This window comes from Candidatus Binatia bacterium (assembly GCA_029248525.1).
In the GTDB taxonomy this organism is placed as follows: Bacteria; Desulfobacterota; Binatia; order UBA12015; family UBA12015; genus UBA12015.
In genome coordinates this window covers 55,546-136,530 of record JAQWJE010000027.1, presented here as the reverse complement: position 1 = coordinate 136,530, position 80,985 = coordinate 55,546, and the positions used below count along the sequence as shown (strand labels likewise).

Sequence of the window (80,985 nt, the reverse complement as noted above, 5' to 3'; positions counted from 1 at the left end):
CACTCTTTGCCTGCACTACCGAGCGTTTGCCTGGAGGCTCGAGGAGTTCCTTGCCGGAAACGCAGATGATGTGATTACAGGGACGATGGTTGTCCTCGGGTCAACGATGGCGATCTCCGACTCGCCTTCCCGCCGGTTGCGAAGCCCTTTAGCGGGCTGAGATGGATCCGTACCGGGGATCGCCGTTTTGATTATAATCTCGAGCGGGGATCAATCTTCTGCCGCGGGGAGTGGTTTCGGGCTCGAGATTCTCGGGGATCGACCGCCCCGGATGGGGAGTGATAACGCAAGCCGGCAAGTCTGATGCTGATCGCGCAATCGTGTTAGGCGTAATCGGTATATGCAGAAATTCAGCCTTGAATATGCCCAACTATCGAACAAGATGGCCGAGCTGGCCGACCGTGACGGTGATGTCTTTCTTGCCAACGTCGAGCCGCAGGAACCGGTAGACCACGTCCTGGTTGCGATGGAGCCATCGTTGGGCCGCTGGGCAAAGACAGCCGAGGACGCAAAAGCGAAGGTCGCCAATGGTTTCCGGAACTTCGTGGACTCTGTGGATGCCCAACTCGTACACTATGCCGTCCGGCGCTACCTATGTCGTCCCGGGGAGTCCTACTTTGTTACGGATATCAGCAAGGGCGCCATGCTGGTGGAGAAGGCAGGGCAGGACCGCGCTGCTCGGTATGATCGCTGGTTCCCGCTACTTGTCGAGGAACTCGAATTGGTTGGCAAAGAGGACTGTCTAGTTTTTGCTCTGGGGCGAAAGGTCCAGGAGCAGCTCCGCAAGCGGTCACTCGGCCGGAAGTGGCATCCCTTGATTCACTACTCTCCGCTAGCGGCCAGTGCTCGGAATGATGCGGTAAGCGACAAGGAGGACATTCTCGAGCGGTTTACCGCAGATTTCGATCCGAACGATTTCTACGATGTCGTCAATGCAGTAATTGACGAGTCCGGCGTTCCAGACGACTATGTTCGCGGTACTCGCGCCGCGGCGAACAGACCACTCAGCGCATCACAGATGAAGCTGCTTTTATCCTACAAACTCGAGTTCGATCGTGTCCGGGGGTGAACGACTTGCAGGGGCTGCAAGGGCCGCATTTGAGGAGAATTTCGAACGGCTGTAAACTTTTCGCTCGAGCGATTCGGACAATGATCGTTCTTCCTTTCTTTGGCGGCAGGCAAGTTTGCGTGGTCGAGTGATCGCTGAAATAGCTCGATGTTCGAGGATTTTCGAGGAATTTCATGATGGGCGAAGAAGTGAAGACATTGCGGGCGCGCGCTGAATCGGGAGATCCGGACGCACAGAACCGCCTTGCCAATCGTTACTTCAAAGGCGAAGCCGTGAAGATAGACTACGATCTCGCCTTTCAGTGGTATCGAAAGGCAGCTGACCAAGGCTTGCTGAAGGCCATTTACAATCTGGGAATTCTCCATAAAGACGGTTTTGGAGACCCAAACCATGAAATTGCCAACCGCTACTTTCTACAAGCTGCACGTAAGGGCTACTCCCTGGCGCAATATAGTCTCGGGCGCAGTTATCAACAGGGAAGAGGCTTTGCCGTAGATCTGGCCGCCCAGCGGCTCCGCCACGGGCGGGAAGGCGAGTCGGAGACTGCCAGTGGCAGGAATAGGCTGGACGAGTAGAGCGCCGCTGGGGCAAAAAGGGCCTTCATGTTTCCTACTGAGTGGTGGGACTCCGCCTCGGGCGAAAAGGGGAGCGGGAGTCTGCCCGGTGGCAGGGTTCGGTTTGACCCATACGGGGCCGTTGAGGCAGAAAGGGCCCTTGATATCGTCTACCGTCCGAACCGCATCGTGCGGCCTTGGAGGCTCGATCGAGTGTGCCCATGATTGAGCGACTCTATCAACACCCACATCTTCCCTTTCTTGTCGGGTTCCTCGGGCGTCTTGGCGTCATCCTGCTCGTCGGACATTACCGTGGACCGACTCTGTGGGAGAATGGCGAGATTGCGACCTCGGTTGTCGAAGGCCGTGGTTTCGTGATGGGCATCACGGGGCGGTTGGAGCCGACCTCGTGGCAAGCCCCGGGTTATCCTTACCTGCTGGTTGGGGTTTGGAAGCTTTTGGGCAACGGCTGGCCGTCCTACTTGCTGATCTCGATTCTCCAGGCTCTGGCTGTGAGTTCGGTTGTCTACCCGCTGGGTTGGCTTGCCGAGCGTTGGTTCGGTCGGCAAGCGGGCGTGGTCGCAAAATGGATGGTTTGCGGGTTGCCACTTTTTGCCTGGTACCCGACGCGTATCAGCCAGGTCGCCCTTGCCATGAGCTTTTTCCCCTGGGTGGTCGCCGGATGGATTCGCCTTCGCGCCGAGTCGCCGCGGGGGCTGGTCCTGGCGGTGGGTCTGTTGACGGGTTTGGCCGGGCTCTTTCAGCCGATGATTCTGGCCGCGCTCGGGATCCTTGTCGGAATCCTCTGGGTTGTTGCTCTGGTTCGGGGCAATCGGATGGCTGCGGGCCGGATGCTGATGGCCGGATTCGCCACGGTTCTGGTGCTGCTCCCCTGGACTCTGCGCAACTTCGACATCCATGGAACAATTGTCCCTGTGAAAAACAGTTTTGGTAAGGAGTTCTGGATGGGGAATAACCCCAACGCCACGGGGTCCTCGTGGGCTCCGGGCGGGCGCGAAGAAATCACTTCGGCCTTTCCGCCCAAGTGTTTTGCCTATCGCGAGCAACTTTCCGAAATGGAACTCTTCGGGGCGATGCAGGCAGAGGGCATGGAGTTCATTCGGTCGGACCCGTCGGCTTTCTTCGTCAGGACGGGGCAGAAGATTGTGTGGTTCTGGACGATCGCGCCAGCCAACCTGGTGCGCCACAGCCTGGGGGGAGAGGCGGTTCAGTTCAGAATTCTGCATGCCGGGTATTGGTCGCTCCTTGTGCTTCTGGCAGCGGCAGGCCTTGTGGGTGCCGGGCTGCCCCGAGAATACGGAGCCGTTCTCGCGAGCTTCTTTGTCGTCTACTCGGTGGTCTACGGGCTGACCCACGTGGGACAGGCGCGTTATCGCGGCGAGATGGAATTTGTCCTGGTGCCGCTGGCCGCGGCCGGCATCGTCGCCGTGGCCTCGCGGCTTTGGCGGGCATTCAGGGCGCCGCCCAGCGACTCCCCGACCGGCGTGAAGGGGAGTGGGCGACTGCCCGATGGGACAGGATCCGGGCAAGATTCGGATTGACCGAGCGAGGGCGTTTGAGGCAAAAGGGCCTTCATGTTTCCTACTGTCCATTCGAGCCGGCCACGAGGCTCTGGGGCAGCATCTGGACTCGGCCATTCGCACGGGGACCTATTGCAGCTATCAGCCGGACCCCCGGGTCCCGACCCAGTGGGACGTCTCCGGCTAAGGTTCCAATCGTAGTGAAATCGCTGGCGAGTTTCCCATGCGGCGATTGGATGTTGTACTATCGCCGCCATGAGGAAAAATTTGAATTTGCCGGCTGTGGTCTGCGGTCTGTTCTTCGCGGCTTGCAGCGGGAGTTCTTCGGGGGATGCGGACGGATTTGATCCTTCCCCGCGCTATATTACCGATGAGCAGGGGCGAGCCCTGATTCTGCATGGGGTAAACGTCTCCAACGAGGCAAAGGTGGATCCTCTTCGCCTGCCTGCGATCGACGAAAGCGACGCCGAGAGAATCGCAATTCGTTACGGGTTCAATCTGGTTCGCTATCTGATCTTTTGGGATGCGATCGAACCTCAGCCCGGAGAATTCAATTTGGAGTATCTTGAATCTGTATCCGAGCATCTGGATTTCTTTGCCGCTCAGGGCGTGTACGTGGTCCTCGACATGCATCAGGATGTATATGCAGCGAGGTTCTGTTGTGATGGGGCCCCGGAATGGGCGATTCGAGACGATGGACAGCCGTTCTCGCTGCAGCCATCTTGGTTTCTGAACTACTTCCAACCAGCGGTCATCGCCGCCTTTGACAACTTCTGGGATACGGATGGGCCGCATGCGGATCTGCAGCAGCACTACGCGATGTCGTGGCAAGAAGTTGCGCGCTCGCTGGGCGATCACCCCGCAGTTCTGGGCTACGATCTGATGAATGAGCCGTATCCGGGCTCGGATGTCTCCACGCTGGAACTTCTGGGTGGCGTGGATCCGGAGTCGCGCGCGCCCGACTTCGATCGGGGCAAGTTGCAGCCATTTTATGAGGGCCTCATCGAGGCGATCCGGGAGGTCGATCGCGGAGGTTGGATTTTCCTCGAGCCGCGGTTTGGCGGGCCGGGCAATGGTGGGCCGTCCTATCTGGAGCGGTTCGAGGACCCACGTCAGGGTCCATCGCGGATTGCGTATTTTCCACACCTGTACTCGACGAACTTCGAGCTGAGTCAGAATTACGATGCAGAAACGGACCCGTTTTTGGAGAACTGGGCACGCGAGCGCGCGCGAGAGATGGAAATTCTGGGCGGACCTCTGCTGATCGGCGAGTGGGGCCTATCACCGCATGCGGGCGGGGCAGACCAGCTCTACCGTGAATCGGTGGAGCTGGCCGATCGCATGACCAGCGGCTGGGCGTATTGGAGTTATGATGCCGGTGGCTGGGGTCCGTGGAATCCGGACGGTAGCGATCAGGCCCATGCCGATATTTTGGTGCGCGCCTATCCACGACGGGTTGCCGGCGAGCCGACAAGTTACGGATATGACCAGGACACACGATGCCTTTCCGTGGACTATGAGGATCGGCGCGGGGTTCAGGGGCCCACCGAGATCTATATTCCCGAGGCACGACATTACGGGAACTCGGGCTGGCAACTCCACGTGCAGGCGGAGCAATGGACGAGCCGCTGGGATGACTCCCGCGAGGTCCTGGAAGTTGATATTCCCCCGGGCGGCGGACTCAAGCGGATTTTTGTCACACCGCCTCTGGCGTGCGGGGATCTTTTCTCGCCGCAGTGCTCAGGCGATCCTCAGGTCCAGGCTTGGCTTGCCGAAGGCTGTTTGCCTTAGCTGCAGGACGACGTATCGTCGGGCAAGGTTCGCGCGCAAGCCGGGTGTAAATTCTGGACAATTATCTCACGAGTCCCCCGATGACCGTTTCTCGCGATCCGTCGGCTGATCGAGTTTTCCCGCGACCTGGATAGACTGCTCTGCGAAGAGCGACGTGCGCGGACCCTAGCCTCCGACAGGCGGGCAGCTGGGCTGTGTGATGGCTGCGATCGCGTCCGGCGTGAGGGTTGTATCGTAGGTGTTGTCGGCCATACAGTTGCGCTCACCCGCCCCGAGAACGATCACGTCGCTGGCGAGTCCGGAAAAGGGGTGTTCCGGCGGGAAGTAGGACGTGCCCAAGCTCGGGGGGAAGCTCGACAGCGCTCTGCCAATCCCCTGAAGCCTGACCGCCGCCCAGCGGCTCTGCCACGGGCGGGAAGGCGAGTCGGAGACTGCCAGTGGCAGGATTAGGCTTGACGAATAGAGCGATGCTTGGGCAAAAAGGCCCTTCATGTTTCCTACCGTCTGGTGTTTCATCCGGGGTTAGGTCTTTGCGACAAGCGATTACGAATTATCTGTTTCAGGCACCGGCTAGTTGCGCTCGAGATTCAGACTTTGCGAGTGACCTGTCGCCCGCAAGCAACAATCAAGGCAAAGAACGTCAGGCCTGCGATCCACGCGCCGGTATGAAAACCTGGCGAGACAAATCTGATCTCGACATATTGCGAACCCTGCTCGAGGTGAATTCCGACCACGAGCCCATAGACTCGGTCCACAGGCACTCGGACCCCGTTCCGCCAGGCGCGCCAACCTCTGGCCCACCGCTCCGAGGCCACGAGGAACCCCGGCCCGTCGGGACAATCTGCCTCGAGCCTGAATCTCCCCGCGGCCATTTCCACGTTTCTCAAGGCGCAGTTTTTCACAATAGCGCGGGCAGGAGCACCCTCGAGAATTGCCGTCGTCGAAGTCAACTCTCCTGATTTACGCGTTGCAGAAAGTGCCGCCGCGCGATCCGGCTCAAACTGAATCGCTGTAATGCTGCGGATTCTCGGCGCAGCGCGCGGGTTTTCAATCACGACAGAAGTGGCTCCGTGCGACTTTGATCTGGCCGAATCTCGAATCCGAGGTCCATTTTGCAGCTGAGAGGGAGATTCCTTAGACCGGGTGCCTGTTGCAACCCCCATCTGGTCTCTGGCAACGATGACCCGCCGAATGCTCAGGACGTCCGGGACTCCATTAGTTTCGCTGAGGAAGCGGGCTGGACGGAACCCCCAGGGGACTCCACCAGCCACTACGCGGACTGCCCGTGAATAAAACGGCTCCAGAAGTCCGCTATACCCGCTCGCCATCGGAACTTGCCAAAACGCACCGAGGGCCATGCCGAGATCCCACGGTGCTTTCTGATGGCTATCGCGTTGCTCAGGGGTCCAGTTGCGCTCCATTGCCACCAGTGTCCGGCCCGCGACCACATCAAAAAACTCCGGTGGTGGTGCGGCCGCAAGCGTCATGAACTTGGCACCGTTGGCCGTCGATTTCCCCTCCCCCCGCAAAGTGGTGATCGGACCCAAAACCGTCAATACGACCAGCACGGTCGTCAAGGCAGAGCGACGTTTCGTCTCACTGGCAGGAACCAGAACCGCGAGCAGCCCAAGCAAGCCTCCACCCAAAATCAATGCGAACGGCGGGTCGCGAAGCGGTACCCCCGCGATCCAGCCGATGAAAATCAAATTTGCTAACCAGGCGCCCAACAACCACCTGATGGAGCGAAGTGGTCGATCCAGGAGTTGGGTTAAACCGAGACCGCCCAGAAGCGAAAGCGCAAACCCGGTCAGAAGCAACCATCGTTCGACAGCTCGGAGCATCGAAAAGAAGGGCAAGCTGGCCAGGAATTTGGACAGACTGACTTCGCTTGTGTTGGTCAGCAGCAGACCGAGCAAAGCCACGGCGGCAAGACCCAGGCGAATCCGGTCGGGACGAATCAGTGCCACGAAGCTCAAAAATACCGTCACCGCTCCGAAATGAAGCAGAATCGAGGGCGAAACCAGCCGACCAACGCTGGCCGACGATGGCAGGCCGAGAAAGATCAGCTTCGATAGCGGGAATACCGAGCTTGCGTATCCAAATTCAGCGGCGGCAACTGCACGGTGGGACGCACTCAAGAGTTCCAGGAAAGGAATCACCTGGTAGGCGGACAACAAGAGGCCCGTGAGCACAAGGCATGGAGCGGCCCAAAGACGCCGATAGACCGAGCGAGACGGCGCAATCAGGCCGAGCAGACCGAGCACAATGGCGCTCTGGACGTAAGTCTGGGGATGCCCTCCCATCCACGCCAGAGCCGCAAAGCACGATCCGAAGAAAAATGGGATGACCCAGTTCCGTGCTTGCAGAACTCTGGCCAGGAAGAGACCGCACCACGGCAGCCACGAGACCGCGGCCGCCATGTTTCCGAAAGCGAGAACGTATCGAATGAAATATGGTGCTGACGCGAAACTCGCGCCAGCCGCCATCGCACCGGGCAGACTTGCCCCGAGAGAGCGCGCGAGCAGCGACATCCCGAAGGACGCGACGGTGATATGCATCGCCCCGGCGATTCTGGGCACCATCCAGGTCGATTCCCCCGCCAGTAGAAACGAGAGCATCTGCAGCGGATAGAAGGCCTGCGCTTGAGGATCGTCCAGAAGCGGCGATCCACTCCAGAGCCAGGGGTTCCAGAACGGCAAAGCCCCATGCGACCATTGACGAAAGCTTTCGGAGGTCAGAGGAAGGTTGTGTGCCCCGTTATCCAGAACAAGCGCACGACCATCACCAAGCAGCGCGAGAAATAGGCTTCCGAGAAAGGTTGACCAGGCAAAAAGGAAAAGGATATCCCTGCTTGAGGGCTTTTGCTCCCCGCTGCGTTCCGCCCCGACAGATTGGGCCCTCCCGTCCATGAGCCCCACTTTTCGTTTTCCCGTTTAAAAGTCAACCGACTACCGAGCGGAAGATATGGGTCCTTACTTTGCAAAGCGAGAACTGAAATGACTCGGCGTGTATATTGGTCTGGGGAAATCCACACCGACTGGAGTGAACGGATCATCAACGGCGCGGCGGCGCGCGATCTGACGGTGGAATTCACATTCGCGGTGACGAACCATGAAGCCAGTGATGCAGCCGGTGATCGCCAGGGGGCCGGTAGGCTCCCTGCACGAGGTCGGGGAGTAACGGCCAGGGCTGGTGCGAAGTGGTTTGCGGGTCGCCCTCAGTCGCTCTATGATCTTGGATTGACTTCCCTTGTGAGGGAAGAGCTATAATCAGCTTTTGGCTTTGCTCTACACCAGCCCCTATCCTTGCATTTCAATCAGCCCATCCCCTTGATCCCGCCGGAGGTTACCCCCGATGAATTACCGCAAAACCGCTCGATTTCTGCCGTTTGTTGCCTTTTTCGGGTTATCCGTCGGATCCATCCTCTCCGCACCGGCCTCGGTCGTGGCCCAGAGCCTTCAGGCCACGCTGGAGAACTCGAATCTCCAGCGATTCGCCGGCAAGGCCACGCGCGCGGGTGACATGCAGCGCGACGGCAGTGTGAAGTTCGAGATGCGCCTGGACGCCTCGTCCCTGAGCGGGCTCGACCTCACTCGACTCCCGTTTCTCCACTTCGCAGATCTCCTCCTCGATACAGACGGTACATCATTGGTCTCGACCGACGGCCTGGACATGACACTCCATCCGATGGAGGCGCGCCGCGGCGCGCGGGCGACACTCTCCCGCTACCAGCTCCCCGGCCGCGACCGCTCGGGGGCGCGCGCCGAGGTGCAGATCCGAAACGGCGTCGCCAAGGTAAAGGTGAAGATCTCACGCGCCCGAATCACCCCGCCGGAGTCCTGCCGACTGGGTGCAGAGACCGCCGATCTACGCTCGCGCCTTCGCCTCAGCGGCTCGGACTCCACCAATGTCGAGATCGACGTCACCCATGCATGGCATTGCAAGACGTCCCACTGCTCGGACGCCGGCGCGGGTTGTTTCGATCTGCGCGCACTTAGTCGGTCGAGCTCGGGGTCCAGCGGAAACCGCAAGCCCACCGCTAAACTCGATGTAAAGAACCTGACGCGGAGCGAGACCGAACAAAACTGGATCCGCTTGGATTCGACCCGCTCGGAAGACAGGGATGGACGCATCGTGTCGCACCGCCTGGATCTCTTCCGCAAGCAGGGGCGCGAACTCGTGCAACTCGCCGCTCCTTCGACTTCGACCGCCAAGCTGGCGCATGCGCGCCTGGGGCCAGGCGATTACACGGCGCGCCTGGTGGTCACCGACGACCAGGGACTGCACGACACGGACGAACGACGCTTCTCCGTGCGCGGGAAATCGATCACCATTCCCGCAGCCCTCGGTACGCCCTGGGCCATGGGAGAGAACTGGCAACCGGGAGGAGAATACACGATCCTGACCCGAGGGGGCGGCCCGATCGATTTCGGCGAGATCGTGAGCATCTTTGCCGAGGCCACCAACCCCGGCCTCCAGACGAGTGCAAGGAGCGGCGCCTTCGGACTCGGTGCGACTGCTGCGCAAAATACCTGCGGCAGCGCCGGGAGCAAGACCGGACTTGCTCTCAACATCGTGGGCGGCATCGTTCTGGGCGCTGCGTCGATCGCGACGATGGGCGGCGCCGATGTGGCAGCGGGCGCGTTGGCGTTGGGAGGCACGGCCCTCCAAATGGGCAGTACGTCAGCCTCGACTGCGGGAGGCAATCAGGCGAGTTCGTGTGTTCAGGAAGAGATCGACAACCTCTCCGACGAGGTCGAGCTTCAAGCTATACAGATCCAGGCGATCCAGAACCAACTCAACCTGACCGACGAGGCCTTCTACAACGATTGGATGGCAACGCTGAATACGGGGAACGATCTCTACCGCAGTAACTACTACACTCAACTGAACGCCTTCTCCCCGACGGACGGCGACCCGACGGCCGCCTGCGCCTCTGACGACGGCACGTGTGGCGCCTGCCAGGCTCCCAACGGATCCAGCCAAGTCAGCCTGAACGGTCCCTCGCCGTCCTGCGCGTTGAGTTCCGGTGGAATCGTGGGGGATTTCTTCTACAATGCTGGTCTGTGGACATCTCAGACGGGCGGCGCGATCCCGAACCTCTGCAACCAGCAGCTTCAATTCGATGGTGCCGCATCGTGTGAGCCGGAACAGACCTTGCAGAGCGGAGCCAACTTCAACAAGCTCAGTGCGTACATTAATGGCGCAGTCGAGGCCAACTTTCTCGGGGATCTCGCGAGTCTGACCGGCACCGACGTGACCGGAATCGGAACCTGCACGGCGGACTGCTGGCAGAACGTTGGTAAGGCGGGTCCGGATGAGCTCTGGCCCGAGGTCGTCGAAAGCCTCTACCAGACAACACTGGGTAGCTCGGGCAAGGCCTACACAATGCTCAAGACCCCAGCGCTCGCCGCGCAAGCGCAGAACTCGAACGTGATCGCGGTGATCGATGCCTACAACCGGTCCCTCGTCCAGTACGTCCAGCTCGCCGCCACTGCGATCGTCCAGGGCTTCCAGATGGAATGGATGATCAACAACTTCAACTACTACGCCACGACGGGTGGCGGCTCTGTTTCGACGATGGGCCCGTCCATCGCCAACGCGCAAAACGTGCCGTCGCTTGTCGGTAGCGATGGGTGGGCCGGCTGGTACCCGGGTTCGATTCAGGCGACGAATCTTGCCAAGAGCTGCACGGATTGGTCGGAGGGCGGGGGCTGCGCTGTTACGTCCGACAACGTCGTTGGCGGCGACTCCACCTCTTTCTATGCTGGCGCCTGGGTCTGCAAGAATACCAAAACATATTGCGCACCCGAAGACTGGGGCTTCGTCGAGAAAGGAGGAAGCACCAATTGCCAAAAAGGCTCAGGCTGCAAATATGCCTATTGCAATGGACAGAAGAGCTCTTGCGCTTACGGGGGCAAAGGGATCAAGAGCAGCAGCGGGACATCGTATCCGCCAGCTGAGGCCGATATCGCGGCTTACAATCAGGCCCAGTACACACTCGCACTCGTCTACGCCGAACGCCTGAATGTCCTCTACCAACTCTTCCTGGCGTACCTCGTCACCGACACTCCGACCCAGTCCCAGTCTTGGCCCACGACCTCGGAGGGTGTATGCACGTCTGGTGCGGCTACCACCGCCTGCGGTCGTTCCCTCTGCAAGGTCAAGTGCTCCGCTGACTCCGATTGCGGGACCGGGGGCACCTGCGCCACGGGAGACATTGGCTACGACAGTATCACCACGAGCGCGGGTTGGATGGTGCCAGCCACGCAGGCTTCGCGGTCTCCCGAGTACATTTCGAGGCCCCTCGGGCTCCTGTCCCGCAACACCCCCACCTCCGCGGGCGCGTTCAATAAATACTTCGACACCCCGTCCCAGCATCCTTCGGACCCCTACGACCCCTCGGGTATGGATTGCGCTGCCGACTATAAGACGTCGACCGGTGAGCTGGTCTCCAGCGGCCAACCGGGCTGGATCGACAGCCTGGAATACGTATGTCCGGAGGAGTATCCGTACTGCACGGGCTACTACTACGGCGTCCAGTGGGGCCAATGCTCGAGTCGCAAGCCCTGGACGGCAGACTCGGTCCTCTACCAGTATCCGCTCCTCGACCTGGGGACCTGTCAGGCGAACCGGAAAGCGTACAACGCGACTCAGGGCACGCAGTCCTGCAGCGGAGGAAGCACGCCCGGTGCCGCCTGCACGGTGGACTCGGACTGCGGAACCGGCGCCTGCGAAACTCGGCCGACCATCGGCGGCGCTTGGGGCGCACCGGGGCAGTGCCCGTCGGTGTTCGCCACCGCCGACGGGGGCGCACCCCGTTACGGCTACTACGACGGCCGCACGGTGCAGCCGTACTCCTTCCTGGTCGGCGACGCGGCGCGCGACGCCCAGACCGCCAATCTCCGGGTTGCCTGCGGGCGTCTCGACGGGACTTGGGACGATACCACTGCCGTATGCAGCGATTTGACCAGCGCCTACGCCGAGAACGCCTGTGCGAACTACGGCGGGACGTGGGACGGCACCACCGATACCTGTAGTCCGCCGTCGGCCTGCCCCTCGAGCTGCTCGGAAGCATCGTGCGCCGCCCCTCCGGCGGGCTGGACACCCTCGGAGCTTCCCGGTTGCGGGACCTATGAGGCTCCGTACCAATCGTCCTCTACGAGTCCGTATAACCATGCGACTTTCGTGACGACCGACCCCACGACGGGAAGCCAGTGCTCGCAGCTTCTCTTCCCGACCGATGGCGGACCGTGTACCGGCTTCTGCACGACCGACACGATCGAAGGAGTAACTCCCGAGCTCACCGGCGCCTGCGTGGATGCGAGTTACGCGATGGCAAACGGAATCTTGAGTGCCCCCGCCTCTCTGACCGACTGCCAGGGCTGCGCCGATCAGGCGGTCCTCGCGCTGCTGGCTCCCATGCGAGGCAATCTGGGCGAATCGGGCACGGGTTGTGCGGGCAGCAGCTTTACCGAAGGCCCCCAACTCACCCTGTACCGACCGGACGACGTGCGGACCGACCTCGGAATCAACACCGACGGCGAGAATCCCGCGATGCTCTGCAAGGGCTGCGTCTACCTCGCCTGTGGCAACTACTCGGGTCTCGACATGAACACGAGCCAGAAGTTCGGAGTCTGGCCCCTGTTCCCGGCAACAGGTCTGGGTAGCGTCTTTCCGGGCGGTAGCACCGACGGTTTCTGCCAGAACAACACCGCCAATAAGCCGTCCGACCAGCCCTGCGCCGTCGGAAGCCTTCTGTGGAAGTCCGCCAATGCCGACTCAGCCATTTCGATCGTCGATTACCGGGCTCAAACCGGGTGGGCATCCGGCTTCGACCAGGCGGATTTGAAGTTCGAGAACCAGAACGGGCCTTACGATTTTCACTACGGCCAATGGTTCAATTCCACGGGGCCCGGTGAGAACAACTGGGGCGCCGGGGTTCTGCAGATGGGGAGCCTGGGCAAGAACTCGGGCTCGGACGCCGGCACCAACGTGATGAACCTCAGCTATCGCCTCCAGAACCCGGCGATGCCCGTCGCAACCGACGATCCTGGATCTGAGACTTACGGGCTCTTCGCCTGGCAGGGCCAGGATATCGGCTTCCAGATCATCGGCCAGAATCTCACCGGCTCCTCCTGCCCGAACAACACCGACCAGATCTCGGTGAAGGACAATATTGGCTACTGCCTGTCCTTGGCGACCGCGGTGACGAGCATCGACATGGACACCTACGGCTACGGGTGCGAGTCGGCCGCGCCGGAGAATAGCGGCTGGGGCACGCCGACCTACGGCACGAAGTACACCAACTACCCATCTGACAAACCACTGGGCAGCCCGCAGGACAATGGGCTGAAGTGCATCACCAACGATGGCCGCAGTTTCGACGTTCAAGCGCTTATGACGCCGGGAGGAACGCTCAACCAGGTCCAGAACGAGCGCTACTATTATAGCAACGTAAACCAGAACTACATGAGCGGCACGCTCTACTTCACCGACAGCCAACAAAAGGATTGGGCCAACAACCCCCCGAGCGACACGAATGTCCCCCCCGCCTCGATCTGCCCCGCCGGCTGTCTCAATGCTCTCTACTCGGCAGACGGAACCAATGGCGCGATGCCGCTCCTGGAGACCTCCGGCGCCTGCACCGGTTTTGTCTCCGGGTGGGGCTATTGCGGAGGTTACTGCTACGCCCAGCCGGATGGCGACTATGGGAGCGGTGTCGCACCGCTCGATTGCCGTGGATGTCTCGACGCGTACTACGAAGAATTCACGCAATGCCCCTCGGACTACCCCTTTGCCTACCAGGGGGGCGGTGAACTCGGGTCCTATTGCTGCGAGTATATTCCGTACAGCTCCGGGAGCTACGCCGACCCCTCGATAATGGACCATTGTCCGGAGAACAGCTACACCCCATGCCCGGACACTTCCAAGAAGTGCGTCAGCTACTCGGCGCCGAAGGCCCAATACGTGCTCCCGGCAACCAACGTGAGTGGCGAGAGCGGCGGCGATGGATCCTGCTTCCCCTCCGGCAATGGAGCGCTTATCTCTCCCTTCCCCTGGCCGTACTGACTGACCGGGGATCGCGGGTTTTGGTGCGGCACCTGCTTTTTTTTCAGCGACATACGTGGATTCTGCCTCTTTTCAATTAGAGACAACCCCGGAACACTACGGGTCCACGGAACGGAGAGAGAGGGATTCGAACCCTCGAAACGGCTATAAACCGAAGCTGGCACCCGCTCTGAGTCTGCTGATCTTTCTCAGTGATTTTGCACTCAATCGGTCTTCGGATGTGCAGGTCGACGTCGCTCCACAACTCGATGGAGAAAGCGGCAGGAGCTTAGCAGCATAGGGTAAGGAGTGAACAGAGTCTCGGCCGAAGCGAATGTTCGGCATGTCCAGCTCTCGTCGGAGGCGGGTGGGGCCGATCTTCTCCTCACCTCCGAGCCAGATACAGGGCGCGCAAGGGCCGGGAGGTGCTTCGCCTTGCCGCAGGACGAAAACGAAGACTCGCTCGCCTGTCTGGTTCGAGAATTTCAGGAGGGTCTGCGCCGTCCGACTCAGCTGAATGAGCCCCTTTTCTCATGCACGAAACATCACGTCGCAACCGTCAAACATCGAAAAAGCCCCATATTGACAGAGGTTATTCGCCGCCCTAGAATTGACCTCTAACACGGTGAGTCCCACCAAACTGGAGCAGATCCTATGAAAACCTCAATCCTCACGCTGGCGATCGTGCTGGCACTCTCGCTTTCCGTGCCCGCAGCGGCAAAAGTGACCGCGCAGCAGAAATGCGATTCCCTCAAGCTCACTGCCTCGGCCAAGCTGGCGCAGTGCCGCCTGGTAGCTCTCGCCAAGCATGAAAAGAAGCCCGATGAGACGCGCAGGGACGAGGCCTTCGCGAAATGCGAGAGCAAGTTTCAAACGGTCTATGGCAAGGCGGAGCTGAAGGCGCCGGAGGACGCGACGGCGGCGGACGAAGACCAATGCTCCACGTACGGCGACGCCGCAAGCCTCCTTACGTACGCGAGTGCCCTAGGCGGCGGTTTTCAGCGGTTGATCTCGATCCCCTCCGCGGACTCTTCGCGACTGGTTCCGGGAATGCAACACGCGTGTTGGCTCAGCGACGAGGGCGGTGTCTGGTGTGCGGGGGAGGCTGCCGATGGAGAACTCGGGGATGGGACGTTCGCGGACACCTTTGACGTTCCCGTCCAGCCGGTTGGTCTGGATACCGGTGTGGCGGCCATTGCAGCTGGCAATGAGCATCTCTGTGCTCTGCTGGATGACGGCTCGGTTCGTTGTTGGGGGGACAATGATGAAGGCCAGATAGGGAATGGCCAGACAGACGATGTGGGTTTCCCGGTCGAGGTGCTCTCCTCGGAGTACGGTATCCAGCAGATCGGACTCGGTGGAGACTTTTCCTGCGCCGTCGACAAGGACCGTCGCGTTCTGTGCTGGGGCGATAATTTATACGGCCAGTGTGGTGTGGGTTCGTCCAGTAAAGAAGTGCTTGAGCCGACCTATGTGGCGAGCCTCGACACACCGGTCCAGTCGGTGCACGGCGGCGATGACCACGCATGTGCCTTGACCATAGCTGGGGATGTGGCGTGTTGGGGTCAGGGCCAGAGTCTCGGGGATGGGTCGGGTGAAGACAGCGATGCTCCGGTGTGGGTAGTAGGCCTCAGCGAGGGAAATGCGGCGCAGCTGGCTTCAGGCACTGATTTCAGTTGCGCCACGGATCAAGATCGTTCGCTTCTTTGTTGGGGCCGCAATGACTACGGCCAGCTCGGCGATGGGACGAATGAGGACTCGACGGTTCCAGTGGCCGTCGCGGACCTCGGCGCAGGGGTTCAAATGTTTAGCGGTGGGGACCGATTCGCGTGCGCGGTTTCGGAGAGCGGGAAGCTCTTTTGCTGGGGCCGGGGGAGTGTCGGCAACCTCGGCAACGGATCCGAGGACGACTCTTCGACGCCTGTTCAGGTTGGCGGGGTTCTCGAGTTTGCGGGCGATGCCGGATTTGCGAGAATCACGGACCTCGAAGCCAGTATTGGCTATCAAACCGCTTGCGCGGTGACGAGCACCGATGGTCGATATTGCTGGGGCAGGCTTCGTTGGGGCGACGAAGCTGCATCTGGTGAGGTTACCTATGTCGACGTTTCCAGCCCGGAGCTTGCCCAGGTGTTCTATGGAGTTGATCCGTAGCGGCTCGTTGGTCCGCGGCGTTTCTGCGTGCAAGCCGACGGTGGAGGTCAGCCGACCCAGAACTTGCGCGTGCCGCGGCTGAAGTCTGCGCGGTCGAGAATGCGATCCCAATGCCTGCGCTGATCAGCCCATTCCTGCGAGCGTCGGCGCCATGCTCGATGCTCGGCGTTCGGCTCTTCGTGCTGCGGTGCTTTTCCGAACAGATAAAACTCTTCGGCCTGGTCCTTCATTTGCGTCCCTTTCGACGTTGAGTGACTAGTTTGTAGGCTCTGGCAATCGCGGCTTGGAAATCGATCTGTGAACAGGTCGGGCATTCGGCGCCGATCTCACTGTTCGGATTCTCCCGCTCGGACTTGGATCGCTCCTTGAGCAGGGCGACCTTTGCAGCCTCCGAGCCATCGACGATCAGCTCCATTTCGGCGCGCTTGTAGGAGACATCCTGCGCAGCTTTGAGCGCGAGCAGGGCTTTCCCGAGGTCCGAGACCTTGCGCCCAGCGTTGTGCGCTTCACGAGCCTTCGCGCCAGCAGCGATGATGCTGCCAGAACGAAGACCGCTCATGATCTCGGCAAAATGAACGTCAGAACCGGAGGCGATTAGCTCGATGGCTTTTCGCTCCTTCTCCTTCAGCACTAGGCCGGACGGAATGATATCGATGGAGGAATCCACACCTCTATTTTAGCCTGCGGCTAAGCCGAACAGGGTTGTGGACCTGAGATGGGGCTTGTGCAAGAAGAGCCTACAAACGTAGCGAAGTTCGACCCGTTGTCTCGAATAAACCGAAGCTGGCACCCGCTCTGAGTCTGCTGGGTTTTGCAAACGCAGAAACACCGCGCCAGCCCGCTTGGTCATCGGGGCAGCGCGGCGTTTGGAGGCACCGAGTTGTTTTCGTCGTCGTTTTTCTACCAGCTTGCAGGTGGCGGGACGGGCGACGCGAGCGGAAGACGCTAGCGTCGGCCGTTCCGCACCGCTATCAAGCTCCAATACACGTTGACGAATTGGAGGGGGCTGACGATGGGACTTGCTCCCGCTGGAAAACCAGGAAAGACGCAATTATGGATCGCCGCCCTCGTCGCGATCCTCGCGCTCGGCTGCGGCGACAGACCGGAAAGGCCGGACGGTTCGTCGGGTCGGCTCTTCCAGGTAGGGACTCTCCAGAGTTTTCTGGATGGGGACTATCAGGGATACTGGAGCTTCGCCGAAATCGAACCCGAGGGTGACGTTGGCCTTGGCACGTTCGAAGGGATCAACGGCGAACTCGTCGTCGCGGACGGCGCCTATTGGCACGTCTATCCGGATGGCTCCGTCGCGGAGGTCGATCCGAACGAACGAACACCTTTTGCACAGGTGACGAACTTCCTACCCGACCGTTTCGGTTCCATTCGCGGCCCACTGGACTGTGGCAGTACTCTCGACGACTCTCTCACCACGCAGTCGGGCTTCGACGAAGACGTGTTGTACGTCGCCACGATCCGCGGACGCTTTTCCTCGATCACGACCCGCGCGATCGACAAACAGGAGCCGCCGTACCACCCCCTGGCAGATCTGACCCCAATGCAGCACGAATTCCCGATGACCGACGTCACGGGAACGATGGTACTGGTACACACGCCGGGGACGCTCGAAACCGTGAGCCCCGCTGGCTTCCACTACCACTTCATCACCGCGGATCATGAGCGTGGCGGTCACGTCGTTTCCTGCTCGGTCGTGGAAGCACGGGCCGCTTTTCAGGAGATGACCGGGATCGACATCGAATTCCCTCCCGAGTCGTGACGTCGCACCGTCGAGGCGCACAGTGCTGCTGCAATTCCGCCATGGATCGCGCGTCAATGGAGCGGGAGAACACATAAACCACCCCCGCCGGTGAAGAACCCGTGTAGCGGCATGTCGCAGGCCGGTCACCCAGGGCTCGGAATCGGCCGCTAACGTCCCCTAAGCGCCTCCATCTTCACCAGCAGCGCCTTCTCCATCTCGGCATCCTCTGGGGTCGTCCGGAGCGCCGCACTCTTTGCCACCATGTCGGCGAGGTTCTCGTAGATCTTGAGCTTCGTGCCGGGGATGCTCATGAGCGACAGCCGGTTCGCCTTGAGCTTGGCGAGCCCCTTCTTCGGGTTCTGGTCGAGCAGCGCGAGCCAGATGGCGAGCTGACGTATCGGGAGCAGGTCATGATCGCTTTCCCCCGACCCGGGCGTGTAAGCCTTCAAGACCGAGAGCGCACCCTCCGCCGTCGTGGCGCCCGTCAGCGTCCGCCCGAATTCGCTATCCAGCGTGCCCGCGCGGCGCGCGCTCTCCAGCATCGCGAGCATCGCGGATGAACAGCAGACCGGGGGGACGATGATCTGGTTCAAGTTGAGCTGGGTGTCCGAAGCGAAGATGTCGACGTTGGTGTTGTCGTTGAAGGGGCCCGGGCTCGCGCAGTGGACCACGGCCACGCCCACCTCCGATCGCATCTGGAGGGGCGGCTGATCGTCGTCGAATGAGACCTCAGCCGCGCCGACTGATCCTTCAATCTTGGTCACGCGCCCACGGCGCACGATATCCTTCACCTGACGCGCGAGCGTAAGCTCGTCTCGGCCGATGATAGATAAGCGGAGCTTGCTGGGGCGGTGGTGGACGGGGTCGAGCCCGACCACGATCCCGTCTGCGAGAAGCGCGTCGAGGGCCTGCGCGCGATCACCGTCTGCGTCGAGCAGGGCTTGAGTGAACTGCGTCCAGCCGAGCGCCTTCTCGCGGGCGAGCATCCACACATCATTGGAGACGACCCAGCTCACGTCGTCGGGCGAGATTTTCAGGTCATGGAGGAGGTATACGATCGCGTCGCTGCCTGTCTTGCCCGCACCGAGCACGAGGAATTTTGTCCCCTGGGCCTCACGCCGGCCGTACGCAACGAGGTCGTTCGGCGTCATCACCTGTACATCGGAGACGGGAAAGGGGAGGGGGCACTGGCTGGGTACCTTGCACTCGCCGAGGATACCGTTCACGAGCTTCACGCCGACCTCTACGGTGAAGGCTTGGCTGCCGTCCAGTTGAGTAAAGCGGTGAACCCTATCGCCTCCGACCTCACGCGTGAAATCGTACTCGCAGTCGAAGAAGAACTGGACGCGATCTTTGGGCCAGCCCGCGCAGACCCGAGCGTAGTAGTCGAGGAGTTCCTCCCGTGAGGCCCGGTGCTTCCACGGAAGCTTACCTCGCAGCAGGAGAGAGGGCCACCAGCCCTCCAGCTGCTTCGACTGCACCCCGTAGAGCACGGAGGGCTGGTGTAAGTGAACGAAGTCGTACGCGTCTACCCACTGCCCACCGGGCACGGCGTGCTTGTCGACGACGACGACCCTGCACGCCGGCTGCTCGATCAGGAGGGTGTCCACGAAGGCAAGGCTTGCTGCGCCCGCCCCGATGACGAGGTAGTCGCAGCTGCCAAGATCCACTGAGGCGGGGTTGTCGATCTCCGGGGCGATTGGCGTATCGTTGTCCTGGTGGTCGGTAGTGTTCTGCATTTTACCTTTACTTCTGAGTGAGCGGAGGTCTGATCGGGATCCACAAAAGAGCGTGGAGGTGATGAAGTTGGAGTATTACACGAATCGAGCGCCTTCTGGGCAAAAAGGGCCTTCATGTTTCCTGCCGTCCGGCCGCGACTTCCAGCACGGTCATGCCTTGTCGCTTCGTGGCCAGAATCTTGAGGCCGGCCTCGATGAGCTGTGCGCGATGACCGGTGCCAGTGGCATTGATTAACCTGCCGGAGCCGTGTGGTCGCTGCGGACCGGTTGCGGCCCCGGCGTTCTCGTACGAGATCGTTGTTGGGGAGAGAATCTGATAAATTTATTTCGATGCCGAAATATTTGATATCGTAGTATATCGCGGCTAAGACAGAAATAGGTGGACGAACGGAGCCGAATCGACGAGGGAATGGAGAGCTGGGCGCGCCTTGTGCCTGATCTCGATCTGGAGACGATGCGGACAGGCTTGCTGCTCGCCAGGGTCACGGCCCTGGGGCACAAGCACGTCGAGGCGGCCTTCGCCGCAGTGGGGTTGTCGGCAGGCGAGTTCGATGTGCTGGCCTCGCTGCTGCACGCTCCGGACCGTACGAGCAAGCCATCGGTGTTGGCTCGCAGCGGCATGTTGTCGCCGGCCGGGATGACGCATCGTCTCGATCGGCTCGAGAGGGCGGGGTTCGTCGAGCGACGGCCCGACCCGGATGATCGGCGTTCGATGCTGGTGTTGTTGACCGAGGCCGGCGAGGCGAAAGCCATCGAGGCCGCACGCGTCCATGTGGCCGCGGAGGCTGAACTCCTCGGTCTGCTTGGTGCGAGAGTCCAAGCGGACCTGCGTCGACTGCTCGATACCATGCTGGATACCTATGCAGCGGTTGCCGCCAGACCTCCGACAGCACTCGCCCGGAGTGCAGAATAAACTCAATCGTGAAAGGAAGAAGGCCAATGCCAAATTCACCCTCGCCTCGGCTTTCGCTGAGCCATACGACGGTCGCGGTGCGCGACCTCGAAGTGATGCTCGAATTCTATTGCGGCGTACTCGGCTTTGTGGTGACCAACCGCGGCTTGGTCGGAGAAGGGGAGCTGGCGTTTCTCTCCCAGGACCCCACCGAGCACCATCAAATGGTCTTTGTGACGGGCCTTCCGGAGGCCGAGCATCAGTTCGTCCTGGCCGATCATTTGGCGTTTCGTACCGGGAGTCTCGACGACCTGCGGGCCATCGGTGCTCGCCTGGACGAAGCGGGCGTCGAGGGAGCGCTTCCGATCTCGCACGGTAATGCTTGGTCATTGTACTTCAACGACCCCGAGGGCAATGGCCTGGAATGTTTTGTCGACACCCCCTTTCATGTCGCGCAACCCCGCGCCGATGGATTGGATCTGTCGGCAGACGATGCGGCGATCGAGGCCGACACGCTGGCGAAAATTCAGGACGGCGAAGAGTTCCAGCCGCTTCTCGACTGGCAGGCTCAGTTTCGGGCCCGGCTGAATGGCCAGAACGGAGATTCCTAGGCAATGGATCTCGGAATCGCAGGTCGTCGGGCGATTCTGTTAGGATCAAGCCGTGGGCTGGGGCGGGCTTGCGCAGAGAGCGTTGCTCGCGAAGGTGTGCACGTGGTGATCAACGGTCGCAATGCGGCCGATGTGGAGGCGGCGGTCGACGAACTCCGGGTGTCGCATGACGTCGAGGTTACCGGTGTGGTCGGTGACTCGTCGACTCCCGAGGTGCATGATGCACTGCTTGAGGCATGCTCCGAGCCTGATATCTTGCTGCTCAACGGGGAGGGCCCACCGCCAGCGCCGTTTGCCGACCTCGGCCCGGACGCCCTCGCCGCGGCCTTCCGGCAAGCCGTAGTTGGCCCGGTTGGCATCCTTCAGCGGGTTGTCTCCGGGATGGTCGAGCGTCGATTCGGGCGCGTGGTTGCCGTCAGTTCGGCGATGGTCAAGACGCCGAACTCAGTTATGAGCCTCTCGCACGGCACCCGGCTTGGGCTCGCGGGCATTCTCAAGGGCCTCTCCAAGGACGTGGTGGCCCATAACGTGACGGTCAATCAGCTTCTGCCGGAACGGTTCGACACCGGTCGCCAAGAGCAGATGGCCCAACTGGTAATGCAGTTCAAGGGCGTCTCCTACGAAGACGCCCGTGCCGAACAGATCGCATCGATCAAGGCCGGTCGACTCGGCCGCCCCGAGGAGTTCGGGGATGCGTTCGCATATCTGTGTTCCGCCCAGGCCGGTTTCATGTCCGGGCAGAGTCTGCAGCTCGATGGTGGAAGCTACGAAGGGATTTTCTGATGGCCGAGAGCCCCGGCGTCGACGTTGATGTGTTGATCGTGGGGGCGGGGCCGGTGGGGATGCTGGGCGGGATCCTTGCCTCGCGCCTGGGGCTGAGTGCGTTGGTGGTCGAGCGCCGTGATGGGCCTCAGAAAGCGCCTGCGGCCCACGTGGTCAACGCTCGGACCTACGAGATCTGCCGCCAGGCCGGGCTCGATATGGAACGCATCTTCGCTGCCGGCAAGAGTGAATCCGATGCCGGCCACGTCAACTTTGTCACCCGACTGCGTGGCGAACTGATCGGCCGGCTCCCCTTCGAGCGTCAGGGGGAAGCCTGCCTCGAATTCACCCCGACGCCGCTGCGCAACCTGTCTCAGCATCGCTTCGAGCCGATCCTCGCCGATGAGCTGCGCGCCTCACCGGATGCCGACCTCCGCTACCGGCACCAGTGGGAGCATTCCGAGGAACTCGATGATGGCGTCGTCTCTGACCTCGTGGACCTCGACTCCGGCGATACGACCCGGGTGCGTAGTCGCTATGTTATTGGGTGTGACGGAGCGGGCAGCCGTGTTCGCGAGATGCTCGGCATCGAGATGGTCGGCCCGCCGCTGATCCAGGGTTATCTGATGATTCATTTTGCGGCGAACCTCCGCGGCCTCACGGCAGAGCGGCCCGCGGTATTGCACTTTACGTTCGACCCGCAAGCCTCTGGCGCGTTCATTGCACATGATGTCGAGTCCGATTGGGTGTTCATGCACGCAATCGACCCGTCGAACGAGTCGGTGGACGACTACGACGATGATCGGTGTGTGGACATTATCGAGAGGGCGGCCAATGCCGATCTTGACGCCGAGATCCTGGGCAAAGGCATATGGTGGATGAGTTCACAGACGGCGGCATCGATGGGGCGGGGCCGAGTCTTTCTGGCCGGCGACTCCGCTCACCGCTTTCCGCCTACGGGCGGACTCGGCCTGAACTCGGGGGTGCAGGACATCCACGGGCTGATGTGGCGCATCGCGGCGGTCATCGCAGGCAAGGCATCGGATGCGCTGCTCGATTCCTATGAGAAAGAGCGTCTCCCGGTTGCGCAGAATAACGCTCGCCAGTCGCTGACGAACGCCATTAAGCTGGTCGAGCTACCGGTAGCACTCGGCATCGACGTCGAGCCGACAAGTGAGCGGTTGGATGCGTCTCTGGCAGATCCGTCGAAGGCCGAGGCAATCGCCGCAGCGGTCGAGTTGCAGCGAGAGCATTTCGATCTGTTCGGCCTCCAGCTTGGCTATATCTACCGCGAAGGGGCCCTTGTCGGAGAGGATCCGCTCCCTGTGGAAACAGGTTCGTCCAGCGACTATCAGCCGACGGCTCGGCCCGGGGCTCGGATGCCGCACGATTGGCTGGAGGAGACCGGCGGGCGCTCAACCCTCGATCTCGTCACGCTGGATCGGCCTGTTCTATTCAGTTTCGGAGACCACGCGGCATGGCGCAACGCCCTTGGCGCCGCCGACGTGGCGATGGTCCGCGTCGGGGTCGACACGCCTGCGCTCGAATCGTGGCGAACGTTGTGTGCCGTTGATGGTGACGGTGCACTGCTCGTCCGTCCCGACCACCACGTCGCCTGGCGCGCGCAATCCTCGACGCAACTACCTGAACTCGAGCGTGCGCTCGCCGTCCTGGCGGGAAAAAGCCTCGAAGAATCCATCACCACAAGCAGGCGGCTTCCGGGCCGGAAATCCTGAGGGCTTTCTGCTCGCAAGTGTTGTTGGAGCTATCCCCAGTCTGCCACACCGCGGGGGCACGCGGCCATGGTCAAAACCGGGCGTCGTCAATAGTCATCAGGTCATCTCGGCGGCGCACGTTCATTTCGAGTGATTTTCTCGGCGCATGAAGCCGCAGCCGCGATTCGGGGAGACCGATGAATCCGTGCCCGCCCGTTTTTTTCCGGGTCGGGTGCGGTTTGGCTTTCGGGAAATTAGCTCGAAACACCGGATGCGATCGCATAACCTGCTGCGAGTGACCAGAGCGACAGCCGCCCAGCGACGCCGCCAGGTGCGGGCAGGGGAGTGGGAGACTGACCGGTGGCAGGATTCGGCTTGACGAGTAGAGCGCCTTCCGGGCAAGAAGGGCCTTCATGTTTCCTACCGTCAGTTACTTACTTTTCAGTAACTTTTTTGGAACATGAAGGTCGTTGAAAAAGGGAAAAGATTCATTCCCGATCCGACCCAAAAAAACGCAAGATTTTCTATCAATGAAGTACTGAGAATCACGATCAAAGTGAGTTTGCGACGAACGCCGACGCTGAAAAGCCTCAGGTTTCAAATGGCCTTGAACAACAGTACCGAGAAGAGATTGTCTTTGTCGACCCAGCTATCTGCCAGTTGCCAGCCGCATTGCCCGATTAGTTTTTGAAGGGCATCGATCTCGAACTTTCGTGAGTTTTCGGTATGCACAGTTTCACCCTGCCTGAAATCGAATGTTTTCCCTGATACTTCAACAGATTGGTCTCGATCGCTGACCAGGTGCATCTCGATTCTTGCATCATCGTCGTTCCATCTTGCTTCATGGTTAAAAGAAGCGACATCGAAGTTAGCGTCCAACTCTCCGTTCATACGTCTCAACAAATTGAGATTGAATTCAGAAGTGATACCGGCGGAATCGTCATAGGCCGGAATCAGGATTTTGGCATCCTTTTTCAAATCTGCACCCAGAACAAATTGTGCACTTGCTCCTAAATCCTCACGTGCGCGCTGCATGAATCCTGTAATTTCCGAGCTCTCGAGATTACCGATGGTCGACCCGGGAAAGAAACCGACCCGTGCACCCTCAGCTGATTTTTCAGGTAACTCGACGGCCGATAGAAAGTCTGCGACCACCGGATCTATATTCAGGTCTGGGTAATCTTCCTGCAATGAAGTCGCACTGGCTTGCAAAAAATCTGCAGAGATATCGATGGGTATATAAGTCCTGAGTTCTTCGAGCGCGTCGATGAGTATCCGAGTTTTGACCGAGGCACCCGCTCCATACTCGACCACAGTTGCGTGAGGGCCAACATGGGCAGCGATCTCCGCTGCGTATTGGGACAAAATGCCGGTTTCCGTGCGGGTTGGATAGTATTCCGGCAGCACGGTAATTTCTTCAAAAAGTTCCGAGCCCCTTTCATCATAAAGCCACCGGCAAGGAATGGTTTTTTGTAATTGGGAAAGCCCATCAATCACGTCGTTTTCGAACGTATTCTGAGAGTCATTAGTTGTTTCAAGCATTAATTTTGGCTCGCCGTCTCGGTCAATTCAACATCCACGCTGGATAGGGTTGAGTTGTTATGGATGCTAGTTTGCAGAATCCCGCTGCAGTCACGCAATCTGCGGCAGATAGTTTATCGAAATTTTTAATCGAAAGCACATTGTACGAACATGAAGATCTAATGGGTTTGCTTTCGACGAGATTTAAGTCGATCGGCGCGTTGCGCCGAAGCCGGAAGAATTCACCAAACCACGTTTGCTTACGCCTCTGTGGTTACTTGATTGTTATATGATTTTCACCCGATTGTCGTTTCGTTCAGCGGGGTGCAGGCTTTCTTGCGAGACGACCAAACAACACACTTGCAACAAGTCCAAGAAATGCGAAGCAGGCCATCAGGAGATAGAAATCTTGATGGCCTTGCAAACCTGGTGAGCGATCCAAAATCCAGCCGGACATAGGACCCATGAAAATATCCGGTGTAAAACCAATGACAGAAACCAGGCCTGTCGCCGTACCCGTTTCGATGGCCGGCACGTGCCCCTCCTCGAACAGCGCAAAATAGATGCCGCGCAGTCCAAATACAGCGGCACTAGTGACAATCACATTCACGAACAGAATCCAGATCTGGGGTACATTCGGGGTGTCGAAGGAGAGGAACCCAAAGCAAAATATCATAAGCGCAAAGCATAAGGCTGTTGCCCGGGACGGTAAAATACGATCCGCAAGAAGGCCAGCGGCAACGGCCGCAACCGGACGTATCCAAACGCTGTAGGCAGTCAACTCAGCGGCTTCAACTTCATTCAACCCATAAGCGCTGTAAGCAAAAAGAGAATAATTGTCGATGCCCTTATAGCCCACATAGGCCGCTACAATGATGAGCGATTGTAACCAAACGGTCGGCAACCTCATGACATCAATTGTACGTCTTACCAAACCCGGCCTGTTGGCAACCAAGTTTGCGTTCACAAGGTCCACTGACGGTTCGGGCACACACAGCCAAACTAAAGGTACTGCCATGAATGTGAAAAGAGTATAACAATAGATCACATATTGAAGCGCCAAAATGCGCTCCGCGTTGGTGGCGAGTTCCACATCGTCTGGGAAAAAACTACGTAAGACAAAAACCGCAATCGCGCTAATCAACGCCGCGAATAATCCGCGACCTCCATCCAATATGCCAAATGCGCGCCCTTGCGCCGAGACCGAACCCCATTCACGAGTGGCACGAATCAGCGCCCCCCAAAATAAAAGAATGGTGGTGAAACCCCAAAAGCCAAAGAGCAAGTGCAGGCCTTGGTAGGTTGGAATCTGCGCGAAGTAGAGCCCGCCAAGTCCTGTCGCCATCAAGGAAGCTGCCAAGAGTTTACGGGCGGAAAAAATATCGGCGAGTTGTCCACCTGGGAAATACGCCAGCATTGCAATCACCCCATACGACGCTTGGACAAGCCCCAACTGCAAATTACTGAACTCGAAAACCTCTAGAAAAGTCGGACGAAAGAATCGGGTCACGTGGAATGGCAGAGAAAATATAGCTTCACCGGCGACGATGAGTGCTGTCATCGTCATCAAGTGCGGAAAATCCGCATGATTGATCCCGAGAGTTTGTTTTTCTGACCTACTCATAACCTTCGCTTTTGCAGGTTAATCAGCACGTCGATGGCATACGGGGTTGTATGCACTGTTGATGATATCGCCCGGTTCGATTGCCGGCATAAACTTGTGAAACTCCCCGGAGATCATAGTTGGATTTGAGACAAGATGTGCACCGTCTTCAAAATAGGTTGTCGCTAACGCCATACGAGATTCGTTAGTCCTATTCGCACCGGCCGTATGAAACGATAACGAATGATGAAAGCTGATCTCGCCCAAATCGAAGCTGCTATCATCTACAGGAACATGTTTATCCGCGAAGATTTGGCTCAGCTGCTTGTCATAGCTTGAGTCGAACTTGTTAAAAGGCAGGTCTTTAACAAGTTTGTAAGTTTCCATGCCCGCTGCAAATGCAAGCGGTCCCATTTCCCTTGGAATAGGTTGCAATGGAATCCAAGCGGTACAGACATTTAGACTGTCGATGGGAAAGTGATGATAGTCATAGTGCCAAGGTGTGCGCCCGCAGCCAGGCTCTTTTGATAACGCATTGTCGTGATAGAGACGGACCGCTTGAACACCCAAGAGCTCGCTCGCAATTTGCGCGATGCGTTTGCTCAAAACGAAATGTCGCACGAGTTCGTCGTGAAGCCACATCATCTCGTCACTTCGAAAAGCCAATTCAGGCTCGGCTCCCAGGGTGTCAATTAAGATGCTGTTAATACGCTGTCTGAGCAGAGTTAAATGCTCGGGGTCGATGACGTTTTTAAGTTTGATGTAGCCATCTTTGGCGAACTGACTAATGCAAGCCGAAGACAATTTGTAGGGCGCTGAAAGACCAGACGCTATCTTCGCGAGTGTTGATTCGTCAATTTCAATAGGCGCTTGTACACCGGCGATCGCTGGCTTAGCGGCGGCATTCGTTTGATCATGCTCGTTCTCTGCGAGCGTCATATACCAATTCCACCATTGCTGGTTGTCTTGGTCCCACTGCGATGCAACGCCCTCGCTCTTCTGTTGGGCCTTGGACAAGTAGTCGTAGGACTGAGGTTTGGGCTGGGAGTTGGAAGGCTCTTTCACTATTCTTGCATCCAAAAATTAAATGAGGATAGATCATTCCCGAACACGACAACGTCAACAGATTGCTGAAAACGATAGGCTCCTCGGCTTTTGGCGTTCTTTAAATATTGCCCCAGAGATCCGCTATTCATCATTTCATGCAACGATATGGAATCATCAAAAGCGCAACGCTGTAGGTAGGATTCGAGTGCTTGGTGATCGTTTTCGTCAATGGCGGTTTCATAATTGAGCGTGCGAATTTGCCTCTCAAAACGAGAATTTTCAGCCGCTTCAGCGACATCTTCGGCGGCGCTGAAGCGCGTGCCGTTTCCACCGTGGATGCTTTCCAGGAAATGCTCATAGAAACGAATATAGTGCCCACTGCGATTGGACTGAGCCACGACGCCGATACCGCCGGGCTTCATGGCACCTTTCAAAATAGCCATGCATTCCCCCATCTCTGCGGCCGGCACGCAATAAAGTGCGTGGGTTGCCCAGCAGAGATCATAAGTGCTGGGCTTTGGCTGCCAGTCCTGCAGTCTGCAGCAATAGCGATCACGTTCGAGAAAAGGTGACTTGAGCACGGCTGCCGCTTCCTCGATCGCAAAGGTGCTGGGATCCAAAAGGTCGTACAGCACTTGAGTCGATCTGCCTTCAGCACTCATCAACTCAGGTAGCGTTGTGTGTTCCAACAGGGCGGTTGGAAACTTACCGCTGCCGCAGGCCAGATCTGCCAATTGAAGACCGCCTGTTTGCTCCGACAAGGAGGCCAGCAGAGCAGACCAGTCGATCAAGCCAGCCAAGTGTCGATAATCGACAGTCGCATAGGTGTAAAAGTTGTCCATACCCTCACGACCGTCAGCGCTCCAGTGAGCGCAACTCCGATCAAAGGTGTCGGCGTCTGTGGCGGCGGGAAGGGATCGATTCATGGCTTGGCTCCAATTTGCTGGATTCTTGGTGTCGTTATCGGAAGATACCCGCTATTCGAACGTGAGAAGCTCGACAAGACCCCCAAAACCTTCCGGGAAACTCTGTTAGGGTACTCCATCGTTCGCTAATCCGATCGTGTCTCTGCGCATAAGCGCTGACTTCAGGAGTTCATTGGTTCATCTATGAGTTTATACACGTCACATCAAAGCAAGATGATCACGTCAATTGACCGTGCGGTAACAGGTCTAAAGCAGATAGATCCCTTAGCTAATAGTTATTACGCCAAATGTCTCGAAATTTTTGAAGCCAATAGCGATCAACGGTTGGGGCTCCTGGGTTGGCTCAAAGCCAACGTTGTCTCGAGAATGTCGCAAGACACTAATGCTATTTTGAGTGTTGGCTGTGGCACAGGTGCTTTTGACGAGCACATTTTGGGATATGCCCGGGCGCGAATGAACCAAGTGTCGTATCTCGGCATTGAGCCAAACGAAATAGCGGCTGCTGAATTTTTACAAACAATGGGTTCTCAAAAATCTAATCAAGTCGAGGTTGCCGTTCTCGTGCAAAAGTTTGGCGAGCAAACCTTTGAAAACACGTTCGACCTCATTCTTTTTGTGCAATCCATCTACTATTTGGAAGATCGCAATGATGCTATCGATGCCGCACTACGAGCACTGAAACCTGGTGGGGAATTGGTCATCATGATTGCCCCTGACGAAGAACTGAACATCATTGCTAATCTGATGTGGCAACGCCAAATGGAACAAAAAAGTTGGTTCAGCGATGACGTACGAGCCCACTTGGATGCGCGTGACTTGGAATATTGTGAAACGCGCGTTAGCGCCAATCTGAATGCGAACGAATGTTTCGGCGAATCAACCGAAGAAGGTCGAAACATTGTGGACTTCATCGTGCAAACCCGAGCCGATCAATTGCCGACAGGGTTGCGCAACGACATTTCCGAATTCTTGATGTCGATCAGCGAAGAGAAAGGTACGACAACAAGTCTGCCTCATCCGGTCGATATTTTTCGATGCAGGAAACCCTAACCGGAGTTTTCAAAAGATACTTCAATGCACTGAAACCATCGGCCTATCCTTCTATTGCGTGCGGCGGTCTCCACGGGCGGGAAGCGCGGTAAACGCAGCCGGCAGCAGAATCGGAAGGGACGAATAGAGCCCCCGAATTCAATGGGTCGAGACTCCGGGAGGCGGAGACCCCGACTCGCTGCAAAACCCCTCCCGAGCCTACCTTCCGGTCAGCTTCGAACTCTGATCGGGCCTCTCGGGTAAACGGTCCAACTCCAAAATATAGTATCGCGCTTCAAAGCCGACCGGGATCGGCAGGTACCTCGGCCAATTCAGGAACTGCACAAAGACCACCGCCGCGGATCGCTCCTGATTCCAGGAGAAATCCGAGGCCAGGGCATTGCCACAATCGCAGAAATCGGGGTGACCCGGTTCGTTCCAGAAGGTCAGACGCTCGGCAGCTGCCCCGGGCGTGCGAGTGTCCGCAACGTATAGATAGGTCTTCAACCATTTAATGAACGAAGCGCTGCGCATATCGCAGGACTCCACGGGGTTCGGATACCCCCGCGAAGAAACAAAAAGCACCTCGCTGTCTCCGATGTATTTCGCATGCTCTTCCCAGGACCCTGTCTCACCAGCCATCCCGGATCGGTCGGTTAGCCGGGTCAATCTGTCCGTATGCGAGTCCAGACGACATAAATCCATGAAATGGTGTTGCTGATCAGGTACCGGAGCGCAGGCTGTCAGAATTTCGCCTGAGCGAAAGTCCTGCGTTTCGAAAAATGACCCCGGCCCACTGGCAGCCGACTGCAAGCCCCGGATGTTCTGCAAACGGGGCACCGGCTCGGCGAGAAAATCGCCTACCATCACCTGCATCGAGCCAAGGCAGCCAACGTCGCTGGTCACTCGCGTCCAGGTAACCTGACGCCCGTCGTGCGAGAAGTGCGGGTGCAAGGTCCCCCACCCGTTGTCCCCATCGATTTCAAAGAGAAGGTGGAAGTCCCCTCGAGCCGAGTCATAGACCCAGAGCGAGCTCGAAAGGCCGAACCCCGGGTAGCTCGGATCGGCGATCAGAGGCGATAGCTCCAAGTCCTCCGGGATCGCTGTCTGGTTTTCGATCTGCAAAAGCAGAAAACGGCCATCGGGGCCCCAGGCCGGATTGCCCACATTTCGCCCTGCGAGCCAGGGCACCTCACACGTCAAACACTCGGCGACTCCGCCTTCCGCCGCTACCAGATAGACATCGAATTTCGTGTCGCGTGAGCCCTTTGCATCAAAGGCAATTGGCGACCCCACCCCCTCCCAGGCAACGCGGCCAAGTTCCTGCACTGAATCGGGAAGGATCAGGGGCAATTCGCGAAGAGAGGCAACCTTCCACGACGTCGCGTCCACAAAGGGTTCTTTCGAGGCCACCTGCGACAGGCGGTTCGATATTTTCTGCGCGCGGACCGCGACCACCACCGCTCCCGCCAGGAAAACGCCCAGAGCCGCGAACAAGATACGCCGCAAGGCTGTCGGTCTTGGCATGCCGTGAGCGTACCCCTTTACGGTAGAAAAATCACTTCATCTCGCAACCAGCAGGCCAGCCCTCGACAAACCGAAATGTGCAAGCGAGAGGCTGGAATCGTGCTGAATTCGGGGTGATCGACGCAATCATGCGGTCATCCGAAAGATTACTTGATCACAGAGGGGTTCAGCGATAGGTCCGACCAATGGCATCCAAAATAATTGGCCGGCCGGCTTCCGGCCTCGAACCGATATCCAGCAGTCGGCGGCAATTTTTGCAGGCCACACTCGGCGGCCTGGGTTTGTTTCTCGCCGGAAATTCACTGTCCGGATGCGGCGGCTCCTCCAGCGCAAACTCGTCCGGTTTGATCGCGGATCTCGGCCCCCTCGGAGCCCCGGACGAAAACGGGGTGCGCCTACCCCTGGGATTCCAATCTCGAGTCGTCGCTCGAAGCGGTGAGCCGCCCACAACTTCCTCGGACTATCTCTGGCCGCTGTTGCCGGACGGAGGTGCCACCTTCCCGACCGGGGATGGTGGATGGATCTATGTGTCGAACTCCGAGGCCATTCCCGGAGGGGTTGGCGCCTTGCGCTTCTCGTCATCCGGCGAAATCGTCGATGCCTATCCCATCCTTGAGGAGGAAACTCTCCTGAACTGCGCCGGGGGCCTGACGCCATGGGGAACGTGGCTATCGTGCGAAGAATGGGATGTTGGCGTTGTCTGGGAGTGCGACCCCACAGGGCGGCGCCCCGCCATTTTACGCAAGAGCCTCGGGGTCTTCAAACATGAAGCGGCTGCGGTCGATCCGGCAACGGGCAACATCTACATGACCGAAGACCAACCGGACGGTCGGCTCTATCGATACAGACCCCGGTCGAGGAACCGCTTTGGGCAACCGGATCTGACAACGGGCTCCATCGATGTCGCGCGCATCGTGGAGGGCGAATCGGGCGCCATTGTCTGGCACGAACTTCCCGACCCCGAATTCACCGGAGAAACCCCCACGCGCCACCAAATCCCCGAAAGCACGCCCTTCATTGGCGGAGAAGGGATCTGGTACCACGAGGGTCTGGTGGTCTTTTCAACCAAGACAGACAACCGCATCTGGCAACTCGACCTGCGTTCCGACACGATCGGAATTCTCTATGACCCACTGACCTCACCGTCTCCAGTATTGACAGGCGTCGACAATGTGACGGTCTCCCAATTCGGTGAAATCCTTGTCGCGGAAGATGGCGGAAACATGGAACTCTGCCTGGTGCGCACCGACGGCGGGGCGCAACCAATCTGCGAGATCATCGAACACCCGCTGTCCGAAATCACGGGGCCTGCCTTTGATCCCTCTGGCAACCGCCTCTACCTGAGCTCTCAACTCGGTCCCACCGATGACATCTCCAACACCCTCGGAATCACCTATGAAATCAGTGGGCCCTTCCATAGTCGAACCTGAATCGCCGTCATTTTGCGCGTCCAGCTCGCTGGCATGGCATCCGCGCAGCGGGAATTGTCCTTCCTGCAAGGACGCGCCCGTCCGGCCCCGAAGTCGTCCTGGCAGCTATCGAAGAGCATCTGGGCCAGAAGGATCCGCGCGTCTCAGGGGTGTGGACGAATACCTTTATTTCGGTCGGGCTTTTTGACTCTTTCCCACGGGTCAACCTTTGCGTAAAGTCGAGTCGATGATTGGAATCGGCTCCGAATCGAACACCCCAGCCCCACTCGCCGGGCAGCCGGAACTCCCTATTTGCCATCGAGTTTTCTCAAAGAACCTCGAAGAGGGAAATCAGGCCTTCAAGGGTCTGTTTGATTACGAGCAATTCCAGCTGGCTTCCGGTGAATTCAACTCGGAGCTCCTGAGTCTGGCGGCATGCGAATCGATTCTTGGCAGCTTTCGATACTTCGCGGCCGCGTTCAATCAGGGGGCGCTTCGTGCCGACCAGGTCGGCATCGGCCTGCCAGCTCTCGACAGCCAGTGTCTCTGGTGGGGCCATGCACATGGGAGCCGCTCAACTTTCGAAATCCCCACTCTGATCCCCGGAGAAATGCTCCATCAGAAAACCCAGTCCGGCCCGCCGGTTCTGGCTGTCTTTATCGAGCGCAGCAAGCTGGAAGCTGCCGCCGAAGCGATGGGCCTGAGAGAGCATATCGATGACGTGTTCCGACCCAACCGCACCAGCCGTTGGCTGGCGTGCTGCCCGGAAAAAACAGCTCATGTGCGCCACGAGTTGGGGGAGATTCTCCGTCGGGGCCTTGCAGGCAGCAGCGAACTTCGGGCCGACGAAGTTCAGGCCATCATCTTGAGCGAAATTCTGGAACTCCTGGACGACCGCATTCACCCGCGGAACCCTCCGTCGCGGGCGGACGCCGCACTGGTCGAACGAGCCGGCGCGACATTCGATGCAAATTTGGAGCTGCGCTCTGTCAGCGCTCTCGCACTAACTCTGGGTGTACCTCGGCGAACGCTGAAGCTCTATCCGGTATGCACCGGTAAATATGTTGCCATCGTTTCCAGCGAAGAGTTGGCAATTCTGGACCGCATGACTCTGGTCGACAACGATGGCGATGGTCAAAGCGAGACTGTTCGGTTCACACAAGTGAACGTTCAGATAGTCAACGGGCGCGGCAGCACGGATACGATCAATGGTCGCGGGAATCTGATCGTTGGTTACGACGAAGACAACCGACCACCACCGAGTGATCAGCGCTCACCCAAGAGTGGCTCACATAATGTCGTGTTTGGTGTCGACAATTTCTATAGCAGTTTTGCTGGCTTGATCGGTGGAACTTCCAACGACATTACGGAAGAGTTCGCGGTTGTCCTGACTGGTGCCGGTAATAGAGCTTCGGGTCTCATGAGTTCCATTACTGCAGGGTCGGGAAATTTGGCGGCTGGTGAGTTCTCGTCGGTCGTGGGCGGAACAGACAATTCTGCCTCCAGGCTTGGATCCTCGGTTGGTGGTGGCCGTAAGAATAGAGCTTCGGCTAAATATGCGGCCGTGAATGGCGGCCTGAACAATATTGCTGCAGGCGAAAATGCAGCGGTGAATGGCGGCGAGCTCAATCGTGCCGACGGTGAAAATTCATCGGCGAATGGCGGAGATGGAAACCGGGCCGAGGGGCTTTATTCGTCGGCCAATGGCGGAGAAGGAAACGTTGCACGGGGGCGGAATTCTACCGTCAACGGAGGCTTCATAAATCAGGCAAATGGCGCCTACTCCTCGGCCAACGGGGGTCGGGAGAATGACGCTTCGGGAACCTTGGCCACAGTCAGCGGCGGCACGAAGAACCAAGCGGCCGGATATGGCTCCACCGTCAGCGGCAGCACAGCTCACCTCTGCAGCGGGGTCGATGAACTCTGTCCATGAAGCCCTCCGTCAACGCAGGCGGCAGGAGGGCTCTTTCGCCTCAACGACCCTGATAGGTCAATCCGAATCTCGGCCGAGTCTTGCACGCCGAAGCGCTACCCCACCCCAACTCTGCCGGTTTTCCTGTGTCAGGCAGACTCAATCTCGAACGTTGGCGCGCCCTGTCTCGGAATGCGACCATCTGCTCCAGCCCGACCGACCAGAGAAGGCGCGGGCCGATGACGACGAGCATTCAGGATTCTTCATGCAGTTCCACGCTCTGTCATCGAGGTGGCGCATTTCACTTGGCGCTCCGCCTCCGGTCGCACGGGTTGGAGCACCAACGCCGCTGGCCGGGAGAGACAGGGCCAGACCGTGCACCCGACCGGCGGCCGTCAGCTGGCTAGGCGCACGGCGGTGCGGGTGGACAGGATGCGGGTGATGGCGCGAGCTTTGCCTTGAAGAGACCCTTGCCCCGGGGGCTCAGTGGGTCGATGCCCGAATCACTGATGACGATGCCGCCGAAAATTGCACAATAATTCGTATCACCGCTTTCGACTCTTACGGCGACAGCCTCCTGCGCGGGTTCATCGAGAGAGTAGGAAATCGGTGCGCGGCGACCGGTGCACGTGATGCGCAGTTGCTGACCATCGCTGATGGTCACCGAGCGGCAAGGCCCGAATTCAGCCTGCGAATCTCGGTAGTTGTAAGTGGGCCCGGTGATCGGACCGTTTTGGCGCCATGCATTCCCCGCCGGAAGGTCGAAGCAGGCAACGTCGTTGCCATCTGCGGCATTGTAGAACTGCACCCGCAGACCGTCCAAGGCTGGGTTGATGCCCGATCCGGGGGACGTGTCAATCGTCGGATCTTTGAGGGAGAGAACGATCTTGCGCCGCGTAGTGTCGGTCTTGTCCTTGATGAGAAGGCTATTGCCGGCCACAGGAGTTGCTTCGTCCGGCTGATCTGGGGAGAGCGTGAATCGAGAGAGGATGTTCCACGCAGACGACGCAATCGAGAAGTTATTTGAATTGGAGTAGATGATATGGCCGCCGTTCAGGCTGCATAATGTCGTCTCCACTCCCTCGGCACACTGCGTGAAAGTCTCGCAGGGCCCATCTACGACTGGCGAACCTTCGCACTGATTTTTCTCAGCCCAACTTGCAAAGCTTGCTTGTGATGCGGGTGCCCAGAACGTGCCTTCGTAGGGAACGGTGGAATCCCCCAGGCCGTGAAAGTGGGCCACCGTGATCGGTCGAGATGGCTGGCAGGCGCTGAGCGGGAGAATTCCCAGCGGAAAAGCCACAGGTGCCGTTGCCGCGAAGACTTCACTGGCCTCACAGGCGAGCCGATGCGCGAGAGCGCCCCCATTCGAGAGCCCCGTGGCGTAGACTCGTTCGGAGTCCACCGTGAACTCGGCCGAAATTGCATCAACGATGGCTACCGCCAAACCCACATCGTCGACCCTGCCAGCCAAAGCCTCACCGCAACAAAACGTCGCTGCATTCCACGAATTGCCGACACCTTGTGGGTACGCGACGATGAAATTTTCTGCGTCCGAAACTTGACGAAACCCCGACAGGGAGGCTTGTGCATTGCTGTTCGAAGTATAGCCATGAAAATCCATGACCAGCGGCACTGCAGAGCCCGCAACATAACTCGAAGGCACGTGAACATTGTAGGTGCGGGTCCGCCCATCGAAGACAATCGATCGGGCGTAGTCCCCGGAGCTCGACTGCGCGGCCAGCGGAGCCGCATGGGCTGCGTCAAGCAAAGCCAGAACTCCGAACATCAGCGAAATGAAATGCAATTTTTTCTTCACACTCACGTGTTCTAACAGTAGCGCCCGGTTCAAGCGCATGTTTTTCCGCGTTTATTTTTTGTTTTCGGCGTAAATCGTTCGTTGCACTACAGAGTCTACGGCAAACGCTTTCTCGTATCCGCAAACATCAAGGACTCCGCCACGCCGAATCAGAAAGCGTATGCGTCGTCGTGACGCTTGGCCGGATCAAGCTTGGTAGATGCCCCCTGCCGAGAGCGTCTTACGAATGGATAACTTCAAGCGGATACCGTGGGCGGATGCGGGACTCAGGGACGCGATCCTCAACGACGCGTGCGGCCATCGATCAGGCTGCGGTGGCGGGCGACGATGCAGCGGTAGCTATGGATCGGCGCGGTGGTGTCGCGTGCATGCGGACGGTGGAGGTCGAGATGGATCCGTACCCGGAACGAGGTACTCTCATAGCCCCTGTGTCGGCTGCCCAATCCCTTCCGGCCTCGCAGAGTTCCCACTGCTCGCTCATGCGCTGCGGTTGTTCTTCATTTTGGCCCGGGGTCGGTGGCACGACCCCCTCGGGCGATCTCGAGTGTCTAGTTCAGATAGAGAATCGCGAGACTCATCCCGAGCATGAGTGCGGCAGGCAGCGATTTCATCGGCTCGTCGCCGACCTTTAGATGCATCGCAATCGCTCCGAGCATCAGCCCGACCACGATGCTGGCTCCGGGTTGGACGAGGCTGGGAAGGGCGATGCCGCCCAACAGCAAAAGCGCCGAGCCGATCTTCAGGAACCCGATCAAATAAAAAAACCAGTCAGGGAGCCCGTAGGTGGCGAATTCTTCCTGCAGCGATTGTGCGCCGCCACCGCGGTATGCTGTGGGGTTTTGGGCTCGAAGCAACCAGACATTGAGCAGGCCGGCGCCGACAATAAACTGCAAAAGTATTGAAATCATAAAAAAAACACTCCTTGGGGTGCGGTACGCGTGGAACCGTCTACAATCTAGCTTGAAAATGCCGTCTGTCGAGTCCATCTACCAAGTGGCGAAAGTTTTGTCGCTGACTCTTTTCCTCTTTTATGGGCTCAGCTGCCTGTTTGCCGACGCGATGGTTGAGGAATTTCGGAGATTCGGGCTCGCGGACTTCCGGCGCCTTACGGGCAGTCTGGAAGTTCTGGGAGCTCTGGGCCTGATTGTAGGCTACTTCTACCCGCCTTTGGTTCCCTGGGCTGCCGGCGGACTGGCGCTCTTGATGTTGCTTGGGGTCGGAGCCCGAGTCCGCGTAAATGATCCGGTCTTCGAGATCCTGCCCGCCGCTTTCCTGCTGGTCGTCAACGCATTCATCGCCTGGTACGCGAGCGGCAGAGGCAGCTGAACGGGACCGGCTGGCAATGTTGAGCGGGTCTCGGGCTTCCCCTGGCTCGCGGGGGCACGCCCTCGTTAGCGCGGCATGCTGTAGTTGCCCATTCTCCCGGTGATCATCGGCAGGTCGAGGAAGGTCTTGATGCCCGGGTTTTCGGCGTCGCATACGACCTGAACCGAATTCACCAGATGGTTCCCCGTGGTCGCCATGCCTTGCGCGACTCGTTGCTCCTGATTCAGGTCCGAGGGGAAATCGACATCGATGTTCAGGTTCACGTCCCCTTCGAGCGCGATGCGCCATCCGGACTCTCGCGGGATGTCCATCTTCGATTGGAGACGTGTCTGGTCGTTGTCGTCCATGAACCAAATTTGCTCCTGCACAATCCTCGTTCCCTCGCGGGTCACGCCGATGTGCTGGTAGTGGTTCAGGGCGATGGTGTCTTTCGCGATGATGCCGACGGCAGTTTGGATATCCTGGTTGGCCAGAATGTAGTCGTTTCTGGCTTCATAGGAGATCACCTCGGAGCCGATGCCTTCGGCGATCATCTCGATGGGCTCGTACCAGAAAGCCTTCAGCATCTCCTTGATGGGATTCGCGTCGGCCTCTTCGGGTGTCTTGCCAAGATTCATCAATTCGCGAACGACCCCCTCCGAACTATAGGTGCGACAGTCGCCACATTCGGTCATCGTGATCTTGTCAATTCGATTGCACCAGCCGGTAAAGGTCAGAGGGAAGCGTTCGGCAATCCCGCCGGGGTTGCAACCATTTGCATGGAAATTAACGCCACCTTTCCGGCAGGCGGCTTCGATCTGCTGGGCTGCCTCGGGGTCCTGCCGGAAGGGGAACCAATACGGACAAGGGGTCACGATATGTTTGCCTGCCTCGAGAATGCGGCACATCTCCTCCACCGTCCATGGCATCGGGCAGTAAAGGACACAGTCCGCGTCGAGGGCAAGGATCGCATCGATGTCTTGCGTGGCGGTGATTCCGGTTTTGTCTATGCCGGCGATATCGCCTGCGTCGAGGCCCGTCTTGCTGTCGGTATAGACTTTGACCCCGACCAGTTCGAGCAGGGGGTTTCGGACCACACCTTTCAGGGAGGCGGTTCCGACAACGCCGGTCGCCCATTGAATGACTTTGTATTTTCGCATCAGTGTTCTCCGGTTCACGCGCCCTCTGCCGTGCAGATTGTTCGGCAAGGTTAGCTGCATCCTTTTGCTGTAAAATTGCGTTACAACAGGATCATGGAAATTGGAGAACTTCTACTGGGGAGCACCACGGAGACGATCGACTTCGGATCACTTCTGGGTCGAGTCGCCGTTGGCGTCTGTTTTGTCGTGCACGGTTTGGGCAAGCTGGGGCTCGTCGGTTCGGGTACGATGGCGGGTTTCACGGAGTTTCTCCGGGAGCGCGGGGTGCCGATGCCGGAAGTCCAGGCGCGGATTGCGATGCTCTCGGAAATTGTCGGGGGTACACTGCTGGCGCTGGGGTTGTTGATGCGGCCTGCCTGCCTCCTGCTGGTCGGAACCATGCTGGTCGCGGGTGTGGTGGGGCACCGAGGCGCGGGCTACCTGATTACCAACGAACCCCCGGGGGCAGAGTATACGATCAATCTGGTGGTCATTTCGCTTGTCCTCTTCCTGATTGGCCCTGGCCGATTCTCTCTGGACGCACTGCTTTTTCAGACGATTCCGGGTTAGGTCCGGTGGCCGCGCCCCAATTATCGGCGCTGGGGAAAAATAAACCTTCGGTTTTATGAAGGTTTTTCAGTCGTAATATGTCTGCGGATCTTCAAATGCGACGCCTCTTGGGGTAAACCGGGCTCCATGACGATTGGAACATCTTTCAACCGGGCCGCTCATATGGATTCGTTCACGGACGCCGACGAGCGTTGGGGGCCTTTGCAAAAGCTGGCCGGACAATGGGCCAGCGACAAGGGCCGGGACTTTTCCTATTCGTACTCGGAGAAGAAAGACATCGAGAACCTCTATCGCGAGGAAGCCTCCTTCGACCCTTTCGGGCCTGTGGACAATGGTAAGCAACAGCTTTTCGGGCTCGATTACCGCATGAAGGCCTGGCGTCTCGGGGCGGACGATTTCTTCCATATGGAAGTTGGTTATTGGCTCTTTGAGCCGGCGACGGGTCTGATCCACAGATGTTTCATGGTTCCGCGCTCGACGACAATCGTGGCGATCGGCGAGGCGGCTCCCGACGCCTCCAGCTTCAAGCTGACGGCCAAGGAAGGATCACCGACCAATGGCATTCTCTCCAACGCCTATCTCTACGACGGAGCGGCTCGGAGTGTTTCCTTTGAGTTGGCGGTCGACCTTTCGGATGGGAAATTCTCCTACAAGGAAGATCTTGTAATGGAGATGGCATCGCACGGCGGGGCCGAAATGCACCACACCGACCAGAATACTCTCGAGCGTTTCTAAGAGCCGACGGTCGCTGTCGCCTCAAGATTACTGCCCGGCGCATCGCTGATTTGTCGAGCCAGAAATTGACCGATCTCCTCGACGGCTTTGCCCGCCGCCGGGACGAAACTCATATTGGCAAAGCCATGAATCAGCTCGGGATAGGTCTGGTGGAGAACCGGCACGCCTGCGGCTGCCAGTTTCCGGGCGTAGGCATCACCTTCGTCACGTAGGGGGTCAAAGCCCGCCGTGATCACAACGGCAGGGGCATGGCCGGAGAGATCTTCGGCGCACAGCGGCGACAATGTGGGGTCACTCCAGGTTGCGGGGTCCGGCGCATAGTGGCCGCGAAACCATTCCATGCTCGCACGGGTCAGTATGAAACCCTCGGAGCATTCCTCAAAGGACTTTGTGTTAAACGAGAGGTCGGTCACCGGGTAGAGCAGGAGTTGCGCGAAGGGGATTGTCCTCGCCGCGGCTTTGCGCGAGATGCAAAGCGCTGCGGTGAGGTTCCCGCCTGCGCTATCACCACCGGCCGCTATGCGATCCGGGCTGACCTTCAGGCGCTCGGCGTTGGCCTCCACCCAATCGAAGGCAGCTTCGGCGTCGGCCAACGGGACGGGGTAGGGATGTTCGGGCGCCAGTCGATAATCCACGGAGAAGACGCGACAACGCGCGGTCAATGCGAGCCTCGTGCAGAGACCTCCATGGTTCTCCAGATCAAACAGGACCCAGCCACCGCCGTGATAGTAGACCAGTGCGGGGCTTGCTCCCTCCAAGTTCTCGGGACTATATTCCCGCACGGTGATCTCGCCGCCTTTGACCGGAATTCGGTGGTCGACCGTCCGGCACCCGGGTGGTGGCGGGTCGAGGTTCATATCTCCCTGCATTTTACGCGCATCGGCTGGCGTCATGGTTTCCAGTGGTGCACTGCCTTTCGCCACGAGGGTGCAGAGCAGTTGAAAAGCGGGAAGGAGCTTCCTGTCTCCTACAACTTGCTGGGGTTTCCCGGATAGCCGGAGCAGGAGCCAGCGGGGGGCGCGAACCAGAATCGAGACGAAGGTCAGAACCAGAGATTGCATGGTGCCGCACGGTATATTGACTCTCCCGAGAGGGCAAAGAGTCGTCTCCCGCCTCGATACTCGTTAGGGTCGGGTGGGAGAGCTATGGAAAATCAACTAAAATTCCCCCGAGCCCCCGTCTTTCCCGAGGATCCGCGATTGATTCTCTCGGATGATTTTCTCCAGAATCCGCACCCCATGTTGCGGGAACTCCGGGAGAATCACCCGGTTGCGAGGGTTGGAGATACCGGTGTGCATCTGCTGAGTTCGTGGGCGATCATCGTCGAGGCACTGGGTCGCGAGGAGGACTTCTCGGCTAATTTGACCGGAGTTCTTCTGCGAGATGTCGACGGCACGCCCACGACATTCGATCTGCCCGTCTCCGCCGGCACACAAGTCATTGCGACGGCCGATGAGCCGGCACACGCCCGCCACCGGAATTTGGTCCGTGCTCGGCTGCTCGAGCGTCAGATCGCCGCCATGGAGCCCGAGATCCGCGCGTGGGTGCGATCGAACCTGCGCACGCTGCTGGATGCCGGCGGGGGGGATTTCGTCCCTTTGGCAGAAACGGTTCCCGCTCGTGTCATTGGACATCTCCTCGGCTTGCCGGCCGAAGACGTCGATCAGCATCGGCAATGGGCAATGATGGGTGGAGAGATGCTGGCCGGCGATCTTGACCTCCAGAGAATGCAGGGACTGGCCGAGGATACTCTGGCGATGGCCGTTTACCTGAGTGAGCATCTGCCGGCGACAACATCGCCCTCTGCGGCAAACGATCAGGCGCCGACCTTGATGGAGCTGTTGGCCGGAGGAGTTGCTTCCGAGGCGATCGATCCGACCGAGGCGATCGGGATTGCAATCGTCATGTTTGGCGCCGGTGGTGAATCAACCAGCGCACTGCTTGGGTCGGCGATTCGTCTGCTGGCGGAAGACCCGGAGCTGGCGGATGAGCTTCGTTGCGAACCGACACGGATCCCGGCTTTCATCGAGGAGGTCCTGCGGCTTGAGCCTCCCTTCAAATTCCACTACCGCTCGGTTCGTCGCGCCTGCGAGCTGGGCGGTTTTGCCCTGGAGGCGGGCGATCGACTCATGCTGCTCTGGGCCGCTGCGAATCGGGACCCGGCTGTTTATGACGAGCCCGAGCAATTGCAACTCGATCGAACCCATCCACGACACCATATGAGCTTCGGGCGTGGCGCCCATTTCTGCGTTGGTGCCCACCTTGCAAGACTTGAGGCGCGAGTGGTCCTCGAGGAACTTCTCGGCTCGACCAACGGGTTCCAGCTTGATGACTCGGCGAAGGTTCGGCATGCCAACAGTATTTTTGTTCGGCGATTGGCGCATCTGCCGATTCGCCTTCAGGCCGTCCGCTGAAGCGGCGGACTCTATCTCCCTCAGAGGTGCGGCAGGAGCTCTGCGGCGACTTGTGCCAGAACCTCGCGGCGGGCGTCGAATCCGGGCAGGAGCATGACCTGATCGAGACCGGCTGCATCAAGGTCGCGTAGCCGTGTCAGGAGTTCGTCGCGGGTGCCGATCATGCAAGTGGTCCGAAGAATCTCTTCCGTGAGAAAGCCTTCTTCCTCGGGCAGCACCCAGCAATTGTGGCCGGCATGAATGCGCTGGTGGCGCCGCTCGGCGGGGAATTCTTCGAGCATCTTTGTGTACCGCGGCCACATCTCTTCGAGCAGAGCGGGAGGGGCGTGCCCGAAATTACGGAATTGCTCGTAGGCATAATGAATACTGGCCATGGCCATGGCGCCACACTCGCGTTTGACCCTGTCGGAGTCTGCACGCTCGCCTTCGTGGAGGACCGTAATGGTGGTCAGCGCGGTTGTGTAGAACTGATCCCGATCGATTGTCCGGCCCGCCTCGGTCGCTCCCGCTTCGATCATCTGCCAGAGGAACTCGAGGACAGCCAGGTCCGGGGGCAGAGAGAGCACAGCACCGTCGCCGTATTTCCCTGCCAGGCCGAGGGACCTTCGCCCGAACCCCGAGACGTAGAGTGGTATCGGATCGCTGAAATTGACGAAGCCGTCCTCGGGCATGATGTGCCGGATCGGCCGGGCTTGCTTCGCGCCACGGGTCAACGGCCCCATCATGGCCTCTTCGCCGCGCAGGAGCGGCTTTATGGACTCCAGGTAATGATCAAACTCGCGAATGCGGTGTGGGGGTTGTCCCATGGTTCGCATCGCCGTGTTGCCGGTGCCGATTCCAAAAAAAGTCCGACCGGGTGCGAGCGCGTTAATCGTGGCAATGCCGGCCGCATGGACAGGTGCGGGTCGTGTCGCAGACACCGCAACACCGGTGCCGAGCTGAATTTTCGTGGTCTGCGCGGCTGCGAGCGCCAGTGTCGCGTAGCAATCCGACCAGAGCATTTGGCTGTCGGCCATCCACGCGTGGGAGAAGCCCAGCTTTTCGGCTTCGACGACGGTTTCGATGTCTCCGATATGCGATGCCACACAGACTCCGATTTCCATGGGGGCAAGTTTAGCTGGGATCCGACGGAAGGTCGACGGAGCGGCCCCGGCGCAGCAGCCAATCGAGCATCGGTTTAGCCATCCGGGCCGTGGGATCTGCGGAATCCCGAAAATTGATATGATCCCGGCTGTCGCGGAAGGCCCGGTCGGGAAGTGTTCGATGCAAGTCGAGAAATTCGCCGCCGCGACCGCTGGCGGCGATCACCAGAACCAGAAGCAGTCCGAGCAGGCAGCCTTCCTGAGCGCCGCCGACAATCCCGGCCGCTTGTTCTCGGAATTTCGCTGCGCGATTTCGAATCCACCGCTCGGCGAAATGCATCAGCATGGCCGCGAAAATCAAAATCATGCCCCAGAAGGGCAGGGGCCCATTCCATGATCCGGAGATCGTCCCCTCGATCATCAACCATGCATCATTCAGTGTCTTGGCACGGAAAAATATCCAAAGAAAAGTGACCGCATGGAAGCAAAGCAGAATGCGCCACCAGTCCCGCACCTGGCCGGGCGAGGTCGCGTGTGCCGTGTCGCGCAGGGGGCGGTGGAGAGCGAGCAGGACCCCGTGCATTCCACCCCAAAGAAGGAAGTTCCAACCAGCGCCATGCCATAACCCGCCCATCAGTATCGTGATCAGAAGGTTGCTGCCGCTTCGGAAACTCCCACCCCGGTTGCCGCCCAGAGGGATATAAAGATAATCGCGCAGCCATCGGGACGGGGTGATCTGCCAACGGCGCCAAAATTCAGTGGGGTTTCTGGAAAGATGGGGTTCCTCGAAGTTCTTGGGGAACTCGAATCCAAGCAGCCGAGCGATGCCGCGGGCCATATCGGTATAGCCCGAAAAGTCGAAATAGATCTGGAAGGCAAAAGCGTAGATCGCGAGTAAATGAAGCGGTCCGCTTGTGATACCCGGATCGGCGAAAATCGGTTCCACGAGCGGCGCGAAGAGGAAATCTCCAAGGATGACTTTTTTCGGCAAACCGGATGCGATCAACCAGATGCCGCGTCGATTTTTCTCGGTGGTGATCCGGGCAGACGCTGTTAACTGAGGCAGGAACTCCTGTCCGCGCAGAATTCGCCCGGCGATCAATTGCGGAAAAAAGCTGACGAAAAGCGCATAGCGGGCGAAAGTAGGCGGCGCCTCGATAGATATCGACATGCAAGCCAATCAGCTGAAAGGAATAAAAAGAGATCCCCAGAGGCAGAAGGAGGTCTGATAGCGGCAGGGGACCCGCGGCGAGAATTGTGGTGAAGGGAAGCAGGGCACCCTGGAGAAAGGCGGCATATTTGAATGTCGCCAGAATGGAGAGAGTAAACACCAAAGATGCGATCAGCCACGCGCGGCCGCTCCCCGGTCGTCCAGCGCTTTTGTCTTGTTGACGCCTCATGCGGCAGAGAAAAAAGTAATTGACTCCGATGTTGAAGAGCAGGAGCAGGAGATACTGCGGAATCTAGAGGGAGTAGAAGATCAGACTGGCTGTCAGAAGCCAGCCTGTGCGCATCTTCCCGGGCAGCAGCCGATCCCCGGCCAGGACGATCAGGAGGAACGCGGCAAAGATGAGCGTCGGGAAGAGCAAGGATCAGGCTTCCGCGACCGCTCGTAGCGCCAATGCCGGCCCGCTCGGATTCCTCTGGCAAGGCACCTCGATCCCGGAGGCTTGGCGGTCGGTGCCTGTCCTACCGCCCGGCAGGAAGGTTTTTCTCGGATAATCTCTATGGGTCGACATGCTTCGCGTACTCTCTGTTCCTGCGGAGTCGCCGTAACCATAGAGCGGATTGAAATTCGACGAAACTCCGTTCGCTCGTTGATTCCGGGACCGTACCCCTGTGATAAGGGCTTGGCTATGAGGAGAAATGGTCTTGAACGGAAGCTCCGCTGGCGGGTTTTGGGTGATGCGGTCCCGTTGCGTGTTTGGCTGGCTGCGATATTTTTTTCCGTAGGTGCCGTTGCCTGTCATTCTACGCCCAAGGTTTTTCCCATTCCCGGACCCTCGGAATGGAAGCCGGAGGGCTGTCGTCCGGTGAGTCGCAGCGAGTCCGGGATCGAGGGGCGCGGTATTTGGCGCAATCTCCATACGGATAGTCGCAACTCGGACGAGGTCTCCGTGGTCCTCTCGCCCGAATTTTCCCCGGGTTGGGTGGCCGAGTCGTCGATGTGGAACGCTTCCGGTGTTGTTTTCGATCGCTTCAGCAATGTTTATTTCACCCCGCTTTTTCCCCACGAAAATGTTGTCTTGATTGGTCTCGACGGCAAAACCGGGAATCGCCTCTGGGCGATTCCGGGCAAAGGTAACCGTGTCGGCGCGGGTTCGCCGATGGTTCTGGACGATCCGGATCGTCCAGGTGAGGAAATCATCTACCTCGGGCTTCAGGACCGAGCATTGGCCGTCCGCACTAGCGGCGAGGTCGTCTGGGACGTCCCGACGGGGCTCTCCCGAACGCCGAGCAACAGCATGAGTGTCTTCGGGGTCAACTATTCGGCCCGTGCCGATGCCCTGGTGGCGGTCGCTGCCGACGGGAGCATTTATGTGCTGGATCGCAAGACCGGCAGAAAGCTCCTGAGCGCACCGCAGGCCCTTCCCGGGGCACCGGGCGTGGCCCGAACGCTCGCCGCCGAGTTGACCCCGGAGTTGTCCGCAAAGGTGGCCGCGATTGTTTCGCCTTTTCTGAATTTACCGCCCGGTCTCGAATTCGAAGACGTTCTTCATATCATTTTCGGCGAAGGTGTCGTTGTTGCCAATTTCTTCGCTATCGATTCCGACACGGGCGCGATGTATTTTGCGGCGACGGCCCCGGATGAAGCGGACGGTGTGGTCGACGGGGTCGCTGCTACAGGTGCTCTCTACCGAATGGACCTGGTTCACGACGACGGCAAAATCGCCCTGCGAGAAACCTGCCGCAAGACATTTCGTGGAGGTTCGGCGTCGACGCCGGCGCTCCGCGCGGATGGTGAACGGGTGTATGTTGCGGATGCCGAAGGCAGAGTGCTGGCCCTGAATTCTTCGTGCGAGCAACTCTGGGAGGTCGACACCGGCGAACAGGTGCATGGTTCGATTGCCGTGAGTAGCGACAAGGGGGAGCTTTATGCTTCCTCGAGTCGCGCGATTACCAAGATCGTCGACCGAGGCGATCGCGGGGAACTCATCTGGCAAACGCGCCCGGATGCATACGATCTTGGCCCCTTGCAGGAGACGATCAACGTGCAGATGCTCACAGTCGCGGCCAACGGAATTGCTTTTCAGGGTGGCGCGGGCGTGAGTCGTGAGGGTGCCCGCGTGCCTTTTCCTCTTCGCACCGGGATGGGTTTGCTTGATCGCGACACCGGTGAGGTGCTGTATTTTTCCGACGGACCTGACGAAGCGGTGAGCGTTGTCAGTATTGGTCCGGACGGAATGATGGTGATTGGCGATACTCCTTTTCGCCGCGCATTTGTGCGTGCGATACGACCCTCGATGACCGAGCCCTTGTCGGGTGGCGTGCATAAATGGACGACAGCCCGTCCCGATCTGATCGTGCGGGATGCTGTTTGCGCGGCCGAGTCTCGGCTGGCGAATGCGCGGGCGAATGAAACCCTTTGTCCGGAATCCAGTCGAGACGAAGAGTTTCTGGTGCAGCAGCTTTTGGCGCAGGCCGCCTTGCATGCCGATCACGGTGTGATGGCCTCGTCGATCGCACGTCTACAGAAGGCCCCCGAGGTCTCTGGCCTGGCAAATCTTTGCGCGCGTCTCGCGGAATCCGGGTCCGGCGGCCCTGCCTGATTCAGCTTTTCGGCTGGAGTTGGTCGAGCAGCAGGGCACTGTCGAGGATTTCCCAGACTTCGGTGATCTGTCCAGCAACCATGCGCGCAAAGAACGCATATTGATTCTCGTAAGGGCGGCCGCCTTTGAGTCGCCCACGGATGGTGGCGAGGCAGGAGGCATTCCCGTGGCTGACCGCAATCAGCGCCGGCTCGAGCGTCAGGCTGTTTGCCTCGTAAACGGCGGCGGCGCCTTCGCGCAGGAATTCCAGAACCGCTGTCGCACCTGAAATTGGTTTCTGTTGTGCGAAGGGCGGCAGGTGCCAGACCACCTCCGGGTGCAGGACCGCTGCGAGCTCAGCTTGGCGGGCGCAAACCATATCCTGCAGGAAATTCCTGAATCTTTCCTCGTCCCGAGAGTCCTCATCGGAGTTGGCATGGAGGCTGGATGTTCTCGTTTTCATGGCATCTGACGAGAGTTCATCGCAAGGCTCTCGTCCCTCTATTTCAGTCGTTGGCCGGCGGCCTGGGTTCATAGAGGCGGCCGTCGAGGTCCTGGGCAGAGAATCGCGGCGCCTGCAGTTCAGCGGTCGGAGGGGCCTCTTCGGCAGTTTCGCGAGCCAGATCGGCAAAGATCGTCATCCAGCCGGGCAGGGTCCATTTGCCGAAGTGGGTACTGGCGCCCTCGTAGTCCTGCAGCGCGTATTCCTCAGGTGTCGTCACATAACCTGCATAGGCATTGGCGTAACCGGCGACGATAACATCACGAACGCCTATCGATTCGAGTTCGGCAAGCAGGGATTCCTCAACTCGCTTGCCGGACATTGTCGTCATTTCATGCGGGATGGCGGCAATGGCGACTGAGCCGATAATGCAGAGTTGGGCCGGGAGGATCTGCGGTGTCCAGGGTTTGGGGTCGGTCAGGCCGTGGGGGTCCATCTTGCGGATCATGCGCAGGTTTGGATTGGGGTCTTTGCCCAGCGGCAGTTTTCGCAGCCCGCGGATGCCCAGCACCCGATGTTCTGCCAATTCCATGACCGTCACCTTTTCGGCATGGGTCGCATCATGTTGCTTTTGTCGCAGCCTGGCGGCTTTGCTGCGCGGCACGAGACGCCATAGCGGGCGAATTTTTTGGGCCAGACTCTGCAGGAAAAGGAGCTTGCGCGGCAGACCGGGGCCTTCGTCGGTGCCAAAGAACATGGCCATGCCGAGCTTGCCGGGGGCCGTTCGTCGGTCGGATGCGCCGTCAACGAATTGCGGGTCGACCTCGATGGCGGCGAGGTCCCGGTATTGGTGGCGGGCTATCAAGCGAGCCTCAAGAGGGGGTTGTTGTTCGGCGTTTCCGAGGATTTCCTCGGCCTTGGCTTTTTGCAGTTCGCCGCTGTAGCGAGCGCTAGCGTCGTCGTCGGGGTACATGCCCCGAGTCCAGGGCTTGCCCGGATGCTCCTGAAAGTTCGGGGTGATATCCCCGGTCGTGGCCTGCGCGAAGGCGCCCACAAAGCCGGGGCCCTGCGTGTCCTCCAGAAGTGTTGCCGCGTAGCCCTTGTTATCGAAATGGACTTTTCGGTTGTCGCTATGAACGCTGGTGCCGTGGATGCCGAAGAAGTTGATCGTCCCGAGACAAACGCCCTCGGCGGTATCGAATCGCAGCAGTTTCATGCGCCGGTCCACGCCCAGATGCCGATTTTCCCACGTGATTTTTGGCGTCTCCGGATTCCGGTTCCAGGATAGTGGGGAACGGTTGAAGGCAACGCGTGCATCGGCGTCGAATTCGCTTTGCGCAAAGCGCACTTCCCCCGCGCACCTTGTCGCCCAGGCTTCCCGAATGGCCTCGACGATTGTCGCAGTGATATCCTCGAGAATTTCCGGAGAGAACCCCGGAGCTTCCATCGCATAGAAGGGGTAGGCCGAATAGCCTCCCGGCGCGCTATGGGTATGCGTGGCGAGCAGCATCAGGTTGCGACGCTCGATCCCGATGTCGGGATGTTCGGTGGCGAGTCGGTCGACGACGGCATCGTTGATGGCATGGCTGATGCAGAGCAATTCGCAGCTCACGATCACGATCGTTTCGTCGGTTGTCTCGAGCAGGAACGCTCGAGCATGCACGGGCGTGGCCGATTCTTCCACGAAGTTGCTCGGGACGCCCCAGCCAAACATGCCAATGCCCGGGACCCTTACCGGGATTTCCTTTTTGGATACGCCGATTTGCATCTTCCTACCTTGCCTCTTTCCGGGGCGAGATGCGAGTCGGCTTTCAGGCGCGGCTCAGTCTTCGATCGGACGCAGTCGAAACAGGCGAATATTACGATCTGTTCGTTTTTCGTAGACGAACATCATGGGCAGGATCCGGCGGACCTCATCCCAGATTCGCGATTTCTCTTCATCGTCGAGCATCTCGGCCCGGGCTCGAAAGCTTTTTCCCTGCACCTGAATATCCACTTCCGGGTTGGCTTCGAGGTTGTAGCGCCAGGCCGGGTGCTTTTCCTGGCCCATGGCACTTGCGACGACCAGAAGCAGCCCTTCATGTTCGATTGCGGATAGATGCACCGAACGCTTCTTTCCGGTTCGGCGGCCCTTCATCGTGATGGTGACCATGGGCATCGCGGGCGGCCCAAAAGATGTCCACCTTCCGTTGCTGAGGCGGTAGAGGATCGGATCGATGCGAGCGGCGACGTTTTTGATCCACCAGGTGAAGGCGGGCGAGGTGATCACACGCACCATTCGGCTGTCTTCCGGTCTTGTCTCCGAGCTCATGATTGGTCCATTTCCCTTCGGGTGAGTTGATCCCGAACAGCCAAGCTCTGCAAGGCGTTACGCCAGAAAAAGAACCAATCGGATTTTGGCTCCGCGGTAGAAGCCCGCACGGCGGCATGGACAAGATTGGAGAGCAGAATCCGCTCGCGATCAGTCTCGCATCGCGAAGTCCGACAGATGGTTGCTGGCAGCGTGCTCAGGTTTCGAAGATCAGCTGCCCCGATTTGGAGCGTCGAGACGCCGCCTCCCCGCGCCGACGCAGATGTTCGAGGTGCGCGTAGGTTTCGCTTTGAGCCATCGAGCCCCAGCTTCGTTTGCGAAATAATTGCTCCGAGAAGGCCTCGACGCTCGAGGGGCCGATATCATGTCCGATGTCCCGGATTTTGCCGAGACGCTCCTGATGATGTTCCTTGATCGCGACGCAGCGAGCGGCAAGGTCGGGAAAGGGATGACCGTGCGCCGGAAGCGCCTGGTCCACATGTGGAATTGCGGCGGCACGATCCAGAGATTGGAAGAATGCCTCCAGAGGATCCTCTTCCAGTGAGAGACCTGAAATATGGGGCGTGATCGATGGGAGGACGTGGTCTCCGGCCAGAAAGAGCCCCTCCTCAGGACAATGCAGGCAGATATGGTCGTTGGTATGTCCCGGCGTGTGCATGATGAACCACTCCCGGCCACCCAGGCGCAGACGATCTCCGGCCTCGACAGGCACCGAGATATCGGGAAAGCGCATCGCCTTGCCGATCAGGCGGTTCAGGTGCATCTGCAAGCGCCAGCGCAGGGGCGGCCGTGGTGGCTTCGCGCCCCAGGGTGTGGGTCCACCCCATCGCGGAGGGGCAACCGGCATCGGGTTGCGCTTGTCCACGGGCCGCAAGGTGGGGGAGCCGTCTGGTCCGTAGAGTTCGGGATGCGGAGGATGGACATCGGCGGATGTCGCCTCTTCTCCCTGTTGGGCATGGAGGTCGCAGACCGAGACCTCAGGCGTCTGGTCGCGTGAGGATCCCAGCGAAAAGGCCCGGTGCGCGACCACTTTGGCGCCGGATTCGCGAACGATCTTGCCCGTGCCGCCGAAATGATCGCCGTGGGAATGGGTGATGACGACGGTATGAATATCCTTGACCTTTAGATCGGCCTGTTTGAGCCGGTCTTTCAGGGCCGCGAAGGAAGCCGGCGTCGGAAGACCCGGATCGACTACCGTCGCTCCTTGATCGTCCAGCAGTGCGTAGCAGTTCACATGCCCCAGTCCCGGCAGGGAGATGGGTAATTCCATTCGGACCACGTTTGGAGTGATCTCGGTGATCTCGGTTCGTGCGGATTCTTGTTCCTGTCGGTGCGCCATCTGGGAAAGAACCCTATCGATCTCCCGGCGGGATCGCCAAGAGAGCGTCTCCGCTCGTCAATAGGGCTCGGCAGGGTCGATCTCAGCGCGGTGCGAGGTCGCGCACCGTCTGGCGCAGATCGTCGGTATGCAAAATAGCCAGTGCCGGGGTGTCGATGCCGTTATCCTGAAAGCGTTGGATATGTTCGCGGCATTGGTCGGGCGATCCGCTGATGATCAGATCGTCGACGACCTCTTCGGGTATCGCCTCGAGTGCGGCCTTGCGATCGCCTTCCTTCCATAGCTTCCACATATCGGCTAGCTGCTCGCCGCGTCCCAGCCACTCGTGGAAGGCCGCATAGACTCCCACATTCAGATAAGCAGCCGCGGCATGCCGACCGATGGCGAGAGCCGTGGCGCGGTCTTCGGTGGGGAGCACAAAGAGACGTGCCACGATTTCCTTGCCGGGCCCGCCCTCATGCACGAAGGGCGTCACGGTCTTCACATCTTCTGCCGAGAGCCAGTTGAGGATAGCGCCATCGCCTTCCCGGCCGGCGAGGCGCAGCATGGGCTTGCGCAGGGCTGCCAGCAGGATTGGCGGTTGTTGCTCCAGCACGACTCCGGATCGGAACCCCCGCACATGGAAGCGATCGAAGGATTCATTGACTTTTTCGCCCGCGAGAGATTTGCGAAGGAATCGCACCATATCGCGAACCTGAGCGAGCGGTTTCTCGAAGGGGATGTCGTTCCATCGCTCGACGATGACATCCGAGGAAGTTCCGATGCCCATCACGAAACGACCGGGAGCAGCGTCGGCCAGCGAAGCTACGCATTGCGACATCAGGGCCGGCCCGCGGGTGAAGGCCGGGACAATAGCGACCCCGAGTCTTGCTTCCGGGACCCAGGCGGCGGCCAGAGCGAGAGGGGTAAATCCGTCGTGTCCCATCGCCTCGGAAGACCAGAAATCAGTATAGCCGAGGTCGAACATCTCTTTCAGCCAATCCTCGTGCTGGTGCAGAGGGATGCCATTCATCGGAATCGTCATGCCATAGCGCGCCATGCCCGAAGCATAGGTCGGAAGAGTGGGGGGAGGCAACCGGATGGGAGTACCAAGCCTCTCGGTATCCCGAGTCGTTCTATGCTAAGTGAGTTCCGGTGGGCAAGGAAATTTCATCTCTCGACAAAACTCGGATCCTTCAGGAGTTGCGGGACCGCGTGGCGGCTCAATTGGCCGCCTCGACTCGCTCGCAGCAGGAGAGTCAGGCAGGCGCCACGCATGCCGAGACGCGTGCGGAAGACCCCAAAGATATGCGTTCGACCGAGGCGTCCTATCTGGCGCGAGGCCTGGCCGATCGGGTGGCGAAACTGCGGCTGGCCAGAGCCCGGCTCGCGAGTTTGGAAGTCCCGCCCTTTGCGCCGGATGCACCTATTTCAGCGGGTGCTCTGATTGCGATCGAAGACGAAGACGGGGCAAGCCATCTGCATTTTTTTGCGCCTGTCGCGGGCGGCGAGAAGTTGATTTGCGAGGAGCAGGTGATTCACTCTCTGTCGCCCGAGTCGCCGCTTGGCCGCGAGGTTCTGGGGCGGGAGGCTGGCGAGGACTTCGAATTCGAACTCCCTCGCGGCCGTGTTTCCGCAACGGTTCTCTGGGTTCGCTGAGAGAGATGCGGCCAATCCTGTCGAGGCGGGATCGAGTGCAGGGTCAAGCCGCCGACGCACCGCCATCCATCGCGAGAGCAACCCCGCTGATATAGCGAGCGTCCTCCGAAGCGAGGTAGGCAATCGCGACGGCAATCTCCTCCGGGGTGCCGAGGATCGGTGCGAGTTGGAGCCGCGCGAGCAGATCGGCATCGGCTCCCTCCGGTGCCTTGAAAGCAGCTGTCATAGGCGTCACGACCCCTCCGGGGCAGATGCAGTTGACCCGAACATTGCGACGTGAGTACTCCACCGCGAGAGCCTTGGTCATCTGGATCACGCCGCCCTTCGAGGCGCAGTACGCGGCATTATAGGCTTGCCCGGAAAGGCCGGCCGAGCTTGCGATGTTGACGATATTTCCCTTGCTTTCGAGCAGGTAGGGCAGGGCTGCTTGTGAGGTGAAAAAGCTTCCGCTCAGGTTGATTGCGATGACCTGCTCCCATTCCTCAGTCGGCATCTCGGTGGTATGCGCCATGCGGAAAATGCCGGCACAATTCACAAGCGCATCGATACCGCCATGTTTGCTGGCGGCCGCCTCAGCCATCGCACGGGCCTGAGCTGCGTCGCGGACATCTACGGTGAAGGATTCGGCGGTACCCCCGGCGTCGCGAATCTTCTCGGTGGTGTCGGCAAGCCCTGCCGCTGCGATATCAGCGCAGAGCAGTTGCCCGCCAAGAGAGGCGAGATGGATGGCGGCCGCCTGCCCGATGCCGGAGCCAGCGCCAGTGACGATAATGGATTTTCCGGAAAAATCTGCCATCACCAATCCTAACCCAGCTCGTATTCGGACATATGTGAATATTCGAGCGGTTCGAAGTCCAGAAATCGTTGGCAGCTGTCCATCATCGTTTTCATATTGGCGGCCAGTTCTTCATCGTTGGCTGCATCGTAGAAAACTTTCGGGTCGTGGAGAGCTTCGATCGGGAAGGTCTCCTCGACAATCGCCACCCAGGGTGGCGCATCGGGCGTCAGGGCATGGTTGATAACGTTGCGCGTATAGCCAAAGGTCGATTGGGTCTCGATCGCGACTTTTTTGTGGTCATTATGCCAGATCTGACGAAACTCTTCGTCCGAGATGTCCTGGCGTTGGGCGATGCAAGTCACCTGATTCATGCCGGGCGTGCGCTCGCCGTTTTTGCGCGGCGGGATCATGACCGAGGATTCCGTGACGACGTAGCCGGCGATTTTGCGAGCCTGGCCTGCCAGGATCGCTTCACAAGCCTCGCGACCGTCGATCGCATCGAGCCAGAAGGTAACCATGGCGCGGATTGGCGGATCGGATCGTGTCAGCAGGTTGCTGCCCTGCACGTCGGAGTCGTGGGCACACAGTCGAATTTGTTTGGCGCCGGCTTCGCGGAGTTGCGGGACTGCTTCGGAACGGAGGGCGTCGCGGAGGCTGTCGCCCGAATGGTTCACATCGTGAAAGAGCAGGTAGAGAAGTTTTTCCATGGCGGCTTTTTCGCACGCCGCGGAGCGCAGGGGAAGTGCTCTCAGGACTTCGTTTGTCGGGGCTGGTTTTCGACCGATACAATCCGGCCGGCACTCTCCGGGTCCCGGATCAGGGAAAGTACGACATCGGCGATCTCGTCGGGCTCCAGCATCTCGAGCATATCGATCACCGATTGGAGCCAGGGATGGGGCCCATCGGGACCGGATTCCTGCACCATTTCCGTTGTGGTCAGGCCGGGGCAAACACAGGAGACACGCACCTGATGGCTTGCCTGAAGATCGATGCAGGATTTGGTGAAGTGGATGACGCCAGCTTTGGTGGCCGCATAAACGGCCTGAGGCGGCAGGGGCGTCATCCCGGCGCCCGATGCCGTATTGACGATCGCGCCACCGCCGCTGCGTTGCATCAGTGGCAGGGCGAGTTGCGTTCCGATGATCACCCCGCGCAAATTGATATCGATGATGCTGGCGACGCGCTCGGTTTCGACCTCGGGCCAGTTGCGATCCCCTTCGCCGATTCCTGCATTATTATGGAGGATATGGAGCCCGCCGAGTTGATTTGCGGTCTCGAGCATCATGAAGCGCAGGGATTCGACATCCCCAGTGTCAATTTCCAGGCTGATGCCCCGGCACCCCAACGCGCGGATTTCCTCGGCTGTTTCGGCCGCTCGTGCCGCGCGGTTGTCCGCGATGACGACTGCCCGGGCGCCCGCGCGAGCCAGCGCGAGAGCGGTCGCGCGACCGATGCCGCGGGCACCGCCGGTGATGATGGCAACTTTATCCTGAATATCCATGTGCAAGACCTCGACTCGCTTCATAGAACAGAATGCTCGTTTCTGTAACGGGGAGCCGTAGAATTCCTCCGGCGAAGTGCGATAGGGATGGACGTATGAGTGATATCGAGTGGGGATGTATTCCCGAATCGCAGATTTCCGAGTGGAGTCACGAAGCGGATGTGGTCGTCGTCGGTTTGGGTTGTGCGGGCGCCAGTGCCGCGATCGAGGCCAGTGAGGCCGGTGCAAGGGTGATCGCACTCGAGCGGGCGAGCGGCGGCGGGGGGACCTCGGCCAATTCCGGCGGTCTGATCTATCTCGGTGGGGGGACGCCGGTTCAGATTGCTTGCGGGATCGAGGACTCTACGGAGGATATGTTCAAGTTTCTCATGGCGGCTTGCGGACCAGGTCCGGACGAAGCCAAGATCCGGGTATTTTGTGACCGGAGTCTCGAGATGTTCGATTGGCTCGAGGCGCATGATGTCCCCTTTAAACGAAGCACCTACCCCGAGCCCGGCAAGGAGCCGCCCACCGATGATTGCCTCGTATATTCGGGCAACGAAGACGGTTGGCCTTACGTGGATATCGCTCGTCCCGCGCCGCGCGCGCACAAGCCGCAGGTCGCGGGCGCAGGGGGCGCGCGTCTGATGCAGGGGCTCCTCGGATCGCTGGAAAAGACAGATGCGACGGTGCTCGAAGACGCACGCGTGGAGAAGTTGGTCGTGCGGGAAGATGGCGCCGTTGTCGGTGTGGTCGCGCACAGGGTCGAAGGTTCGGTCGCCGTCCGGGCGCTGGGGGGAGTGGTGCTTACGGCGGGAGGCTTTATTGCCAACAAGGAAATGGTCGCGCGTTATGCTCCCGAAACATCACGCGCGAACTGGCGCGTTGGCACAGACAATGATGATGGCAGCGGTATCCAGATGGCGCAGTCGGTCGGCGCCGACGCCATTCGGATGGAAGCAGCCAGCATCACGATCCCCCTCTATCCGCCCAAGAGCATCTGCGCGGGCGTTCTGGTCAATGCCAGCGGGCAGCGCTTTCTGAACGAAGATGCCTATGCGGGCCAGATTGGGCAGCAGGCTCTCTTTCGACAGAATGGCCGCTGTTGGCACCTTCTGGACGCAGATTCCTACGTGGTGAACGAGGCCTTTATGGAAGCCAAGGTAGTCGAGGAGACCTGGGAAGAACTGGAAGCCGCACTCAAGCTCCCCGAAGGCTCTCTGGTGTCGACGATGGATCTCTACAATCGACACGCGGAACGGGGTGAAGATCCCATCTTTCATAAACGCTCATCTCTGGTGAGACCGCTGACCAAGCCCCCGTTCGGGGCTCTGGATGTCACGGTGGAGGGCTCGATTTATGCGGCATTCACCCTTGGCGGTTTACATACTCTTCCCACGGGCGAGGTCTTGCGCTCCGATGGGAGCGCGATTGCGGGCCTGTATGCGGCCGGTCGCACGACTTCCGGTGTGTCTGCTTTCGGGTACGTCAGTGGCGCCTCCCTGGCCGACGGCATGATCTTCGGCCGCATGGCTGCGACCTCGGCGGTCGCTCGCGTGCGCTCGACCTAGCAGGGACTCGCGTTGCCGCCGGGGAAAGCTTTGGCTAGCTAAATCGGGTTTATGACGACGTCCGGAAAGGGAGCGACAGGAGACGATCAGGGGGATCTGCGTCGCCAGAACCCGGGCTGGTTGCTGTTGAGAATCAGTCAGGACTTCTTTTCCAAAGTGGTCGAAGAGTTCCGCGATCGCGGTTACCTGGGATTGCAGAATTCCCATGCGAACGTTTTGGCGCATCTCCCTTTTGAAGGGGCCCGAATCACGGAGCTGGCTACCTCGATCGGTGTGACCAAGCAGGCGATTGGTCTCGCGGTCGATGAGTTGGCCCGCCTCGGCTATGTCGAGCGAGCGGCCGATCCGGAGGATGGACGGGCAAAGATAGTTTGCTTTACGGAGCGTGGACTCGAATTTCAGCGAGACTCCCGCGAGATCGTGGATGCCGTATGGGATGCCTATGCGGATAAAATCGGTCGCCGTCAGCTCGAAGGATTGCGAGTTGATTTGGAGAGGCTTCTTCTGGGCATCGAAAAGGGTGCTCCCCAACGAGGTGACGAATGAGTATGCAGGATTTATTTTCAGTGCAGGGAAAGGTGGCGTTGATCACGGGCGGATCCCGCGGGATTGGTTTCATGATGGCGCAGGGCCTCGTGGAAAATGGCGCCAAGGTCTATATCGCGGCGCGCAAGGAGGCCGAGGTGCAATCGGCCGCAACCGCTCTCTCGCAGCACGGCACCTGCATTGGTCTGACCGCGGATCTGGGAACCGAAGCGGGCTGCGAGGCGCTCTTTGCCGAGATCGCATCACGCGAAGACAAGCTTCATATCCTGATCAATAATGCCGGCGCGAATTGGGGGGCTCCTCTGGCCGAGTTTCCCGATGCCGCATGGGACAAGGTTCTCGCACTGAATGTGAAAGGCGTATTCCATCTGACTCGGCTTTGTGTGGGACTCCTTGAGGCTGCGTCGACGGCGCAAGACCCGGGCCGGGTAATCAATGTGGGTTCCATCGATGGTATTCACGTGCCGGAATTGGAGACCTACTCGTACTCGGCGAGCAAGGCGGCCGTCCACCAGTTGACCAGGACATTGGCCCGCAGGCTCGCGCCTCAGGGAATCACGGTGAACGCGGTCGCCCCGGGACCCTTCGAAAGTAAAATGATGGCGGCCACTCTGGACAACTTCAAGGACCATATCGTGGCGGGTTGCCCGATGGGTCGTATTGGCGAATCGCAGGATATGGCGGGCGTGGCTCTCTATCTCTCTTCTCGAGCCAGCTCTTATGTCACGGGCGTTGTGATTCCCGTGGACGGAGGGATCCTTCTCGTCGGTTAGCTTGGCGAGCGGCAAAGTGCGACGATTTGCCGCGCAGAATCGGAAGACGTTCGCGCGGTGATCGGCTACGGTTTTGCAAATTGAGGTGATGCTCACCTCGAACTGATCCAAGGAGAAGCCAGATGTTTTCGATCCGAAATTTTTCACTAGCTCTGCTGATGTCGTTGCTCGCTGCCTGTGGCAGCAGTTCCGGTGGCCCGCGCAATGTTGAAATCGATGTGAGCGCCATTCTCGGAGGCGAGCCCTTTGCCTGCGATCGCCTCTTCGAGGGTGTGGGGGATAGCAGCGCGACGGTGGATCCGATCGACCTGCGACTTTATGTCTCGGAAGTCGAGTTGGTCGAGCAGAACGGCAACGCGGTTTCCGTGGACCTGACCCAGGACGGAGAGTGGCAGTACCAGAATGTCGCTCTTCTGGATTTCGAAAACGGAACGGGCCTCTGCGGCCAGCGCGGGACGCCGGAGACGAACACGACGATTCGGGGAACGGTCCCCGACGGCAACTATACGGCGTTGCGATTTGTCATGGGTGTTCCCGAGACGCTCAACCACATCGATGCGGCCACCGCACCATCTCCTCTGAACAAGACGGCTCTGTGGTGGAACTGGAATATGGGCTACAAGTTTATTCGCTTCGACATGGAAGTTTTCGACGGTGACGCGGTCAGCGAATTTCGCGTCCACATCGGCAGCACCATGTGCGAAGGCGATATGGCCGGCGAAGCGATCTGCGCCAACCCGAACCGCACGCAGGTGGATCTGGTCGAATGGAACGGTGGCCGCGGGAGTGTCCTGATGGATCTCGACTCGATCTTTGTCGGGACCGATGTGCAGACGAACCTGCCCGATACCCCTCCGGGCTGTATGTCCCGGCCCGACGATGGCGATTGTGGCCCTATTTTTGAGCGTTTCGGGCTGCCTTTCATGGGTTCTGCCGCTTCCGAGCAGAAAGTTTTTTTCCCTAACTAGGAATTTTTCGTCGCGGACTGCGTCTATCGAGCTTAAGATCAGGCAACCATGATGTATTGGGGATTCATAAGTTCGATCAGGCGCAGTTGCAGCAACAACCTGTTGGCGGGTCTCCTGCTTTTGGGAGCCCTAGGCTGCGGTGGCGGATCCTCCTCAGGGGGCTCTCAGCCACCGGAACGCCCGGATCCGGCACCGACGCCGAGCGGCCCGACCGCCTGGGTCTGGGATCTGCCTCCGGGATTCCCCGTTCCTCGGGTCCCGGCCGGGAATCCAATGACCGAGGAAAAGTTTCAACTTGGTCGACACTTGTTCTACGAGACGAAACTATCCGTGACCGAGGATACCAGCTGCTCGAGTTGTCACGATCAGAGCCGGGCCTTCACCGACGGAAAACCACGAGCGATCGGTGCGACCGGCGAGGTGCACCCCCGCAACGCGCAGGGGCTGGCCAATATCGCCTATGCGCCAACTCTCACCTGGAATAACCCGAACGAAACGAGTCTGGCGAACCAGTTGCTGACGCCTCTGTTTGGCGAAGATCCGGTCGAGCTTGGCCTGTCGGGCCTCGAGAATCTCGTGTTTGAGCGATTGAGCGACGAGGAGCTCTATCAGGAGCTCTTCGGCGCGGCTTTTCCTGACGACGTCGATCCTTTCACGATCGAGAATCTCGCCATGGCGATCGAAGTTTTTGAGTTGGCTCTGATCTCGGGCCGCTCCCCCTATGATCGCTTCATTCAGGATGGCGACGCGGATGCGCTCTCCGAGGGTGCCAAGCGTGGCATGGAGCATTTCTTCTCCGAGAACCTCGATTGCACCCACTGTCACGGGGGCGCGAATTTTGCGAGTGCTCTGAATCACGAGGGGAATCAGTCGGACCGAACGCCTTTCGAGAATAACGGACTCTATAATATTGGCGGCACCGGCAACTACCCCGCCGACAATCAGGGGCTTTATGAATTCAGCGGACGCGAGCGCGACAAGGGACGGATGAAACCGCCGAGTCTGCGAAACATCTGTGTGACAGAGCCCTATATGCATGATGGCAGCATCGCGACATTGGAAGAGGTCATCGACCACTATGAGCGCGGCGGTACCCGGACCGATTCCGGACCTCTGGCCGGAGATGGGCGTGATAGCCCCAACAAGAGCGATTTCATTACTGGATTCCTGCTTTCGCGCCCGGGCAGGGCCGATGTGGTCGAGTTCCTTTGCTCGTTGACCGACGATGAGTTCCTCGCGAACCCGCGATTCTCGGATCCCTTTGCGCCGACAAGCGATTGACGCTTGACCCTCCCGCGCGACCCTTTCCCCGGGCCATTGGTTCCCGGTGGCGTTTGTGGCAAATCCTAGTCAGCAGATGGTGGCGCGCAGGGCACAACCGGGAGATTCAGAATGCATGATTTGGTGATTCGCGGCGGGACAATTGTCGATGGAACTGGGGCAGAGTCGCGCGATGGAGACGTGGCGATCACGGATGGGAAAATCGTGAGTGCCGAGGGCTCGGCGGGACGAGGCCGCGAAGAGATCGATGCAACCGGGCGCCTCGTAACTCCGGGCTTTGTCGATATCCACACCCACTACGACGGTCAGGCTACGTGGGACCCCCTGCTCACGCCTACGAGCTGGCACGGGGTTACGACGGCCGTGATGGGAAACTGTGGGGTGGGGTTCGCACCGGTAGCCCCCGGCCAGGAGGAATTTCTTATCGGCCTGATGGAAGGCGTCGAGGATATTCCCGGAACCGCTTTACACGAAGGCATTGATTGGTGCTGGGAGACCTTCCCCGAATATCTGGATGCGCTGGATCGAATGCCGCGCGTCATGGACCTTGGCACCCAAATTCCGCATGGGCCGGTCCGTGCCTACGTGATGGGCGAGCGCGGGGCCAAAAATGAACCCGCGACCACCGAAGATATCGCCCGCATGCGTGCGGTAGTCGGCGAGGCCATTGAAGCCGGCGCATTGGGTTTTTCCATGTCGCGAACTTTGGTCCATCGCGCGGTGGATGGGGAAGTCGTTCCGGGAACTCACGCGACCGAAGCAGAAATCTTCGGCATCTCCGGCATTCTTGGCGAGTTGGGACAGGGCTTGATCGAGCTGGCTCCCGCGGGCGTGCAGGGCGAAGATATGTCGGCTCCGGAGAAAGAAATTGACTGGATGAGGCGATTGTCGATCGAAGTCGGTCGCCCGGTGAGCTTTGCGCTCGTCCAGCACGATATCGCCCCGCAGCATTGGAAAGAATTGCTCGACCTGTGCACGCAGGCGAATGCCGCCGGCGCAGATCTCCGCCCACAGGTCGGGTCTCGACCGACGACCCTTTTGCTGGGGCACTCGACCTTCAATCCCTTTTCCTTCCGGCCCAGCTATGGCGAGGTCGGAATGCTGCCCTTGCCGGAGCGGGTGCAGCGCCTGCGCGATCCGGATTTACGTGCTCGACTGCTTGCCGAGAAGGGGGATCTTGGAATCCCGCAGCTGGAGGTCGTTCTGGAAATGATCGACAAGGGGATCGACAAGATTTTTCGACTCGGAGAGCGGCCGGACTACGAGCCTTCGCCTGAGGAGAGCCTGGAAGCAACGGCCCGCCGTGAGGGACGAGACCCGTACGATTTGCTCTACGACTGGTTGCTGGAGCTGGAAGGTCGCCAACTCCTGATGCTGACCATGCTGGGCTACAGTGACTACTCCCTCGAACCGCAACGCGTGATGCTGGAACATCCGGCAACCGCCTTTGGTTTGGGAGATGGCGGCGCGCACGTCGGGGCGATTTGCGATGCCAGCATGACGACCTCCTTGCTCGACCATTGGGCCAAACGACGGACCCGGGGTCGGAAGCTTTCCGTCGAAACGGTGGTGCGCAAGATGACTCACGATACAGCGGCCCTTTATGGATTGAACGATCGGGGTGTTCTGGCTGCTGGTCGCAAAGCGGATTTGAATATCATCGATTTCGATCGACTCGACCTGGCACTCCCGGAACTGGTGCATGACCTGCCGGCCGGAGCCGCTCGGCTGGTCCAGCGGGCGATCGGCTACGAAGCGACCATCTGCAGTGGCGAGGTGACCTTCCGGGAGGGCGAGCCGACCGGAAATTTACCCGGCCGTGTGGTGCGGGGGGCGCGGGGTTAAGGCAGGCCGCGTCGATTCGCGCTCGGGTGCCGCGCGCGCTATTTCGAGTGGGTAATGGATCTGACGCTGGTCTCTCATACGCACTGGGATCGGGAATGGTACCGCACCTTTCAGGGCTTCCGAGCCCGTTTGGTCGATACCGTCGACCGAATTCTGGAGCTGATCGCCGAGGACCCCGAGTTTCGGTTTTTGCTCGACGGTCAGACGATCGTTCTCGAGGATTATCTGGAGATCCGCCCCCATCGCCGTGAGGAATTGGCGGAGGCTTGCCGCGCAGGCAAGATCGCAATCGGCCCCTGGTACGTGCAGCCCGATTCTCTGCTGCCCCACGGGGAGACGCATATCCGCAACCTGCTCGAAGGCCGGCGTGTCGGCGTGGAATTCGGCGGTGTCTCCCGAGTTGCCTACACGCCTGATTCGTTCGGGCATCCCGCACAATTTCCACAAATCTTTGCCGGGTTCGGGCTGGGCCCTTTCGTCTACTGGCGAGGTAACGGGAATGAGATCGATACCTTGCCTGCAGAATATCGATGGGTCGCGCCCGACGGCACATCCGTGCTCGCGCATCATCTGGCAGAGGGCTACTTCGGCGCCTGCGGCCTGCCCGAAGATACCCTGTCGGCAGCCGCCTTCCTGCAGGATCTGGCGCTTCGCCTGCGTCAGCGGACGACGGGCGGTTACGTGCTTCTGATGAATGGTCTGGACCATGCGGCACCGGATCCTCATGTCGGGAGGAAGCTGGAAGCTCTGCGTCGGGCAACCGGTTGGAAAGTGCAGCGTGGCCTGCTCGACGATTTCGTCGCGAACCTCTCGCCCGACGCCCCGACGTTTCAAGGGGAACTCGCAGGGGCGCGGCTCGCGAATCTCCTGCCGGGCGTCTGGTCGTCGCGAATGCCCATCAAGTATCGAAATCGCGAAGTGGAAACGGCGTTGCTGGACTGGGCCGAGCCCTTCGCGGTCCTTGGGCAGGTATATTGTGGACTGGACGAACGTCCAGCGCTTCGGCAGGCGTGGCGAGCGCTTCTCGAGAATCAGGCGCATGATACTCTCGGCGGATGCTCCCGTGATCTGGTTCACCACCAGTCGCTGGCTCGTTATGATCAGGCAGAGGAGTTGGCGCAGCAAACGACCGAGCGGCTGTTACAACGACTGACCGGCGTTCCGTTGGTTCGCCGGACACCCTGGTCGGATACGCTCGAGATTGCCGTCTTCAATCCCTCGCCCTTCTGGCGAACGGATGCCGTCAGGTTATCGCTCGAGGCGGAACCCTGGCTCGAGTTCCGGGGCGAGTATGAACGAGCCGTTCAAGTACATCCCTTTCTGGGTGCTGCGGAAAATGTTGCCGGTTTTCTGGTCGATGGAAAACCGGCGTGCCTGTTGGACGAACCTTCGCGAGAAGGGATCCGGATGGCGCCCGACCTTCCGCCAAAGGCTGTCGAGTTTCTCGCCGAAGATGTCCCGCCTTTCGGCTGGAAAAAGATGCGCCTCACACCGGCTGCAATCCAGCCGGATAAAGTCGATGAGGGAAGGGCGATCTCTGTTGACGGGATCACGGCTGTCGTGGGTTCCGATGGAACTCTGGATCTGGAGCTGCCGGGTTTTGCTTATGCGGGGCTGCTTGCCGTCGAGGACGTCGGTGACCGCGGCGATACCTATGATTTTGATCCGGTGGAGGGTGAGATTCCGGCGCCCCGACGGGTGAGTGTGGAGCGCCGTCGCCATGCCAACGGGGTGCAAAGCCTCCGGTCGCGACGCCGTTTTCAGATCCCTGCGGGCTTGGCTGATGACCGCGCTTCGCGCCTTGTCGAGACGGTCGATTTGGAGATTGATTATTTGGCTCGGCTGGTTCCCGGGACCGGACGTCTCGACCTCGAATTGCGCGTGGTCGATCCAGGAAAGGATCATCGGCTTCGGCTATTATTTCCCACCGGCAAGCCCGTGGAATCTTTTCTGTCGGCATCCACCCTCGATATTCTCACGCGGCAGACTGCGATGCCGAAATCTGATGATTGGGTTCACCCGGCGCCGCGTACGTTCTGTCAGCAAGGAATGGTGGCGGCCGGCGGTCTGTGGGTGTCAGCTCCCGGGCTGCCGGAGGCCGAGGTGTCGCCGGATGGGGTTGTGGCACTGACTCTGCTGCGCTCGGTCGAGTGGTTGGCCCGCACGGACCTCAAGACGCGCCCGGACCCTGCGGGGCCGATGCTTCGCACGCCGGCGGCTCAATGCCTCGAGCCCTTCGAGGTGCGCCTGCATCTGGCCTCTTGCGGATCGGAGCTACCCGCGATCCGGCCGCCCACAGCGATGCGGGCGGTTGTCGCCGGTGGCGAACCTCTGATGCCGGCGGATAAGCCGATGCTGGAATTGCCCGAAGGCGCGGAGCTTGGCGCCTGGAAGCCCGCGGCCTCCGGGTTTGGTTGGGTACTGCGGTTGCTCAACCCGGCGGCGCGGCCGATTGCGGGCTCCCTGAGGCTGGGGCTCCCCTTCTCGGAGGTGCGCGAGGTCGGATTGGACGAGGAGCCGCTTTCGGAGCCACTCGAGATTGAGGCCGGAGCGGTTGCGGTGTCGATCCGCCCGCATGGATTGCTGACGCTGCATTTCGACAGCTGTTCTTGACCCACGTTTCCTTGCGAGCGAAGGTGTCGCCCATGGGGTTTTACGAGACAAAGGTCCTGCCGGGCATGTTGGATTTTGCGATGCGCCAACCGCCGATCATGAAGCAGCGCGGCAAGGTTGTGCCGCGCGCTCGGGGCCGTGTGTTGGAAATCGGGATGGGCAGTGGCTTGAATCTGGGATTCTATGATCCGGACCGAGTGGAGATCGTGCTGGGCTTGGAACCATCTGCCGAACTCAAGGGCCTTGCGGCCGATCGTGTACGAGAGGCCCCTGTGCCGGTCGAGATGGTCGGGCTGATCGGTGAGGATATTCCGCTGGAGGAGGACTCCGTGGATACAGTGCTGATCACCTACACGATGTGCACCATCCCGGGTGTCGAGGAGGCCCTGTCCGAGATGAGACGGGTCTTGCGCCCGCAAGGGGAGCTTTTGTTTTCGGAACACGGACGCGCTCCGGATGCCAATATCGCTCGGTGGCAGCGTTTTGTGGAGCCTCTTTGGAAAAGGATGGCCGGTGGTTGTCACCTGACGCGGGACGTCCCGGAGCTTTTGCGGTCTGCCGGGTTCGAACTGGCTGAACTCGATCAGCTCTATTTGCCGGGGCCGCGGTTGGCGACTTTCAATACGTGGGGTGTGGCGACGCCGGCATGAGGCCTAGGCGAGAAGCACGGCGAGCAACCCGCTCAGGAATACGCCATCGAAGGTGCCGGCACCTCCAATCGAGACAATCGGGGCCCCGATGGTGCGCATGCGACCTAGATTCAGAAGGTCTGCACCGATCAATGTGCCCAATGTGCCGGCGACATAGGCGACCACGGCCGGCGTTGCGGGTGCCAGAATCATTCCGGCTGCCGCGGCAGCCAGCGGTGCCACGAATATGGGCATGGCGATGCCCACTCCCTTCATTGGCTGGGCGACCAGAAAGCTCAGCCCTGTGACGATTGCTGCCGCGGCAACTGCGGGAATCGTTGTCTCGGGGCGGTTGACCAGGAGGTAGATCGCCAGCCCTGTGGGCAGCAGAGCGCCACCCACATTGATCGCCAGAAGGGTATGCTCGGGGCCGCGACCACCAAGTCGTGTGAGCGGCAAATTGATGGCGCTGCCAAACAGGGAGCCGACAAGGAGGCCGAAAAACCAACGGTGGGGAATGCCGAGTTTGTCCCAACTGTACTCCATCGCCTCGATTTCGATGAGGGTGAGGAGGACGCCCGCGATAAAGATCATTCCGAGCGTGGCGGGGGTAAATTCTATTTTCGGCGTTTCGGTGGGCACGCGGCAGGATTGCCACTTAGGGGCGGGTGCCGCAAGTCCGGTCTCTGAACTGTCGGCTCCGCCGTTGCGGCCGATTACGCCAGCGCCCCGCCTGAACAAGAGCGCCGGACGCCTCGAGTGGGGTCCGGCGCTCTGTCGAGCAGCTCAGAAGCCGTAGGCGGCAGCGAGATCCGGGTCGCGGCCGGCGAGCATTTTGGCTAATTCGACGATGACGACGCATTGTTTGTAGGTGGCATCGTCCTGCATCTTGCCGTCGATCATGACTGTGCCACTGCCGTCGCCCATTTCCTCGATGACTCGCTTGGCCCAGAGCACCTCGTCGAGAGGTGGCGTGAATACCTTGCGGGCAATATCGATCTGCCCGGGGTGGAGCGACCAGGCGCCGACACATCCCAGAAGGAAGGCGTTGCGGAACTGGTCTTCACAGCCAATGGAATCGGAAATATCACCGAAGGGCCCGTAAAAGGGCAGGACACCGTTGGCGTTGCAGGCATCGACCATTCGCGCGAGCGTATAGTGCCACAAATCCTGCTGCACAGAGGGTCGGGCGGCGTCGGCATTTTCGGGATCGGGATCGGTTCGCACGATATAACCCGGATGGCCCCCGCCCACGCGGGTGGTTTTCATGCGACGCGAAGCTGCGAGGTCGGCGGGGCCCAACGAGAGGCCTTGCAGGCGAGGGCTGGCCGCGCAGATTTCGTCGACGTTGGCGACACCCATCGCCGTTTCGAGAATCGCATGGATCAGAATGGGGCGTTGCAGCTTGGCGCGCGCTTCGAGTTGTCCGAGGAGTCGGTCCACATAATGAATATCCCAGGGACCCTCGACCTTTGGCACCATGATGACGTCCAGCTTGTCTCCAATCGATTCGACGAGGCGTACGACATCATCCAGAAACCAGGGGGAATCGAGGCTGTTGACGCGCGTCCAAAGTTGGGTCGAGCCGAAATCGGTGGCTTGCCCGATCGTGACGAGGCCCTCACGGGCAGCTTCTTTCCGGTCAATGGGAATCGCGTCTTCCAGATTTCCCAGAATGACGTCGACCTTCGCAGCAATCGAGGGCACTTTCTCGGCCATTCGCGGGTTGCTCGGGTCAAAGAAGTGGATCATCCGAGATGGAGTGACGGGAATCGCCCGCAGGGGGGCGGGGGCTCCCACCGCCATCGGTTCGAAAAAGTGCTTTGGACTGCGCATATGATTGTCTCCTTGCCTGTCTTCGGTGGGCACCGGGGGGGTACCTGCACCTTGCTTTTCTGGGTAACAAATCCGGGTCGTTCTCGCAGCGCCGGTGCCTTCGCGTTGGGTCGCAGATTCGCTAGACTTCCGTGACATGGAGTTTCAGCGAATTTCCACAGCCCTCGGGGCCGAGGTTGGCGGCATCGATCTCACCCGGGTGCTGAGCGGCGAGGAGCGCGCGGTGCTTGCAGCGGGACTGGTGGAGCATCAGGTCTTGTTTTTTCGCGATCAAGCCCTCGAACCGGCGGATCATCTCCGTCTGGCCGAATATTTTGGTCCGGCCCGTCCCCACGCGGCCTACCCGACCGTGCCGGGTTATCCCGGAATCACGGTCCTCGAGTCCGATCGCGAAAATCCCTCGCGGATCGAAAAATGGCATACGGATATGACTTTTTTGCCGAATCCGCCTCTCGGTTCGATCTTGCGTGCCCGGATCGTTCCGGCCCGGGGCGGGGATACGCTCTGGATGAGTTTGGGAGCCGCCTACGATGCTCTCCCTTCCGACTGGCAGACGCGCTTGCTCACGTTCGCCGCCGAACACAGCTTTGTGCACGGGTTTCGGGAGAGTCTGGAGGCCCCCGGCGGCGAGGAACGACTCGCGGAGGCGGTGCGCGCCTATCCCCCGGTCCAGCATCCGGTGGTCTGCACGCACCCCGTAAGCGGCCGGCGTCTGTTATTTGTCAACTCTCTGTTTACAAAGAGAATTGTGGGGGTTTCTCCGCGGGAGAGCGAGAAGATTCTCGGGTTCCTGTTTGCCCATTTGGAGCGGCCCGAGTTTCAGGTTCGCTTTTCCTGGCGCCCTGATTCGATCGCTTTCTGGGATAATCGGCAGACGCAGCATTGCCCGATCAACGACTATTGGCCGGCGCATCGCCTTCATGAGCGGGTGACGATCGAGGGTGAAAAGCCCTCCTGATCAGGGCTTTTTCAGGAAGTCGATCATCGCATTCGCGATCGCGGCCGCGTCATCGCCTCCCTGCAGCGAATCGACGGCGCGACTGTAGTTTTCCTCGCCCAAAATCTTCCGACGACGGGTGTAGAGTGCTCGAGCATAGTCGGGCCGAAACTCCGGATGGCCCTGAATCGCCAGAATATGCTCGCCGATTTGAAAAACGCCGCGCGGACAAGCCTCATTGCCCGCGAGGAGACGAGCACCGGGGGGCAGCTCGAGTACCTGATCCTGGTGGCTGTGAATCACGCGGCGAGGAGCACTAAATAAACCGTTTTCACCAATGATATTCATTGGTTCCATAGTTTGGACGCCTATGGTCCAGCCCCGAGCAGCAGCACCCGTGCGGCCCCCGAGAACCTGCGCCACCAGCTGATGACCGAAGCAGATCGCAACCAGTTTGCGTCGAGATTCATGGATTTCGCGGATCAGGCTCTCCAGATCCCGAATCCAGGGCAGATCCTCATAGACACTGTGCCGGCTCCCGGTGATCAGCCAGCCGTCGCAGTCGTCGAGCTTCGCGGGCCTCTCTCGGGCGACCATATCCCAAACCGAAACCTCGAGAGAGGGCTCGGCTCCGCGAAGAAGCTCGGAAAACATCTCCGGATAATCCCCGAATTGCTGAGAAAGTTCGGGAAGAACGCTGTCTGTCTTGAGAATCCCGATCCGCATGGTTTGTTCACCCTTTCCAATTGTAGCAGCAGGAGGGGTTCGCCGCCTCATTCCGTGTAGCCGGTATCGGCTTGAAATGCGGTTCGCAGAACGAGGTGGTAGCAGGAAGGTTCGGCGAGAGTGGCGGAATTGGCAGACGCACTGGATTTAGGATCCAGCGGGCAACCGTGGGGGTTCGAGTCCCCCCTCTCGCATTTTCAACAGGAAAAGTGGGGATCATGAAGCTCGAAATTGAAGAAATCAGTGCGGTGGAGCGCAAGCTCGTAGTCGAGGTTCCGGCAGATCGTGTTTCCAGCGAGTTTGCGAGCGCTTACGACGAAGTTTCGCGGCACGCCGCGGTCAAGGGGTTTCGCAAGGGAAAAGTCCCTCGGCCGGTGCTGGAGCGGCATTACGGGGAAGACGTTCTCGGGCAGGTGACGCAGAGCCTGATTCAGGAGGGTTTTTCTTTCGCTATGGAAGAATCCAAATTGGAGATCGTCGCTGAACCCAAATTGGATTTTGAACCCCCTGTGGAAGGCGAGGCGCTGACATTTTCCGCGACTGTCGAGATCCGACCGGAGTTGGGGGACGTCAACGTCGAGGGATTGGTCGTCCAACGGCCATCGACCGCGGTATCGGACGAGGACGTGGAGAAGGTTCTCGAGCAGATTCGCGAGCGCCATTCCCAACTCGTCCCGGTCGAGGATCGCAAGGATCTGGCGCGGGGTGACTACGCGACGATCTCCATCGAGGCTTCGGTGGACGGCGACAAGGTCGATGCTCTTTGCGTCGAGGCCGGGACTATCGAAGTAGCGGGCGGAAATCTCCCCGAAGCGCTCGACGAAAAGTTGGAGCATGCAAAGGTCGGCGATACTTTCACGGTAGAAACTTCGGCACCCCAGGGTGCGCCCGAGGAGCTCAAGGAGAAAACAGTTTCCTACGCAGTCGAGGTGAAGTCCGTCTCTGAGAAGAAGGCACCTGATCTGGACGACGAATTTGCCAAGGATCACGGGGACTGCGACTCCCTCGATGCCATGCGGGAGCAGATTCGGGGTCAGTTGGAAGGCGAAGCGGTCCGCAAATCGGATGCGGCGGTCAATGAAGCGATCCTCGACATGGTTCTCGAGCGAACCGAGTTCCTGGCGCCGGGAGGGATGGTCGACGGTCGTGTGGATGCGTTGCTCCGGGAGTTCTCGATGGAGCTGGCCCAGCAGGGGATGAGGCTGAACGCGGGAGAGCATGAAGACGAGGCTCGCGAGAAGCTGCGTCCGCGGGCGGAACGTGAAGTCCGAGCCAATATCCTGCTCGAGCACCTCGCCGAGCAGTTGTCGATCGAGGTTGACGAGGAAGCGCTCGCCGCCGAAGTCTCCAAGATTGTGGAATCTGCAGGCGAGCAGGCCGACCGAGCCCGCGAGTATTTCGCAGATCCCAACAACAGCGAATCTTTGCGAGGGCAATTGCAGCGCTCGCAAACGCTTCAGAAATTGGTCGCAGGCGCCGAAATCACTGAGGCAGCAAACTGACGCGCTCTTGGCGTTGCTCAGATTTGTAGATAGGTCTAAGATTATGATGATGGACGCAGCACAAGTAAGGATCAGCATCCAATGAACAACCTGATACCGATGGTCGTGGAGCAGACCGGAAGAGGCGAGCGCGCCTACGATATTTACTCCCGATTGCTCAAGGACCGGATCGTTTTTCTGGGAACTCAGGTGACGGACGATATAGCGAACGTCATCATCGCTCAGCTGCTTTTTCTGGAGTCCGAGGACCCTGAGAAAGATATTCACTTCTACATCAATTCCCCGGGTGGCTCGGTCTCCGCAGGCCTCGCGATCTACGATACGATGCAATACATCCGCCCATCCGTTTCGACCCTCTGTCTCGGACAGGCCGCGAGCATGGGAGCCCTGCTGCTCACCGCTGGCGAAAAGGGAAAAAGATTTGCCCTCCCCTACGCACGCATCATGATCCACCAACCGCTTGGTGGAGCTCAGGGGCAGGCGACCGACATTGACATTCAAGCGCGCGAAATTCTTCGGGTTCGTGAACAGCTCAATCAGATTCTGTCCGGCCATACCGGACAGAGCATGAAGCGGATCGAGAAGGATACAGACCGCGATTTCTTTATGACCAGCGAGCATGCCGTGGAGTATGGCTTGGTCGATGAGGTGATTGCCGCGCGCAATTCCAAGAAAAACTAGGATAGCTTATGGCGAAACACGGCGACGATAGATCTGGGAACCTCGTTTGTTCCTTCTGCGGCAAAAGTCAGGACGAAGTCCGGAAGCTTATCGCTGGGCCTACGGTTTATATCTGCGATGAATGTATCGATTTATGCAACGATATCATCGCGGAGGAATGCGACCAGGAAGAGAGCATTGCCGCCGGGTCCGCTGTCCCCAAGCCCGCGGAAATCAAGAAAGTGCTCGACCAGTACGTCATCGGTCAGGAGCATGCCAAGAAGATTCTCGCCGTAGCGGTTCATAACCACTACAAGCGAATCGATTCGCAGCTGGTGTCCGGTGACGTCGAGCTACAGAAATCCAATATCCTGCTGATCGGGCCCACCGGGTCGGGCAAGACACTGTTGGCCCAGACCCTGGCCAGATTCCTGCAAGTTCCCTTTGCCATCGCCGATGCGACCTCGTTGACGGAAGCGGGCTATGTGGGCGAAGACGTCGAGAATATCATCCTGTCTCTGCTGCAGAATGCGGATTATGACGTCGAAAAATGCCAACGGGGTATCGTCTATATCGACGAGATCGACAAGATCGCCCGCAAGGGAGATAACCCGTCGATCACCCGCGATGTGTCAGGCGAGGGTGTGCAGCAGGCTCTGCTGAAGATCATCGAGGGTACCACCGCCGCAGTCCCGCCCAAGGGCGGACGCAAGCACCCCCAGCAGGAATTTCTGCAGGTGGATACGACCAATATCCTCTTCATCTGCGGGGGCGCGTTTGTCGGCCTCGAGGATCTGATTCGGCGCCGAGCCGGTTTGAAGAAGGTCGGCTTCGGTGTGGATTTGAAGAGCCGTGACTCGCGCAGCAATAGCGAGGTCCTGCCGGATTCACAGACGGGCGATTTGTTGAAGTTCGGATTGATCCCGGAGTTTGTCGGTCGTCTGCCGATGATCGCCACGCTGACAGAGTTGGATGCCGATGCTCTTGTGCAGATTCTGCAGGAGCCCAAAAATGCTCTGACCAAGCAGTACGCGAAGCTCTTCGAGATGGAGAATGTGAACCTGAAGTTCACCGATGGCGCCCTGCGTGCGATTGCCAACGAAGCGCTGGAGCGGAAGTCCGGGGCGCGCGGCTTGCGCGCGATCATGGAGGCCATGATGCTGGACATCATGTACGACATCCCCTCCGAGCCCAATATCAAGGAAGTTGTGATTTCCGAAGAAGTCATCACGAACCACGAGCACCCCATCGTGCTTTACCAGAAGACCGCCGAAACGGCGTGAGGCGATAGATCTATGTTGTTCCGCAATGATAAGGATAAGCCCGAGGCAGACACCGAGGATTCAGGTGGCGGTCTGCGCGTTCCCCTCCTGCCCCTCCGGGATATTATTGTATTCCCGCATATGGTCGTGCCTCTCTTCGTAGGCCGCCAGCGCTCGATCCGCGCCCTCGAAGAGGCGATGAACAAGCAGAAATTTGTGCTTCTGGCGGCTCAGAAAGACGCCAAGACCAACGAGCCTGCGGAGGCCGATATCTACGATGTCGGCACGCTGGGCACAGTCGTCCAATTGCTCCGTCTCCCGGACGGCACCGTGAAGGTGCTGGTCGAAGGAAAGAAGCGCGCGCGTATCGAGCGATACGTTCCGCATGACGAATTTTTCCTGGTCGACGTCGAGGAAATCGAGGAAAACTGCGAGGTCACCAACGAGATCGAGGCTCTGGTTCGGAGCGTAAATTCGACATTCGAGAATTACGTCAAGCTCAACAAGAAAATCCCGCCAGAGGCGATCATGTCCGTAGCGTCGATCACGGAACCTGCGCGCCTGGCGGATACGATTGTCGCGCACCTGAGCATCAAGATCGAGGACAAGGAAGGGTTGCTGGAAACGGAAGACCCGTCGGCCAGGCTCGAGAAAGTTCTTGGCTTCATGCGGTCCGAGATCGAGATTCTCGAGGTCGAGAAGCGGATCCGTTCGCGGGTCAAGAAACAAATGGAGAAGACCCAGAAGGAGTACTATCTCAACGAGCAGATGCGAGCCATCCAGAAGGAGCTCGGTGAGAAGGACGAATTCAAGAACGAAATCCAGGAACTCGAGGAGAAGATCCTCGCGAAGAAGATGACCGAAGAAGCTCAGGACAAGGCGGTCAAGGAGCTGAAGAAGCTCAAGATGATGTCGCCCATGTCCGCCGAGGCGACCGTCGTCCGCAACTATATCGACTGGATGATTGCCCTGCCTTGGGGCGAATACTCTGATGATCAGATCGATCTCGATGCCGCCGAAGGCGTTCTCGATGATGACCACTATGGCCTCGAGAAGGTCAAGGAGCGCATTATCGAGTATCTTGCCGTTCAGGCTCGCGTCGGAGAACTGAAGGGGCCCATCATTTGTCTCGTGGGCCCTCCCGGGGTCGGGAAAACCTCATTGGGCAAATCGGTGGCTCGCGCCATCGGACGCCAGTTTGTTCGTATTTCTCTGGGTGGAGTGCGCGACGAGGCTGAAATTCGTGGCCACCGCCGGACCTATATCGGCGCCTTGCCGGGCAAGATTATCCAGTCGATGAAAAAGGCGCAGTCCGGAAATCCCGTCTTCCTGCTCGACGAGATCGACAAGATGTCGACCGACTTCCGGGGCGACCCTTCTTCGGCTTTGTTGGAAGTGCTCGATCCGGAGCAGAATACGACCTTTAACGACCATTATCTGGACGTGGATTATGATCTTTCGAAGGTGATGTTCGTCACGACGGCGAATAATCTCGAAGGAATCCCGCGCCCCCTGCAGGATCGCATGGAGATCATTCGAATCCCCGGATACACGGAGATCGAAAAACTCAACATTGCCAAGCGCTATCTGGTCCCCAAGGTGCGTGGTGCCAATGGATTGGAAGAGGAAGCCCTGACTTTCTCCGATAATGCGATCCTCGGCGTGATTCGCCACTACACCAAGGAAGCCGGTGTTCGCAGTCTGGAACGCGAGCTTTCGGGGCTTTGCCGCAAGGTGGTCGTGGAAGTTGTTCGATCCAAGTCCGAAGATCCCGTGCAAATTCGCTCCGAGAACTTGGAAAAGTACCTCGGTCCCCAGAAGTTCAGCTACGGCCGTGCGGGCACGGAAGCCAAATTGGGCGTAACCACCGGACTGGCGTGGACCGATATGGGTGGAGAGTTGCTCGAAACCGAAGTGTCTGTGGTTCCCGGGAAGGGCAAGCTGACAATTACGGGCCGACTGGGCGAGGTGATGCAGGAGTCGGCGCAGGCAGCCATGTCCTATGTGCGATCGCGGGCTGATGATCTCGGCCTTTCGCGCGAGTTCTACCAGCAGGTCGATGTCCATATTCACGTGCCCGAAGGTGCGACGCCGAAGGACGGCCCCTCGGCCGGGATTACTCTGGCCACATCATTGGTTTCGGCTCTGACGCGCATTCCGGTTCGATCGGATTTTGCGATGACTGGGGAGGTGACTCTGCGCGGAAATGTCCTGCCGATCGGCGGTTTGAAGGAGAAAGTCCTGGCGGCTCATCGTGGCGGCATCAAGCACATCCTGATTCCTCAGGAAAACGAGAAGGATATTCAGGATATCCCTGAGTCCATCCGGGCAGACCTCACCCTCGAGGCGGTCGCGCATATGGATGTGGTGCTTCGCAGGGCTCTGGTTCTGGATAATCCCGAGGATTTCCTGAAGCCCACCGGGACTATTCCAAATCCGTTTCCGCCCGAAGCTGACTCGCCCGGGGACGTCATTCGTCACTAGAACCTTGGTGGCAAAAAGCGAGCTTCGATCGCTGTCTCGATTTGCCCCCCAAAAACATTGAGCTTTCGTTTGAACGCCTTTCCAGCTCCTGATATCCGGGAGTCACCTCGAAAGGGGGGGGGAGACTGATGACAAAAGCAGATCTGATCGAAGCAGTGGCAACCAAGATGGACCTTCCGAAGGCATTGGCCGAAAGAACGGTAAATCTGATTTTTGATGATATCACGACGGCCCTGAAGGCTGACGATAAAGTGAACATCTCCGGATTTGGAACCTTTACGGTGTCGAATCGTAAGGCGCGCCAAGGGCGTAACCCGAAAACGGGAGAAACCATTGAGATTGCTGCATCTCGTGCAGCGAAATTCAAAGCCGGTAAAGGCTTGAAGGACTCTCTGAACTAGAGTCCGTGAAGACTGGCGCATCCATGATGCGTCGCGTAAACCGGTAGTTCGGAATCTGGGCGGTTAGCTCAGTTGGGAGAGCATCGGCCTTACAAGCCGAGGGTCATCCGTTCGATCCGGATACCGCCCATGATTAAAAAGGGAGCGAGCCAGAAGGCTCGTTCCCTTTTTTTCGAATATTCTTCAATTTTCTCGCCGCGATCAGCACCGGCGGGAAATTTTCTAATCTTCTTCGATGACGCTCAGGATCAGGAAGGTCAGGGCGATACAGCCGGCGGCGACCATGGCCCCGAATGTAAACATCATATAATCGTCAAAAAGCATTCTGATTTCTCCTCATGGATCTGAAATTCATTTTGCTGCCAGGATCAGAGATTGGTCTAGCATCTTTATCAGCCACATGCTTGCTTGCGAAGGTGAACCGACGTGGGTCTTGCTGCCCGCCGAGGTGGTTGTTAGTGGAAAAAGGCCCGCGGGGTCGTAGCTCAGTTGGTTAGAGTGCCGGCCTGTCACGCCGGAGGTCGCGAGTTCAAGTCTCGTCGGCCCCGTTACTTCGATCTGGGTATTCAAAAAGGGATGAGAGAGTGCTGGCCCGCAAGGGCCAGGATTCGACTTAAAGTAACTTCATGGCCAAACAAAGCACAGCATTTACGACCCGCGAAGAGGCGCTCGAGCAGCGTCAGTGGAAAGTTCTGGACGCCGAAGGGCGCGCCTTGGGCAGACTGGCAACCCAGGTTGCGGTCTTGTTGCGGGGGAAGAACAAGCCGACATTCACGCCGCATGTGGATTGCGGCGATTTCGTCATTGTTCTGAACGCCTCCAAAGTGAAGCTTTCCGGCAAAAAGGAAACGGACAAGATCTTCTACCGTCACACCGGTTTCCCGGGTGGGATCAAGGCAACGCCCGCCGCCAAGATGCGCGAAGAGAACCCGGAAAAATTGATCCGTGATGCGGTCGAGGGGATGCTTCCCAAGAATCGACTCTCGCGACAGTTGATCACAAAATTGAAGGTTTACCCGGCCAGCGACCACCCGCATGAAGCACAACAGGCGGAAGTCGTGGCCCCGCTGGACTGAACAGGATAATCAAGCATGGCTGAGCAAACGATTCAGGCGACCGGCAAGCGCAAATGCGCAATTGCTCAGGTCCGAATGAAACCTGGGGCGGGACAGATCACTGTCAACCGTCGCGCAATCGAAGATTATTTCGGACGTGAGACCTCACGGATGATCGTCGGACAACCATTCGACGTGACCGAGACTCAAGGTCGCTATGATTTGGACATCAACGTCCGCGGCGGCGGTGTTTCGGCTCAGGCTTCCGCGATTCGTCACGGAATCTCCCGCGCCCTTCTGGTCGCAGATCCCGAGATGCGCCCTGCATTGAAGAAGGTTGGTTACCTCACACGCGATTCACGCGAGGTCGAGCGCAAGAAGTACGGACGTCATAAAGCGAGAAAACGTCCTCAGTATTCGAAGCGCTAGTCTCCGCTTTCCGGTTCTTGATCCGGAGCAGAGTTCGAAAAGAGCCGTGCAGGTTTACCTGCACGGCTTTTTTTGTCCTACTCCGAGCCGAGGAAGAATACGATCCCGATCGCGGTAAAGATGCCATTGGCTGTCCACGCGGCCAGAATGGGTGGCAGGACGCCGCTCTTTCCGAGGCTCATGGTGAGGGCGAGCACGATCCAGTAGGAGAAGCCCACGAGCATGGCGATGCCGGTATTGGCGGCGAGGCTGGAGTTCCGGCTGTGCCGGGACGCCAGCGGGATTCCGATCAGGCACATGACGAAGCCGGTAAAGGGGATAGCCGTTTTCATCCAGAGCTCGACTTGCATCCGGGTTGTGTCGATCCCCTTGGCCCCTAGTTCCCGGATGGCATTCGCCAATTCCTCAAATGTCTGATCGTCAGCATTCCGCGCGACGGCATTGAAATCCTCTGGCGACTCGGAGAGCTGGAGGGCGCGCGGGCCCAAAGCTTGCGTTCGGACCCCGCCGTCGCGTTGGAAGGATATCAAGGACCCCTCCTCGGTCATCCAGCGGCCGCCGCTCCACCAGGCCAACGGTGCCGTATGGATTCGGAGGAGGCGGAATTCGCTGTCGATTTCATAAATTGTGATTCCGGTGACGAGCTGGCCGGTGGCGTCCACTTTCTGGATATTCGTGATGCCGGTTTCGTGATGGTACCAGAGCCCGTTGCGCCCAAGGTGCGTGCGCTGCACTTTCCCCTTGATCTCGACGTTTTCGATGATGGCAGTTCGCGCTGTGGCTGCCGGGACGACAAACTCGTTCCACGCGAGCGTGGCGAGAGACAGGCAGAAGCAGAGCAGGGCAATCGGAGCCGCAATCTGCCAGAGGCTGATGCCGCCGGCCCGCATGGCCATCAGCTCGGCATTCTTGGCGAGTGTCCCGAGGCCGAAGAGCGTGGCTGCGAGGATGGCGACCGGGATCATTTGAGTCACGATCAGAGGTATTTTCAACAGAAAATACTCCACCATCAGTCCTGCGGGCGGTGAATGTTTCAGGAAGCGCGGCAGGCGCTCGAAGAAGTCAACGGTCAGGTAGAGAACGACGAAGAACCCGAGCGCAATTCCGAGAGCACGGAGAAATTCTCCGACCACGTATCGAGATATCGTGGGGAGCAGTCCGAACCACCTCACGCGCCGCCCCCATTCTTTCTTCCGCGATCGAGCCGCTGGCGTAGCTGGTCTATCAGGCTACCGGAATTACGGACATTTTCCTGGGCGGCGCGTCGGAAGAGGATGGCTCCGGTCAGGCCCAAAAGGGCATTTGGCATCCAGATGGCGGCGACGATCGGCACGCGTCCGTTTTGCGCCAGAGCTTCGGCCGAACCCAGAAGCAGGTAGTAGACCAGTATGACTCCCAGACTCACGGCCATCCCTCGGGACCGTACGGCACGAACCGGCTGGAGTCCCAGAGGAATTCCCAGCAAAGCAAAAATGAGTGCCGCACAGGGAACGGCAAGACGTCTCTGGAATTCGACTCTTTCTCGAATAGCGGGATCACCAGCCGCTTGCTGGGTGCGAATTCGTTCGCGAAGTTTTGCCAGGGGCATCTCGTTGGCGGCAATCTGGCGGGACGGCAGATTGCCCAAGGCTTCCCCAAGGTCCAGCAGGACATCGTAAATTTTGAAATCGGTCCGTTCGTAGGTTTGCCGTTTGGGGGCATTGGTAAAGATCGTGCCGTCGAAAAGGCGCAGGTTCAACGTTTGTGCGGCTTGGTCGGCGACGATTTCCCCTCTTTGCGCGATCACCGTGTTTGCGGCGCCGCCCTCGCGATGATCCGAGATCAGAATGCGCTTGAGTTGGGTGCCGGGGGGTTCAATTTCCTCACTATAGATCACCAGCCCGGCGAAGTCGTCGTTGAAGACCTGCTCTTTCAGCCCGGCGGTCGCTCGCGTTCGGGCCAGTTCGAAAATTCCTGCCTTCAGGGCTGCGTTTCCCCAGGGGCGTGCATGGAGAGAGAGCATGAACGAACCCGCGCAAACTATCAGGGCAAGGGCGACGATTGGCTGAGCAATCTGGTAGAGACTGACACCGGAGGCGCGCATCGCTATGATTTCACTGTCGGACGAGAGACGCCCGACAGCCAGAATCACGCCCAGCAGCAGGGCCATGGGTACCGTTACCTCCAGGAACGCAGGTAGGATGTACGAGAACAGAAGCAGGATCTGCTCGAAAGGTACCCCCCGGTTGACGATCAGCTCCACCAGCCTCATGATCCTCGCGATCAGGAGAATGAAGGTGAAAAGAGCAAGGCCTCCGCTGAACGGAGCCAGAACCTCAAAGAGGATATAGCGGTGAAACGTTCGCCCCATGGCGCCCGGAAAAATGTAACGGTAGGAAGCGCCCGTGTAAATCGCCCGCGCCCAGATCGCGCGGGAAGTTATCTCGCCTGCGGCTGGCACGCCGCGGCTGCTTTTCTCGAGAGTCGGCCTGACGCGGTGCGCCATGCTTATTTTCAGGCGCCGCCTTCGGGGGAGATGGCGACGCGCCTCGAGCGAGCCGGGCTCCGGGCCGAGTTGCTCGATGCAGCCGCGCTGGACGCAATTTCCGGGGGGGTCACCCACCAAGGCATTATTCTGGCGGGTCGTCCCCCTGAAATGAGGCCCCTGGCCGAACTCCTCACGGCAAAGCCCAAGCTTTTACTGGCTCTCGACGGGGTCACCGACCCCCGCAATGTGGGTGCGATCGCCCGGAGTGCGGAAGCGGCGGGTTTTGGGGGGCTGATTCTGACGAGGGACCGTTCGCCGGATATGACGCCCGCGTTGGTGAAAACCGCGGCCGGCGCTACGGAATATTTGCCTTTCTGCCGGGTTGCGAACCTGGTCCGAGCGCTACAATCCCTGCAAAAAGAGGGTTTCTGGCGGATGGGGCTGGATGCGGATGGAGATCGGGATGTTCTCGATCCGGCGAGTTTGCCCGGTTTGCCTGCCGTTTTGGTCGCGGGGGCAGAGGGGAAGGGGCTTCGCCCTCTGGTTCTTCGCAATCTCGACTGCCTTCTGCAGATCCCTCTTGCGGGGCGCACGGCGTCCCTGAACGTGTCTGTCGCCAGCGGCCTGGGCATCTTCGCTCTCGCGAGACTGCTCAAAGACCAAACTTGACACTGTTTGCCGCAATGGTATCAAGATTCGCTTGACTATCCCTTCCCGAGGGAGCGCAGCCCTCGGGGTGCGTTCAACTCGCGTTCCGGGATGTTGTTTTTGGTTTTTTCGTAGTTTTATCAGACAGATGGAGCGTTAAGGGACGGAGCGCATGGGGCTGTTGGGCCGATGTGGCTCAATTGGTAGAGCGACTGATTTGTAATCAGTAGGTTGTCGGTTCAAGTCCGATCATCGGCTTAGGCGGCGTTAAGCGGAGGAGAGGTACCCAAGTGGTCAACGGGAGCAGACTGTAAATCTGCCGGCGTAAGCCTACGTAGGTTCGAGTCCTACCCTCTCCATTCCATTGAAATTCAGGGAAGTGAAAAAGTTCATCATAGAGCGCGGGAATAGCTCAGCTGGCTAGAGCACGAGCCTTCCAAGCTCGGGGTCGCGGGTTCGAATCCCGTTTCCCGCTTCAGATTAGGAAAATAGATCGAAAAGGCGAAAGCCCAGGTAGCTCAGTTGGCAGAGCACGTCATTGGTAATGACGAGGTCGGCGGTTCAAGTCCGCTCCTGGGCTCGTGAAAGAGTCTGTTTGGCCGAAGGGCTGAAAGAATCGGGCAGGAAATCAAGGGTCAGTAGCTCGAATTGGCTAGAGCACCGGACTCCAAATCCGGGGGTTGCAGGTTCGAATCCTGCCTGGCCTGTTGCAGATCAATCAGGCTGTGGCGACCGGATCGAAGAAATTTAAAATGGCAAAGGCTTCCAAAAAAGAATCGAATCAAACCAGCGCAGGACAGGCTGGAGTTGCGGGCGGAGTCACAACGATCGTCCCCAGGTCCATCCAATTCCTTCGCGAAGCTTGGTACGAGCTCGCCAAAGTCCACTTTCCCACGCGGAAAGAGACCTATCAGGCAACGGCTGTGGTTTTGGCGGTTGTCGTGATTT

General features: G+C 59.2%; 69 protein-coding genes, 8 tRNA genes and 2 pseudogenes (1 of these 79 only partly in view). 48 read left to right on the top strand and 31 right to left on the bottom strand.

Annotated features, from left to right (window positions below; translation table 11 throughout):
- The first annotated feature begins 340 nt into the window (after window positions 1-340).
- From P8K07_06385 to P8K07_06370, 4 genes are all read left to right on the top strand, one after another.
- Entirely contained in the window at window positions 341-1,069 is a 729-nt protein-coding gene (locus P8K07_06385; protein ID MDG1958146.1) for a hypothetical protein, read from the top strand.
- 173 nt (window positions 1,070-1,242) lie between these two features.
- A complete protein-coding gene (locus tag P8K07_06380; GenBank protein ID MDG1958145.1) occupies window positions 1,243-1,644 on the top strand; it encodes a tetratricopeptide repeat protein in 402 nt (133 codons plus the stop codon).
- A gap of 200 nt (window positions 1,645-1,844) precedes the next feature.
- Entirely contained in the window at window positions 1,845-3,185 is a 1,341-nt protein-coding gene (locus tag P8K07_06375) for a hypothetical protein (GenBank protein ID MDG1958144.1), read from the top strand.
- Window positions 3,186-3,419: 234 nt separating this feature from the next.
- Window positions 3,420-4,955 carry a cellulase family glycosylhydrolase gene (locus tag P8K07_06370; GenBank protein ID MDG1958143.1) on the top strand — a complete coding sequence of 512 codons (1,536 nt, stop codon included), beginning with the start codon at window positions 3,420-3,422 and terminating at the stop codon, window positions 4,953-4,955.
- 165 nt (window positions 4,956-5,120) lie between these two features.
- Here P8K07_06370 and P8K07_06365 read toward each other — a convergent pair whose 3' ends face one another.
- Window positions 5,121-5,447, bottom strand: coding sequence for a hypothetical protein (locus tag P8K07_06365; GenBank protein MDG1958142.1), 327 nt, complete (start codon window positions 5,445-5,447; stop codon window positions 5,121-5,123).
- A 95-nt stretch (window positions 5,448-5,542) separates the two neighbouring features.
- On the bottom strand, window positions 5,543-7,864 hold the full coding sequence (locus P8K07_06360) for a hypothetical protein (protein MDG1958141.1): 2,322 nt from the start codon (window positions 7,862-7,864) through the stop codon (window positions 5,543-5,545).
- An 87-nt stretch (window positions 7,865-7,951) separates the two neighbouring features.
- Between P8K07_06360 and P8K07_06355 the strand changes: the two are divergent.
- The 3 genes and pseudogenes from P8K07_06355 to P8K07_06345 all read left to right on the top strand — a co-directional run bounded on the left by P8K07_06355 (window position 7,952) and on the right by P8K07_06345 (window position 16,157).
- Window positions 7,952-8,092, top strand: a pseudogene (locus tag P8K07_06355) (YtoQ family protein).
- 217 nt (window positions 8,093-8,309) lie between these two features.
- Window positions 8,310-14,027 carry a hypothetical protein gene (locus P8K07_06350; GenBank protein MDG1958140.1) on the top strand — a complete coding sequence of 1,906 codons (5,718 nt, stop codon included), beginning with the start codon at window positions 8,310-8,312 and terminating at the stop codon, window positions 14,025-14,027.
- 633 nt (window positions 14,028-14,660) lie between these two features.
- The gene (locus P8K07_06345; GenBank protein MDG1958139.1) at window positions 14,661-16,157 is read left to right on the top strand and encodes a hypothetical protein; all 1,497 of its coding nucleotides are present in this window, start codon (window positions 14,661-14,663) and stop codon (window positions 16,155-16,157) included.
- A 47-nt stretch (window positions 16,158-16,204) separates the two neighbouring features.
- Here P8K07_06345 and P8K07_06340 read toward each other — a convergent pair whose 3' ends face one another.
- Both P8K07_06340 and P8K07_06335 read right to left on the bottom strand, forming a co-directional pair.
- Window positions 16,205-16,387 carry a hypothetical protein gene (locus P8K07_06340; GenBank protein MDG1958138.1) on the bottom strand — a complete coding sequence of 61 codons (183 nt, stop codon included), beginning with the start codon at window positions 16,385-16,387 and terminating at the stop codon, window positions 16,205-16,207.
- Window positions 16,384-16,824: a hypothetical protein gene (locus tag P8K07_06335; protein ID MDG1958137.1), complete on the bottom strand. Its 441-nt coding sequence runs from the start codon at window positions 16,822-16,824 to the stop codon at window positions 16,384-16,386. The genes P8K07_06340 and P8K07_06335 overlap by 4 nt, the downstream gene beginning before the upstream one ends.
- A 345-nt stretch (window positions 16,825-17,169) precedes the next feature.
- Between P8K07_06335 and P8K07_06330 the strand changes: the two genes are divergently transcribed.
- Complete coding sequence (locus P8K07_06330; protein ID MDG1958136.1) at window positions 17,170-17,928, top strand: acetolactate decarboxylase; 759 nt, start codon at window positions 17,170-17,172, stop codon at window positions 17,926-17,928.
- A 149-nt stretch (window positions 17,929-18,077) separates the two neighbouring features.
- Here the strand turns inward: P8K07_06330 and P8K07_06325 are convergent, their stop codons facing one another.
- On the bottom strand, window positions 18,078-19,649 hold the full coding sequence (locus P8K07_06325; GenBank protein ID MDG1958135.1) for a hypothetical protein: 1,572 nt from the start codon (window positions 19,647-19,649) through the stop codon (window positions 18,078-18,080).
- 61 nt (window positions 19,650-19,710) lie between these two features.
- On the opposite strand from P8K07_06325, the gene P8K07_06320 reads away from it, so the two are divergent.
- From P8K07_06320 to P8K07_06300, 5 genes are all read left to right on the top strand, one after another.
- The gene (locus tag P8K07_06320; GenBank protein ID MDG1958134.1) at window positions 19,711-19,884 is read left to right on the top strand and encodes a hypothetical protein; all 174 of its coding nucleotides are present in this window, start codon (window positions 19,711-19,713) and stop codon (window positions 19,882-19,884) included.
- Window positions 19,885-20,028: 144 nt separating this feature from the next.
- Entirely contained in the window at window positions 20,029-20,562 is a 534-nt protein-coding gene (locus P8K07_06315; protein MDG1958133.1) for a MarR family transcriptional regulator, read from the top strand.
- Between the two features lie 26 nt (window positions 20,563-20,588).
- On the top strand, window positions 20,589-21,152 hold the full coding sequence (locus P8K07_06310; protein MDG1958132.1) for a VOC family protein: 564 nt from the start codon (window positions 20,589-20,591) through the stop codon (window positions 21,150-21,152).
- A gap of 3 nt (window positions 21,153-21,155) precedes the next feature.
- Window positions 21,156-21,935, top strand: coding sequence for an SDR family oxidoreductase (locus tag P8K07_06305; GenBank protein ID MDG1958131.1), 780 nt, complete (start codon window positions 21,156-21,158; stop codon window positions 21,933-21,935).
- A complete protein-coding gene (locus P8K07_06300; protein MDG1958130.1) occupies window positions 21,935-23,650 on the top strand; it encodes an FAD-dependent monooxygenase in 1,716 nt (571 codons plus the stop codon). The genes P8K07_06305 and P8K07_06300 overlap by 1 nt, the downstream gene beginning before the upstream one ends.
- Before the next feature lie 576 nt (window positions 23,651-24,226).
- Here the strand turns inward: P8K07_06300 and egtD are convergent.
- The 4 genes from egtD to P8K07_06280 all read right to left on the bottom strand — a co-directional run bounded on the left by egtD (window position 24,227) and on the right by P8K07_06280 (window position 28,726).
- Window positions 24,227-25,171, bottom strand: a complete 945-nt coding sequence (gene egtD / locus P8K07_06295) for an L-histidine N(alpha)-methyltransferase (protein MDG1958129.1) — start codon at window positions 25,169-25,171, stop codon at window positions 24,227-24,229.
- Window positions 25,172-25,466: 295 nt separating this feature from the next.
- Window positions 25,467-26,774, bottom strand: coding sequence for an MFS transporter (locus P8K07_06290; GenBank protein MDG1958128.1), 1,308 nt, complete (start codon window positions 26,772-26,774; stop codon window positions 25,467-25,469).
- 18 nt (window positions 26,775-26,792) lie between these two features.
- On the bottom strand, window positions 26,793-27,818 hold the full coding sequence (locus P8K07_06285; protein ID MDG1958127.1) for a phytanoyl-CoA dioxygenase family protein: 1,026 nt from the start codon (window positions 27,816-27,818) through the stop codon (window positions 26,793-26,795).
- Window positions 27,818-28,726 (bottom strand): class I SAM-dependent methyltransferase, encoded by a 909-nt coding sequence (locus tag P8K07_06280; GenBank protein MDG1958126.1) that lies wholly within the window; start codon window positions 28,724-28,726, stop codon window positions 27,818-27,820. The genes P8K07_06285 and P8K07_06280 overlap by 1 nt, the downstream gene beginning before the upstream one ends.
- Window positions 28,727-28,939: 213 nt before the next feature.
- Between P8K07_06280 and P8K07_06275 the strand changes: the two genes are divergently transcribed.
- Entirely contained in the window at window positions 28,940-29,776 is an 837-nt protein-coding gene (locus P8K07_06275; GenBank protein ID MDG1958125.1) for a class I SAM-dependent methyltransferase, read from the top strand.
- Between the two features lie 198 nt (window positions 29,777-29,974).
- Here the strand turns inward: P8K07_06275 and P8K07_06270 are convergent, their stop codons facing one another.
- On the bottom strand, window positions 29,975-31,282 hold the full coding sequence (locus tag P8K07_06270) for a hypothetical protein (GenBank protein ID MDG1958124.1): 1,308 nt from the start codon (window positions 31,280-31,282) through the stop codon (window positions 29,975-29,977).
- Window positions 31,283-31,467: 185 nt separating this feature from the next.
- On the opposite strand from P8K07_06270, the gene P8K07_06265 reads away from it, so the two are divergent.
- Both P8K07_06265 and P8K07_06260 read left to right on the top strand, forming a co-directional pair.
- Complete coding sequence (locus P8K07_06265; GenBank protein MDG1958123.1) at window positions 31,468-32,712, top strand: DUF839 domain-containing protein; 1,245 nt, start codon at window positions 31,468-31,470, stop codon at window positions 32,710-32,712.
- Window positions 32,713-32,938: 226 nt separating this feature from the next.
- Window positions 32,939-34,624 (top strand): hypothetical protein, encoded by a 1,686-nt coding sequence (locus P8K07_06260; protein ID MDG1958122.1) that lies wholly within the window; start codon window positions 32,939-32,941, stop codon window positions 34,622-34,624.
- 382 nt (window positions 34,625-35,006) lie between these two features.
- On the opposite strand, the gene P8K07_06255 is transcribed toward P8K07_06260, so the two are convergent.
- The 3 genes from P8K07_06255 to P8K07_06245 form a co-directional block, all read right to left on the bottom strand.
- Window positions 35,007-36,422, bottom strand: a complete 1,416-nt coding sequence (locus tag P8K07_06255; GenBank protein ID MDG1958121.1) for a PHB depolymerase family esterase — start codon at window positions 36,420-36,422, stop codon at window positions 35,007-35,009.
- Between the two features lie 281 nt (window positions 36,423-36,703).
- Complete coding sequence (locus P8K07_06250; protein MDG1958120.1) at window positions 36,704-36,892, bottom strand: hypothetical protein; 189 nt, start codon at window positions 36,890-36,892, stop codon at window positions 36,704-36,706.
- 78 nt (window positions 36,893-36,970) lie between these two features.
- On the bottom strand, window positions 36,971-37,330 hold the full coding sequence (locus P8K07_06245) for a DoxX family protein (protein MDG1958119.1): 360 nt from the start codon (window positions 37,328-37,330) through the stop codon (window positions 36,971-36,973).
- Between the two features lie 58 nt (window positions 37,331-37,388).
- Here P8K07_06245 and P8K07_06240 point away from each other — a divergent pair, with 58 nt between their 5' ends.
- Window positions 37,389-37,748 carry a DoxX family protein gene (locus tag P8K07_06240; GenBank protein MDG1958118.1) on the top strand — a complete coding sequence of 120 codons (360 nt, stop codon included), beginning with the start codon at window positions 37,389-37,391 and terminating at the stop codon, window positions 37,746-37,748.
- Between the two features lie 65 nt (window positions 37,749-37,813).
- On the opposite strand, the gene P8K07_06235 is transcribed toward P8K07_06240, so the two are convergent.
- Window positions 37,814-38,887, bottom strand: coding sequence for a hypothetical protein (locus tag P8K07_06235; protein MDG1958117.1), 1,074 nt, complete (start codon window positions 38,885-38,887; stop codon window positions 37,814-37,816).
- Between the two features lie 93 nt (window positions 38,888-38,980).
- On the opposite strand from P8K07_06235, the gene P8K07_06230 reads away from it, so the two are divergent.
- Together P8K07_06230 and P8K07_06225 are read left to right on the top strand one after the other, a co-directional pair.
- Window positions 38,981-39,436, top strand: a complete 456-nt coding sequence (locus P8K07_06230; protein MDG1958116.1) for a DoxX family protein — start codon at window positions 38,981-38,983, stop codon at window positions 39,434-39,436.
- Window positions 39,437-39,562: 126 nt separating this feature from the next.
- A complete protein-coding gene (locus P8K07_06225) occupies window positions 39,563-40,171 on the top strand; it encodes a heme-binding beta-barrel domain-containing protein (GenBank protein ID MDG1958115.1) in 609 nt (202 codons plus the stop codon).
- Here P8K07_06225 and P8K07_06220 read toward each other — a convergent pair.
- On the bottom strand, window positions 40,168-41,232 hold the full coding sequence (locus P8K07_06220; GenBank protein ID MDG1958114.1) for an alpha/beta hydrolase: 1,065 nt from the start codon (window positions 41,230-41,232) through the stop codon (window positions 40,168-40,170). The two genes, P8K07_06225 and P8K07_06220, sit on opposite strands and share 4 nt — an antisense overlap.
- An 84-nt stretch (window positions 41,233-41,316) precedes the next feature.
- Between P8K07_06220 and P8K07_06215 the strand changes: the two genes are divergently transcribed.
- Window positions 41,317-42,585 carry a cytochrome P450 gene (locus P8K07_06215; GenBank protein ID MDG1958113.1) on the top strand — a complete coding sequence of 423 codons (1,269 nt, stop codon included), beginning with the start codon at window positions 41,317-41,319 and terminating at the stop codon, window positions 42,583-42,585.
- Between the two features lie 20 nt (window positions 42,586-42,605).
- Here P8K07_06215 and P8K07_06210 read toward each other — a convergent pair whose 3' ends face one another.
- The 3 genes from P8K07_06210 to P8K07_06200 all read right to left on the bottom strand — a co-directional run bounded on the left by P8K07_06210 (window position 42,606) and on the right by P8K07_06200 (window position 45,256).
- Window positions 42,606-43,688: an LLM class flavin-dependent oxidoreductase gene (locus tag P8K07_06210; protein ID MDG1958112.1), complete on the bottom strand. Its 1,083-nt coding sequence runs from the start codon at window positions 43,686-43,688 to the stop codon at window positions 42,606-42,608.
- A 10-nt stretch (window positions 43,689-43,698) separates the two neighbouring features.
- Window positions 43,699-44,838 carry an MBOAT family O-acyltransferase gene (locus tag P8K07_06205; GenBank protein ID MDG1958111.1) on the bottom strand — a complete coding sequence of 380 codons (1,140 nt, stop codon included), beginning with the start codon at window positions 44,836-44,838 and terminating at the stop codon, window positions 43,699-43,701.
- A gap of 292 nt (window positions 44,839-45,130) precedes the next feature.
- Complete coding sequence (locus P8K07_06200) at window positions 45,131-45,256, bottom strand: hypothetical protein (protein ID MDG1958110.1); 126 nt, start codon at window positions 45,254-45,256, stop codon at window positions 45,131-45,133.
- 267 nt (window positions 45,257-45,523) lie between these two features.
- On the opposite strand from P8K07_06200, the gene P8K07_06195 reads away from it, so the two are divergent.
- Window positions 45,524-47,437 carry a PQQ-binding-like beta-propeller repeat protein gene (locus P8K07_06195; protein ID MDG1958109.1) on the top strand — a complete coding sequence of 638 codons (1,914 nt, stop codon included), beginning with the start codon at window positions 45,524-45,526 and terminating at the stop codon, window positions 47,435-47,437.
- A gap of 1 nt (window position 47,438) precedes the next feature.
- On the opposite strand, the gene P8K07_06190 is transcribed toward P8K07_06195, so the two are convergent.
- The 5 genes from P8K07_06190 to P8K07_06170 all read right to left on the bottom strand — a co-directional run bounded on the left by P8K07_06190 (window position 47,439) and on the right by P8K07_06170 (window position 52,547).
- Window positions 47,439-47,879: a nuclear transport factor 2 family protein gene (locus tag P8K07_06190; protein ID MDG1958108.1), complete on the bottom strand. Its 441-nt coding sequence runs from the start codon at window positions 47,877-47,879 to the stop codon at window positions 47,439-47,441.
- Window positions 47,880-47,922: 43 nt separating this feature from the next.
- A complete protein-coding gene (locus P8K07_06185; protein MDG1958107.1) occupies window positions 47,923-49,626 on the bottom strand; it encodes a neutral/alkaline non-lysosomal ceramidase N-terminal domain-containing protein in 1,704 nt (567 codons plus the stop codon).
- A 54-nt stretch (window positions 49,627-49,680) separates the two neighbouring features.
- Window positions 49,681-50,169 (bottom strand): nitroreductase family deazaflavin-dependent oxidoreductase, encoded by a 489-nt coding sequence (locus P8K07_06180; protein ID MDG1958106.1) that lies wholly within the window; start codon window positions 50,167-50,169, stop codon window positions 49,681-49,683.
- Between the two features lie 196 nt (window positions 50,170-50,365).
- A complete protein-coding gene (locus P8K07_06175; protein ID MDG1958105.1) occupies window positions 50,366-51,508 on the bottom strand; it encodes an MBL fold metallo-hydrolase in 1,143 nt (380 codons plus the stop codon).
- 82 nt (window positions 51,509-51,590) lie between these two features.
- Window positions 51,591-52,547, bottom strand: coding sequence for an LLM class F420-dependent oxidoreductase (locus P8K07_06170; GenBank protein MDG1958104.1), 957 nt, complete (start codon window positions 52,545-52,547; stop codon window positions 51,591-51,593).
- A gap of 95 nt (window positions 52,548-52,642) precedes the next feature.
- Between P8K07_06170 and P8K07_06165 the strand changes: the two genes are divergently transcribed.
- Window positions 52,643-53,146, top strand: a complete 504-nt coding sequence (locus tag P8K07_06165) for a GreA/GreB family elongation factor (protein ID MDG1958103.1) — start codon at window positions 52,643-52,645, stop codon at window positions 53,144-53,146.
- Window positions 53,147-53,189: 43 nt separating this feature from the next.
- Here P8K07_06165 and P8K07_06160 read toward each other — a convergent pair whose 3' ends face one another.
- From P8K07_06160 to P8K07_06150, 3 genes are read right to left on the bottom strand one after another with little or no spacing between them, the layout of a single operon-like run.
- A complete protein-coding gene (locus P8K07_06160; GenBank protein ID MDG1958102.1) occupies window positions 53,190-53,942 on the bottom strand; it encodes an SDR family NAD(P)-dependent oxidoreductase in 753 nt (250 codons plus the stop codon).
- 8 nt (window positions 53,943-53,950) lie between these two features.
- Complete coding sequence (locus P8K07_06155; GenBank protein ID MDG1958101.1) at window positions 53,951-54,631, bottom strand: EthD domain-containing protein; 681 nt, start codon at window positions 54,629-54,631, stop codon at window positions 53,951-53,953.
- A gap of 41 nt (window positions 54,632-54,672) precedes the next feature.
- Window positions 54,673-55,449, bottom strand: coding sequence for an SDR family NAD(P)-dependent oxidoreductase (locus tag P8K07_06150; GenBank protein MDG1958100.1), 777 nt, complete (start codon window positions 55,447-55,449; stop codon window positions 54,673-54,675).
- Between the two features lie 71 nt (window positions 55,450-55,520).
- On the opposite strand from P8K07_06150, the gene P8K07_06145 reads away from it, so the two are divergent.
- The 8 genes from P8K07_06145 to P8K07_06110 all read left to right on the top strand — a co-directional run bounded on the left by P8K07_06145 (window position 55,521) and on the right by P8K07_06110 (window position 65,651).
- Window positions 55,521-56,975, top strand: a complete 1,455-nt coding sequence (locus P8K07_06145; protein MDG1958099.1) for an FAD-dependent oxidoreductase — start codon at window positions 55,521-55,523, stop codon at window positions 56,973-56,975.
- A gap of 51 nt (window positions 56,976-57,026) precedes the next feature.
- Window positions 57,027-57,521 carry a helix-turn-helix domain-containing protein gene (locus P8K07_06140; protein MDG1958098.1) on the top strand — a complete coding sequence of 165 codons (495 nt, stop codon included), beginning with the start codon at window positions 57,027-57,029 and terminating at the stop codon, window positions 57,519-57,521.
- Window positions 57,522-57,523: 2 nt separating this feature from the next.
- Complete coding sequence (locus P8K07_06135) at window positions 57,524-58,294, top strand: SDR family oxidoreductase (GenBank protein MDG1958097.1); 771 nt, start codon at window positions 57,524-57,526, stop codon at window positions 58,292-58,294.
- Window positions 58,295-58,416: 122 nt separating this feature from the next.
- Window positions 58,417-59,262: a metallo-mystery pair system four-Cys motif protein gene (locus tag P8K07_06130; protein ID MDG1958096.1), complete on the top strand. Its 846-nt coding sequence runs from the start codon at window positions 58,417-58,419 to the stop codon at window positions 59,260-59,262.
- A 48-nt stretch (window positions 59,263-59,310) separates the two neighbouring features.
- Window positions 59,311-60,543 (top strand): di-heme enzyme, encoded by a 1,233-nt coding sequence (locus P8K07_06125; protein MDG1958095.1) that lies wholly within the window; start codon window positions 59,311-59,313, stop codon window positions 60,541-60,543.
- A gap of 111 nt (window positions 60,544-60,654) precedes the next feature.
- Window positions 60,655-62,388, top strand: a complete 1,734-nt coding sequence (locus P8K07_06120) for an amidohydrolase family protein (GenBank protein ID MDG1958094.1) — start codon at window positions 60,655-60,657, stop codon at window positions 62,386-62,388.
- Window positions 62,389-62,442: 54 nt separating this feature from the next.
- Window positions 62,443-65,001, top strand: a complete 2,559-nt coding sequence (locus tag P8K07_06115; protein MDG1958093.1) for a hypothetical protein — start codon at window positions 62,443-62,445, stop codon at window positions 64,999-65,001.
- A 32-nt stretch (window positions 65,002-65,033) separates the two neighbouring features.
- Complete coding sequence (locus P8K07_06110; protein ID MDG1958092.1) at window positions 65,034-65,651, top strand: class I SAM-dependent methyltransferase; 618 nt, start codon at window positions 65,034-65,036, stop codon at window positions 65,649-65,651.
- 3 nt (window positions 65,652-65,654) lie between these two features.
- Here P8K07_06110 and P8K07_06105 read toward each other — a convergent pair whose 3' ends face one another.
- Both P8K07_06105 and P8K07_06100 read right to left on the bottom strand, forming a co-directional pair.
- Window positions 65,655-66,272, bottom strand: a complete 618-nt coding sequence (locus P8K07_06105) for a DUF1614 domain-containing protein (protein ID MDG1958091.1) — start codon at window positions 66,270-66,272, stop codon at window positions 65,655-65,657.
- Between the two features lie 144 nt (window positions 66,273-66,416).
- Window positions 66,417-67,466, bottom strand: coding sequence for a CoA ester lyase (locus P8K07_06100; GenBank protein ID MDG1958090.1), 1,050 nt, complete (start codon window positions 67,464-67,466; stop codon window positions 66,417-66,419).
- Window positions 67,467-67,602: 136 nt separating this feature from the next.
- On the opposite strand from P8K07_06100, the gene P8K07_06095 reads away from it, so the two are divergent.
- Window positions 67,603-68,424: a TauD/TfdA family dioxygenase gene (locus P8K07_06095; protein ID MDG1958089.1), complete on the top strand. Its 822-nt coding sequence runs from the start codon at window positions 67,603-67,605 to the stop codon at window positions 68,422-68,424.
- Here the strand turns inward: P8K07_06095 and P8K07_06090 are convergent, their stop codons facing one another.
- The gene (locus tag P8K07_06090) at window positions 68,425-69,129 is read right to left on the bottom strand and encodes a hypothetical protein (GenBank protein MDG1958088.1); all 705 of its coding nucleotides are present in this window, start codon (window positions 69,127-69,129) and stop codon (window positions 68,425-68,427) included.
- A gap of 114 nt (window positions 69,130-69,243) precedes the next feature.
- Here P8K07_06090 and P8K07_06085 point away from each other — a divergent pair.
- From P8K07_06085 to rpsI, 10 genes and pseudogenes are all read left to right on the top strand, one after another.
- Window positions 69,244-69,323: transfer RNA gene (locus tag P8K07_06085), tRNA-Leu, on the top strand.
- Between the two features lie 24 nt (window positions 69,324-69,347).
- The gene (gene tig / locus P8K07_06080; GenBank protein MDG1958087.1) at window positions 69,348-70,631 is read left to right on the top strand and encodes a trigger factor; all 1,284 of its coding nucleotides are present in this window, start codon (window positions 69,348-69,350) and stop codon (window positions 70,629-70,631) included.
- A 75-nt stretch (window positions 70,632-70,706) separates the two neighbouring features.
- Window positions 70,707-71,312 (top strand): annotated as a pseudogene (gene clpP / locus P8K07_06075) (ATP-dependent Clp endopeptidase proteolytic subunit ClpP).
- An 8-nt stretch (window positions 71,313-71,320) separates the two neighbouring features.
- Entirely contained in the window at window positions 71,321-72,574 is a 1,254-nt protein-coding gene (gene clpX / locus P8K07_06070) for an ATP-dependent Clp protease ATP-binding subunit ClpX (protein ID MDG1958086.1), read from the top strand.
- Between the two features lie 12 nt (window positions 72,575-72,586).
- Window positions 72,587-75,037, top strand: coding sequence for an endopeptidase La (lon, locus tag P8K07_06065; protein ID MDG1958085.1), 2,451 nt, complete (start codon window positions 72,587-72,589; stop codon window positions 75,035-75,037).
- 128 nt (window positions 75,038-75,165) lie between these two features.
- Window positions 75,166-75,438, top strand: coding sequence for an HU family DNA-binding protein (locus P8K07_06060; protein MDG1958084.1), 273 nt, complete (start codon window positions 75,166-75,168; stop codon window positions 75,436-75,438).
- A 57-nt stretch (window positions 75,439-75,495) separates the two neighbouring features.
- Window positions 75,496-75,568, top strand: a tRNA-Val gene (locus tag P8K07_06055).
- A gap of 344 nt (window positions 75,569-75,912) precedes the next feature.
- A tRNA-Asp gene (locus P8K07_06050) sits at window positions 75,913-75,986 on the top strand.
- 78 nt (window positions 75,987-76,064) lie between these two features.
- On the top strand, window positions 76,065-76,514 hold the full coding sequence (rplM, locus tag P8K07_06045) for a 50S ribosomal protein L13 (protein MDG1958083.1): 450 nt from the start codon (window positions 76,065-76,067) through the stop codon (window positions 76,512-76,514).
- Between the two features lie 15 nt (window positions 76,515-76,529).
- Window positions 76,530-76,922 (top strand): 30S ribosomal protein S9, encoded by a 393-nt coding sequence (rpsI, locus tag P8K07_06040; GenBank protein MDG1958082.1) that lies wholly within the window; start codon window positions 76,530-76,532, stop codon window positions 76,920-76,922.
- Window positions 76,923-76,999: 77 nt separating this feature from the next.
- On the opposite strand, the gene lptG is transcribed toward rpsI, so the two are convergent.
- Both lptG and lptF read right to left on the bottom strand, forming a co-directional pair.
- On the bottom strand, window positions 77,000-78,094 hold the full coding sequence (lptG, locus tag P8K07_06035; protein MDG1958081.1) for an LPS export ABC transporter permease LptG: 1,095 nt from the start codon (window positions 78,092-78,094) through the stop codon (window positions 77,000-77,002).
- Window positions 78,091-79,272 carry an LPS export ABC transporter permease LptF gene (gene lptF / locus P8K07_06030; protein ID MDG1958080.1) on the bottom strand — a complete coding sequence of 394 codons (1,182 nt, stop codon included), beginning with the start codon at window positions 79,270-79,272 and terminating at the stop codon, window positions 78,091-78,093. The genes lptG and lptF overlap by 4 nt, the downstream gene beginning before the upstream one ends.
- Here lptF and rlmB point away from each other — a divergent pair.
- From rlmB to secE, 7 genes are all read left to right on the top strand, one after another.
- Complete coding sequence (gene rlmB / locus P8K07_06025; protein MDG1958079.1) at window positions 79,255-80,058, top strand: 23S rRNA (guanosine(2251)-2'-O)-methyltransferase RlmB; 804 nt, start codon at window positions 79,255-79,257, stop codon at window positions 80,056-80,058. The genes lptF and rlmB overlap by 18 nt on opposite strands.
- 164 nt (window positions 80,059-80,222) lie before the next feature.
- A tRNA-Thr gene (locus tag P8K07_06020) sits at window positions 80,223-80,295 on the top strand.
- 18 nt (window positions 80,296-80,313) lie between these two features.
- Window positions 80,314-80,396: transfer RNA gene (locus tag P8K07_06015), tRNA-Tyr, on the top strand.
- Window positions 80,397-80,438: 42 nt separating this feature from the next.
- Window positions 80,439-80,512 (top strand) — tRNA-Gly (locus P8K07_06010).
- Window positions 80,513-80,544: 32 nt separating this feature from the next.
- Window positions 80,545-80,617: transfer RNA gene (locus P8K07_06005), tRNA-Thr, on the top strand.
- A 52-nt stretch (window positions 80,618-80,669) separates the two neighbouring features.
- A tRNA-Trp gene (locus P8K07_06000) sits at window positions 80,670-80,744 on the top strand.
- Between the two features lie 45 nt (window positions 80,745-80,789).
- A protein-coding gene (gene secE / locus P8K07_05995) for a preprotein translocase subunit SecE (protein MDG1958078.1) crosses the window boundary here: on the top strand, window positions 80,790-80,985 show its 5' portion. 71 nt of this gene lie beyond the right edge of the window; 196 of the gene's 267 nt are visible here — the first part of the coding sequence; its start codon is at window positions 80,790-80,792; its stop codon lies beyond the right edge, outside the window.

What these genes read in the sequence shown, in the direction of transcription:
- P8K07_06125 (MDG1958095.1), top strand. Translation starts at nt 59,311, where the DNA reads ATGATGTATTGGGGATTCATAAGTTCGATCAGGCGCAGTTGCAGCAAC.
- P8K07_06110 (MDG1958092.1), top strand. Translation starts at nt 65,034, where the DNA reads ATGGGGTTTTACGAGACAAAGGTCCTGCCGGGCATGTTGGATTTTGCG.
- P8K07_06095 (MDG1958089.1), top strand. Translation starts at nt 67,603, where the DNA reads ATGGAGTTTCAGCGAATTTCCACAGCCCTCGGGGCCGAGGTTGGCGGC.
- P8K07_06210 (MDG1958112.1), bottom strand. Translation starts at nt 43,688, where the DNA reads ATGGAAATCGGAGTCTGTGTGGCATCGCATATCGGAGACATCGAAACC.
- P8K07_06320 (MDG1958134.1), top strand. Translation starts at nt 19,711, where the DNA reads ATGAAGTTGGAGTATTACACGAATCGAGCGCCTTCTGGGCAAAAAGGG.
- P8K07_06275 (MDG1958125.1), top strand. Translation starts at nt 28,940, where the DNA reads ATGATCACGTCAATTGACCGTGCGGTAACAGGTCTAAAGCAGATAGAT.
- P8K07_06205 (MDG1958111.1), bottom strand. Translation starts at nt 44,838, where the DNA reads ATGTCGATATCTATCGAGGCGCCGCCTACTTTCGCCCGCTATGCGCTT.
- P8K07_06365 (MDG1958142.1), bottom strand. Translation starts at nt 5,447, where the DNA reads ATGAAGGGCCTTTTTGCCCAAGCATCGCTCTATTCGTCAAGCCTAATC.
- P8K07_06190 (MDG1958108.1), bottom strand. Translation starts at nt 47,879, where the DNA reads ATGAAAACGAGAACATCCAGCCTCCATGCCAACTCCGATGAGGACTCT.
- P8K07_06270 (MDG1958124.1), bottom strand. Translation starts at nt 31,282, where the DNA reads ATGCCAAGACCGACAGCCTTGCGGCGTATCTTGTTCGCGGCTCTGGGC.
- P8K07_06300 (MDG1958130.1), top strand. Translation starts at nt 21,935, where the DNA reads ATGGCCGAGAGCCCCGGCGTCGACGTTGATGTGTTGATCGTGGGGGCG.
- P8K07_06150 (MDG1958100.1), bottom strand. Translation starts at nt 55,449, where the DNA reads ATGAAGCGAGTCGAGGTCTTGCACATGGATATTCAGGATAAAGTTGCC.
- P8K07_06195 (MDG1958109.1), top strand. Translation starts at nt 45,524, where the DNA reads ATGAGGAGAAATGGTCTTGAACGGAAGCTCCGCTGGCGGGTTTTGGGT.
- P8K07_06345 (MDG1958139.1), top strand. Translation starts at nt 14,661, where the DNA reads ATGAAAACCTCAATCCTCACGCTGGCGATCGTGCTGGCACTCTCGCTT.
- P8K07_06160 (MDG1958102.1), bottom strand. Translation starts at nt 53,942, where the DNA reads ATGGCAGATTTTTCCGGAAAATCCATTATCGTCACTGGCGCTGGCTCC.
- P8K07_06145 (MDG1958099.1), top strand. Translation starts at nt 55,521, where the DNA reads ATGAGTGATATCGAGTGGGGATGTATTCCCGAATCGCAGATTTCCGAG.
- P8K07_06305 (MDG1958131.1), top strand. Translation starts at nt 21,156, where the DNA reads ATGGATCTCGGAATCGCAGGTCGTCGGGCGATTCTGTTAGGATCAAGC.
- P8K07_06350 (MDG1958140.1), top strand. Translation starts at nt 8,310, where the DNA reads ATGAATTACCGCAAAACCGCTCGATTTCTGCCGTTTGTTGCCTTTTTC.
- rplM (MDG1958083.1), top strand. Translation starts at nt 76,065, where the DNA reads ATGGCCAAACAAAGCACAGCATTTACGACCCGCGAAGAGGCGCTCGAG.
- P8K07_06245 (MDG1958119.1), bottom strand. Translation starts at nt 37,330, where the DNA reads ATGATTTCAATACTTTTGCAGTTTATTGTCGGCGCCGGCCTGCTCAAT.
- P8K07_06240 (MDG1958118.1), top strand. Translation starts at nt 37,389, where the DNA reads ATGCCGTCTGTCGAGTCCATCTACCAAGTGGCGAAAGTTTTGTCGCTG.
- lptF (MDG1958080.1), bottom strand. Translation starts at nt 79,272, where the DNA reads ATGGGGCGAACGTTTCACCGCTATATCCTCTTTGAGGTTCTGGCTCCG.
- P8K07_06090 (MDG1958088.1), bottom strand. Translation starts at nt 69,129, where the DNA reads ATGCGGATCGGGATTCTCAAGACAGACAGCGTTCTTCCCGAACTTTCT.
- lon (MDG1958085.1), top strand. Translation starts at nt 72,587, where the DNA reads ATGTTGTTCCGCAATGATAAGGATAAGCCCGAGGCAGACACCGAGGAT.
- P8K07_06330 (MDG1958136.1), top strand. Translation starts at nt 17,170, where the DNA reads ATGGGACTTGCTCCCGCTGGAAAACCAGGAAAGACGCAATTATGGATC.
- P8K07_06230 (MDG1958116.1), top strand. Translation starts at nt 38,981, where the DNA reads ATGGAAATTGGAGAACTTCTACTGGGGAGCACCACGGAGACGATCGAC.
- P8K07_06280 (MDG1958126.1), bottom strand. Translation starts at nt 28,726, where the DNA reads ATGAATCGATCCCTTCCCGCCGCCACAGACGCCGACACCTTTGATCGG.
- P8K07_06225 (MDG1958115.1), top strand. Translation starts at nt 39,563, where the DNA reads ATGACGATTGGAACATCTTTCAACCGGGCCGCTCATATGGATTCGTTC.
- P8K07_06370 (MDG1958143.1), top strand. Translation starts at nt 3,420, where the DNA reads ATGAGGAAAAATTTGAATTTGCCGGCTGTGGTCTGCGGTCTGTTCTTC.
- P8K07_06265 (MDG1958123.1), top strand. Translation starts at nt 31,468, where the DNA reads ATGGCATCCAAAATAATTGGCCGGCCGGCTTCCGGCCTCGAACCGATA.
- P8K07_06135 (MDG1958097.1), top strand. Translation starts at nt 57,524, where the DNA reads ATGCAGGATTTATTTTCAGTGCAGGGAAAGGTGGCGTTGATCACGGGC.
- P8K07_06385 (MDG1958146.1), top strand. Translation starts at nt 341, where the DNA reads ATGCAGAAATTCAGCCTTGAATATGCCCAACTATCGAACAAGATGGCC.
- P8K07_06060 (MDG1958084.1), top strand. Translation starts at nt 75,166, where the DNA reads ATGACAAAAGCAGATCTGATCGAAGCAGTGGCAACCAAGATGGACCTT.
- P8K07_06130 (MDG1958096.1), top strand. Translation starts at nt 58,417, where the DNA reads ATGTTTTCGATCCGAAATTTTTCACTAGCTCTGCTGATGTCGTTGCTC.
- clpX (MDG1958086.1), top strand. Translation starts at nt 71,321, where the DNA reads ATGGCGAAACACGGCGACGATAGATCTGGGAACCTCGTTTGTTCCTTC.
- P8K07_06115 (MDG1958093.1), top strand. Translation starts at nt 62,443, where the DNA reads ATGGATCTGACGCTGGTCTCTCATACGCACTGGGATCGGGAATGGTAC.
- P8K07_06120 (MDG1958094.1), top strand. Translation starts at nt 60,655, where the DNA reads ATGCATGATTTGGTGATTCGCGGCGGGACAATTGTCGATGGAACTGGG.
- P8K07_06215 (MDG1958113.1), top strand. Translation starts at nt 41,317, where the DNA reads ATGGAAAATCAACTAAAATTCCCCCGAGCCCCCGTCTTTCCCGAGGAT.
- rpsI (MDG1958082.1), top strand. Translation starts at nt 76,530, where the DNA reads ATGGCTGAGCAAACGATTCAGGCGACCGGCAAGCGCAAATGCGCAATT.
- P8K07_06235 (MDG1958117.1), bottom strand. Translation starts at nt 38,887, where the DNA reads ATGCGAAAATACAAAGTCATTCAATGGGCGACCGGCGTTGTCGGAACC.
- P8K07_06290 (MDG1958128.1), bottom strand. Translation starts at nt 26,774, where the DNA reads ATGAGTAGGTCAGAAAAACAAACTCTCGGGATCAATCATGCGGATTTT.
- P8K07_06175 (MDG1958105.1), bottom strand. Translation starts at nt 51,508, where the DNA reads ATGGCGCACCGACAGGAACAAGAATCCGCACGAACCGAGATCACCGAG.
- P8K07_06155 (MDG1958101.1), bottom strand. Translation starts at nt 54,631, where the DNA reads ATGGAAAAACTTCTCTACCTGCTCTTTCACGATGTGAACCATTCGGGC.
- P8K07_06360 (MDG1958141.1), bottom strand. Translation starts at nt 7,864, where the DNA reads ATGGACGGGAGGGCCCAATCTGTCGGGGCGGAACGCAGCGGGGAGCAA.
- P8K07_06325 (MDG1958135.1), bottom strand. Translation starts at nt 19,649, where the DNA reads ATGCAGAACACTACCGACCACCAGGACAACGATACGCCAATCGCCCCG.
- P8K07_06140 (MDG1958098.1), top strand. Translation starts at nt 57,027, where the DNA reads ATGACGACGTCCGGAAAGGGAGCGACAGGAGACGATCAGGGGGATCTG.
- P8K07_06185 (MDG1958107.1), bottom strand. Translation starts at nt 49,626, where the DNA reads ATGCAAATCGGCGTATCCAAAAAGGAAATCCCGGTAAGGGTCCCGGGC.
- P8K07_06220 (MDG1958114.1), bottom strand. Translation starts at nt 41,232, where the DNA reads ATGCAATCTCTGGTTCTGACCTTCGTCTCGATTCTGGTTCGCGCCCCC.
- P8K07_06375 (MDG1958144.1), top strand. Translation starts at nt 1,845, where the DNA reads ATGATTGAGCGACTCTATCAACACCCACATCTTCCCTTTCTTGTCGGG.
- P8K07_06260 (MDG1958122.1), top strand. Translation starts at nt 32,939, where the DNA reads ATGATTGGAATCGGCTCCGAATCGAACACCCCAGCCCCACTCGCCGGG.
- tig (MDG1958087.1), top strand. Translation starts at nt 69,348, where the DNA reads ATGAAGCTCGAAATTGAAGAAATCAGTGCGGTGGAGCGCAAGCTCGTA.
- P8K07_06380 (MDG1958145.1), top strand. Translation starts at nt 1,243, where the DNA reads ATGATGGGCGAAGAAGTGAAGACATTGCGGGCGCGCGCTGAATCGGGA.
- P8K07_06310 (MDG1958132.1), top strand. Translation starts at nt 20,589, where the DNA reads ATGCCAAATTCACCCTCGCCTCGGCTTTCGCTGAGCCATACGACGGTC.
- egtD (MDG1958129.1), bottom strand. Translation starts at nt 25,171, where the DNA reads ATGCTTGAAACAACTAATGACTCTCAGAATACGTTCGAAAACGACGTG.
- P8K07_06170 (MDG1958104.1), bottom strand. Translation starts at nt 52,547, where the DNA reads ATGGCGCGCTATGGCATGACGATTCCGATGAATGGCATCCCTCTGCAC.
- P8K07_06180 (MDG1958106.1), bottom strand. Translation starts at nt 50,169, where the DNA reads ATGAGCTCGGAGACAAGACCGGAAGACAGCCGAATGGTGCGTGTGATC.
- P8K07_06100 (MDG1958090.1), bottom strand. Translation starts at nt 67,466, where the DNA reads ATGCGCAGTCCAAAGCACTTTTTCGAACCGATGGCGGTGGGAGCCCCC.
- P8K07_06340 (MDG1958138.1), bottom strand. Translation starts at nt 16,387, where the DNA reads ATGAAGGACCAGGCCGAAGAGTTTTATCTGTTCGGAAAAGCACCGCAG.